The organism is Pseudomonas poae, from assembly GCA_028869255.1.
GTDB lineage: Bacteria > Pseudomonadota > Gammaproteobacteria > Pseudomonadales > Pseudomonadaceae > Aquipseudomonas > Aquipseudomonas poae_C.
This window is the reverse complement of record CP110972.1, coordinates 3,171,895-3,287,237: the sequence shown is the minus strand read 5'-3', so window position 1 is coordinate 3,287,237 and position 115,343 is coordinate 3,171,895. Positions and strand designations below refer to the sequence as shown.

Below are 115,343 nucleotides of genomic sequence, written 5' to 3'. Positions count from 1 at the left end.
ATGTGTTTGCCGGGGCTCGCGTTGTTCTACGGCGGCCTGGTGCGCGCGAAAAACATGCTTTCACTGTTCACCCAGTGCTTCGGTATCGCCGGTCTGGTGGGCGTGTTGTGGGTGATTTACGGCTACAGCATGGTGGTCGACACCACTGGCATGGTCGAAGGGCAGGTGACGTTCAACAGTTTTGTCGGTGGCTTGAGCCGCGCCTTTCTGGCGGGCATGACCCCCGAGAGCCTGGTGGGGGATATTCCGGAAGGGGTGTTCGTGACCTTCCAGATGACCTTCGCGATCATCACCCCGGCGCTGATCGCCGGGGCCTTTGCCGAGCGCATGAAGTTCTCGGCGGCGCTGCTGTTCATGGCCCTCTGGTTCACCCTGGTGTATGCCCCGGTGGCGCATATGGTGTGGGGCGGTTCGGGGGCCTTGATGCATAACTGGGGCGTGCTCGATTTTGCCGGCGGCACCGCCGTGCATATCAATGCCGGTGTGGCGGCGCTCGCTGCGTGCTTGATTCTCGGCAAGCGCAAGGGCTACCAGAACACGCCGATGCCCGCGCATAACCTGAGCCTGACCATGGCCGGCGCGGCCATGCTGTGGGTGGGCTGGTTCGGCTTCAATATCGGCTCCGGTGGCGGGCTCAGCGGGCTGTCCGGCATCGTCATGCTCAATACCCAACTGGGCGCGTGTGCCGGGATTCTCGGCTGGATGTTCACCGAGTGGTTCAAGGTCGGCAAACCGAGCGCTTTGGGCCTGGCCAGCGGCGCGTTGGCCGGTCTGGTGGGGATTACCCCGGCGTGTGCCTATGTCGGTGTCGGCGGTGCGTTGGCCATCGGCTTGCTGTGCGGGGTGTTCTGCTACCTGAGCGTGACCGTATTGAAGCGCCGCTTCGGCTACGACGACAGCCTCGACGTATTCGGCCTGCACGGCATCGGCGGCATGATTGGCGCGGTGCTGACCGGCGTGTTCTGCGTGCCATCCATGGGCGGCCTGGTGGAAGGCGTGACCATGGGGGCCCAGGTGGTGGCCCAGATCAAGGGCGTGCTGCTGACCACGGTGTACTGCTTCGTGATCAGCTGGATCATTCTCAAGGTGGTGAATGCCCTGGTCGGCTTGCGCGCCCATGAGTCGGTGGAAGAGATGGGGTTGGACCTGGCCGAGCATAATGAGCGGGCCTACAACCACTGAGCATCCCCTGAGTAAACGCAGCTCAAAAATGTGGGAGCGGGCTTGCTCGCGAATGCAGTGGGTCAGCCAATGCATAGGCTGACTGAAACACCGCATTCGCGAGCAAGCCCGCTCCCACATGGGTTTTGTGTTGTGGCTCAGACTGCCGCCAGCTCCCGGGGCAGGGTGTTGCGCTGCAACTGGCTGGCAATCAGGGTGTTCTTGAGCAAGTAAGCAATCGTCATCGGCCCCACGCCCCCCGGCACCGGCGTAATCGCGCTGGCCACGGTGCGTGCGCTTGCATAGTCCACATCCCCCACCAGCCGCGTGCCGGTCTCGGTACTGATGCGGTTGATCCCCACATCAATCACCACCGCACCGGGCTTGAGCCAGCTCGCATCGATCAACTGCGGCCGGCCTACGGCCGCGACGACGATATCAGCCAGGCGGCACAGCGCCGGGGCATCGACGCTGCGCGAGTGCACCACGCTGACCGAGCAATTGGCCTGCAACAGCAAAGTCGCCATCGGTTTACCGACAATATTCGAACGGCCGATGACCACCGCGTGCAAGCCGCTCAAGTCGCCGCAGGTTTCATGCAGCAGGCGCATACAGCCGCTGGGCGTGCAGGGCGTGAGTACTTCAATGCCTTGCACCAGGCCGCCGACGTTTTCGCGATGGAAACCGTCCACGTCCTTGATCGGGTCAATGGCGTGGATCACCGCCGCCTCGTCGATATGCGCCGGCAACGGCAACTGCACCAGAATGCCGTTGACCGACGCATCGTCGTTCAACTGAGCCAGCAGCGCCAGCACTTGGGCCTGGCTGGCGTCATCCGGCAGCCGGTATTCTAGGGAGCGGATCCCGACTTCCTTGGCCCGCAGCAGTTTGTTGCGCACGTAGACGTGGCTGGCCGGGTCATCGCCCACCAACAACACCGCCAGCGCCGGGTAGATCTGCCGGCCGGCGAGCAACAGAACCTCTTCGCGAACCTCGTCGAGCACCTGGGCAGCGATGGCCTTGCCGTCGATATCGCGGGCAAGCGTGGGGAGGGAGCTGGTCAAAAGCGTCACCATTGTCTGGGGGAGTAAAGGCGCTGAGGGAGCACTCCCTCAGCGATGAGGTCAGGCTACCAGTTGATGGCAGGCATACACCACCACAACGCCGGCAACCAGCGTGGCATACGGCAGCCATCCGGCGCGGCGTTGGCCGTCATCGGCCTGGATATACAGGTCGCTGAGCATGGCGGCGGGGAAGCGGCCGTTGTCCTGCACATAGTGGCGGTAGCAGAACACCGGCAAAATCAGCAGGGCCAGCAGCAAACCGGTGACCAGCGTGCCCGCGCCCCAGATATCCGCGCCCAGGCCCATGCACGCCAGGTTGACGAAACTCAGCACGCCGCCGGCCGCCAGCAACACCGTGGGCGCCTTGTACGGGCGCACCCAGTCGGGGCGGTCGAGGCGGTGGATCCAGCCGGCATTGAGGTTGAGGAAGTTGAAGATGATGTAGCTCACGTTCGAGGCCGCCAGCACGAACACATAGTCCGACATCAGCAACAGCAGCAGGTTGAACGACAGGTCGGTCCACATCGCCGCCGTCGGCGCGCCATGTTCGTTGGTGCGCCCCAGGTACTTGGGCAGCCAACCGTCCACCGACGCCTGGTACAAGGTGCGCGACGAACCGGACATCGAGGTCATGATCGCCAGCAACGTGGCCAGCACCAGCATGATCAGCACGATATTGGCCACCACCTTGCCGCCGCCGATGCTGTCTGCCATCACCTGGCCAACGCCCATGCCGCTGTAGATCGCCGGCGAGAGCAGGCCGCTGTACACCGCCGGGGTGACGACGGCGCCGCTGGCGTCCAGCACCGCCGGAGTCACCAGTTGGCCCAGCCCCAGGCTGCCTTGAAACGCCAGCGGCACCAGGGTGAACACCAGAATGCACAGCAACCCTGCGTAGAAGATCGCCTTGAAGGTGTCGCGCTTGGGGTCCTTGAACTCGCGGGTGTAGCACACCGCCGTCTCAAAGCCGTAGGTGGACCACGCGGCCATGAACAGCCCGCCAGCCATCAGCGACCAGCCGGAAATATCCCACGGGCCATCGATCACTTGCCCGGCCGCGTCATGCGCCAGCGGGTACAGCGGCAGGAAGTTGGCCTGGGCCGCATCCCCGGTGAACAACGGCACCACGCCCACCAGCAGCAGCGGAATCAACGAAGTGACGCCGAGTACCAGGGTCAGGCGCGCCGACCGCAGGATGCCGCCATGCTGCACGGCAAACACCGTGAGCAGGATCAACAGGCCAATGCCGAAGGTCGCATTGATCCGCAACGACAGGCCGCTCTTGACCCAGCCCAGGTCCAGCAGGGTCAGTTGCCAGGTGTTGATCAGCGCGTCGGCGGGAAACAGCGCGGTGAGGATATACCCCGCCGCCAGCCCCGAACCGATCGACAGCACCGGCGACCAGGCCAGCCAGTTGCACCACACTGACACCGGCGCGATCAACTTGCTGTAACGCACCCACGCCACTGCGCCGTACACCGAGGCGCCGCCGGATTTGTGCGGGAACAGCCCGGCAATCTCGGCGTAGGTGAAGGCCTGGATAAACCCGAACAGGATCGACACGATCCACACGATCCACGCCGGTTTGCCCACCGTGGCGGCAATGGCGCCGATGGAGAACAGCACCAGCGCGGGCACGCCACTGGCGACCCAGAATGCCCCGCGCCAATCAATCTTGCGATGCAGGCTGCCCGCCGAGCTGGCGGCCTGCGGTACGGCCTCGAACGTAGTCGCTTCCATCTCTGTATTCCCATGTCTGAATAGCGGTTAAGTGGGGCAGTCAAAATCAGCCACGCACCCGGCTTTTATCCGGGTCGTAGAAAATCGCTGCGCTGACCGTGGCGCTGATGCGCTTCTGCAGGCCATCGACTTTGCCAATCTCCAGCAGCGTGCCCGGCTCGGCGCAACTCACGTCGACCCGGCACAGCGCGATATTGCTGGCCAGCAGCGGTGAGCGGCAGGCACTGGTGACCACGCCGACCTGGGCCCGGCCGTGGTACACCGGGTCGCCATGGTGCGCGGCCTCGTTACCGCTCACCTGCAGGCCGACCAGTTTGTGGCTGGGGTGGGCACTGCGCCGCAGCAGAGCATCGCGGCCGATAAAGTCATCGGACTTGCTCTTGAGCGGCACACTGAAGCCGATGCCGGCCTCAAACGGGTCGGTCTGGTCGCTGAACTCGTAGCCGGCAAAAATCAGCCCGGCTTCGATGCGCAGCAGGTCCAGGGCTTCCAGGCCCAGCGGCACCAGGCCCAAGGGTTGGCCGAGCTGCCAGATGCGGTCCCACACGCGTTCCGCGTCTTCGGGCTGGCACCACACCTCAAAGCCCAGCTCGCCGGTGTAGCCGGTGCGCGAAATCATCAATGGGCAGCCGTCGAAGCCGTCCAGCCGGCCGACCAGAAAGCGGAACCAGCCGAGGCTTTCCAGGCTGGGTTGGGTGGGCGGGGTCCAGACCATCTGCTTGAGCAGCTCGCGGCTCAGCGGCCCTTGCACGGCGAGGTTGTGAATGTGCTCGCTGGCGGACTTGACCCACACCTTCATGCCCAGTTTCTGCGCCTGTTCGCGCAACCAGACACCGGCGTAGTCTTCACCGCAGATCCAGCGGAAATTGTCCGGGCCCAGGCGCAACAGCGTGCCGTCATCGAGCATGCCGCCGTGGGCGTGACACATCGCCGAATAGACCACCTGGCCCACCGCCAGGCGCCGCACGTCGCGGGTCAGGCAGTACTGCAACAGGGCTTCGGCGTCCGGGCCGATGATCTCGAATTTGCGCAGGGCGGTCAGGTCCATCACCGCCACCCGCTCGCGGCAACCCAGGTATTCCTCGGTGGCGCCATAGCCGTCGTAGCGCAACGGCAGCCACCAGTTGCGGTAGTCGACAAAGCTGCCGGTGAGGGCGCTGGTGCGTGAGTGGAACGCGGACTCACGGGTAAGAATCGGGTCGGCATCGGCCGTGGTTCGAGTGCTCATGGCGATGGAAAAACGCTCCTTTTCGCTGTAAATGCGGACATGGATATCGGTCGGGTTCCAGCCATTGGCCGGGTCGATGTCATCCGGGCATGAGGTACTGCCACACAACAGATCGGTCATGGCCCGCAACAGCACGTAGTCGCCGGGCCGTGACCAGGGTTCGTCGAGGGTCATCTGCTGGTGCGCATCAATGCCGGTATTGAAGAAAAAATTGATCGCCGGCCAGCCGTTGCGGGCCTGCACCCCGTGCGGTGCAAGTACGCGACTGAGGTTGTCGCTGCAGTTGTCATGCCCGAAATAGCCATGGGTTTCGTAGTAACGCGCCGCGCAGGCCAGCGCGAACGAGTCGTGGCGCCCGACTGTGTCCTGCACCACCTCGAGCATCGGTTGCATCCGGCGGTCGAAAAACTTCGAGAACAACCCCGGTGCCGGGTAGGCGCTGCCGTTCAGCGTGCGGGTTACGGTCTGGTCCAGGTCCAGTTCCATGCCGCGATCCAGGGCGCGGCGGTCGAGGGCGACAAAGTCCGAGCATTGGCGCCCGGCCACATCCAGCACCTGCACGTATTGACCCTTGGCCACGGTGTAGCTGTGGGCTGTGCCGGCGCGCAGGGTGAATTCGTCCAGCACCTCGCTCAACGGCTCGGGCAGGGCCGGCACCCACAGGGGCGACGGGTTGGCGCGTGTCACCCACAGGTGCAATTCGCTCGGTCGGTACTGTTGGTCGACGGCGGTAGGCCCGGCGGGCGCCGCGACGAGCACCAGCAGCGCGTCGTGCGCAACAAACTGCCGGATGTGGCCGGGCGGGCTGTCGGCGTCCCACAGCGAGGCGGCCAGCGGCAGTGGCTGCAGCTGGATGCCGCGCCGGCTGAGGACCTGGCCGATCCGCCGGGGCACGTTGCACGCGATTGAACCCTGCAGCCCCCAGCTGGCCAGGGCGCTGCGGCCGTCGGCATCCAGGGCCAGCAGCTCGCAGGTCTGGCGGCCTTCGACGTCGATCACGTGCAGGCCGTCGCCGGGCTGCAACTCGACCAGGGTCACACCGCCTGCGGCCACACGGTAGCGTTCCAGGTTCGGCGCACGGGCAAACAGCCCGGGTTCTTGGGGCTTGGAAACACGCGGTGCATTCATCATCAGCCGACCGACTTGATGGGCGATGCGGGCTCGCCCAGGTACGCCGCCATGGAGTCATCCAGCGCTTGCAGCCACGGCGTGTGGTGCGGTGGCGATTGGGTGCCGGTCATCAACGAGCGATAGGACTTGTCGCGGTAGCCCATGATGTTTTCAGCCTTGTCGTGCTTCCAGTGCAGAAAGGTTTCATTGACTGCGGCGATGTCGAAATTCGGGTAGTCGGTGGCGTCCACCAGGTGCTGGATATAGGCGCCCTGGTACTCGAACATCTGTTGGTTGGTTTCCAGGCTCTGCTCACGGGCGTGCCATTGCTGGCTGTCGGCGACCATTGCGGCCGGGCCGGGCAGGGCGATGCGCCCCAGGATCACGTCACGGGCATACCAGGCCTGGGCATCGAACATGTTGAAGGAGTACCACTGGTCCTGCATGCCGAGGTAGATCAACCGGGGGTTGGGTTCCCAGAACACACCCTTGTAGAGGTTCATCGGCCACAGGCGGTTGTCGGTCTTCAGGCTCAGCTCATCGGGCAGGAACGGGAAGTGATGCTTGTAGCCGGTGCACAGGATCACCGCGTCGATGTGCTTGCTGCTGCCGTCCACAAAATACGCACGGTTGTTTTCCAGGCGTTTGAGCAGCGGCTTTTCTTCCCAGTTGTCCGGCCAGGCATAACCCATGGGCGCGCTGCGGTAGCAACTGGTGATGCTGCGTGCGCCGTATTTGTAGCATTGCGAGCCGATGTCCTCGGCTGAGTAGCTGCTGCCGACGATCAGCAGGTCCTTGTCCTTGAACTCCAGCGCCTCGCGAAAATCATGGGCATGCAGGATGCGCCCGGCGAACTGTTCGAAGCCTTCGAAGTACGGCACCTTGGGCGTGGAGAAGTGGCCGCAGGCGTTGATCACGTAGTCGAATTCTTCGCAGGTGAGGGTGTCGCTGTTGTAGTCGTGGGCCTGCAGGGTGAAGCGCTGGCTCTGTGGGTCAAAGGAGACCTGGCGCACCACATTGTTGAACCGGATGTAGTCGCGCACCCCGGCTTTTTCCACACGGCCCTTGATGTAGTCCCACAGCACCTCGCGGGGCGGATAAGAGCCGATGGGCCGGCCGAAGTGTTCTTCAAAGGTGTAGTCGGCGAACTCCAGGCATTCCTTGGGGCCGTTGGACCACAGGTAGCGGTACATGCTGCCGTGCACCGGTTCGCCGTTCTCGTCGAGGCCGGTGCGCCAGGTGTAATTCCACATACCGCCCCAGTCCTGCTGTTTTTCGAAGCACACCAGTTCGGGGATGGCGGCACCCTTGTCGCGGGCCGACTGGAAGGCGCGAAGTTGCGCCAGGCCGCACGGGCCGGCGCCGATGATTGCAACACGTAGAGTCATGAGCGTGCCTCCTGAAGGTTTCAGCGAAAGATCACTGTCTTGTCCTGGTTGATGAACACCCGGTGCTCCAGGTGGTACTTCAAGGCTTTGGAAAGGGCGACGGTTTCGGTGTCGCGGCCGATGGCGACCAGCGAGTCGGGCAGGTGGGTATGGTCGACGCGCTGGATTTCCTGCTCGATGATCGGGCCCTCATCGAGGTCGCTGGTGACGTAGTGGGCGGTGGCGCCAATCAGTTTTACGCCGCGGTCATACGCCTGGTGGTAGGGCTTGGCGCCCTTGAACCCTGGCAGGAACGAGTGATGGATATTGATCGCCCGCCCGGACAAGTGCTGGCACAGGCTGTCGGACAGAATCTGCATGTAGCGCGCCAGCACCACCAGGTCGGTCTGGGTGTCTTCGATGATGCGCATCAGCTCGGCTTCCTGGCTGGCCTTGCTGTCTTTGGTGATCGGCAAGTAGATAAAGCGAATGCCCTCGCGCTCGGCCATCGCTCGCAGGTCCAGGTGGTTGGAAACCACGGCGGTGATGTGCATGTCCATCTCGCCCTTGCGGTGGCGGTAGAGCAGGTCGGTGAGGCAGTGGTCGAACTTGCTGACCATCAGCAGCACGCGGGTCGGCTTGCGTGAACTGAACAGTTGCCACTGCATGTCGAAGCCGCCGGCGAGGTCGCCCAGGCCCTCGCGCAGGGCGCCGATATCACCGTTCACGCCGGTGTTGAAACGGAACACGGCGCGCATGAAAAACTGCCCGGTGAACTCGTCGTCGAACTGCGCCAGCTCGCTGATGTAGCACTGCTGGTGTGCCAGGCAGGCGCTGATCGCCGCGACAATCCCGGACGCCGCCGGGCAGGTGATCTTGAGAATGTAATGTTCGCTGGAGGCGTCCATCGAAGGCTCCTGAATAAAGTGAAGGGTCGGCTCAGCCCTTGGCCGTGCGCTTGGTTTTTTCCGGGTCGTCAAACGGCAAGGCGTGGGTCACGGCGCCCGTTTCAAGGCTGCCGCGCACCTGCAACGCAACGCCTGGCACAGAGCAAGCGACGCTCATCCGCGCAATGGCCATCGAGCGTTTACTCAGGCGCGAATACATGCCGCAGGTGATCACCCCGACTTGCTGGTTGCCCTGCCATAAGGTGTCGCCGGCCTCGGCCGGGCGCACCCCTTCGAGCAATACTCCGGTGATCTTGAAACGCTCCTGGCCGCGCAGGCGCAGGTGTTCTTCGGCGCCACGGAACGCCTGTTTGCCGGGGGAGACGGTAAAATCCAGGCCCATTTCCCACAGGGTGTCGCCGGCTTTCTGATCGGCGAAGGGGTACATTTGCGAGTTGTCGTAGGGGAAAAACATCAGCGAGCTTTCCACTCGCAGCCAGTCCAGCGCGGTAAAGGCACAGGGGATAATCCCCAGGCTGGCGCCCTGTTCGAGGATGCTGTCCCACAGGAAGGGGGCGTCGGCCGCCTTGCAGAAAATCTCGTAGCCGCGCTCGCCGGTGTAGCCGGTGCGGGAGATCATCACCGGTCGGTCGAACAGGCGCGTTTGCAGGTGATGAAAGTACGGCAGCTGGCGGATGCCGGGCACATGCTCGGCCAGGAAATCCACCGCCAGCGGGCCTTGCAGCGACAGGTCGTGCAGGTCGTCATCGAACAGCACCGCCACTTGCCGGCCCTGGGCCGAGCGCACGAGCATTTCATGCCCGGTGCCGGCGCCATGCACCACCATGAAGGCATTCGGGCCGGTGCGATAAACGATGCAGTCATCGACGAATTTGCCGTCCTCGTCGAGCATCGAGGCATACACCGACTTGCCGGGGTAGAGCTTGGCGATGTCGCGGGTGGTGGCCCACTGCAACAGGCTCTCGGCGTGAGGCCCCACGTAGTGGACTTTTTCAGCCCGGATACGTCCATCAGGCCGGCGCGGGTGCGGATCGCTTCGTGGTGGTCGGCCAGCGCGCTGCTGTAGGTCCAGGCGGTGCCCATGCCGTTCCAGTCTTCAAGGTGGGAGCCGAGGGCGCGGTGCCGTTCGGCCAGTGCAGAAATACGCCATGAGTGGGTCATGTGAGGTTCCTTGTCGTAGAAGAAAGGGCGTCAGGCTTGTGGGTCGAATTGGCTCAGCCACTCGACCAGCGTGTGGCGGTAGCGGGTCATGCCCTTGTAGTCGGCGATGGGCTCGGGCAGGTCGCGCAGCACGCGGTGCAAGCGGCAGCCCCAGCCAGGTTGGGTGACCAGTTCGTCGAGGCTGATCAGGTAGGTGCGTATGCTGAACATCACCGCGTTGCTGCGCGGCAGGCGCGCCATCACTTGCAGCTCGACCCGCAGGTGTACTTGCTGGCCGACGTTCTGCGCGGTGATCCGGCCGCGATCCGCACCCCACTCATGGAAGGTTTCCGGGGAAGAATCCAGGCGCGGGTTGATGGTCAGGGTCCAGTTCAGGCGCCGCACCGGCTGGCCGACCTGCAGGTTGAGCAGGTACTTCAGCGCCCGTTCGAATACGCCCATCTGGTGGGCCATGGGCACGGGTGCATGCCACTGCTTGAAACTCATGCCGGCGTCGAACGCCAGCGACCAGTCGGCCGGGCTGGTGACCAGGCCGGCGTCCATGTACAGGTCGCCATCGCGCTGGTCGAGCAAGGCGAAATCGCCTTGCACCTGGCGGCCGATGTACTCCAGCGGCGCACAGGGCAGGCTGGCGGCGTCGCCGAAGACAAACTGCTGGTCGATGTCGAGCAGGTGGTTGCGCCACTGCCAGCGGTCGCCGTCACGCGTCAGGCTGAACCCTTGCGGGTAATCGGCGGCCAAGTGTTCCATGATCATTTGCAATGCATCCCAGGCGGCCACTTGCATGTGCGGCATCACCAGGTAGCGACGCGGGTCCTTGTCCAGCACCAGGGCGCGTTCGGCCATTTCCGAGCGGTAGTGCTCGTCGATGTCGAAGGCGTGCTCATAGATCGAGCCCGGGTCGCGGGAGGTGGCCGGTTCGATATTCACCGAGTACAGGTAGCTGTCTTCGATAAAGGGGAAGGGGAACCGGCGGATTGCCGCCGGGCTGTTGCGAAAACTGAAGTCGTCGCGATAGCTCAGCACGGGGCTCGATTGCAGGGGCATGGTCTGACTCCTATAAGTCCAGCGAAACGCAGGGGCCGCAGCCGCGTGAGACACAGGGCATGAGAAATTCGGCCTGCTCGGCCGGGCTGAGGAAGCTGTCGCGGTGTTCGATGGCGCCGCCTTGATGGCGAGTGATGCACTGGCCGCAGACCCCGCCACGGCACAGGTTGGGGACGTGCAGGCCGGCGTGCTCCAGGGCTTCAAGCAGGCTTTGTTCGGCCTCGACGCGCAGCCGCCGCCCGCTGCGCAGCAGCTCCAGCTCGAACGGTTGGCCCGGTTGTGCGCCCTTGAAGGCTTCCGAGTGCACGCGTTTGGGCGGCCAGCCGAGGCGTGTGGCGTGCTGCTCAACCGCATCGAGCAAGGGCTGTGGGCCACAGCTGTAGACGTGGCTGCCCAGCGGCCGGTTGCCGAGGATTCGGCTCAAATCGGGGCGCTGGTCGTAGGTGTGCAGACGCGGGCCGAGGCGTTGTTGCAGTTCATCAAGGTAGGCGTCGCTGAGGCCCGGGCGAAACAGGTAGTGCAGTTCGAAATCGGCGCGCTGTTGTTCCATCGCCGCGATATAGGCCATGAACGGCGTGATGCCGATACCGGCGGCGATCAGGATATGCAGGCGTGCGGTGCCATGGGGCGCGAACAGATTGGCCGGCGGCGAGATCTGCAACGTGTCGCCGACCTGCACCTGGCGATGCAGATACTGCGAGCCGCCACGCGAGGCCTCCTGCAGGCGCACGGCGATGCGGTAGTGCTGGCTGTGCGCCGGGTCGCTGGTGAGTGAATAGGCGTTGCGCACCTTGCCCTCCGCCAGCGGCAGATGCACCTGCACATGGCTGCCGGGCGAGAAGCCGGGCAGGGCGCCGTCGCAGGCGGTGAGGGTAAATTCGCGCACCACCGGCGTGAGCATGCGGGCCGCGCTGACCTGCACGCTGAGGGCCGCGCTCATGGCTGGAACCCCGCGTAGGGCTGGTCGGGGTTGAGGCAGACCCCGAGGTAAGCCCCCAGGCGCCGGGAAAAATGCGTGCGCACCTCCAGCCCCACATGGCAGCCGATGCAGTTCAACCGCGCCTGCGGCCCGGCCGCCTGGGTCAGGCCGCAGTGTGCGCAATACACCTGGCGCAGACCGGGGGTTGCGCAGGTCAGGCTGATTTCGTGGTCTTCCAGGCCTGCGGCACGTGCCTCGGCGTGAATGCGCCAGATAAAGGCTTCATCGCCCTGCAGGTAGAGCCGGCAGCCCACAGTGGCGCTGGCCAATGCCTCGTGCAGGCGTCGGGCGAAGTCGGGTTGTTCGCCGTTCAACAGCAAGGGCTTCTCCAGTTCTTCGACAACCTGCGCACGGGTGTTGGCCGATTGCACTACCACGATGGGGCGGCTGAGGGTGTGCGTCATGCGGGCTCCTCCGGGGTGGGTTTTGTTTCCTGTTGGGAGAGATACTTTCCTATGGGGAAAATCTTCTCAATCTGGAAAAAGGGCTATGCCTTTGGAGATAAGCCTTGCGTTACGGCCGTTCGGGGCATGGAAGTTGCTGGTCTTTGCCTGACGCTCAGCAACGGCACGGGGAGTTAGCGAAGAGTGCAAACACGACCGAAAGGCTGGCCGCTCTGGTTGGGGCCTGTGCGCCCCGAACAGGCGCGCAGCGTGCGCAAGCTGTTGGCCAGGTTGCCCCTGCACGCTGACGGTGCCTTGTCGGGTTTCCTGGACCGTTTCGACGCACTGCTGCCGCCTGCCAGGCTCAACCTGATCCTCGGCGGCGAAGATTTGAGCCCGACCCGGCGCGGCTTGATCGAGGGCTGCCAAGCCGTGGCGACATGCCCCTGGCGCGACCCGAACGTGGCGGACACGCCGCAGGCGTGCGCCCTTGCCGGCAACGCGGGCTACACCGGGTGGTGTGCGCGTTGCCCGAGGGCGAAAAGGGCGTGTTGCTGCTCGATACCCCCAGACGCGCCGGTGCCAGTTGGCGCGGTTTGCTGGAGGAGGCTGCGCAGGCAGTCGGCGTCAGCGTGCGCCTGCGCAGCCACCAGCGCGAACAGCAGCGCAAACAGGCAACCTCGCGCCACGGTGCGCTGGCCCGTGAGCTGCACGATTCGGTGGCGCAGCAGTTGGGTTACCTGTCGTTCCAGGCCCATGGCTTGCAATCGCAGCTGGGCGAGCCGGTATTGCAGGACCTGTGCGCCGGCCTGAGCCAGTTGCAACGCCAGGTGCGCGAGCTGATCACCAGCGCCCGCCTGACCATGGACGGGCGCTCGTTGCGCCAAGCCCTGGCCGACTCGGTCGCGGAATTCTCGCGGCGGTGCATCATCGTGTTCGAACTGGACAACCGCCTGGCCGACGACGCCCTGAGCCCGGAAACCGAATTGCAGATCCTGCAGATCATTCGCGAAGCGCTGGCCAACGCGGTGCGCCATTCCCACGCACGGCATGTGCGCATCGAACTGCGTCAGGCCCAGGACGGCGAGGCTTCGGTGTCGGTGGAAGACGACGGCATCGGCCTGAGCCCGGCCTGCGACGAACACAACCATTTCGGCCTGGCGATTATCCGCGAGCGCGCCGCCAGCATCGGCGCTCGGCTGAGCATTGAAGCCATCCGCCCGCACGGCGTGCGCGTGCACCTTGGCCTGCGCCGCCACCACGATCTGCCACAGGGGAGCCTCGATGGACTGCACGACCTTATTACTGATCGATGATCACCCGTTGTTTCGCAAGGGCCTGGCGCAGTTGTTCGACGCCAGTGGCGACTTCGAAGTGGTGGGCCAGGCGGCCAGCGGCCGAGAAGGCATCAACCTGGCCGTGAGCCTGACGCCGCAACAGGTGCTGCTGGACCTGCACATGCCCGGCCTCAGCGGGTTGCAGGTGCTGGATGAGTTGCGCCAATTGCGCCTGGATTGCCAGGTGGTGGTGCTCACCGCCTCGATGGACCGCGCCGAGTTGCTCACCGCCTTGCGCCTGGGCGCCAGCGGTTATGTGCTCAAGGAAACCGAGCCGGATGCCTTGCTGGCGTATATGCGCAACTGCCACAAGGGCGCGATTGTGCTGGATTCGACCCTGATTGCGCTGTTGGCCGACCAGACCGAGCCCGCACACCAGAGCGAGGCTCCGGGCAACGACAACCTCACCGAGCGCGAAGGCCAGACCCTGGCGTTGATCGCCGCCGGCATGAGTAACAAGCAGATCGGCAGGGAACTGGGCATCAGTGACGGCACGGTGAAAATCTACGTGCGCAGTTTGTTGCAGAAGCTCGGCCTGCATTCGCGGCTGGAGCTGGCGGCCTGGGTCCACAGCGGCGCCTTGAAGCACGAGGAGCGCCATTAGATGAGGGAAAGCCCCGAAGCCTGTGTGCTGCCGTCGATCGAGCTGATGGATTGTTTCCCCGCCGCCTTGCTGCACCTGCGCGACAACGGCCAGATCGCCCACTTCAACCTGGCGTGGGCCGAATTGATGGGCCAGCCGGGTACCGAGCGCAACCTGATGGACTACGTGCACCAGGAAGATCGCCCATTATGGCGCCAGGCCCTGAATGAACTGCGCCGCCGCCCCGACAGCTCGTTCAGCCAGCGCCTGCGGTTTGTGCACCCGTGCGGTGAGCTGCGCTGGTTCGAGATCAGCCTCAAGCGCGGCCCCCAGGGGTTCTACCTGGTGGCCGGCGATGTGACCGCGCACAAGCGCCGCGAAATCGCCTGGCAGGCCAGCCAGCGCAGCAGCATGAGTTTGCTCGACAGCATGCCGGGGCTGATCTATCGCGGGCGCAACAACCGCGACTGGACCATGGAATTCGTCAGCGCCGGCTGCCTGCAACTCACCGGCTACCCCGCCGAGCGCCTGGTGGACAACCATGAGTTCACCTACAACAGCCTGATCCTGGCCCAGGATGCCGACTACGTGTGGCGCGAGGTGCAATACGCGCTGTCGCGGCATGAGCCGTTCGAACTCAACTACCAGATTCGTTGCGCCGACCAGTCGATCAAGCACGTATGGGAGAAGGGCGTGGGGATTTATGCCGATACCCGTGAGGTGCTGGGGATCGAGGGGGCGATTTTCGAGCGCAAAGTGTAGGAATGCTTTCAGTTGATGGCGCAATGCTATTAATCTAGTCCTTTTGAGTGTCTTAGGGACGAGATCGATGCAGTATTTTGAGCGCAGTTCGGTGAACCCTCCGGTTTTTCTGAGCAGTAAGGAGGTCGTTGAGGCAAGAAGCGTGATCAGGGACTTTCTGCTTCTGGCGCCGAATGAGCGGTCGCAAACTGCCACGCCGGTGTCTGAGATTGATCTGGACGACGGCGATATGTTGCCAACGCTGAGTCGGCTGTTTCGCGGGAAGTGCGCTTTTTGCGAACGCTTTCGAAACGACTTGCGGCACCACAGGTTTCGTCCTGTGGCAAACGCATTACCCACTAAAAAAGCCAAAGACCACCACCTCTATTATTCCTGGCTGTCCTTGGCCTGGGAGAATATTTACCCGGTTTGTCGGGAATGCGTACCCCATCGAATTGACTTTTTTCCGGTTAATGGGCCGAGGCAGACGCTGCCGACAAAAAAACAGTTGGACAACTTTGTAAAAAGCGATAGCGGTTTGTGGGGACACTATCCTCTCAAAGAACAACGTCTGTATCTCGATCCCTGTTCTGATCAGGCACTCCATGAACACTTGCACGTTAATCACGAGGGGGTTTTACATAATTTAAGCGTAGAGGGTTCGATGACTATTCAGGCTTACAATCTGGATCGTCCCAAACTGACAAAGCAACGCTCTGAGTGTTTGAGCCGCTACCTTGATCTGTTTTTGTCACAAGAACGTGACGCCTGGATCAATCACGACCCCTCTGTCATCGCGTTGCTCGATTTTCCGGCACTGGAGTTTGGCGGGCTTTGGTACCTGCAATGCCGCCAGATTGCTATGACGCTGTCGACAAGAACGCTGACACGGTCGGATCTTTCTATGAGGAAGATCCTGAAAACGTTCAGCGTCATTGCCGGCAAACCCGGTTTTCAGAGCGCACTGAAGGATTTGAGGGAGACATTATTTAAATCCAACTTTGGCTTTGATTCCCAATGGGCCGCGCTACGAGAAGAGTGGGTTGGGCCTCAGGTCGAGCTCGAAATCGAGCCTGCGGTAGAGCCGGATGCTGCGCCGATGGAGTACGGATCGTTGTACGCTTTTGAGTTGAAAAACTTCAAGAGCATCGAACACCTCAAAATTAGTATTCCAAAGCGTCGAAAATTGCTGGCGATTTCGGAAACATCGGCGCAAGTTCCTGCGTTACTGATCTTGGGTGAAAATGCTGTCGGTAAAAGTTCGGTCCTTGAAGCCCTCGCGCTAGCGTTGGCCGATAACACCACCAGAAGAAGGGTGGCGCGCAATCATAAGGGGCTAACTTTAAATACTTCGTTGTTGGGCGCTGTACAAAAAATGCCTACTCGTGAAGCCACGGTGACGTTGCGCTTGCAGCCAGATGAGGTACGGGTGCTGACGATCACTAACGATATCCTCGAGGTTAACAAGTTGTCGAAAGCGTTGCCTCCGGTTTTTGCGTATGGTCCCTTTCGCCAATACCTTAATGTAAATGCGCAGCAAGCACCTGCTGGATCAATCTTCAATCTATTCGACTCGACTCGTTTGTTGGCTAACCCTGAGGCGTGGTTACGAAGTTTAAATAAAAATGATTTTGAAGAAGTCGTGCGCGTCCTGCGGATCATCTTTTCCATGGATAAAAAGTTCAAATTCATAGAGGAGGACGAAGTACTTGATTGCCTGGTCATCGTGACAAACATTGAGGACAACTTACGCAAAGGAAAGACGCCGCTGCATCTGGCTTCCTCGGGTTATCGTTCATTATTGGCAATGGTGTGTGACATTCTACGCGGGTTGATGGACCGGAAAGTCAACCCGTATTTTCAGAACTTTCCCACGGCCCAGGCAGTTGTTTTAATCGATGAGATCGAGGTTCATCTGCACCCGCACTGGAAAATTCGCATCATGAGTGCGCTGCGCGAAGCGCTGCCAAAGGTCACGTTCATCGCGACGTCCCATGATCCGCTGTGTCTGCGAGGTATGCACAAAGGCGAGGTGGCGGTGTTGCGCCGCAGAGCCAATGTAGACGATGACTTGTGTGTAAAGATCGAATGCATCAGCGATTTACCTGACGTCGGAAAACTCACAGTGGAGCAATTGTTAACCTCGGATTTTTTCAATCTGATGACTACCGATGAACCTGATATGCAGTTGCAACTCGCGCATATTGCCGACCTGCTGGCAAAACAGGAGGAAGGCGACAGCCCGACTCAGGCTGAAACAGAGGTATTGAAAAAATTCAAACGCGAAATTTTGGACGTACTCCCTGTTGGCAGTACAGAGGCTCAACGTTTAGTACAGAAGTCGGTTGCCATGTTTCTGAAGAAACGCAACATAGCATCGGGCAAGCAACTGAAAAAGCTGCGTAAACAGTATCGGGAAGAAATCGTCCATATTCTGGAGCGTTTCTGAATTATGCGATCAGTTAATCGAGATGCCGTCTATCCGCCGAGCGCTATGGAAGCTAAAGACGGCGAAGTCCTTTCGGACGCCGAGCAGGAGCTTGAAGCGCTCACCTCCTTTTTCGCTGCTAAGAAAGCAGCAGGCGTGAATGCGCCGAAAAAAAAAGCCCAAGGGCAAAAGGGGAGGCGCTGCACAGGCTGCAAAGTTACCTGCCCAGAAAGAAGCCAAGGCTCGGTTCAGCGTCTATAAGGACCCCAGTGTCGAGGAGCGGCTTCACGAACTCTTTCATGGCAAGTGCGCCTACTGCGAAAGTTTCTACTATTCAACAGCACCTGTAGACACGGAGCATTTTCGTCCCAAAGGCCGATTGCAGGAAGACAAGAATCACGGAGGTTATTGGTGGCTCGCCGCAGCGTGGGACAATCTCCTGCCGAGCTGCATCAATTGCAACCGACGCAGCGGCCAGATAACTCCCACCCTAACTGCACAACTGGTTCAGTTGGTAAAAGACGGCAGTCGATTCAGTGCGTCCTCCGAGGAGCAGAGTGGCAAGCATGATAGCTTTCCCATTTTGGGCACGCGCGCGACGGAGTCTGCACGGGACTTCTCGTCTGAATACCCGCTTCTACTCGACCCATGCCGTGATAACCCCAGCGAGCACCTACGCTTTTATATCGATCGCGACAACCTGATTGGACTGGTGTTACCTAAATCCCGCGACGATGCCGGGCTGCCTGCGGGGGACGTGAAGGGGGCCAAGGAAAAGCTTGAAGCGGAGATCAAGCAGGCTCGTAACGGCAAACTCAGCGTCAAGGGCGCAGTGTCGATTCAAACCTATGGCCTCAACCGGTTGGGCTTGGTGCAGGATCGAACACGCGTTCTACGCCACCTGATGTATCTGGAGTGGATGGTGATCGAGTTGTCTTCACTGATGGAGGAAGTCACAACAGGCAAAAATGGCACGAAGCCGAAAAGCCTGAAGATCATTAACCGATTGAAGGTTCTGCGTGATCGTTCGCTGTTGCAGATGAAAGAGATGGGTAACCCGCAAGAGCCCTACTCAGTGATGGTCCAAGAGTGGACGGCGGACTTTCTGGTACGCATCAAATCCTCCCTTGTCTCCTGAACCTGCAAAGGATGAAGCTGGGGCGTCAATGCGCCCCAGCCGCCTTGTTCAGATCGCTTTCGGCCCACTCGGTATACACACACGCATCCGCCGTGGCCCAGCGCACGCGCACCGGGTCGCCGGTTTTCAGCGGCATGCCGGCGGAGGACAGCGCCTTGACCGTCATCGAAGTGCCGCCCAGGGTTTTCACCGTGCAGGTCTGGCTTTCGCCGAGGAACAACACCTCGCCAACAATCGCCGACACTTCATTCCAGCCCGCCGCCAACGGCTGCTCGGCGGCCTGCTCCACGCTCAGCGCCAGGGCTTTTTCCGGGCGTACCATCAGCAGTACATCCTGCTCGGCCTGCAGCCCGCTGGTCAGGCGAATCGACAGCGACTGGCCTTCGAACGACGCCACCGCATTGCCTTGGGCCTTGAGTTTGAGGAAGTTGGAGTTGCCGAGGAACGAGGCGACAAATGCGTTCGGCGGGTTCTGGTACAGGTCGAAACCGCTGCCCAGGCCGACGATCTTGCCGTGGCTGAAAATCGCGATGCGCTGGGACAAGCGCATGGCTTCTTCCTGGTCGTGGGTCACGTAGACGATGGTGATGCCCAGGCGCCGGTGCAGCTGGCGCAGTTCATCTTGCAGGTCTTCACGCAGTTTCTTGTCGAGGGCGCCGAGGGGTTCGTCCATCAGCAGGATGCGTGGCTCGTACACCAACGCCCGGGCGATGGCGACCCGTTGCTGCTGGCCGCCGGACAGCTGTGAAGGGCGGCGATGGGCGAATTGTTCGAGTTGCACCAGCTTGAGCATGGCGTCGACGCGCTGCTCGCGCTCGGCGTTCGGCAGTTTGCGAATCGCCAGGGGGAAGGCGATGTTGTCGCGCACCGACAGGTGCGGGAACAGCGAATAGCGCTGGAACACCATGCCGATATCGCGTTTGTGCGGCGGCACATTGACCAGGGATTGGCCGCCCACCAGGATCTCGCCGCTGCTCGGCGTTTCAAAACCGGCGAGCATCGACAGGGTGGTGCTTTTGCCGGAACCGCTGGAGCCGAGGAAGGTGAGGAATTCGCCATCCTGGATGTCCAGCGAGATGTTGTCCACGGCGGCGAATTCGCCGTAGTACTTGTTCAGGTTGCGCAGGCTGACCAGGGGTTGGCCAGGGTGCTGGGCGGGGTCTTTGATCACTGCACTCATGTCTTAATCCTCGGCGCTCAGGCGCGGGTTTCGGTGCGCCGGCGAAGGGCGGCGGCAATCACCATGACCAGTACCGAGAGGCCGATCAGCAACGTCGAGGCGACGGCGATCACAGGCGTCAGGTCCTGGCGCAGGGTGGTCCACATTTTTACGGGAAGGGTTTGCAGGGTCGGGCTGGCCATCATCACACTGAGCACCACTTCGTCCCACGAAACGAGAAACGCGAACAGTGCTCCGGCCACCATGCCTGGGCGAATCGCCGGGAAGGTCACCTTGAACACCGCCTGCAAGCGCGACGCGCCGCAGATCACCGCGGCATCTTCAATCGACTGATCAAACAGCTTCAGCGAGTTGATGATCGAGATAATGGTGAACGGCAACGCAACAATCACATGGCTGACCACAAAGGCGAACATCGTGCCGGTGTAGCCGAGCTTGAGGAACAGCGCGTACACCGCCACGGCGATGATCACCAGCGGCACGATCATCGGCAGGGTGAACAGGCCGTAGAGCAATTCGCGACCGGGGAAACGCCCGCGCACCAGGGCAAACGCGGTGGGCAGGCCCAGGGCGACGGCGAATACGGTGGTCAGCACCGCGACCTTGAGGCTGGCCAGCGCCGCGTTCATCCAGTCGGCGTTGGAGAAGAACTGGCCGTACCATTTCAGGGTCCAGCCGGGCGGTGGGAACACCAGCCACTGCGACGAGCCGAACGACAGCAGCACGATAAACACGATCGGCAACAGCAGGAACAGGCCAATCAACCCGGTGGTGGTGTAGAGACCCAGGCGCATCCTGCGGCTCATGGCATTGGGAGTCAGCAGCATGACGGCTTACCTCGCATTGCTGGCGCCAACCGGGGATTCCGGCTGAAGCTTCAGGTAGAAGTAGAACAGCACCAGCGTGATGACGATCAGCAACGCGGCGCCGGCACTGGCCAGGCCCCAATTGAGGAACGATTGCACCTGCTGAATGATGAACTCGGGCAGCATCATGTTCTGCGCGCCGCCGAGCAGCGCCGGGGTCACGTAGTAACCGAGAGACATCACAAACACCATCAAACCACCGGAAAACAGTCCCGGCCGACACAGCGGCAGGAACACCCGGAAGAAGTTGGTCCAGGGGCTGGCGCCGCAGATGGAGCCGGCCTGCAGGATCATCGGGTCGATGGCCTGCATGGTCGCCTGCAACGGCAGCACAATGAACGGGATCATGATGTAGCTCATGCCGATCACCACACCGGTGAGGTTGTGCACCATCTCCAGCGGTACATCGATGATGCCCATGGCGATCAGCGCCTTGTTGATCACCCCGGAGGCTTGCAGCAATACCAGCCATGAATAGGTGCGGGCGAGCAGGCTGGTCCACATCGACAGCAGCACGATGTTCAGGATCCAGCGCCCCCAGCCGCGTGGCACCAGGGTGATCACCCAGGCCAACGGAAAGCCCAGCAGCAGGCTGAACAGGGTCACCAGGCCCGCCACTGAAAAGGTGTTGAGCAGTACCCGTGCGTACGCCGAGTTGGCGAACAGTTGCTCATAGTTGCCCAGGCCCGGCACCGGCTCCAGCACCCCGCGCAGCAACAGGCCGATCAGCGGTGCCAGGAAGAACAAACCCAGAAACAGCAGGGCCGGGATCAGGTTGCTCGACCCCCGCCAGCGCTGCGCCAGGGACGGCGCCGAGGCTTGGCGGGAAACCGCGCCGGCAGCGCCGAGGGCGCTCCCGGTCGGCGTGGTTGCCGTCATTTTCATTTGACTAGCCATTCATTCCACCGTGTCGCAATGGCTGGGCCGTTCTTGGCCCAGTAGGCGAAATCGAGGGTGATCTGGTCCTTGGCGTACGCCGTCGGCAGGTTGGGCGCCAGGACCGAATCCAGGCGCTGCACGCTGTCGATGTTCACTGGAGCATAGGCGGTCAGGTTGGAAAAATCCGCCTGGCCCTTGGCGCTGCTGGCACTGGCGAGGAACTTCATCGCCGCGGCTTTGTTCTTGGTGCCTTTAGGCACGACGAGGATATCGGCCATTACCAGGTTCTGCTTCCAGCTCACGCCCACTGGCGCACCATCTTCCTGCAGGGCGTGAATGCGCCCGTTCCAGAATTGGCCCATGCTGACTTCGCCGGAGGCCAGCAGCTGTTGCGACTGCGCACCGCCGCCCCACCAGACGATATCTTTCTTGATGGTGTCGAGCTTCTTGAAGGCGCGATCCAGGTCCAGCGGGTAGAGCTTGTCGGCGGCGACGCCGTCGGCCAGCAGCGCCAGTTCGAGCACGCCGGGGCTTGGCCATTTGTAGAGGGCACGTTTGCCGGGGTAGGTCTTGGTGTCGAACAGCGCGGTCCAGTCCTGCGGTTTTGACGCGCCGAGCTTGCCTTCGTTGTAGCCGAGCACGAAGGAGAAGAAGAACGAGCCCACGCCATGGTCGGAGACGAACCGTGGGTCAATCTTGTCGCGCTGGATCACCGAGAAATCGAGGGGCTCGAGCAAGCCTTCGGCGGCGGCGCGCAAGGCGAAGTCGGCCTCGACATCCACCACGTCCCACTGCACGTTGCCGCTTTCGACCATGGCTTTGAGTTTGCCGTAGTCGGTGGGGCCGTCCTGCACCACGGTGATCCCGCTGGCCTTGCTGAAAGGATCGGCCCACGCCTGCTTCTGCGCGTCCTGGGTGCTACCGCCCCAGCTCACGAAATTGACGCTTTCGGCCGCCAGGGCCGCGTGAGTGGCCGTGGCCAGTAAACCCGCGAACAGCATCGCGGTTGCACGTTTGTTCAACACCATTTTCACGCCCTCATTTGTTTTGTTATTGAGCGGGCTTGGTAATGCCCGCCTATCGGGAGCAGTAGGTCCAACGGGGCCTTTTATCGGGGCCCAAAGAGCGACCGTGCCAAGGGCTGTTATTGGTGCTATCCCTGGCGGGCGCACTTGGCGAAAGCGTTCGGTCTATGGAATATCATATTATGGTATTCCAAACTTTGTGCAAGCATTTTGCCTTACCGGTTATCCATCATTCGGTGTAGGGAATGCTCTCGACCACCTCCAGGTCATAGCCGGTCAGCCCGGCATATTTCAGGGGCGGGCCGAGGTGACGCAGCTTGCCGACGCCAAGGTCCTGCAATATCTGCGCCCCGGTGCCGACTTCCGAATAAATCCGCGATTGCGAACGGCTGAACTGGCGCGGCGTCTGGGTCAGTTGCGGCACCCGTTCCAGCAGGGCCTGGGATGATTCATGGTTGGCCAGCACCACCACCACGCCACTGCCTTCGGCGGCCACGCGTTGCAACGCGGCCCACAGTGTCCAGTTGGACGGGCCGCTGTAATCGGCGCCCACCAGGTCGCGCAGCGGGTCGATCACATGCACGCGCACCAGCGCCGGTGTGTCGCGGCGCAACTGGCCCATGACCATCGCCATATGCACGCCGCCGTCGATGCGGTCTTCAAAAGTGATCAGGCGGAACATGCCGTGCACCGTGGGTAAGTCGCGTTCGCCGATGCGCACCACCGTGCGCTCGGTGCTGAGGCGGTAGTGGATCAGGTCGGCGATGGTGCCGATCTTGATCCCGTGCTTGCGCGCAAAGATCTCCAGCTCGGGGCGGCGGGCCATGGTGCCGTCATCGTTCATCACTTCGACGATCACCGAGGCCGGCGTGTGCCCGGCCAGGCGCGCCAGGTCGCAACCGGCTTCGGTGTGGCCGGCGCGGGTCAACACGCCACCGTCCTTGGCACGCAACGGGAAGATATGCCCCGGTTGCACAATGTCGGCGGGGCCGGCGTTGAGGTCGACGGCGGCCGCCACCGTGCGTGCGCGGTCGGCGGCGGAGATGCCGGTGGTCACGCCGCTGGCCGCTTCGATAGACACAGTAAACGCGGTGCTGAACACGCTGCCATTGCTCGGCACCATCTGTTCCAGGCCGAGGCGCTGGCAGTGTTCGTCGGTGAGGGTCAGGCAGATCAAACCACGCGCTTCGCGGGCCATGAAGCTGATAGTCTCGGCGGTGCAGCACGCTGCTGGCAGCAACAGGTCGCCTTCGTTTTCCCGATCTTCGTCGTCCACCAGGAGCACCATCTTGCCTTGGCGGTAGTCTTCGATGATGTCTGCGATGCTGTTGAAGGACATGTGGAGTGCTCGTTTTGTTGGTTGTATGTATTATGGTATACCACAAAAATCAAGCAAGAGGATGTCGTGATGAAGGCTTACTGGATTGCCCATGTGGATGTGTCCGATGCAGAGCAATACACGCAGTACACCCAACGTGCGCCGGCGGCGTTTGCCAAGTTCGGCGGGCGGTTCCTGGCCAGGGGCGGGCGCAGCGTGGCGCTGGAAGGCGAGCCCGCACGGCAGCGCAATGTTGTAATCGAGTTTGATAGCTACGAGCAGGCAGTGGCCTGTTATGAGTCGGTGGAATATCAGGAGGCGAAGGGGCACCGTGAAGGCGCGGGGGTGGCGCAGATCATTATTGTGGAAGGGCTGGCACCGTAGGTTTAGCCGGCCAAACCTGGCTCAACTGTGGGAGCTGGCTTGCCTGCGATGCAGGCACCTGGGTACATCAGGCAAACCCGGTTGTTGCCATCGCAGGCAAGCCAGCTCCCACATTTGGAATCGGTTCGACCTGCAGATCAGCGGATAAAGTGGATCCTGCCGCTGTCGTCATTCCCGATATAAATGCCATACACCCCGGCCTGGCGTTCCTCGATATAGCGTTCGAGGATCTGCCGGATCGCGGGGTAGTAGATGCTGTCCCAGGGGATGTCCTCGGGTGCGAAGAATTTGTAGTCGAGGGTTTCCGGGCCAAACTGGTCGGTGATCTCCAGTGCGATGGCGCGGAAGATGATGTACACCTCGCTGATCTTCGGCACGCTGAAGATCGAGTAGGGCGAGAGGATTTCTGCACGCACGCCGCTTTCTTCCCACACCTCACGCAACGCGGCTTGTTCGGTGGTTTCGCCGCCTTCCATGAAACCGGCCGGCAGGGTCCAGGTGCCGGGGCGTGGCGGGATCGCACGCTGGCACAGCAGGTATTTGCCGTCTTGCTCGATGATGCAGCCGGCGATGATCTTGGGGTTGATGTAGTGGATATAGCCGCAGCCCCGGCACATCAGGCGCTCATGGGTATCGCCCGGTGGCAGCTGGTGACCGAGGTCACTGCCGCCGCATTTCGGGCAAAAGCTGGGGCTGAACACGGTCAGTGACCTATGCGCGGTTCTTTAAGGGCAATGGGCAGGGTGATCTCCGGCAGCTTGCCGGTCTCTTCCTGTTTGCGCTTGAGGTAATCCAGGGCCACGGCAGCCGCGGCGCGCACGTGGTCGACGCAGGCTTGGTGGGCGGCCAGCGGGTCGCCGCTCTTGATCGCCTGGACCATGCGTTCCATTTCCTGGTTGCTGGTACCGCGACGGTTTTCCTGGGACACCGAGGTGGCGCGCAGGTAGCTGATGCGCGCCTGCAACTGGCGCAGTTGGGTGGCGGCCACGTGGTTGCCGGAGCCTTCAAGCAACACGTCGTAGAAGCCTTGTACCGAATCGATGACCTGTTGCAACTCGCCGTCCTTGAGGGCCTTGCGGTTCTCCTCCAGGGCTTTTTCCAGGGCTTTGATGTCCTTGGCCTTGGCGCGCAGGGTGAACAGTTGCACGATCAACCCCTCGAGCACGCAACGCAGCTCATAGATGTCGACGGCATCGGCCAGGGTGATGATCGCCACTTGCGGGCCCTTGGCATCGGCGAACTCCACCAGGCCTTCGGATTCCAGGTGGCGCAAGGCTTCGCGCACCGAAGTGCGGCTGACGCCGAGGCGGTCGCACAGGTCGCGCTCCACCAGGCGATCACCCGGCAGCAGTTGGAAGTTCATGATGGCGCTGCGCAGTTTTTCCAGCACGATTTCGCGCAGGGTGACCGGGTTGTGATTGACCTTGAAGCTGTCGTCGAGGGGCGCGCGTTTCATGGGGTCTGCTCTGAATTTAGCGGTTAACTGGGGGCCTGGGCCGAAATCATGCCGAAGTTTATCATGCTGCGTTCTTTAAGCGACAAACCCTCACGGGCTCCCATCCTGCCCCCGGCGCGCCTCAGGCCAGGGTGGGCAGCGGGCCCAGCTTGCCCTTGTGGTAGATCATCGGCGTGACTGGCTGCGCGGGCAGGATCAGGTTCTTCACCGCGCCCACGATGATCGCATGATCACCGCCGTCGTATTCGCGCCACAGTTCGCACTCGATAATCGCCGTAGCCTTGGCCAGCAGCGGGTTACCCAGTTCGCTCAAGTGCCACTCGATGCCCTTGGCCTTGTCCTTGCCTTTGCCGGCGAACGCGTAGGCCTCGGCGGTCTGCTCGGCTGACAGCAAATGGATCGCAAAGCGCTTGCTGTCGCGCAGGATCGGGTAGGTGTCCGAGGCGTAGTTGGGGCAAAACAGCACCAGGGCCGGATCGATCGACAGCGCGCTGAACGCGCTGGCGGTGATGCCGACGATGCCACCGTCCGGGTCGAGGGTGGTGACCACCGTGACGCCGGAAGGGAAGGAGCTCATGACGTCTTTGTAAATGCCGGGTTCGATCATGGTCGGGGTCTCTTAACGCATCACAAAAGGATCAGGCATGGGCGCCTGGGAGAGGTTGATCCACACCGTTTTCAGCTCGGTGTAGGCCAGCACCGAATCGATGCCGCTTTCGCGGCCGTAGCCACTGTTCTTGAAGCCGCCGATAGGCGCCATGGCCGACACGGCGCGGTAGGTGTTGACCCAGATGATCCCCGAGCGCACGTCTCGGGCCAGGCGGTGGGCGCGGCCGAGGTCGCGGGTCCAGATGCCGGCGGCAAGGCCGAACTGCGAGTCGTTGGCGATGGCCAGCGCTTCGGCTTCGTCTTTGAAGCGGATGACCGAGGCCACCGGGCCGAACACTTCTTCCTGCATGATCTTCATCGAGTTGCGATCGCACTCAAACAGCGTCGGCTCATAGAACCAGCCTTCGCCGAGGTTCTGCGGGCGCTTGCCCCCGGTGCGCAGGCGTGCACCTTCGGCGATGGCATCGGCCACCAGGCCCTCGACCACGGCCAGTTGCTGCGCGGTGGCCATGGGGCCCATCTCGCTGGCGTCGTCCTGTGGGTTGCCGATGCGAATACGCTGGGCGCGTTCCACCAGGCGCTCGACGAATTCGTCGTAGATTTCTTCCTGTACCAGCAGGCGCGAGCCGGAGACGCAGCTTTGCCCGGACGCCGCGTAGATCCCGGCGATTGCGCCGTTGATGGCGCTGTCGAGGTCGGCGTCGGCAAAAATGATATTCGGCGACTTGCCGCCCAGTTCCAGGGACAGCTTGGCGAAATTCTCCGCGCTGCTGCGCACCACATGCCGAGCCGTGGCCGCGCCGCCGGTAAAGGCGATCTTGCGCACCAGCGGGTGGCGGGTGAGGGCGGCGCCGGTGCTCGGGCCGTAGCCGGTCACCACGTTGACCACGCCCGGTGGAATGCCGGCTTCGAGGGCCAGGCGCGCCAGTTCAAGGATGGTTGCCGAGGCGTGTTCCGACGGCTTGATCACGATGGTATTGCCTGCCGCCAACGCCGGCGCGAGTTTGATCGCGGTCAGGTACAGCGGGCTGTTCCACGGAATGATTGCGGCGACCACGCCCATGGCTTCGTGCACGGTGTAGGCGAACAGGTCGGGCTTATCGAGGGCAGGGTGCCGCCTTCGAGCTTGTCGGCCAGGCCTGCGGTGTAGTGGAAGAACTCGGGCAGGTAGCTGACCTGGCCACGGGTTTCGCGGATCAGCTTGCCGTTGTCGCGGCTTTCCAGCTGGGCCAATTGCTCCTTGTTGTCGGCGATCAGGTCACCCAGGCGACGCAGTAACTTGCCCCGCGCCGTGGCGGTGAGCCCACGCCAAGCCGGGCTGTCGAAAGCGCTTTGGGCAGCCTGCACGGCACGCTCCACATCGGCTTCGTCGGCGTCGGGCAGTTGCGCCCAGGGTTCGGCCAGGGCCGGGTTGAGGCTGTCGAAAGTCTTGCCGGACAGGGCATCGACCCATTCACCGCCGATGCACATCTGGAAGCGTGCGAGTGTCATGCAACGATCCCCTTGATTGGATTGTTTTGGGCGTACACCGTGTCAAGAAACCCCAGCAGCAGCTGGTTGACCAGGCGTGGCGATTCTACCGGCATCATATGCCGTTGCTCGGCCAGCACCGCAACGGTCGCGCCGGGAATGCGATCGGCCAGTTGCCGGGCCATTTCCGGGGTCGAGCCCGGGTCGAGTTCGCCGGTGGCGACCAGGGTGGGCACGCGCAGCCCCTTGAGGTCGTCGGCGCGGTACATGTCTTGGGTCGCAAACAGCTCATACGTGGTGAGGTAGCCCTGGGGGTCGTTACCCGCCAGGGTTTCACGCAGTGCGGCGATTTGCGCCGGGTTGGCAGCCTGGTATTCGCGACTGAACCAGCGCGACAGTGCGGCTTCGGCATTCGCATCCGGCCCGTGCTCGGCGGCCTGGGCGGTGCGTGCGATCACCCCGGCGCGCTGTTCCGGGCTGCGATTGAATACACTGTTGAGCACCACCAGGCCCTGCAGGCGCTCCGGGTAATGCAAGGCAAACGCCCGCGCCACCAGGCCGCCCATGGAAAAGCCGATCACCGTGGCGTGAGGCAATTGCAGGTGGTCGAGCAGTTCCAGCAACTGGTCGGCATAACCCAGCAGCGGCGTGCCGGCGGCCGGGCGCGGGCTTGCGCCATGGCCGAGCATGTCATAGGTGATCACGCGGTAATTCGTGGCCAGGCCAACGACTTGCCCGCCCCACATTTCTTTATTCAGGCCCACGCCGTGGATCAAAACCACAGGCTGGCCTTGGCCGGTCGCCAGATAACTGGTGCCAGCCGGGGTGCGTTCAGCGGTGAGCCGAATCATGGAGCGCTCCTGCATGCTTTTTATTGTGGCCGATCTTGCTTACTGGGCTTTTTCAGCCGCCAGCTCTTCCAGGTCGATATAGCGGTTGCCGATGCGTGGGTGCAGGCGACCGCCATCGGCGCAACCCAGCACCACGACGATTTCGTCGGCACGCGGCGAATCTTCGATCTGCATTTCCAGGGTGATGTAGTGCGAGCGCAGGCCCTCGTCATCCTTGTGCATCATCGGGACCTGGATCGAAGTGCCCGGGCCGCCGCGCTTGTTGGTAAAGCTCAGGTAGCTCTTGGCCTTGACCGCTTCGCGGTAGTGATTGCCAAAGCGCAGGGTATGGATGATTGCGCTCGCGTGTTCAATCTCGCCGTCGGCGCCGACCACCGCGGCCTTGCCATACGCTTGGATGTTCTCGGCACCGCCAATGATGCCCACCAGGCGTTCGACCATCAGTGCACCGAGGTCGGAGCAATTGGCGCGGATCTCCGGTTTAAGGTCTTCGACGAACCCACGGCCCAGCCAAGGGTTTTTCAGAACCACGGCCAGGCCGACCATTTTTACCGGGGTGTCGGAGGCTTTGCCGCCTTCGATAAAGGTTTCTTCTACGTAGCTGACGATCTTGCGGATTTCGAAACTCATGAGCTGCTCCGTCTGACGAGGGTGGTTTGCGTATGATGGTATACCATAATACGTAAAGCACAAGAGCGGGAAACGAGTTCGCAGGGGCGACGCGATAAAGGGTGTCGAACGGGATTTTGTTGGGTGCGTGTTAATAAATGTTAAATCAAAAAAATACTTCACATAATCCGTTCATTGGTGGATGATCGACTGCAATTCCAACGCGGCTCGCCGGTGAGGCGTCAGCCGCCGTTTTCCCCTGGAGTACCCCATGAATAATAAGAATGTCGGTGTAATTGGTTTGGGCGCGATGGGGCTGGGTATTGCCCGCTCGTTGTTGCGTGCAGGCTTTAATGTGCACGCCTGCGATGTGCGCGATGCCGTTACCCAGCAGTTCGCGGGCGAAGGCGGGGTGGCGTGCGCGTCACCGGCGCTGATGGCCGATGCGTGTGATGTGATCATCACCGTGGTGGTCAATGCCGAGCAGACCGAAACCGTATTGTTCGGTGAAGGTGGCGCGGTTGGCGCATTGCGCCCCGGCAGCCTGGTTATCGGCTGCGCCACCGTGGCACCGACCTACGCCGTGGACCTGGGCCAGCGCCTGGCCGAGCAGGGCCTGCTGTATCTGGATGCGCCGATCTCCGGCGGCGCGGCCAAGGCGGCAGCCGGCGAAATGACCATGATGACCTCCGGCCCGCAAGCCGCCTACGCCAAGGCCGAGGCTGTATTGGCCGGCATGGCGGGCAAGGTCTATCGCCTGGGCGACGTGCATGGCCTGGGTTCGAAAGTCAAAATCATCAACCAACTGCTCGCCGGCGTTCATATCGCGGCCTCCGCCGAAGCCATGGCCCTGGGCCTGCGCGAAGGGGTGGACGCCGATGCCTTGTACGAGGTGATCACCCACAGCGCCGGCAATTCCTGGATGTTTGAAAACCGCGTGCCGCACATTCTCAAGGCTGATTACACGCCGCTGTCGGCGGTGGATATTTTCGTCAAGGACCTGGGGCTGGTGCTGGATACCGCCCGTGCGAGCAAATTCCCGCTGCCGTTGTCGGCCACTGCGCACCAGATGTTCATGCAAGCTTCCAGTGCCGGTTTTGGCCGCGAGGATGACTCGGCGGTGATCAAGATTTTCCCGGGCATCGACCTGCCGACCGCCAAGCCCGAGCCTGTGTAAGGAACGTTTTATGACTAACGCCACCACGCGCCCGCTGCTGGGCTGCATCGCCGACGATTTTACCGGTGCCACCGACCTCGCCAACATGCTGGTGCGCGGCGGCATGCGCACCGTGCAAAGCATTGGCATACCCAGCCGCGAAGTAGCGGCGGGGCTGGATGCGGACGCGATTGTCATCGCCCTCAAATCGCGCACCACCCCGGCTGTGGAGGCCGTCGAGGAATCCCTGGCGGCACTCGACTGGTTGCGCGAGCAGGGCTGCGAGCAGATCTTCTTCAAATATTGCTCGACCTTCGACTCCACCGCCGCCGGCAATATCGGCCAGGTCAGCCAAGCCTTGCTAAAGGCGTTGGGCAGCGATTTTACCCTGGCCTGCCCGGCGTTCCCGGAGAATGGCCGGACGATTTTCCGTGGCCACCTGTTTGTGCAGGATCAGTTGCTCAACGAGTCCGGCATGCAGAATCACCCGCTGACACCGATGGGCGACGCCAACCTGGTGCGTGTGCTGCAAAGCCAGACCGCATTGCCGGTCGGTTTGCTGCGTTACGACAGCATCGCCGCCGGTGTTGAAGCGACACGCGCAAAGATCGCCGAACTGCGTGAACAAGGCGTGGGGATTGCGATTGCCGACGCGCTGTCCGACCAGGACCTCTACACCCTGGGCAGCGCCTGTGCCGACTTGCCTTTGCTCACCGGTGGTTCGGGCCTGGCCCTGGGGCTGCCGGGCAATTTCCGCCGCGCCGGCAAGCTGCGCGACTTCGATGCGGCGGCATTGCCTGCCATCCGTGGAGGTGAAGTGGTGCTGGCCGGCAGCGCGTCGGTGGCGACCCTCGGCCAGGTTGCGGCCTGGTGCGAAGCGGGGCGCCCGGCGTTGCGCCTCGATCCATTGGCCCTGGCTGCCGGTGAACCGGTGGTGGCCCAGGCCCTGGCCTTTGCCCAAGGCAGTGCGAGTACGGTGTTGATCTACGCCACCAGTTCCTCGGCCGAGGTCAAGGCAGTGCAGCAACAACTGGGTGTCGAGCGCGCCGGGGCACTGGTGGAGAACGCCTTGGGCGCGATTGCTGCCGGCTTGCGTCAGCAGGGCGTGCGGCGCTTTGTGATTGCCGGCGGCGAAACCTCCGGGGCGGTAGTCAAGGCCCTCGGCGTGAACCTGCTGCAGATCGGTGCGCAAATCGACCCGGGCGTGCCGGCCACCGTCAGCAGTGGCGACGAGCCGCTGGCACTGGCCCTGAAATCGGGCAACTTCGGCGGCCGTGACTTCTTCGCCAAAGCCCTCACGCAGTTGGCCGGAGGTGCCCAATGAGCGGCGCCGATGAACAGGCCCTGCGCGAAGAGATTTGCGATGTCGGCCGCAGCCTGTACCAACGCGGCTACACCGTCGGCAGTGCCGGCAATATCAGTGCGCGCCTCGACGATGGTTGGTTGATCACGCCCACTGACGTGTGCCTGGGGCGCCTGGTGCCTGCATCCATTGCCAAGGTCAATCTGCAAGGGGAGTGGGTGTCCGGCGACAAACCGTCGAAGACCCTGGCCCTGCATCGCCAAGTGTATGACCGCAACCCGAGCGTCGGCGGCGTGGTGCACACGCATTCCACCCACTTGGTGGCGCTGACCTTGGCCGGGGTGTGGCGGGCGGACGATATTCTGCCGCCGCTCACGCCTTATCAGGTGATGAAGGTCGGGCACATTCCCCTGATCGGCTACCAGCGTCCGGGTTCGCCCAAGGTCGCCGAACAAGTCGCGCAACTGGCCAACAGCGTGCGTGGGGTGATGCTGGAGCGCCTGGGCCCGGTGGTCTGGGAAAGCTCGGTGGCCAAGGCCAGCTACGCCCTGGAAGAGCTGGAGGAAACCGCCCGGCTCTGGTTGATGAGCAACCCTCGGCCTGCGCCGTTGGATCAGGCCGCATTGGATGAATTGCGCGAGACGTTCGGCGCGCACTGGTAACCCGAAAGACGACACTGCAAGTGCTGCCCGAGCGCCAGGTTTGGCGCTCGACGGACCCGGCTTGCGTAAAAAAACAATAACAACAGGACATTCTCGAATGAGCCCACTGATTTTGATGTTGACCGCCGGCGCGGGCATCGCGCTGCTGCTGTTCCTAGTCCTCAAGTACAAATTCCAGCCGTTTGTTGCGCTGATGCTGGTCAGTATTGTGGTGGCGCTGGTGGCCGGGGTGAAGCCGGCGGATCTGGTGGCGACGATTGAAGGCGGCATGGGCAAGACCCTCGGCCACATTGCGATCATCATTGCCCTGGGCGCGATGATCGGGCGGATCATCGAGCTGTCCGGCGGTGCCGAGGCCTTGGCCAAGTCGCTGATCGAGCGCTTCGGCAACCGACGTACGCCGCTGGCGCTGACCATTGCCGGGTTCATCATCGGTGTGCCGGTATTCTTCGAGGTCGGGGTGATTATCCTGATGCCGCTGGCTTACGGCGTGGCACGCCGGGCGCGCAAGCCGCTGCTGGTGTTCGCGCTGCCGATGTGTGCGGCGCTGCTTACCGTGCATGCCTTCCTGCCACCCCATCCGGGCGCCGTGGCCGCTGCCAGCCAACTGGGTGCGGACCTGGGCCGGGTGTTGATGTTCGGCCTGCCGATCACCGCGTTGCTGTGCTACATCGGCTACCGCGTGGCGGGGCGCATGACCCGGCGCTTCTACCCGATGACCGATGATATCCGCGCCGAAGTCTATGGCCCGCACGTGACCAATGAGGATCTGCGAGCCTGGACCAACGGCAACCACCAGGCGGTGCAACAGACCGCGGTGGCTGAGTCGCATAGGGGCCTGGAAGAGTCCAGCAGCGCTATCGCAGCCAAGCTGCCGCCAGCGCCTGCGCCGGGGTTCGGCCTGATCGTCGGGCTGATTCTGCTGCCGATCGTATTGATCCTGCTGGGCACCCTGGCCACTTCCTTGCTGCCGGTGGAATCGACTTTGCGTGGCGTAATGACTGTATTGGGCGCGCCGCTGGTGGCGCTGCTGATCGACACGTTGCTGTGCGCCTGGCTGCTGGGCTCGCGCCGTGGCTGGAGCCGTAGCCAGGTCTCGGACGTGATCGGCTCGGCCTTGCCGGGCGTGGCCATGGTGATCCTGATCGCCGGCGCCGGCGGGGTGTTCGGCAAGGTGCTGGTGGACACCGGCATCGGCGCGGTAGTCTCCGACATGCTGCGCACCACCGGCCTGCCGGTGCTGGCCCTGGGCTTTTTGCTGACCATGCTGCTGCGGGCGGTACAGGGTTCCACCACCGTGGCCCTGGTGACCACGGCGGGGATCATCAGCCCGCTGATCGTGACCCTCAACCTGACCCCCAACCACATGGCACTGCTGTGCCTGGCCATGGGCGGTGGCGGGCTGGCGATGTCGCATATCAACGACGCCGGTTACTGGATTTTCACCAAGCTCGCCGGGCTGAATGTGGCGGATGGTCTGCGCACCTGGACGGTGATCACCACCTTGCTCGGTACGTTGGGTTTCCTGATTACCCTGCTGATCTGGCCTTTTGTCTGATACCTGGGAGCTTTTATGCCTCGTTTTGCTGCCAACCTGAGCATGCTGTACCCGCAACATGATTTTCTCGAGCGCTTCGCTGCGGCGAAAGCCGATGGGTTTGATGCGGTGGAATACCTGTTCCCCTACGACTACAGCGCCGAGGCCCTCAAGCAGCGCTTGAGCGATAACGGCCTGGTCCAGGCCCTGTTCAATGCGCCGCCTGGTGACTGGGCGGCGGGGGAGCGTGGTATCGCCACGTTGCCGGGGCGTGAGGCCGAGTTTCGCAGCGGCTTCGACCGCGCCCTGGAGTACGCAGGCGTGCTGGGCAATGCCCGTGTGCATGTGATGGCGGGCCTGCTGCCGTCAGAGTCGTTGCGCGAGCGTCATCACGCGGTGTACCTGGAGAATCTGGCCTACGCCAGCGCCGCAGCGGCCAAGGTCGGTGTCACGGTCTTGCTGGAGCCGATCAACACCCGCGACATGCCGGGGTTCTTCCTCAATCGCCAGGACCAGGCGCACGCGATCTGTCGTGAAGTCGGCGCGAGCAACGTAAAGGTGCAGTTCGACTGCTACCACTGCCAGATCGTCGAGGGTGACCTGGCGACCAAACTGCGCAGGGATTTCGACGGTATTGGGCACATCCAGATTGCCGGCGTGCCGGACCGCCACGAGCCCGATCTGGGCGAGCTGAACTACGCCTACCTGTTCGAGTTGATGGACCAGTTGGGCTATGACGGTTGGGTCGGCTGCGAGTACCGACCAAAGGGTGACACCTCGGCCGGCTTGCAATGGTTGCGAGACTGGAAGGCGCGCTGAGCGGCGCTGAAGCGGGACTGTTGTGGCGAACGGGCTTGCTGTGGCGAGCGGGCTTGCCCGCGTTGGGGTGCGCAGCAGCCCTGAAACCTGACTCTGCGGTGTGTCAGGCGACACCGCATCGCTTGGGTTAGGGCCGCTTCGCGACCCAACGCGGGCAAGCCCGCTCGCCACAAAAAATAGGCTCAAACCAACGGGGGATCGCCCGGCAGCATCAGTTCGATCCCGCGCTTGCGGATGCCATCCGCGGCGGCGGGGGCCAGGGCATCGTCGCTGATGATCACGTCAAACGGTTCCAGCCCGGCGATACGGTACATGCTGAAGGTGCCGTATTTTGAGCTGCTGGCCACCAGTACCACCTGCGACGCCGACTGCATCGCCACTTGCTTGACCTCGACCTTCAGCGCCGAGGGGGTGGTGATGCCGCGGTGCAGGTCCCAGGAACTGGTCGACACAAAGGCGATATCCGTGACCACCTGGCGCAATGTCGCCACCGCCAGCCCGCCGACGGACGAGTGGTTGTCGTGGTCCAGTTGCCCGCCGGTGTGGATCACCGTCACCTGCGGCGCGTCCATCAGCGCCTGCACAATTCCGAAATCGTTGGTCACCACAGTCATCCCCGACAATGCCTTGATGTACGGCACGATCTCCAGGGTGCTGGTGCCGGCATCGAGGTACACCGTCATGTCCGCGTGCAGCAGGCGGGCGGCCAGGCGGGCCATGGCCTGCTTTTGCGGCAGCTCGACAACCGCCTTGGACTGATGGCTGGGCTCGCTGTGCAATTGGCTGGCAATCCGCACCCCACCGGTGACCGAATAGGCCCGTCCATCCTGCTCCAGCAACGCAATGTCGCGGCGCACGGTCATGTGCGAACAGTCGAACATCTCCATCAACTGATGCACGCTGAGCACCTGATGCTTGCGCAACTGCCGCAGGATCAGCTCACGCCGCTGCTCGGGAATCATCGGGCCGCTGCTGTCGGGGGCAGTGTCCTTGGGGTTGGGCATTAAGGCTCCGGAGTCGTTGGGCAAAAGGCGGGGGCGCCTGGCTATAGTAGCCAATACACGCCCCCGCAGGCGACCCCGGGCTGACAATACCTAGAACTTGAAGCGCCCCACCAAGCCTTTGAGCTGACCGGAAATATCGGTCAAGCGGCCCGAGCCGGTCTGCGCCGAATGCGCAAAGCCTTCCACCAACTGCGCGTCGGCGTGGATCTGCGCGATGTGCCGGTTGATCTCTTCGGCGACCTGGTGCTGCTCCTCGGCGGCCGTGGCGATCTGGGTGTTCTGGTCACGGATCGAGTCCACCGAACCGCGGATTTTGTCGAAGCTGTCGCGGGCTTGCTGGATGCGCTCCACGCTGGTGTGGGACACCTGCAGGCTGCCCTGCATCTGCTGGGTCACCTCCTGGGTGCGGCGGGCGAGGTTGCCCAGCAGGCTGTCGATCTCGCCGGTGGAGTCGGCGGTGCGCCGTGCCAGGGCCCGTACCTCGTCGGCCACCACGGCGAACCCACGGCCCTGGTCACCGGCGCGTGCGGCTTCAATCGCGGCGTTGAGCGCCAACAGGTTGGTCTGCTCGGCAATCGACCGGATGGTGTCGAGGATGGTGTTGATGTTTTTGCTGTCCTGCTCAAGCAACTGCATGGTCTGGGTCGACTTTTGCAGGTCTTCGCTCAGCTTGAGCACGCTGCCGGTGGCTTCGCCGATATGCTGCTGGCCATCGTGCACATCGCGATAGCCTTCGTCGGCGCTGGTCGCGGCGGCGCTGCAGGAACGCGCGACTTCGTTGGCGGTGGCCACCATTTCGTTGAACGCGGTGCTCACCAGCTCCACGGCCTCGCGCTGACGACCGGCGGCCTGGTTCATGTTGTTGGCGACTTCGCGGGTGTCGGCGGCGGCGCTTTGCAGGTCGGAGGAGGCGTTGCCGATGCGCTGCACCAGCTGGGCGATCATGCTCAGGAACTGGTTGAACCAGCCTGCCAGGCTGGCGGTTTCGTCCTTGCCTTGCACTTTGAGTTGACGGGTGAGGTCGCCTTCGCCTTCGGCAATCTCCTGCAGGCCGTCGGCCACGCCGCGAATCGGACGCACGATCACGCTGGCAAAGCTGGCGCCGACAATCGCGAACACCACCGCCAGTGCCGCTGCGATAGCGGCGATCAGCCAGGTCAGGCGGGTGGCGCCGGCCATTACTTCATCGCGCTTGATCAAACCGATAAAACGCCAGCCCAGGTCTTTGGAGCTGACCACGTTGGCCATGTAGGGCACGCCGTCGATGTCGATCTGGGTCACGCCATCGCCGCGTTTGGCCAGTTCGGCGTAGTTGGGGCCCAGGTCGACCAGGGGCTTGAAGTTATGCTTGGCATCGCTGGGGTCTACCAGCACGTTGCCATTGGCTTCCACCAGCATCAGGTAGCCGCTGTCGCCCAGCTTGATGTTGCGTACCAGCTCGGTGAGTTGCTTGAGCGAGACGTCCAGGCCCACCACGCCCAGAATATTGCCGGTGGCGTCGGCCACGGTGTGCACGGTGCCGATCAGCGTCACATCGTCCGGCGCCCAGTAGTAGGCGCCGGTGCGCACGGTCTTGCCCGGTGCAGCAGTGGCAGCCTGGTACCAGGGGCGCACGCGTGGGTCGTAGTTGTTCAGTTTGGTGTCGTCCGGCCAGCTGGCGTAGCCGCCGTCCTTCAAGCCCAGGGATAAATAGGCAGTGCTGGGGTGGCTCTTGGCGAACTGGTCGAAAATCGCCAGCAGCTCGGTGTTGGTCGGGGTCAGCGGGATTTGTGCGGCATCGGCGCCGGCGTAGCTCTTGAGGTCTTTGGCCGCGACCACGCGTGGGTCCTTGGCCACGTACTCGACGTTCTGGCTGATGCCGTCGAAGAACTGCTTCATGCCATTGTCGATCTGGCGGATCTCGCGGCCGCTGCTGTCGAGGAAATTGGCCAGGGCCCCCTCGCGCAGGTTCAGTACGACCAACACAGCCACCAGGATGACCGGCAGGCACGCGATGGCCGCAAACGCCCAGGTAAGCTTTTGCTTGATGTTCATGATTTCTCCCGCGGGTATTTATAGTTTTGGCAAGGCAGAAACGGTAGCGGTGGGCGTCGCATGAGTTGTTATGAGGGGGTGTAGTCCATGCGTACCCCCTGTATATCGACTGCGGGGGCACGCACTTTAGGCTGCAAAGGGTGTTTAACCGATGCGTTCGCCACCCAGCGCATCACGCTGCATCGATTGCAGGTTTTTCTCGATGGTTTCGCAGATGGTTTCCATCTGGATCTGGTGTTCACTGGAGTGAAACGGGCTTTGCAAATCGGTGCCGATGCGCTCGATGGCCAGCAGCATAAAGCCCACCACCGTGGAGGCCAGCGGGGTGAACCAGCCCAGGGACTCCACCAGGCCCACCGGTACGATCAGGCAGAACAACGAGATAAACAGCCGTGGGAAATACACGTAAGGGTAGGGCAGTGGCGTGTTGGCGATACGCTCCATGCCGCCCTGGGCGTTGGACAGGTCCACCAGGGTCGACTCCAGCCGCGCCAGACGAATACTGTCCAGGTGCCCGGCCTTGTATTCCTTGGCCAGCAGCGCCGCCGAGCCGGTGAGGATGTCATTCGCAAAATTATTCGTGGCGCCATTGCGTGCGAACTCCTCGGCGGGAATAAACGCGCGCACCTCCTCGGGGCACGGCTGGCCCTTGAGGTGCGCGGCCAGGCAGTTAACGTAAGCCACATGGCGCCGCAGCAGGGTGGACTTGACCGGGTTCACGTCAGAGCCTGGGTCGTCCAGCAGGGTCAGCACCTGGCGAGCGAAGCTGCGGGAATTGTTGACCATCGCCCCCCACAGCGTGCGGGCCTCCCACCAGCGGTTATAGGCGCTGCTGTTGCGAAAACTGATCAACACCACCAGCGCCGAACCCAGCAGGGTGAGTGGCATCAACGGCAGATTGATCTTGGCGGTAAGAAACAGCATGAAATCCACGGTAACGGCCACGTCCCACAGCAACAGCCAGAACAGCGACCAGCCCACGTAGCCCATGGTCTTGATAACCAGGCGATATTTCTTGGTGATAGCGGCTTTCAAACGAGGCCCTCGCAGCGGACGAAAAGGAGCAATGCCCTAGCTCGGACGCCGTTTGCCGGTGAAAGGTTCGCCCTGGCACCTGAATCGTTTAAGTCGCCGCCCGCTTCTTGCCTTGTGTCGGCGAGTTAGTTGTTGGTTTAAATGTAAGAAAATGTCACAAGACATGACTTTGCAATATTGCGCTTAATAATCGGCGGGCGTTTGGAACAATTTTGGTAGCGATGCGGTCACCTCAAGTAATCGCGTTACATTGGCTTCTAGGCAAAACGCCATCAGTGGCGGTGTCTACGACGCGAGTTGTTATGAGGCCCGGCTGCAGAAGTTCTGTGGCTGAGATCAGTGGATTCAAGTTGGGTGATCAGGGCTCTTTCTCATGCGCGTCAATGCGGTGCAATCGGCTATAGATAGTTCGGCGCAGACGTTTGAGCGCCACACGGATTTTGAAGCATGCATACGTTCGCACTATGCAATGCTGTTGATGCCTTATTCAAAACGACCGTTTTTTTATAAAAGCGCGTTGCACCTCAGCCGTTTGATGGTGTCGTTCACATTACTCAGTGATTACTTTTCCAAGCCGGCGCCCTTGCTGTCCGAGGTAAAAGCGTTTTGTACAGCGCGCGGCTTTTGTTCGAAGAACAGCCTGGAATCAATATTCCTGGTGTTCAGGGCCTTGGGATTCATGAGCGTGAAGGGCCACCCGGATGACAGCCGTTTCCGAGTGTTCAGCCCCTCGCCTCTAGCGTGCCAGGAAGTGCGGTTGATGCTCAACTCCGTCGTGGAACCGCTGGCCGTGATGTGTACCGAGGACGCGATTTTCCGGCAGATGCGTGAGTGCGATGATCGAGCCTTTCTGGAACTTTACTTCAAGGGCTTCTCGATTGTTCTTCGCCGTCAGCTGACCATTGATGTATTAGCGCCGGAGTGTCATTGGCTGGTGAAACGAGATGCAGGGCATCTGTTGATGCTGGCCATTTATATTGATACGTGCGTGCCGAATAATCACGGCGAAAGTTTCAAGGTGTCTTCTTATTTATCACTGGCGAAACAAATTTCCGTGTCCAAGACGCACGTCATCAGGCTGGTTCAGGAGGGGGCTGATCGGGGCTATTTCAAAGTGCATTCAAGAACCCTGCTTGAAGTGCTTCCCTCGTTTGTGAGTTTGGTCAGGCGTTTCATGGCTTATTGGTTTGCGATCAGCCTGCACAGTATTAAATTGGGCCAAGACGAATGTCGGTGAGCAACTAATGCGCAGGGAGTGTGGCGATGCCGGCTAACTTGAGAATCAGACCGCGAATGCAGCGATTGCTGTCTCCTGCGGTTGCCCAGGCTGAGGTGATCGGGATCATCGCGTGGTTGGGCGTGTTGCTGGCTGACCGTGAAAACACCTTTGGTCTGTATCTGGTGGCCATCACCGGTTGTCTGTTTGCGGTGTATCGATTTCACCGTGCGGCAACCAACTATTTTGTGTGGCGGGCGTTGGGTATCGTCTATATGGCGCTGCTCTGCGTCGGGTTCGCCTACGTGATTCGCATACATCCGCAACTGCAGGTGTTTGCCTTGCCTCTTGCCGTGACCCTGGTGGTCAGCAGCGCACTGCTGTTTATCGCCGCTCAGGATTTCCTGGTAGCCGCCAGCGTGATCTGGGTAGTGACGTGGCCGAATATCCAGGTGGGCCTTTACGAAGGTGTGGAAATTTACCTGTTTACCTTTTGCGCGGCCTCGGTGGCGATCGGCTTTATCCTGAATTTTTCCTACCTGAAAAACCTGCGTTCGGTGCTGCTGGTAGAGAGTGAGTTCAGAGTAATGGCGCAAACCGATTACCTGACGTCCTTGTTGAACCGACGGGCGTTCATGGAGAGCTTCGCCAAGCTGATTGACGCGGGCGAAAGCGGCTATTTCATGATGTTGGATATCGACAGTTTCAAGTTGAAGAATGACCAGTTCGGCCACGACGTCGGCGACAAGATCCTGTGCGCCATGGCCGATTGCCTCAAATCCACCCAGGGCAGTCACAGTGTCGGTCGTATCGGTGGCGAGGAGTTTGGCGTGCTGCTGGTGGGGGATGATCCGGCCGTAGCGTGCGACTTTGCGCTGCGCCTGCTGCAAGCGATCCGCTGCAGTGTCGCGCCGCCCCATGACTACACCTGCAGCGCCGGCATGGCGCGGTTTACGACCGGGGCCGAGCTGTCGGCGGTGCTCAAATGCGCGGATCGCAACCTTTACGCATCCAAAGGCAACGGCAAAGACCGTGTGTATCTAGACGGCGCACCGGTTGCTCACGGTTCAGTCAAGCCCACAGTAAGGAGGGTATATGAGGATCGAGCTTGAAGACGTTGATTCACCCAAAGACTGTCTGTTACACCTGGGTGAACTTAGCTTGATGTTCGCCACTCGGTTGGAGGCCCAGCAGTTTGTCGATCGGCTGCAAGGGCGGATTGGTGCACTGACTTTTGAGCGGGCTGCGCAGGCTCGCAGTGAGCCGCCAGCCTGAACCCGACGCCCCGGAGCAAGCATGAAAATCGGCGTGATTTCCGATACCCACGGCCTGTTGCGCCCTGAAGCCGTAGTAGCCTTGCAGGGCTGCGAACAGCTTATCCATGCCGGCGATATCGGCAGCCCCGAGATTCTTGAGCAATTGGCGCAGATCGCGCCCCTGTATGCCGTGCGCGGCAATAATGATCAGGATGCAGCGTGGGCGGCGCGGGTGCCCGACCATCTGAGCATCGATTTAAAGGGCTGGCAGACATTGGTGGTGCATGACATCGCCGACGTCCCGGCCTTGCTCGATTCGTACACGCGCCTGGTGATCACCGGCCATTCGCACAAGCCGCTGATCGAATGGCGCGGCGCAACGCTGTATGTGAACCCCGGCAGTGCAGGGCGGCGGCGCTTCAAGTTGCCGGTAACCGTGGCGGTGCTGGAGCTGGGGGATACGTCGATAGAGCCGCGGCTGATCGCGCTGCTGGACTGATGCGGTTTACCGCTGGGCCAGAATGCACTCAAGCAGGCCCGGAAAGCGGCTTTCAAGCACCTCGGCGCGCAGCGAGTTCATGTGGGTTGTACCCACGCTGCGGGTTTGCACCAGGCCGGCGTCGCGCAATACGCGAAAGTGGTGGGACATGCTGGACTTGGGTCGCCCACCGTCCAGTTCGCCGCAAGTGGCCTCGGGCACAGTGGCCAGGCAGCGCACGATTTCCAGGCGCACCGGATCACTCAAGGCGTACAGCAGACGCTCGAGGGTCAGGTCTTGAAGGGTGGGGTGTTTGAAGGCTCGCATGCGGCGAATCATAACAGGGGGGTATCGTTGAGCACCATAGTTCGATTACCATCGAACTATCGAATCACTCACTTGCTCCTGGAGTCCCCGATGGCAGCCTTGTTCGAACCCTTCAAACTCAAAGACGTCACCCTGCGCAATCGCATCGCCATTCCGCCGATGTGTCAGTACATGGCCGATGACGGCATCGTCAATGACTGGCACCAAGTGCACCTGGCCAGCATGGCCCGTGGCGGCGCCGGCCTGGTGGTGGTCGAAGCCACTGCCGTCGCCCCCGAAGGCCGCATCACTCCGGGCTGTGCCGGTATCTGGAGTGACGCCCACGCCGAGGCATTCGTACCGATGGTCAAGGCCATCAAGGCAGCGGGCTCGGTGCCGGGCATTCAGATTGCGCATGCCGGCCGCAAAGCCAGCGCCAATCGCCCATGGGAAGGCGATGACCACATAGCCGCATCCGATGCGCGCAGCTGGGAAACCATCGCGCCGTCGGCCATTGCGTTCGGCGCGAACCTGCCTCAGGTGCCGCATGCAATGACCCTGGACGATATCCACCGGGTCAAACAGAACTTCGTCGACGCCGCTCGTCGTGCCCGTGACGCCGGTTTTGAATGGATCGAGTTGCACTTCGCCCACGGCTACCTGGGCCAGAGCTTCTTCTCCGAGCATTCCAACCAGCGTACCGACGCCTACGGTGGCAGCTTCGACAACCGCAGCCGTTTCCTTCTGGAAACCCTGGCCGCGGTGCGTGAGGTGTGGCCGGAAAACCTGCCGCTGACCGCGCGTTTCGGCGTGATCGAGTACGACGGTCGTGACGAACAGACCCTCACCGAGTCCATCGAACTGGCCCGCCGCTTCAAGGCCGGTGGCCTGGACCTGCTGAGCGTCAGCGTCGGTTTCACCATCCCCGACACCAATATCCCGTGGGGCCCGGCCTTTATGGGCCCGGTCGCCGAGCGCGTGCGCCGCGAAGCCGGTATCCCGGTAACTTCGGCCTGGGGCTTTGGCACCCCGCAACTGGCGGAAGGCGCGTTGCAGGCCGGTCATCTGGACCTGGTATCGGTCGGCCGTGCGCACTTGGCTGATCCGCACTGGGCGTACTTTGCGGCCAAGGAACTGGGCGTTGAGAAGTCGTCCTGGACCTTGCCTGCGCCGTATGCGCATTGGTTGGAGCGGTATCGCTGAGGCGAGCCACGCCGTCCATGAGCCACTCAATCGAGTGGCTTTTTTTGGTCTGCAATTTCCCCCGTGAGGGGATTGTTACCAAATGGATACTCGAAAAATAGTGAATGAGAATACATATCAATCGTTGATGTGTTCGGATAACATGCGCCGCAAAATAATTGGCAGATATGCCGCTCCATCTGGCTCTTTCACTAGGCTCATCCTCTATGCGTCGTACCCTGGTTTCCATTTGTGTGCTTCAGGCGTTTTCCCCTTTCAGTTGGGCCGAGGTCGAACCGGTTGAAAAAACCGCTATCGAGCTGCAAGCCACCAGCATCACCGGCGCAGCCGACTATGAAACGGCCCAGGGGCCGTTGCAGGGATACCACGCCACACGTTCGGCCAGTGCGACGCGAACTGACACCTCCATTCATGAAACGCCGCAATCGATCAGCGTAGTGTCCAAGGCGGTGGTTGAAGACATCGGCGCCACGCGCTTGCAGGATGCGTTGGACTACGCCGGCGGCGTGGGCCGGGCCAACAACTTTGGCGGGCAGGGGCTCACCACCTTCACCGTGCGTGGCTTTACCACCGGCGAGTTCTACCGCAACGGTTTCCCGATCAACCGTGGCTACCCGAACATGCCGGACGCCAACACCATCGAGCGCCTCGAAGTGCTGCGCGGGCCGGCCACCATGCTCTACGGCCGTGGCGACCCCGGCGGCACGTTCAACGTGGTCTCCAAGCAACCGCTGGCCGAGCCGACCGTAACCCTCGGCAGTCAGCTGAATGACCAGGGCATGCAGCGCGCCACCCTCGACGCCTCCGGCCCACTGGACGAGCAAGGTCGCCTGGCCTATCGCCTGAACGTAGTGGGCGAGGGCGGCGACACCTTCCGTGACCATGTCGAGACCGAGCGCTACGGCGTGACCCCGGTGATCACCTGGCAGGCCAGCGATGACACCAAGGTGATCTTCGAAGGCGACTTCATGCGCAACAACCACCCGCTGGATCGCGGCCTCACGCGCTTCCCCAACCAGCGTGGCACGCCTTCGCGCGACACCTTCTGGGGTGACAAGGACGTGGGCAAGCTGCACAACGACAACAATATGGCGCAATTGCGTTTCGAGCATCTGCTCAACGACAACTGGACATTGGGCGGTGGGTTCCAGTGGCTGGATGGCACCCTGGCGGGCAACGCCATCGAGGCCAACGGCACGACCAGCCTGGGCGCCGACGGCCGCACGCTGCAACGCAATTTCAACTACCGCAAGCTGGAGTGGACCGACAAGGACTACCAGCTCAACCTGACCGGGCATTTCTCTACCGGCGGCTTCGATCACACTCTGCTGACCGGTATCGAGTACGAAGACTACGACTACAAGTCGATCATCCAGCGCTCCAGCGCCGCAGTAGGCACTTACCCGATCGATATCTTCAACCCGGTCTACGGCCAGACGCGCCCACCGCTGACGCGCACACCGACCCACGACAAGGAAAACCTCAAGACCTACGCGGCCTTTGTCCAGGACCAAGTGGCGTTGACCGAGCGTTTGAAAGTGTTGGCCGGTGCGCGCTTCGAACGCTTTGAACATGAATACGAATCCTACGTGCCGGGTACCAAGAACTGGCAAGCAGCGGACAATGCGGTCACCCCACGCGTGGGCGTGATCTACGACCTCACCGACACTGTGGCGGTGTATGCCGACGCCGCACGCTCGTTCAAGCCCAACACCGGCGCCAGCCGTCAGGGCGGTGGGTTTGAGCCGGAAAAAGGCAAGTCCTACGAGATGGGTGTGAAGTGGGAAGCGCTGGATCGCCAACTGAGCGTGGACGCAGCGATCTATCAGATCGAGAAGAAAAACGTCCTCACCACCGACCCAGTGGACTCAGCGTTCAGCGTTGCGGCTGGCCAAGTCCGCAGCCGTGGTTTTGACCTGAACGTAGCGGGCAACCTCACCCCTGAATGGCGCGTGATCGGCGGTTATGCCTATGTGGATGCCGAAGTGACCAAGGACAACACGATCCGCTCCTGCACCCGCCTGCTGAACATCCCGCGCAACAGCTTCAGCCTGCTCAACGTGTACGAGTTCCAGGACGGCGCCCTCAAGGGCCTGGGCCTGGGCGCCGGCGGCAAGTACGTCGACCAGCGCGCTGGCCAGACCGCCAACACGGCGTTCTCGATGGACGCCTACACCGTGGTCGACCTGCTCAGCTACTACAAGGTCAACGACAAGGTGCGGCTGAACCTGGATGTGAAGAACCTGTTCAACCGCGAGTATGAAGAAGGTGCGTTCGGCAACATCTACGCCTACCCAGGCGCGCCGCGCACGGTGCAGGTGGGAATCGCCTACACCCTGTAAACAAAGAGCAGGATGTGCGGGCACACCGCATAACCCTTGTGGGAGCGGGCTTGCTCGCGAATGCGGTATGTCAGTCAACAGATTCAGTGACTGATCCACCGCATTCGCGAGCAAGCCCGCTCCCACATTTGGATCGAGTTACACCCGATAAAGCCCGGTTGCCAGCTCCCGCTTCAGAGCGGCGTGAGCACATTCATCACCGTATCCAGCGCTACCCGCGTGTCATCCAACTGCACCAGCGACGCATGCCGCGCCCCAAGCGCGTCGCGGTTCTGGATCGCGGTAAGGATCGCCTTGTGCCGGGGCAGGCTCAGGCCCTGGATATCCGGGCGGCGGTTGGTGATGTTGATCGACTCGCGCAACGGCAATGAAAGCATGTTGCACATATAGGCCAGCAGGTCGTTGCGGGTGGCATCGGCGATGGCGCGGTGGAAGTCCAGGTCGGCTTGCAGCAGCTGTTCGTGGGTTTGCGCGGTTTCCATGCCCAGGTAGGCTTGTTCGATGGTGGCGATGTCTTCATCGGTGGCGGTGGTCGCGGCCATGGCGGCGATTTCCGGTTCAAGAATCCGCCGCACACCGGCCAGGGTGTTGAAAAACTCACTGTGGGGCGTGGACTGCATCAACCAGGACAGCACATCCGGGTCGAGCAAATGCCATTTCAAGCGTGGCCGCACCACCGCGCCCACCCGTGGCTTGGAATACACCAGGCCCTTGGCGCTGAGCACCCGGGTCGCCTCGCGCAGCACCGAGCGGCTGACCTTGTACTCCTCGCAGAGCGTGGCCTCCATGGGCAGGCGTTCTTCGGGCTTGAAGCGGCCGGAAACGATGTGCATGCCCAAGTCCTGAACGATCTGGGCATGCATGCTCTTGCGCGGTTTGGGCGGCTGGTGATCCATAACGGCGGGGATGCTCTGACTTAAATTCGCGGCATCATAGCATCCCAATTAGTGGGAATGCCGGGGGACTTCCGCCCCTCGGCAACCCACCAGGAAGTCAAAATCGCAGCCCTGGTCGGCCTGCAGCACATGGTCGATATACAGTTGGCGATAGCCGCCGACGATCAGATTCTGCGGCGGTTTCAGGTCGGCCATGCGCGCCGCCAGCTCTGCGTCGGGGATGTCCAGGTGCAGGCGGCCGTTGGCGCAGTCGAGTTCGATCCAGTCACCTTCCTTTACCGTGGCCAGCGGGCCACCGGCTGCGGCTTCCGGTGCCACGTGCAGCACCACGGTGCCGTAGGCGGTGCCGCTCATGCGCGCATCGGAAATACGCACCATATCCGTCACGCCCTGGGCCAGCAGCTTGGCCGGCAGGCCCATATTGCCGACTTCGGCCATGCCCGGGTAACCCTTGGGCCCGCAGTTTTTCATGACCAGGATCGAGTTGGCGTCCACCTCCAGCTCGGGGTCATTGATACGCGCCTTGTACATGTCGAAGTTTTCGAACACCACGGCGCGGCCCCGGTGCTGCATCAGTTCGGGGCTGGCCGCCGACGGCTTGAGCACCGCGCCCAATGGCGCCAAATTGCCGCGCAGCACGCAGATGCCGCCGTCGGCGCGGATCGGGTTGTCGAGGGTGCGGATCACTTCGTCCTGGCCGTAGATCGGCGAGTCCTTGGTGTTCTCGCCCAACGTCTTGCCGTTGACGGTCAGGGCGTTCGGGTGCGGGATCAGGTTGGCTTCACCGAGGCGGCGCAACACGGCGGGCAGGCCACCGGCATAGTAGAACTCTTCCATCAGGAAGCGCCCCGACGGCTGCAGGTCGACGATGGTCGGCATGCCACGGCCCATACGGGTCCAGTCATCCAGATCCAACTCGACGCCGATGCGCCCGGCGATAGCCTTCAAGTGAATCACCGCATTGGTCGAGCCGCCGATGGCCGCGTTTACGCGGATCGCGTTTTCAAACGCCTCTTTGGTCAGGATCTTCGACAGCTTCAAGTCCTCGCGCACCATCTCCACGGCGCGCATGCCGGACATATGCGCCAGCACATACCGCCGCGCATCCACCGCCGGGATCGCCGCGTTGTGGGGCAGGGACGTGCCCAGCGCCTCGGCCATGCAGGCCATGGTCGACGCCGTGCCCATGGTGTTGCAGGTGCCCGCCGAGCGCGACATGCCGCCCTCGGCCGCGAGGAAATCATCCAGGGTAATCGTGCCGGCCTTGACCTGTTCGCTGAGCTGCCACACCACCGTGCCCGAGCCGATGTCCTGGCCTTTGTGCTTGCCGTTGAGCATCGGCCCGCCGGTGACCACGATGGCCGGCACGTCGCAACTGGCCGCGCCCATCAGCAGCGCCGGGGTGGTCTTGTCGCAACCGGTCAGCAGCACCACGCCGTCGATGGGGTTGCCGCGAATGGCTTCCTCTACATCCATGCTCGCCAGGTTGCGGGTGAGCATGGCGGTCGGGCGCAGGTTGGATTCGCCGTTGGAGAACACCGGGAACTCCACCGGGAAGCCACCGGCCTCGATCACGCCGCGTTTGACGTGCTCGGCGATCTGGCGGAAATGCGCGTTGCACGGGGTCAGTTCCGACCAGGTGTTGCAGATACCGATGATCGGCTTGCCATGGAACTGATGGTCGGCAATGCCCTGGTTCTTCATCCAGCTGCGGTACATGAAGCCGTTTTTGTCGGCGGTACCAAACCACTGGGCGGAGCGTAGGCCGGGCTTTTTGTCAGGCATGATCGATTCTCTTATTGTATGACTATATGTTCTATGCGTGCTTAAACATAAGCGCAAAATCGCAGCTTTGGAAGAGTTGTTTTGCAAATAGTCCTACTATATAGTCCATCTTAACTGAGGTATGACCCTGGCGGATTTTCGCGAGAGGCGTCCCCCGAGCTTCTATAAAAACAACAATCGGAGATCGACCCCCATGAGCCAGGAACTGCGGCTTATTCGGCGCATCACGCTGAAACTGATTCCCTTCCTGATCCTGCTGTACCTGATCGCCTACGTGGACCGCTCTGCCGTGGGCTTCGCCAAATTGCACATGGGCGCCGACGTCGGCATCGGCGACGCAGCCTATGGCTTGGGCGCGGGGTTGTTCTTCATTGGCTATTTCCTGTTCGAGATCCCCAGCAACCTGATGCTCGACCGCTTCGGCGCCCGGCGCTGGTTTGCGCGGATCATGATCACCTGGGGCGCCATCACCATCGGCATGGCCTTCGTGCAGGGGCCCCACAGCTTCTATGTGATGCGCTTTTTGCTCGGCGCGGCGGAGGCGGGGTTCTTTCCGGGCGTGCTCTACTACATCACCCAGTGGTTCCCGGTGCGCCATCGCGGCAAGATTCTCGGGCTGTTTATCCTGTCTCAACCGATTGCAATGATGATCACCGGCCCGGTCTCCGGCGGCCTCCTGGGCATGGACGGCATACTGGGCCTGCACGGCTGGCAATGGCTGTTCATCGTGATCGGCACTCCGGCGATCCTGCTGACCTGGCCGGTGCTGCGCTACCTGCCGGACGGCCCCAAGCACGTCAAATGGATGAGCGAGGATGAAAAAGCCTGGCTCACCGGCGAGCTGGCCAAGGACCTGCAAGCCTACGGCCAGACCCGTCACGGCAACCCGCTGCATGCCCTCAAAGACAAGCGCGTGTTGCTGCTGGCACTGTTTTACCTGCCGGTGACCCTGAGCATCTACGGCCTGGGCCTGTGGCTGCCGACCTTGATCAAACAGTTCGGCGGCACCGACCTGATCACCGGCTTCATCTCCGCAGTGCCCTACTTCTTCGGGATCATCGGCCTGCTGATCATCCCGCGCAGCTCCGACCGATTGAACGACCGCTACGGCCACCTCGCCGTGCTCTATGTGCTGGGCGCCATCGGCCTGTTCTTCAGCGCCTGGCTGAGTGTGCCGGTGCTGCAAATGGCCGCGTTGTGCCTGGCGGCGTTCGCGATGTTTTCCTGCACCGCAGTGTTCTGGACCTTGCCGGGGCGGTTTTTTGCCGGCGCCAGTGCGGCGGCGGGCATTGCGCTGATCAACTCGGTGGGCAACCTCGGTGGCTATATCGGCCCGTTCGTGATCGGCGCGCTCAAGGAGTACACCGGCAACCTGGCCTCGGGCTTGTACTTCCTGTCCGGGGTGATGGTGTTCGGGCTGGTGCTGACCTTCGTGGTCTACCGTGTCCTGGAAGCGCAAGCATGTGCTGCCGCACGACCAATTCGCCGCCAGCGCCCGTGGCGCCACACGTACTTAATCAAGGAGACATTGCATGCGTTTAGTTCAGTTCGAGTTGCGCAACGGCGAGCGCCGGGTCGGCGTGGTGGAAGGCAGCAAGCTGCGTGAAGTGCAGACCGCACGCAGCGTGCGCGAGCTGGCGATGGCCGCCATCGAAGCTGGCGTGGGCCTGGCGCATCAGGTGAACAGCCTGGGCCTGGGCGACAGCCATGACTACGCCGCGCTGCTGGCCGACCTGAAAATCCTGCCACCGCTGGACCACCCCGACCCGGCGCATATGCTGATCAGCGGCACCGGCCTGACCCACCTGGGCAGTGCCTCGGCGCGGGACAAGATGCACCAGGGCGGTGACGAAACCGCACTGACCGACACCATGCGCATCTTCAAATGGGGCGTGGAGGGCGGCAAGCCTGCGGCCGGCCAGGCGGGCGTGCAACCGGAGTGGTTCTACAAGGGCGACGGCAGCACCGTGGTACGCCCGGGCGCAGCCTTTGCGGTGCCGCCGTTTGCCGACGATGCAGGTGAAGAACCGGAGATCGCCGGCCTGTACGTCATCGGCCGTGACAGCAAGCCCTATCGCCTGGGTTTTGCGGTGGGCAACGAGTTCTCCGATCACGTGATGGAGCGCAAGAACTACCTGTACCTGGCCCATTCCAAGCTGCGCAATTGCAGCTATGGGCCGGAGCTGCGCGTGGGTGAGTTGCCCCAGCACCTGGCGGGCACCAGCCGCATCCTGCGTAACGGCGAGGAAATCTGGCGGAACGAATTCCTCAGCGGCGAGGCCAATATGTGCCACAGCCTGGAAAACCTCGAGTACCACCACTTCAAATACAGCCAGTTCCTCAAGCCGGGCGATGTGCATGTGCATTTTTTCGGCACCGCGACATTGTCATTCGCCGACGGTATACGTACCCAACCGGGCGACGTGTTCGAGATCAGCCAGGCCGAGTTCGGCGCGCCGCTGATCAACACGGTCGGCCAGGTCGACGCGGTATTCGAGCCCGGCCAAGTAACCCCCCTTTAAGGAGACCTTCATGACTCAGTTCCCAGGCCACAACTACATCGGCGGCCAGCGTAGCGCCCACGGCAGCATCAAACTGCAAAGCGTCGACGCCGGTACGGGCGAAGCCTTGCCTCAGGACTTCTACCAGGCCACCCCTCAGGAAGTCGACGCCGCCGCCAAGGCCGCCGCCGCAGCGTATCCGGCTTACCGCGCATTGAGCGCTGCACGCCGTGCGCAGTTCCTGGACGCGATAGCCGACGAACTGGATGCCCTGAGCGATAACTTCATCGAGTTGGTCTGCCGCGAAACCGCGCTGCCCGCCGCGCGCATCAAAGGCGAGCGCGGGCGTACCAGCGGCCAGATGCGTTTGTTCGCCACCGTGCTGCGGCGCGGTGATTTCTATGGTGCGCGTATCGACAAGGCACTGCCGGAGCGCCAACCGCTGCCGCGCCCGGACCTGCGCCAATACCGTATCGGCCTGGGCCCGGTGGCGGTGTTTGGCGCCAGCAACTTTCCCCTGGCGTTTTCCACGGCGGGTGGCGACACCGCTGCGGCATTGGCGGCCGGTTGCCCGGTGGTGTTCAAGGCCCACAGCGGGCATATGGCGACGGCCGAGCAGGTCGCCGATGCGATCATCCGTGCGGCCGAGGCCACCGAGATGCCGAAGGGGGTGTTCAATATGATCTTCGGCGGCGGCGTCGGTGAGGCGCTGGTCAAGCACCCGGCGATCCAGGCGGTCGGCTTTACCGGCTCGCTCAAGGGCGGCCGCGCCTTGTGCGATATGGCAGCGGCGCGCCCGCAGCCGATCCCGGTGTTTGCCGAGATGTCGAGCATCAACCCGGTGATTGTGTTGCCTCAGGCGTTGTCGGCGCGTGCCGACACCGTGGCCCGCGACCTGACCGCCTCGGTGGTGCAAGGCTGTGGCCAGTTCTGTACCAACCCCGGTCTGGTGATCGGCATCGCCTCGCCTGAATTCACCGCGTTTACCCAGCAAGTGGCCCGACTGATCGGCGATCAACCGGCACAGACCATGCTGAACGCCGGCACCTTGAGCAGCTACGGCAAGGGCCTCGAAAAGCTGCTGGCGCACCCCGGCATTCAACATCTGGCCGGCAGCGCCCAGGCCGGCAAGCAGGCACAGCCGCAGTTGTTCAAGGCCGATGTGAGCCTGTTGATCGACGGCGATGAGGTGCTGCAGGAAGAAGTGTTCGGCCCCACCACGGTGTTTGTCGAGGTCGCTGACCAAGCCCAACTCAGCGCCGCCTTGCACGGCCTGCACGGCCAACTGACCGCCACGATCATTGGCGAACCGGCGGATTTTCAGCAGTTCGCCGAACTCACGCCGCTGTTGGAACAGAAGGTCGGGCGCATCCTGCTCAACGGCTACCCGACCGGCGTCGAGGTGTGCGACTCGATGGTGCATGGCGGCCCATACCCGGCGACGTCCGATGCCCGTGGCACCTCGGTCGGCACCCTGGCCATCGACCGTTTCCTGCGCCCCGTGTGCTTCCAGAACTACCCTGATAGCCTGCTGCCCGACGCGTTGAAAAATGCCAACCCGTTGCGTATCCAGCGGCTGGTGGATGGCACGCCATCGCGCGACGCGCTGTAAAAAAACAACAATAATCCAGGAGGTTTCATGTCGTTGAGCGCAGTGACCGCACACCGTGCACAGTTGGGTGAAGCGCCGTTCTGGGACGCGCCGACCCAGGCCCTGTATTGGGTCAATATCGCCGGCAAACAGGCACTGCGCCTGATGGGCGGGCAACTGCAGACCTGGCAGCTGCCCGAGCACGTCTCGGCCTTTATCCCGTGTGACAGCGGCGATGCGCTGGTGACCCTGAGCAGCGGCGTCTACCGGCTCGACCTCAGCACCGAAGCCTTGACCCTGCTGTGCGTGGCCGACCCGCAACCGGGCAACCGTGGCAATGAAGCGCGCTGCGATGCCCAAGGGCGCCTGTGGCTGGGCACCATGCAGAACAACATCGGCGAGCAGGGTGAAGACCTGCCGATCACCCGGCGCTCCGGCGGGCTGTTTCGCGTCGATGCCGACGGGCAGGTCACGCCGCTGCTGGCTGGCCTGGGTATTCCCAACACCTTGTTATGGAGCGAGGACGGCGGCCACGTGCATTTCGGCGACAGCATGGACGGCACGCTGTACCGCCATGCGATCCAGGCCGACGGCCAACTGGAGCCGGCCCAGGTCTGGTTCGGCCCGCACGCACGCGGCGGGCCGGATGGCTCGGCGATGGACGTTGAGGGCTATATCTGGAACGCCCGCTGGGACGGCAGTTGCCTGCTGCGGCTGACGCCGCAAGGGCAGGTGGACCGCGTCCTTGAACTGCCCGTCAGCCGCCCCACCAGTTGTGTTTTCGGTGGCCCGAACCTCTCCACGTTGTACATCACCAGTGCCGCCAGCCCATTGGATCATCCTTTGGACGGCGCGGTGTTGGCGATTGAAATGGATGTGCCTGGTAAACCCTGTAATCGCTTCGCCGGATAACCCCTAAAAACAACAACAAGGAGTCACCGTATGAATCGTCGTCGTGGTATCCGTTCCCTGTGCTGCGCCGCTGTAGCGGTCTCGGCCATGAGTTTGAGCGGGCTGTTGCTGGCCGCTGAAGAAGTGAAGATCGGTTTTCTGGTCAAGCAGGCTGAAGAGCCCTGGTTCCAGACCGAGTGGGCCTTTGCCGAAAAAGCCGGCAAGGAACATGGCTTTACGGTGATCAAGATCGCCGTGCCCGATGGCGAGAAAACCCTCTCGGCCATCGACAGCCTGGCCGCCAATGGCGCCAAGGGCTTTGTGATCTGCCCTCCGGACGTGTCCCTGGGCCCGGCCATCGTCGCCAAGGCCAAGGCCAATGGCTTGAAAGTCATTGCCGTGGATGACCGGTTTGTCGACGCCAAAGGCAACTTCATGGAGGACGTGCCGTACCTGGGCATGGCCGCTTTTGAAGTCGGCCAGAAGCAGGGCGCGGCCATGGCCGCCGAGGCGAAAAAACGCGGCTGGGACTGGAAGGACACCTACGCGGTGATCAACACCTTCAATGAACTCGACACCGGCAAGAAGCGCACCGACGGCTCGGTCAAATCCCTGGAAGACGCAGGCTTTCCCAAGGACCACATCTTGTTCACGGCGGCTAAAACCCTCGACGTTCCGGGCAGCATGGACGCCACCAACTCGGCCCTGGTCAAGCTGCCCAGCGGCGCGAAAAACCTGATCATCGGCGGCATGAACGACAACACCGTGCTGGGCGGCGTACGCGCCACCGAAAGCGCCGGCTTCAAAGCCGCCAACGTGATCGGTATCGGCATCAATGGCACCGACGCCATCGGCGAACTGAAGAAGCCCAACAGCGGCTTCTTCGGCTCGATGCTGCCCAGCCCGCATATCGAGGGCTACAACACCGCGAAGATGATGTTCGACTGGGTCACCACCGGCAAAGAACCACCCAAGTACACCGCCATGGATGAAGTGACGCTGATTACCCGCGAGAACTTCAAGCAGGAACTGGAAAAAATCGGTTTGTGGAACTGATGGTTTCCCTTGGCGGCCCCGGTTACGGGGCCGCCTGATCCCTGTCACGAGGTGGTTATGCACGCGCAATTACAGACACACGACACCGCTGCCCAGTTGAGTTTCAACGGCATCGGTAAAACCTTCCCCGGGGTCAAGGCGCTGGACGGCATCAGCTTTACCGCCCTGCCTGGGCAGGTGCACGCCTTGATGGGTGAGAACGGCGCGGGCAAGTCGACGCTGTTGAAAATCCTCGGCGGTGCTTATATCCCCAGCAGCGGCACACTGCAGATCGGCGCGCAGACCATGGACTTCAAATCCGCCGCCGACAGCATTGCCAGCGGCGTGGCGGTGATCCACCAGGAGTTGCACCTGGTGCCGGAAATGAGCGTGGCCGAGAACCTGTTTCTCGGGCATTTGCCGACGCGCTTCGGCGTGGTCAATCGTGGCCTGCTGCGCAAGCAGGCGCTGGCGTGCCTCAAGGGGCTGGCCGATGAAATCGACCCGGACGAGAAGCTTGGGCGCCTGTCCCTCGGTCAGCGCCAATTGGTGGAAATCGCCAAGGCACTGTCGCGTGGCGCGCATGTGATTGCCTTTGATGAGCCGACCAGCAGCTTGTCTGCGCGGGAAATCGACCGGCTGATGGCGATCATCACGCGCCTGCGTGATGAGGGCAAAGTGGTGCTTTACGTGTCGCATCGCATGGAAGAAGTGTTCCGCATCTGCAACGCCGTCACGGTATTCAAGGATGGCCGCTACGTGCGCACCTTCGACGACATGAGCGCGCTGACCCACGACCAACTGGTGACCTGCATGGTCGGTCGCGATATCCAGGACATCTACGACTACCGCCCGCGTGAGCACGGCGAGGTGGCCCTCAAGGTCGAGGGTTTGCTGGGGCCTGGCTTGCGCGAGCCGGTCAGTTTTCAAGTGCGCAAGGGCGAGATTCTCGGGCTGTTCGGGTTGGTCGGCGCCGGGCGCACCGAGCTGTTTCGTTTGCTCAGCGGTTTGAATCGCAGCACCGCTGGAAGCCTTGAGCTGTATGGGCAAAAACTGCAGCTGCATTCACCTCGCGATGCCATCGCCGCCGGCGTGTTGCTGTGCCCGGAAGACCGCAAAAAGGAGGGCATCATTCCGCTGTCCAGCGTGGCCGAGAACATCAATATCAGCGCGCGTGGCGCCCACTCCACGTTTGGCTGGCTGCTGCGAGACGGCTGGGAAAAGGGCAACGCCGACCAGCAGATCAAGGCGATGAAAGTCAAAACGCCGAATGCCGAACAGAAAATCATGTACCTGTCGGGCGGCAATCAGCAAAAGGCGATTTTGGGCCGTTGGCTGTCGATGCCGATGAAGGTGCTGCTGCTGGACGAGCCGACCCGGGGCATTGATATCGGCGCCAAGGCCGAGATCTACCAGATCATTCACAACCTGGCGGCCAGCGGCATTGCGGTGATCGTGGTGTCCAGCGACCTGATGGAAGTGATGGGTATTTCCGACCGCATTCTGGTGCTGTGCGAAGGCGCCTTGCGCGGCGAACAAACCCGCGAACACGCGACTGAATCCAACCTGCTGCAGCTGGCCTTGCCGCGCGGCCCGGCGAACTGAGAGACGACCATGACCACCCAAAACAACGCGTTGCCAACGGCACGCAAACCCCTCGATGTGCGGGCACTCCTGGATAACTGGGCAATGTTGCTGGCGGCAATCAGCATCTTTTTGCTGTGCGCCTTGCTGATCGACAACTTCCTCTCGCCGCTGAATATGCGCGGGCTGGGCCTGGCCATTTCGACGGTGGGCATTGCCGCGTGCACCATGCTGTTTTGCCTGGCGTCGGGGCACTTCGACTTGTCGGTGGGCTCGGTGATCGCTTGCGCCGGGGTTGTGGCGGCGATTGTGATGCGCGATACCGACAGCGTCATGCTGGGCATCGGCGCCGCCTTGCTGATGGGGCTGATCGTGGGGCTGATCAACGGGATTGTGATCGCCAAACTGCGGGTCAATGCGCTGATCACCACGTTGGCCACCATGCAGATCGTGCGTGGCCTGGCGTATATCTTCGCCAACGGCAAGGCTGTGGGCGTGTCCCAGGAGCAGTTCTTTATCTTCGGCAACGGCCAGTTGCTGGGCGTGCCGGTGCCGATCCTGATCACCATTGTGTGCTTTGTGTTTTTCGGCTGGTTGCTCAACTACACCACCTACGGGCGCAACACCATGGCCATCGGCGGTAACCCGGAAGCGGCGTTGCTGGCCGGGGTGAATGTGGACCGCACGAAAATCCTGATCTTCGCCGTGCATGGCGTGATCGGCGCCCTGGCCGGGGTGATCCTGGCCTCGCGCATGACCTCCGGCCAGCCGATGATCGGCCAGGGGTTTGAGCTCACGGTGATTTCGGCTTGTGTGCTGGGCGGGGTATCCCTGAGCGGCGGGGTGGGGATGATCCGCCATGTCATCGCCGGGGTGTTGATCCTGGCGATCATCGAGAACGCGATGAACCTGAAGAACATCGACACGTTTTACCAGTACGTGATCCGCGGTTCGATTCTGTTGCTGGCCGTGGTCATCGACCGCATGAAGCAACGCTGAAGTCCTGCCCTGCGACGATCAAAGTGTGGGAGCTGGCTTGCCTGCGATTGCAGCACCTCGGCTTAACTGAAAGACCGAGGTGCTGCAATCGCGGGCAAGCCCGGCTCCCACATAAGCCGGTTCCAGCAGTTAATCGGCGGAGAACTTGAAGATGGTGTTCTGGGTATAGGTCTGCCCAGGGTTCAAACGCGTCGAAGCGAAGTCAGGCTGGTTAGGCGCATCCGGAAAGTGCTGGGTCTCCAGGGTGAACCCGCTCCAGTGCTGATAGGTCTTGCCACCTTTGCCCTTGACCGTTCCATCCAGGAAGTTGCTGGTATAAAACTGCACGCCCGGTTCCGTGGTGAACAGCTGCAAGCGGCGACCGGACGCTGGGTCATGTACTTCGGCGGCGAGTTGCTTGATATCGCCCTTGGTATCCAACGCCCAGTTGAAGTCAAACCCACCTTGTTTTGGCTCGGCGAATTTGAGCTGCGGGTGATCGTCCTTGATGTGCTGGCCGATAGGCGTGGGTTTCAGGAAGTCCATCGGCGTGTCTTTGACCGGCGCCAGTTCACCGGTCGGGATCAAGGTGGCATTCACCGGTGTGTAATGGCTGGCGTGCAAAGTGGCGACCTGCTTGAGGATGTCGCCGTTACCCGCACCGGCCAGATTGAAGTAGCTGTGGTTGGTGAGGTTGAGCACGGTGGGTTTGTCGGTGCTGGCCGTGTAGTCGATATGCAGTTCGTTGTTGTCGTTGAGGCTATAGGTGACCTCGGTTTTCAGGTTGCCGGGGAAGCCCATTTCACCGTCCTTGGACAAGTAACTCAGCTTCACGCCGACCGAGTCCTTGGCCTTGACCGGCTCGGCTTTCCACACGTGCTTGTCGAAGCCCTGGGCGCCGCCATGCAGAGAGTTGGGGCCGTCGTTGAGCGGCACCTGGTAGCGCTTGCCATCGAGTTCAAAGGCACCGCCGGCGAGGCGATTGCCGAAGCGCCCGATGGTTGCGCCAAAAAATGCTGTGCCGGCCTGGTAACCCTGCACCGTGTCGAAGCCGAGTACCACGTCCTCGGACTTGCCGTTTTTATCCGGCACCTTGAGCGACTGCAACACGCCGCCGTAGGTGATCACCGTGGCTTGCATGCCATGGCTGTTACGCAGGATGTACTGTTCGACGGCGGTGCCGTCATTGGTTTTGCCGAAGGGTTTGTGTTCACTGCTGAGCCCTGCGGCCCGGGCGCCGCCACTGGCGATCAGCAGCGACATGGCAAGGCCCGAGAGCAGGTATCGAGGGTGCTTCATGGTCGAACTTCCTTTTGTTGTTTTGAGTGGAATAGTTCTACTAATGTGCGATATTTTGTCGATAAGACAGCAGATTTATAGCCTTTTACCGCGTATTTGCAAAATAAAATAAGACTATTTAAGCGAGGCAAGCGTTATATGAGCACTCAAGCGGCTGTTTATCCCGACCTCAAGGGCAAGACCGTGCTGATTTCCGGAGGCGCTTCGGGAATCGGCGAATTCATGGTGCGCGCCTTTGCTGCGCAGGGCGCCAAGGTGGCCTTTGTGGACCGCGCCCAAAGCCAGGGCGAACGCCTGGCGGCGCTGTTGAGTTCCCAGGGGCATACCGTCGAGTTCGGCTATTGCGATATCACCGATGAAATCGCCTACAAGGCGGCGATCGGGCGCTTTGAACACTCGCTGGGGCCGATCACGGTGCTGGTAAACAACGCGGCCAATGACGTGCGCCACACGCTGGAAGAAGTCGACTCGGAAACCTTCGACAAACTGATTTCGGTCAACCTCAAGCACGCCTTCTTTGCCGCCAAGGCTGTGGTGCCGATGATGAAGGGCGCGGGCGGCGGGGCGATTATCAACCTCGGCTCGGTCGGCTGGATGATGGCCTCGGCCGGCTACCCGGTGTACGCCGCCAGCAAGGCGGCGGCCCATGGCATGACCCGCGCCCTGGCACGGGAGCTGGGGCCGAGCCGCATCCGCGTCAACACCCTGGTGCCCGGTTGGGTCATGACCGAAAAACAGCTGGCGATGTGGGTCGATGATGCGGCCCGCGACCTGATCGCCCGCAGCCAGTGCCTGCCGGGCAGCGTGCTGCCGGAACATATCGCCAATATGGCGTTGTTCCTGGCCTCGGATGCGTCGGCGATGTGCTCGGCGCAGAACTTTATCGTCGACGGTGGCTGGGTGTAGGGCATAACCCCAGCCATCTGATAAGTGTTGTTTATTCGATGGGGTAACGCTTGAAGGCGGGATGCTGCTCCAGGCGTTCAGCATGCCGTTGCAGGTTGGGAAACGCATCCGCCTTCACCACCGACGCCACGGTGAGCTGGCTGAACGACCAGGCCACCGCCGCCGTCAGCGACGCCTGGGTCAGCGCCTCACTGTCAGGCAGTTGCTTGTCCAGCAGCGAATAGGCCGCCAGCAATTGCCCTGTCACGCGCTCGAGCCAGGGTTCATGCAGCTTTTCGGCCGGCCGCAGATTGTGTTCATACACGATCTGTACGCTTTTCTCACAGGCCGCCAACGCCAGTCCAAGCAGCTGCAGGTCTTGGGCGAGCGCTGCGGGTTGCTGGGGCAGCAGCTTTTTGTCGGCCGGGGCCAGGGCTTCGAGGTAGTCCAGGATCAAGCTGGAGTCCATCAGCACCGTGCCATCGTCCAGCACCAGGGTAGGGGCCTTGACCACCGGGTTGATCTGCGCAAATTCATTGAAGGTGCGAAACACCGACAAGGGTTCATGCACAAACTCCACCCCGTACAACTCCAGGGAAATAGCCACGCGGCGCACGTAGGGCGAATCCAGCATGCCGATCAGTTTCATGAAGCCTCCATTGCTCTCGGGGGTTGGCCCAAGAGATTAAGGGCACTCAGTCGCCAAACGCAATTGCCGATATGCCTGCACCAGTTGCTCCAGGCTGAACGCCAGGTTGCGCCCGCTGGGGTTGGGCAGCACCCACACCGACGCCTCGCCCAGTAACTGCGGCTGCAGCCCCCAGGCAATCTGCCGTTGGCCGGACAACGCGCTGTAGCCGGGTTTGCCCAGGAACGCCACAAAGCGCGGGGCATAGCGGCGGATTTTCTGTTCGAAGGCCGCTGCCGCATCGGTGAACTCATGCCGCGCCAACTCGCCGGCGCTGGCGGTGGGGCGCTCCACCACGGTGGTCAGGCCGCAGTGGTAGTGCAGCAGCGTGCGGCCAGCTTCGGGGCGGATTTCATCGGGCGTGAAGCCGGCCAGGTGCAGGGTGCGCCAGAACCGGTTGCTGCGGTTGGCAAAGTGCAGGCCGAGGGCGGCGGAGCCTTTGCCGGGGTTGATCCCGCAGAACACCACGTTCAGGTGCTCGGCGAGGATGTCTTCCAGGCGCTCGCTCATGCCGGGCTCCTGGCCCGGCTCGCCCCTGGCGGTTGCCCGGTGATGCGCTTGAAGGCGCGGCTGAAGGCGGCTTGTGAGGTGTAGCCCAGGCGCTGCGCGACTTCTTCGATGGGCAGCCGCTCCAGGGTCAGCCACTGGCTGGCCAGGCGCATCCGCAGTTCCGTGGCATAACGCAGTGGCGGAACGCCAAGGGTGGCCTGGAAGCGGTCGGCGAATACCGAGCGCGAGGTGTGCCCCTGCGCCGCCAGTTCGGCCACGCTCCAGTCACGGCCCGGTTGCTGGTGCAAGGCGAGGAGGGCGCGGGCCAGGCGTGGATCGCGCAGCGCGGCCACCAGCCCCGACGCATTGCCACAGGCGCATTCGACCCAGCCGCGCACAATCATCGCCGCCACCACGTCCGCCAGGCGCGCGAGGATACCGGCGTAGCCGATACGGGCGCTGCAGACTTCGCGCTCCATGGTCGCCAGGATCGGCATCAACCCTGGGTAGCGCTGGCCCTGCGCATCAATCAGCATCATCGCCGGCATCAAGCGGCCGAGCCCCTGGATGCTGCCCAGTTCAAATTCCATGCAAGCGCTGAAGAGCAAGGTGTCAGGTGAACCCTCGGCGCTGGCCTTTACCGCACACACCGCGTCACCCAGCGTGGTGGCCTCGAAGCTACGGATATCCCGTTCCGGCACGTCCGGGCTCGACAACAACCCGTGCGCGCCGCCGTGGCAGATGAATACTGCGTTGCCGGCCGACAGCGCATAAAGGCTGCCGTCGTCCAGTCGCAGCGTGGCACAACCCGACGCCAGGAAGTGGAAGTAGGCGTGGCCCGGTTTGGCCTCAAAACTGACGCCAAACACCGGCCCGGCCTCGATGCGACGGTACTGCACACCGCGCAAGCGCATGCCCTGCAGCAGTTCATTGATCAGGTCGGAGGAGACGGTAAACGCGTCAGATGCACTCATGCTCGGGGTTTCGATCAAAAACTCAAGGGTTTGCATCATAGATCATCCTGGAGGGCGAACCTAGACTGGCGACTCGCTCATTTCCTGAGGATGTTTTGTGATGACTGATTATGCAGCCCCTGTCGACGCCAGGGTGGCGCCCACCAGCCCCGCCTGGATGGCGGTGTTCTCCCTGGCGATGGGGGTGTTCGGCCTGCTGACGGCGGAATACCTGCCGGCCAGCCTGTTGACGCCGATGGCGCTGGACCTTGGCGTCTCGCAGGCGTTGGCCGGGCAGGCGGTGACGGTCACGGCGGTGGTCGCGTTATTCGCCGGGTTACTGGTGCCAGGCCTGACGCGGGGCATTGATCGACGCGTGGTGCTGCTGGGGTTTTCCACGCTGATGATCGCGTCCAACCTGCTGGTGGCGTTCTCGTCCAGCCTGACCGTGTTGCTGTTGATGCGCATCCTGTTGGGCATCGCCCTCGGCGGTTTCTGGAGCATGGCGGCGGCCGTGGCGATGCGCCTGGTGCCGCCGGCGCTGCTGCCACGGGCGTTGTCGATCATTTTCAGCGGGATTGCCGTGGGGACCGTCGTCGCGGTGCCGCTGGGCAGCTACCTTGGCGGTTTGTATGGCTGGCGCAGCGCATTTGTCGCGGCCGCCGCCGTGGGCGTGGTGACGTTGGTCTTCCAGCTGTTCACGCTGCCGCGCCTGCCTGCGCACGGAGCCGCACGCTTGCGCACCGTGCTTGATGTGCTGTTGCGCCCCGGCATTGCCATGGGCATGTTCGGCTGTGTACTGGTGCACACCGGGCATTTTGCGCTGTTCACCTATATTCGACCGTTTCTGGAAAGCACCACCGGGGTGGGCACTCAAGGCTTGGCGTTGATGCTGCTGGGGTTCGGCGCGGCGAACTTTGCCGGCACGTTGCTGGCCGGCTGGCTGCTGGTGCGCAACCCGCTTGGCACTTTGGTGCTGATGCCGGCGCTGGTGGGGGTTGCGGCACTCGCGCTGGTGCTGTTGCCGGCTTCGCTGCCGGGTCAGGCATTGCTTTTGGCACTGTGGGGCATGGCGTTTGGCGGCGTACCCGTGGCGTGGTCAAACTGGGTGGCGCGTGCTGTGCCGGACCAGGCGGAAAGCGCCGGTGGCATGGTGGTGGCGTCGGTGCAATCGGCGATTGCGGCGGGCGCCGCGGGTGGCGGAGTGATGTTCAGCCTCAGCGGGATTGTCGGTGTTTTTGTTGCCGCCGGTGTGTTGATGGTGCTGGCCGCAGTGTTGATCGCTTGGCGGGTGCAGGTGCCACGGCACACACCTTTGGTTTAGTCTGGAGCGCTTCGTTGATTGCAAGCGCCTATGGAGCAGTAAGCATGACTGACTACGTACCCCCTAAAGTCTGGACCTGGGACACTGAAAGTGGCGGCACTTTCGCCAGCATCAACCGGCCCATCGCCGGTGCGACCCATGATCACGAACTGCCGGTCGGCAAGCATCCGCTGCAGCTGTATTCCCTGGCTACGCCCAATGGGCAGAAGGTCACGATCCTGCTGGAAGAGCTGCTGGCGTTGGGGCATACCGGCGCGGAATACGATGCCTGGTTGATCAAGATCGGCGATGGCGACCAGTTCGGCAGCGGGTTTGTTGCGGTCAACCCTAATTCCAAGATCCCTGCACTGATGGACCGCAGTGGCGCTACGCCGATTCGGGTGTTTGAGTCGGGTGCGATCTTGCAGTACCTGGCGCAGAAGTTCGGGGCGTTTTTCCCCACTGAGCCTGCGGCGCGTGCGGAGTGCTTGTCGTGGTTGTTTTGGCAGATGGGCAGTGCGCCGTACCTGGGGGTGGGTTCGGGCATTTTTATGCGTATGCGCCGAGCAAGATGGAGTACGCGATTAATCGGTTTGCGATGGAAACCAAGCGTCAGTTGGATGTGCTTGATCAGCGTTTGGCGGTGAGTGAGTACATTGCCGGGGGGAGTACACCATTGCCGATATTGCGATTTGGCCTTGGTATGGGGGGTTGGTCAAAGGCCGTTTGTATGGGGATTCGGCGCAGTTTTTGTCGGTGCATGAGTATAAGCATGTGCTGCGTTGGGCGGAGGTGATTGAAGCGCGGCCGGCGGTGCAGCGGGGGCGGCGGGTGAATCGGGTTTCTGGGGAGGTTGGGGAGCAGTTGGCTGAGCGGCATGATGCTGGGGATTTGGATTGACAGTGTGGTGGGGTTGGGGGGTGGGGGTATATCCGTTGCTGCGGTAACGGCCGCTTATGGTTCCGCTCTTACAGCGGGTCACTTTTGGAAAGACCCAAAAGTAACCAAAAGGTCTTCGCCCCATCACTCGGCACCTCGCTCTGGCTCGGTGTGCCCGAACGCAGGCTTGAATCCGTGGGCCGCCGCGATGGGCCATCCATGGCCCAGCGCGGCTAACCCGGCGTCCTGCCGGGTTGCCCACGGATTCAAGCCTGCGTTCGGCCATCGTGATTGACGGGGCGCCTGAGATCAAAAGCGCAGATCAAAAGATCGCTGACTTCGTCAGCGGTAAGGATGTAAGGGCCACGGCAAAAACACAGCAAAGCGAGGCGGCCTGACAGCCGACCTGAGCATTGAAGCCTTCCTCGGTTCAAATGTGGGAGCTGGCTTGCCTGCGAAAGCATCAACTCGGTGTGCCTGATACACCTAGGTGTCTGCATCGCAGCGATGCGGCGACCCGACAAGCCAGCTCCCACAGAAAAGCCAATCCACTGGGATCCCGCTCTTGATCTACACCACTCAGGTCGGCTACTAGGCCGCCGTGCTCTGCTTTTGATTTTGATCTTGATCCTGGGCGCCCCATTAACCACGCTGGCCGCACGCGGGCTTGAATCCGTGGGTAACCCGGCAGGACGCCGGGTTAGCCGCGTTGGGCCAAGGATGGCCCATCGCGGCGGCCCACGGATTCAAGTCTGCGTGCGGGCACACCGAGCCGGAGGCGAGGTGCCGAGTGGTGGGGCAAGAGCCTTTTGGTTACTTTTGGGCTCTTTTCAAAAGTGACCCGCCGTAAGGGCGGAACCAATACCCGCCGTTACAAAAAAAACGGATATGCCCCCAACCCCTCACCTATACCGCTGCTCAAACCCCCCCACCTGCTCCGGCCTGATCAACTCAAACGGCACCCAAACCTGCGCTTCAATCGGCTCCCCCTTGATCATCTTGACCGCCGCCTGCACCGCCTGCGTCGCCTGCGCCTTCGGGTCCTGAAACACCGAGGCCGTCAGCATCCCGCGCTTGATCGCCGCCAAACCATCAGGCAACCCATCAATCCCGACAATTGCAATCTCACCCTTGGCCTTGCCCGCCTGCTGCAACGCCATGGCCGCACCAATCGCCATTTCATCGTTATTGGCCACAATCGCATCAAACTGCGTGCCCGCCAGCAGCCAGTTGCTGGTCAGGTCCATACCCTTGCTCCGCTGCCATTCGGCACTTTGCTGCTCCACGACCTTGATCCCGGGAAAGTCCTTGAGCACCTGCTTGGCGCCCTCGGTGCGGTCATGCGTGGCGTTCTGCGCGAGGTCGCCCATGATGATCGCCACATTGCCCTTACCGCCGAGTTTTTCCGCCAGGTAGCGCATCTGCAATTGACCGGCTTCGATGTCGTTGGAGGCCACCGTAACCACGCCTTTTGGCAGCGTGCGCTCATTCGGGTGGCGGTTGACGTACACCAGCGGCGTCCTGGCCGCGACGGCGGCGCGGGTCATGTTGGCGGTGGCGGCGGTGTCCACCGGCAGCACAATCACGGCGTCGACTTTCTGATTGAGAAAACCTTCGACCTGGTTGAGCTGGCGCACCACATCACCCTGGGCGTCCTCGAATTGGATCTGCACGTCCTGTTGCTTGGCGGCGGCCTCCAGGCCGGTGCGCACGTAGGTCATGAAATTATCGTCGACCCGCGCAATGCTCACGCCGATGCGATACGCGGCGCAGCTCCATTGGCTGAACAGCAGTAAAAATACGGCGGCGATCAATGAATGACGATGCATGAGGCTGTTCCTTTTATTGTTATAGGGTAAATGCTTGGCGGAAACGCTCCAGGGCCAGCTCGCTGTCGCCGCTGGCCCAGCCTTCGAGGCCGACCACGCCGTTGTAGCCCATGGCGTGCAGGGCTCTGGCAATGGCCGGGTAGTGGATTTCCCCGGTGCCGGGTTCCTTGCGCCCGGGCACGTCGGCCACCTGGATCTCACCGATGGCGCTGCCGGCGCGCTGGATCAATTCGATCAGGTTTCCTTCGCCGATCTGCGCGTGGTACAGGTCCAGGTTCATCTTCAGGTGCGGGCTGCCCACGGCTTCGATCAGCGCCAGGGTGTCGTCGGCGCGGGCGAACGGGGTGCCGGGGTGGTCGACTTCGGTGTTGAGGTTTTCCAGCAGGAACACGCGGCCGGCGTCTTCGCCCAGGCGCGCGATTTTTTCCAGGGTCTTGCAGGCGCTCAGCCACATGCGGCCGGTGGTCTGGCTCACGGGCTGCACCGGCAGGCCGCTGTCGCCCAGGCCGGTGCCGTGCAGGTTGAGGCTGGGGCAGTTCAGGCGTTCGGCGAGCCCTATGGATTCGCGGGCGCTGTCGAGCAGTTGACGGATGCCGTCGGGGTCGGTGAGGGTGCCGCTGATATAGCCGGTCATCGACGTAAAGTCGGCACCGGTGGCGGCCAGGGCGTTGATGTCCTTGTGGGTCCAGTTCCAGATTTCAGCGCTGAAACCCAGGGCATGGATGCGTTTCACGCGCTCGATAAACGGCAGGTCGAGAAACACCATCTCGGCGCTGATCGCCAGTTTGAACGGGGTCATAGGGCCACCGCCTTGCCGGTTTCGAACGACTCGATGCACGCTCGGGCAATCGCCAGGGCCGCACGTGCGTCTTCACCGCTGGCCATCGGCTTCGCGCCGGTGCGCAGGCAGTCGGCAAAATGGTTGAGTTCGGCGACGTAGGCGTCGCGCAAAAGGTCGGTGTCCAGGCGCTGGGTGTCGGCCTGGATGCCCTGGGCCAGGTAGCGCACCAGGTCGGAGTCGTTGAGGCTGCCCATGCTCAACATGCCTGCGCTGGCGAATACTTCACCGCGTACGTCGTAGCCGTACACGGCCTGGAAGTTGGCCTCGGCGGTCGCGATGGCGCCGTTGTCGAAGCGGATCGTGACCACGGCGGTATCGAGGAAGCCTTTGCTTTTGTAGGCCGGGGCGATCAGCGCATCGGCCATCACATACACCTGCACCGCTTCGGCACCCGGGTTGAGGTAGCGCAGGGTGTCGAAGTCGTGGATCAGGGTTTCCAGGAAAATCACCCACTGCGGCGAGTTGGCGGGGTTGTTGAGTGCCGGGTCGCGGGTCAGCGAGCGCAACAGCTGCGGCGTGCCGATGCGGCCGGCGGCTACGTCGAGGTGGGCGGCGCGGAAGCTCTTGGCAAAACGCCGGTTGAAACCGACTTGCAGCGGCACTCGGGCATCGGCAGCGGCGGCGATGGCGCGGTCGGCTTCATCCAGGGTGATGGCCATGGGTTTTTCGCAAAAGATGCCTTTGCCGGCGCGGGCGGCACTGATCACCAGTTCGGCGTGGCTGCGGGCGGGGGCGGCGATGAGTACGCCATCGATATCCGGGTCATCGAGCAACTGCTGGGGGTCGGTGTACACCTTGTCCACTCCGAGTTCCGCTGCCAGGCGTGCGGCCTGGCCCGGGGTGGGGTCGGCGATGGCGGCCAGGCAGGCGCCCGGAATGTGCCGCGCAGCGGTCAGGCCGTGGAAGCTGCCCATGCGGCCGGCACCGATCAAGCCCAGGCGGATGTTTTGTGTACTCATGAAGTAACCCCTTTTTATTGTTGGCCCCAGGACGTTCTGGTGGGCAAAGGGCTAAGAGCAAAGGCTGTGCCAATTTGTAAGTCATTGATAAACATGGATTTATAAAATTTACTAAACAAAACATGTTCATTTTGATGACATGCCTATACTGACATGTCAAAAACATGAACATGGATGCCCCTTGATGAGCATGGCCTTCAACGTGCAAGACCTCGACTACTTGACGGCCCTGGGCCCGGCCTCGCTGAACGGGGGCCCGGTGGCAGCGCTGGAGCAGGCGTGGCACGCATGCCTGGCCGGCCAGGTCGAGCGCCCGGGGGAGGTGCGGCAGGTGATCTGGGATTCGTGGCGGCGCAGCGTCGACGCGGGTATCGACCCGGATGACAGCCACTACCGTTTCGTCACCCCCGAGACCCTGGCGGCGACCGTTGCCGAGCATCGCGTGCTGATCGCCGCAGCGGCGCAGGTGATGCGCGGTTTGTTGGCCTACAACCCCCGAGGCCATATCAACCTGACCGATGCCGACGGCACTACCCTGTATTTCTGCGGGCTGGACATCACCCCCATCGGCAGCCGCCTGCTGGAGTCGGTGCAAGGCACCAACTGCACCGGCGTGGCCCTGGCCGAAGACCGCCTGGTGTACGTGCTGGCCGAGGAAAACTTCGGCAGCGGCCTGCGCCGCCGTCGCATGCACTGCGCCGCTGCGCCGATCAAGAATGCCCAGGGCCAGACCCTGGCCATGCTGACCCTTACCGCTGAGCCCGGCTGGTTTCACTTCCACACCCTTGGCACCGTGCAGGCCGCTGCCGATGCGGTCTCACGGCAAATGGCCCTGCAAGCGCTGCTGGCCGAACAGCAAGCCGTGCTCGAAGTACTCAACGAAGGGCTGGTGGTGCTTGACCAGCGCGGCTGCATCAAGGCCCTTAACCGCTATGCCCGGCAACTGTTCGGGGTGGGGCTGGAACTGATCGGCAGTCCCTTCCAGCGCCTGGGCCGCAGCGAGTTGAACGTGCTGGGTGAGCCGGTGCGTGACCTCGATTGCACCTTCCACCTGCAGGACCGCAGCCAGCTTGCCTGCCTGGTGTCGGTGTGCCCGCTGGAGGAGGGTGGGGTGATTGTGTCGCTGCGCGAAAACCGGCGGATTCGCGAAATCACCCGGCGCATTATCAGCACTCAGGCGCGCTACACCTTTGAGACTATCCAGGGCACCTCGCGAGCGATTCAGGACGCGTTGCACTTGGCGCGCATCGCCAGTCGCAGCGAGTCCACTACCCTGATCCTCGGCGAAAGCGGTACCGGCAAGGAGCTGTTTGCCCAGGCCATCCATAACGCCAGCGACCGCGCCAGTGGCCCATTTGTGGCGGTCAACTGCGGCGCGATCCCACGGGACTTGGTGCAAAGCGAGCTGTTCGGGCATGTCGAGGGCGCCTTCACCGGCTCGGCCCGTGGCGGCTCGGCGGGCAAGTTCGAGCTGGCCGATGGCGGCACGATTTTTCTGGATGAAATCGGCGATATGTCCTTCGACGCCCAAGTCAGTTTGTTGCGCGTGTTGCAGGAAGGCGAAATTACCCGCGTCGGTGCAAAAAATTCGCGCCAAGTGGATGTGCGCATCATCGCCGCCACCCACCGCAACCTCAGCCAGGCGGTGGCCGAAGGCGCGTTTCGCGAAGACCTCTACTACCGGCTCAACGTACTGAACCTGACCGTGCCGCCGCTGCGCATGCGCCGCGAAGACATCCCGCTGCTGGCGCGGCACTTCCTCACGCGCTGTGCCCGTTCGCTGCGTAAGACGGTGCAGGGTTTTCGCCGCAGGCGCTGGAGTTGCTGGCGGACTACAGCTGGCCGGGCAATGTGCGCGAGCTGGAAAACAGCATCGAACGGGCGACCAACCTGGCGATGGGTGAACTGATCCAGGCGTCCGATCTGCCACTGGAAACCAGGCAGCGAACCCCGCTGCGTCCCTACGAGCCGCAGCCCGCGCAGGATTTGAGCAGCCACGAAATGCACGCCATCGTCGCCGCGCTTACCGCTACCGGCGGCAATATCCGCCTGGCCGCCCGGCAACTGAATGTGTCGCGGGGCGGGCTGTATAACAAGATGAGCCGGTTTGGGCTGAATGCCGCAGATTTTCGTGGCGGTTGAGGTTCAACTGTAGGCGCTGGCAAGCCAGCTCCCACTCAGGCAGTGGGTTTCAGGCACTCGATGGAGCGATCCACGGTGGTCTTGGCAATCTCCAGCAGATGCCACACCGCCAGAATTTTCGCCCGCTCGGGACTTGTGAGCGTTTCACCGCAATCCAGCGCGGTCGCCGAGGCACTGTCGAGCACACTGGCGGTGTAGAGCAGGGCATCTTCGAAGCTCAGGTCTTCGATTTGCACACCCTGAGGGGGCAGGTAATGGTCGATGGCGCGGTTGAAGGCGGCGCGGTCTTTGGCCGAACTGAGGGGTGGATCGGGGACGGGCTTATTCATTGTGTAGCTCCTGAATGATCATGGAGCCGACACGCTTCGCGACTAAACGTAGGGTGGCGGCTGTACGCAGGTTAGTCGACCGGTCAGGAGCATCCGGCGCGCCCAAGGGCGCCCTGCGCACAGCCACCATAAAGCTTCATGGGCGATGCGCCTGCTCCAAATCCGGGCGACTAAACCCGATCACTGAATTGGCAGTGACGGATCGCAGACTAGCCACCGATTCCAGCAGGCACAAGGCGGCAGGGATTGTCTAGGAAACGTCCTGCAATTAAAAGGGACCTGCCTTGCTGGCCTTTTACAAACCATGACCAAATGCCACCAGCCCCGCCGATCAAACAGTGAAATGCGCTCTATGTAGGCGCTGGCAAGCCAGCTCCCACCTGTCTGCCTGCGTTTAGACAGTGGGTTTCAGCCACCCAGGTTCTCCGACGTCACAATCTGCGGCGGTATATGCACCCGATGCCGCCCCGGATCAAACCCCTCGGCACTCTGCAACTCCACCAGCAACTGCACCAGCGCCGTACCCGTTTGCCCCGGCTGCGAATCCATCACCACATCGATCAAACCCCGGCTCAGCGCCTGGCGCGACAGCTCGGTAGACTCCTGCAAAATGCAGCACAGCGCCGGGCGCTTGGGCAGTTGCGCCAGGGCGCTGATTACCCCGTCACCGCCGCCGCCCACCACGCACAGGCCGCGCAGGTCGGTGTGGCGGGTGAGCAGGTCGAGGGTGGCTTCTTCGGTGATGTCGCAGTTGTCCAGGTTGATCAGCGGCTCCAACGGCTTGAGGCCCGGGGCGTGTTCGGCGAGGTAGCTGTGCAGCCCTTCGACCCGCGCCTGGTGGCCGAGGAAGCGGTGGCCGCCCAGCAGGATCCCCACGCTGCCTTTGCGTGCGCCGCAGGTGCGGGCCAGCAGCCAGCCCATGGTGCGCCCGACCACGCGGTTGTCCTGGCCCACATAGGGTTCAAGGGCTTGCTCGTGGATGTCCGAGAGCAGCGCCACCACCGGCACGCCGGCTTCGCGGATCTGCGCCAGGCAGGCGTTGATCAGCGGGTGGGCGAAGCTGACCACGGCGAGGGCGTCGCATTGCACGGCCAGTTGCTCGATCTGCGCGACGATGGCGCTGGGCGTGCGGTCGTTGATGTATTCGAATTGGCAGCTCAAGTTGGCGGTGGCGTGGTGCTGCGCGGCGTCGCTGATTGACTGCGCCAGGTTGGCATAGAACGCCTGCGCGGTGCCCAGCAGCAGAATGCCGAAGCGGTAGGTGGGGCGGCGTTCACGGATGCGTTGGCCGATCAGCCGCGCAGCAAAGTAGCCCACGGCTTCGGCGGCCTGGAACACCTGTTCGGCGGTGTCCGGGTTGACCGGCGCACGGGCGTTCAACACCCGGTCGACAGTGGCCACACTGAGGCCCGCCTGGGCGGCCACGGTGGCGATGGTTGGGCGTTTATTGTTGTTCATGACAGGCCCCTTGTGCGTCTTGATAGAAAACTATCAAGCCCCGCTGGGCCTGGATGATAGCTTGATAGGGAATGGATTCAAGCCCTTGAGGGGGATTTACCCGCGCTCTATCGTTTCTTCGCAAAGCACCTGTTACCCCACGCTTGCGGAGAACAATAACAATGCCTGAACACACCGCTTACCGCGCTCGTCGCGACTACAGTCTCACCGGCCCGGAAGCCGCCCGCGCGGCGGAAAAAGGCCTGGTCTCGGCCAGTTGGTACCAGTCGCCGATTTCCCGTAAACGCATGAAAGAACTGATGCAACGCCGCGACGGCCCGGCGTTGCGCGACACCGCCCTCTGGATAACCGCGCTGCTGGTCACCGGCTTTGGTGGCTACTGGTTCTGGGGCTCGTGGGCCTGCGTGCCGTTCTTCATCGCCTACGGCGTGCTCTACGGCACCGCCTCCAACCCGCGCTGGCACGAAACCGGCCACGGCACCGCGTTCAAGACCCGCTGGATGAACGACGGGCTGTACCAGGTCGCCAGCTTCATGTGCATTTTCGAACCCCATGTGTGGCGCTGGAGCCATGCACGGCACCACACCGACACCATCGTGGTCGGCCGTGACCCGGAGATCGTTGAACCGCGCCCGCCAAGTTTTCTGATGATGTTTCTGAGCCTGTTCAACTTGCCCCTGGCCTGGAAGACCTTCAGCGGCGTAGCGCGCCATGCCATCGGCAAGATGAGTGCCCAGGAAGCGGACTTCATCCCCGAATCCGAATGGCCCAAGGTGTTCCGCGCAGCGCGGATCTGGGTCGGCATTTATGCTGTGGTCATTGGTAGTGCGTTGTACCTGCACAGCTGGTTGCCGCTGATGCTGATTGGCTTGCCGAGTATTTACGGCGCCTGGCTCGGCTACCTGTTCGGCCTCACCCAGCATGTGGGCCTGGCCGAAGATGTGCTGGACCACCGCAGCAACTGCCGCACCATTTACATGAACCGCGTGCTGCGCTTTATCTACATGGACATGAACTACCACCTCGAGCACCACATGTACCCGATGGTGCCGTACCACGCCCTGGCACAACTGCACGAAGAGATCCGCAGTGACTGCCCACCGCCGTACGCGAATATTTTTGAGGCGTACAAAGAAATCCTGCCGACGATCTGGAAGCAGCGCAGCGACCCGACGTATTTCGTGCAGCGCCCACTGGCGAACACTTCCAACAGTGATGAGGGTGCAAAAAGTGGCGAGCAAGCTGGCCGTGGCGAGCGGGCTTGCCCGCGTTGGGCTGCGGAGCAGCCCCAATAAAACTCACTGCATTCTTTCAGACAAACCTGAGGGGTTGATCTTGGGGCCGCTTCGCAGCCCAACGCGGGCAAGCCCGCTCGCCACAACAAGCCTGCTCGCCACAACAAGCCCGCTTGCCACAGGGTCAGTCAGTCATTTGGAGATATATGCCATGAACGATCAATGGATCGACGTCTGCGCCGTGGGCGAAATAGACGAAGAGGACGTGCTGCGCTTCGACCACGGGCCGCACACCTACGCGGTGTACCGCTCGGCCGAGAATGAGTTTTTCGCCACGGCCGGGCTGTGCACCCACGAAAAAATCCACCTCGCCGACGGCCTGGTGATGGACCACGTGATCGAATGCCCCAAGCACAACGGGCGCTTCGATTACCGCTCCGGCAAGGCCCTGGGCGCGCCGGTGTGCGTCAACCTCAAGACCTACCCGGTGCGGGTCGAAGCGGGGCGGGTGTTGCTCGCCGTCACGGCTTGATGATGAATACTCCCCTGATCATCGTCGGTGCCGGCCATGCCGGTGGCCGTGCGGCGCTCACCCTGCGCGAAGAAGGCTACAGCGGGCGGCTGATCCTGATCGGCGACGAGCCGCATTTGCCCTACGAGCGGCCGCCGCTGTCCAAGGGCCTGTTGCAGGGCAGCATGGACCTGGCGGGCTGCAGCCTGTGCGACAGCGCACGGCTGGCCGAGTTGGGCATCGAACATATCGCCGGCAACCCGGTCAGCCAACTGGACCCGCCGCAGCATCGCTTGCAATTGGCCGACGGGCAGTGGCTGACCTATGCCGGTTTGCTGCTGGCCACCGGGGGCAGGGCGCGGCGTTTGGCCCAGGCACAGGCGAATGTGCTGTACCTGCGCACTCACGATGAAGCGCTGGCGCTGAAAACCGCGTTGCGCCCCGGGGCACTGCTGGTGGTGGTGGGCGGTGGGTTTATCGGCCTGGAAGTGGCCGCCACCGCTCGCAGCCTGGGCTGTGAGGTCACGTTGCTGGAAGCCGGGCCGCGCCTGGCGGGCCGGGTATTGCCGCCGATGATCAGTGAAGCGTTGCTGGCCCTGCATCGCGCTCAGGGGGTGGACGTGCGCTTGAACGTGGCGCTGGAATCGATCCAGGCCGACGCCGTGCTGTTGATGGACGGTACACGCTTGCCGTGTGACTTGGTGGTGGTCGGCATCGGCATGCAACCCAACATTGAACTGGCCGTGGCGGCGGGCCTGGAAACCGGGCAGGGCATTCGCGTCGACGCGCAGTTGCGCACCAGCGCGCCGGATATCTACGCGGCCGGCGATGTGTGCGAGTTTCGCTTGGGTGGCGAGTACCAGCGCCAGGAAACCTGGCGCAATGCTGAAGCCCAGGGGCGGCATGCGGCCCTGAACCTGTTGGGGCGCGAACTGCCGTTCGAAGCGCTCCCCGGCTTCTGGTCCGACCAATACGACTGGGGCTTGCAGACCGTGGGCGTAATCACCGCGCTGAGCGTCAGCCGCAACCTGCCCGGCGGGGGCCTGCTGCTGTTTTACCTGGATGCCGAACACCGTTTGCAGGGCGCCTGCGGCTGGGCGCCGGGCAACAGTGTGGCCAAGGATATCAAGCTGTGCGAGCGGCTGATCAGCGCGGGCATTGTGCTCAACCCGAGCAGCCTGGCCGATGCCACGCTGCCCCTTAAACCATTGCTGCGAGGCTGACCATGCGCCAATTTCTGGTGTTCCAATCGCTGTGGGCCATGCAGACCGAGCCGGGTTCTCTTGAGGCGCAGCTTGAGCGGATCGCCGCCGCCGGCTTCGACGGCGTCACCGACCATTACTGGCAACCCGCCGAGGTGCCGCGCCTGCACGCCGCCGCTGCTGCCCGGGGCTTGCAGATCGAGGGCCAATTGTTCCCGCAATCGGTGGACGACCTGGCCGCCGCGCTGGATGTGATCAGCCGCTACGGCTGCCACCACCTCACCCTGCAGGCCGATGTGCGTCCGCGCACCCAGGCCGAGGCGGTCAGGCTGATCGAAGGCTGGCAGCGGCTGGCCGAGCAGGTGGACTTCCCCGTGTTGCTGGAAACCCACCGTTATCGCCTCACCAGCGACCTGCTGTTCACCCTTGATCTACTGGCGCAAATGCCCGACCTGAAGCTGCTCGCCGACTTGTCGCATTACGTGGTCGGCCGCGAGTTGCCCGAGCCCGGCGCACTCGAGGATGACCAGCAAATACGCAGCATCCTGCGCCACAGTTGGGGTTTCCACGGCCGAGTGGCCAGCAGCGAACAGGTGCAGGTCTCGCTGGATTTTGCGCAGCACCAAGCCTGGGTCGAGCGCTTTGTCGGCTGGTGGCGCTACGGTATCCAGGACTGGCTGGCCCGCGCCGACGCGGCGCAAAGCCTGTCCTTCACCTGCGAACTGGGCCCGCCACCCTATGCCATCACCGGCGCCGATGGCCGTGAAATCAGCGATCGCTGGGCCGAGGCGCTGAAGATGAAGACGCTGATCCGCAACCTGTGGCAGGAGTGTCAGAAATGATCGGCTGATCTGCGCGGTCGGCAATATCGCTGGCAACGTGACTCATCTGTGGGAGCTGGCTTGCCTGCGATAGCGGTGTACCCGTCGAAGGATGTACTGCCTGACACACCGCCATCGCAGGCAAGCCAGCTCCCACATGAGATGTGTGCGGCCTCAGCTCAACAACCCGGTACTGACCGCCACAATCAAAAACACCCCCAGCAGTGCGCGGTAGATCACGAACGGCCAGGTGGAGAAGCGCTCCAGGAACTTCATCAGGCCCCAGATCGCAAAGAACGCCGAGACACTCGCCACCACCAGGCCGAAAAGCAGATGCGGCCAGGCGTGCGCGGGCAAGTCGGCGTGCAGCAGCACCCATAGTTCCTTCAAGCCGGCGAGGGCGATGGCCGGCAGGCCCAGCAGGAAGGAAAAACGCGCCGCCTCTTCACGTTTGAAATTGAGGAACAGCGCCGCGGTCAGCGTCGAACCGGAGCGCGATACGCCCGGAATCAGCGCGCCGATCTGCGCAATGCCGACAATCAACGCGTCACGCAGGCGCATCTGGCTCATGTCCCGGGTATGCCGGGCACGCAACTCCGCCGCCGCCAGCAACACCGCCATCACCACGCAGGAAATGCCGATCACCATCAGGCCGCGCAACGGTGAGTTGCAGGCGTTCAAGGTCGAAGACAAGGCCAGGCCGGCCACCCCGATCGGGAGCGTCGCCAGCACAATCGCCACCGCGAGTTTGAACCAGCGGTCGTTGTAGTCACTGCGGCGCACTGCGCCAATGCTGCCGGTGACCACCTGCTGCACATCCCGCCAGAAGTAACTGACCACCGCCGCCAGCGCCGCCAACTGCATCGCCGCCGAAAACGCCGAGCCCGGGTCTTGCCAGCCGAGCAGGGCGGGCACCACCCGCATATGCGCCGTGGAAGACACCGGCAACAGCTCGGTAATGCCCTGGATCACGCCCAGGATAAAGATCTGCAGGTAATCCAGGGAGGCAAAGCCCACATCCAGGCCGGCGGAACAGACGTTTGTCAAAATGCATGCCCTTGAAAAAAGAGGTTGGGAAACCGGCGGAGTTTATTCTAAATGTTTCGGGAATTTGGGCGCGGCCAGACAAATCCGCATTCGGTTCAGCAAACAGAAAGGTTTGACAATGTATTGGCCTGCGCAAGGGTTTTGTGAACAATGGCGCCCTGCGTTTTTTCACTGAGAGCCCCATGCCTGAAACCACCGTCGAATTGATCCAGACCGGCCCTGAAGAAGCCGAGCTGATCCGTAATCTCTACCAGTACTACGCCTATGAGTCGTCAGACTGGGAGCAGGAGGATGTCGAGGCGGACGGCCGCTTCTACATCCATGACGAGCACCTGAACCGCTACTGGCAAGACCCGCAATGGAGCGCCAACTTGCTGTTGGTCGATGGCTACATTGCCGGTTTCCTGCTGATCGAAGGCAGCGAGTTGCCGGGTATCGACGCCCTGGAACTGGCCGACCTGTTTATCCTCAAGCGCTACCGCCGCAAAGGCATTGGCCGCGCCATCGCCACACAGGTGCTGTGCAGCGGCGAGGCCGATTGGCTGGTGCGGTTTTTTGACCAGGATGAAGTGTCCCAGGCGTTCTGGCGCACGGTGCTGGATAACCTGCCACGCCCGGTGCAGACCCTCGAGCTGGAGGATGACCCGCAGTTGGTGAGTTACCTGATTACGCGGGCGGCCCTGCATTAAAGGCTTGTTGCATGGCTTGGGGCGGTTGGCCGAAGGCGCGCAGAAATGCCTGGCGCATGCGCTCGCGGTCGCCGAAGCCGGTTTCACGGGCCACCACTTCCACCGGGTGGCGGCTGGTTTCCATCATCGCCCGGGCGGCTTCGACTCTTAAGGACTCGATGGCCTTGGCCGGTGTTTGCCCGGTTTCTTCGCGGAACACCCGGCTGAACTGGCGCGGGCTGAGCCGGGCGACATCGGCCAGGGCCTCCACCGACAAATCGTGCGTGAGATTCTCGCGGGCGTAGGCCAGGGCCAGTTGCACGCGGTCGGATTTGGGGTCCAGTTCCAATAACGCTGACAACTGCGACTGCTCGCTGCCACGGCGCTGGGCAATCACCAGCTTGCGTGCAATGCGTCGGGCGAGGTCGCCGCCCAGGTCGTTCTCGACCATGGCCAGTGCCAGGTCGACGCCGGCGCTCATGCCGGCGCCGGTCCAGACCTGGCCGTCCACCACAAACAGCTTGTCTTCTTCCAGGCGGATATCCGGGTAGCACTTGCGGAACGCCGGGGCATGAATCCAGTGGGTGGTGGCGCGCTTGCCGTCCAATAATCCGGCCTCGGCCAGCACGAAAATGCCCATGCACAGCGAGGCGATCCGCCGCGATTGCGCGGACGCCGCCTTGACCAGTTCCAGCAGGTTGGCTTCCGGCAGGCGAAATTCCAGGTAGCCGCTGACAATCAACGTGTCATAGCCCTGGGCGCGGATCGGCGTGGTATTCACCGAAAAACCCTGGGAGGTCATCACCGCACCGCCGGCCTCCGACACCAGGTGAAACTCATACGCCGGCTCGCCGCGCAGCAGGTTCGCGCACTCGAACACCGAGCCCAGGCTGAGGCTCAGGGATTGGAAGTTCGGGTAAACCATCAGCGCAACGCTGTGCATCGCATGTCTCCTTGGGGGTAGGAGGGGGGATTGTCGGCGGCTGCCAGGAAAACGGCAACCGACTTTGCGCCATGTCCGGAATCCTTGCGGATATGACATTGTGCGAGTTTTGCCTGGCTCCTAACATTCACCCAACGAACTAGACGACTGGTCTAATCGGTGGGAGCGAAGCATGAGCGGTGAAACTAAAAGTGCAAGGCAGACCATTCTCGAAAGTGCACGGCCTATTGTCGGCGCCAAAGGGTTTTCTGCGGTGGGCCTGAACGAAATACTTCAAGCCGCCGAGGTGCCTAAAGGTTCGTTTTATCACTACTTCAACTCCAAAGATGCGTTTGGCGTGGTCTTGCTCGACAGCTACTTTGATAACTATGTGCAGGGGGTGGAGCAACTGTTCAACTCGCCGGGTTTATCCCAGCACGCTAAGTTGATGCGCTATTGGCAAAGTTGGATCGACAACCAGACCGGCTGCACCGATGCCGGCAAATGCCTTGCCGTCAAACTGGGTGCGGAGGTGTCAGACCTTTCAGAACCCATGCGCCTGGCATTGCAGCGCGGCACCTCACGCACCATCGATTTACTCGCCGTGGCCATGCAGCGCGGCGTTGAAGACGGCTCGTTGTTACTGCAACACAGCCCGCACGCCTTGGCCCGGCAGCTGTACGCGTTATGGCTGGGCGCCAGCGTCATGAGCAAGATCACCCGAACACCTGCGCCTTTTGACGAGGCGCTGCTGCTCACCCGCCAGCTGTTGGGTGGCCCTGAAAACACTGATATTCACACTGATCGAGGCACTGGAAAATGAAAGTATTAATGGTACTGACCTCTCACGACCAGCTTGGCGACACCGGCCGCAAGACCGGCTTCTGGCTCGAAGAATTTGCTGCACCCTATTACGTGTTCAAGGACGCCGGTGCCGAACTGGTGCTGGCTTCCCCGGCCGGTGGCCAGCCGCCGCTGGACCCGGTGAGTGATCAGCCGGACGCCCAAACCGAGCAGACCCGCCGCTTTGCCGCCGACCCGGCTGCCCAGCAAGCCCTGGCCAACACGGTCAAGCTGGACACGGTCAACGCCGCCGATTTCGACACGGTGTTCTACCCAGGTGGCCACGGGCCGCTGTGGGACCTGGCGGAGTCGCCGGTGTCCATCGCGCTGATCGAGTCCTTTGAGCGCGCCGGTAAGCCTATCGGTTTTGTCTGCCACGCCCCGGGTGCCCTGCGCCACGTCAAGGCGGTGAATGGCGAGCCGCTGGTCAAGGGCCGTCGCGTTACCGGCTTCTCCAACTCGGAAGAGGCGGCAGTGGGCCTGACCGATGTGGTGCCGTTCCTGATTGAAGATGATTTCAAGAAACTGGGCGGCAACTATGAGAAGGGCGCCGATTGGGCATCCTTTGTATTGGAAGATGGTGTGTTGATCACCGGCCAGAACCCTGCAAGTTCCAGCGATGTGGCCAAAGCCCTGCTGAAACTTACCGCTTAAGTTAATAACGCGTTCTATTCATTGGCGACTCGAATGAGTCGCCAATGCTTTAGTTCGCCCAGAGTTTGGAATATCCGTATGACTGATCATGTTTTAAATACCCCGGTGCAACTCGGCCATCACCGCTTGAATAACCGCGTGGTGTTGCCGCCATTGACCCGTCAGCGCAGCGCACAACCCGGCGATATCGCCACCGAGTTGATGGCCGAGTATTACCGCCAGCGTGCCGGTGCCGGTTTTATGGTGAGCGAAGGCACGCAGATCGAGCCGCGTGGCCAGGGTTACGCCTGGACGCCGGGGATTTACTCGCCCGCGCAGATCGACGGCTGGCGCACAGTTACCGAGGCGGTGCATGCCGAGGGCGGGGTGATTTTTGCTCAGCTGTGGCATGTGGGGCGTGTGTCGCATAACGCGTTGCAACCAGACGGCGCCGCGCCGGTCGCGCCGTCGGCGCTCCCGGCCCTGCAAGCAAAAGCCTTTATCGAAACCGGGCCGGGCGTCGGTGAGCTGATGCAACCGCCGGTGCCTCGCGCACTGAGTGTGCAGGAAATCCAGGCGTTGGTCGGGCACTACGCACAAGCCGCCCGCAATGCGCTGGACGCCGGGTTTGACGGGGTAGAGATTCACTCGGCCAACGGTTACCTGGTCAACCAGTTCATCTCGGCACATGCCAACCAGCGTGAGGACGAGTACGGTGGTTCGCTGGAAAACCGCCTGCGCTTTTTGCGCGAGATCGTCGAGGCGGTGTGCAAGATGGTCGGGCCGGAACGCCTCGGCGTGCGTTTTTCGCCGTTGTTCAGCGGCACCGATCAGGACCGCGTGTATATCGGCCTGGTGGAAGAAGACCCGCATCACACCTATATCGAAGCGATCAAAGTGCTGGAGGCGTCGGGCATCGCCTACGTGTCCATCGCCGAAGCCGACTGGGACAACGCGCCCGACCTGCCCGACACGTTCCGCCAGGCCGTGCGCGACACCTTCAGCGGCCGCATTATCTACGCCGGCCGCTACACCGCCGAGCGCGGTGCACGCCTGGTAGACGCAGGGCTGGCGGATTTGATTGCGTTCGGGCGGCCGTTCATTGCCAACCCAGACCTGCCGCAGCGGCTATTCAACGGCTGGCCGTTGAACGAGCTGCGGGCAGAGGGGATGTATGGCGGCGGTGAGGAGGGGTATATCGACTATCCGGTGTATACCGACTGATCACGGACTAACAGCAGCCCGCTTGTTATGGCTGGGCGGGCCTGTTGTGGCGAGTGGACTTGCGTGGCGAGCGGGCTTGCCCGCGTTGGGCTGCGAAGCGGCCCCAATAGGTTCACCGCGCACTGAGTGTCAGACCGCGGCGCCTGGTTTCAGGGCCGCTTCGCGCCCCAACGCGGGCAAGCCCGCTCGCCACAACAAGCCCGCCCAACCCCACTCAACCCCAACAAGCAGGGTATTCACTCCACCCGCAACACAATCTTGCCGATATGATCCCCACCTTCCATCCGTGCATGGGCCTGGGCGGCGTCGGTGTATTCGTACACTTTGTCGATGATCGGCAGGCACCGCCCGGCGGCCAGCACCGGCCATACGTGTTCGTGCAATTGCGCGGCAATCGCGGCCTTTTCGTCCCGGGTGCGTGAGCGCAACAGCGAGCCGGTGATGATTGCGCGCTTGGCCATGATGGTCAGCAGGTCAACGTCGTTGCCCTTGGCGCCGCCGAGGAAGCCCAGCATCACCAGGCGCCCCTCCATGGCCAGGGCCTTGAGGTTGTTGCTCAGGTACGAGCCACCCATGATATCGAGCACCACGTTGACGCCCTTGTCGGCGGTTTTCTCGGCAATCACCTGGGCGAAGTCCTGCTCGCGATAATTGATCGGCTCACCACCTAGCTTGGCGATGGCTGCGCATTTATCGGCACTGCCGGCAGTGGCGAACGCTTGGATACCGAACTCGCGGCACAGCATCAACGCCGTGGTACCGATGCCGCTGGTGCCACCGTGGATCAACGCGCTCTGACCTTTATGTGCGCCGCCGAGGCCGAACAGGTTGGCCCAGACGGTGAAGAAGGTTTCCGGCACGGCGGCGGCTTGAATCCAGTCCATGCCTGCAGGGATAGGCAACGCCTGGCTGGCCGGCACGCTGCAAAACTGAGCGTAGCCGCCGCCATTGGTCAGGGCGCACACCTTGTCACCGAGCGCGTAGTCCTTGACCCCGTCGCCCAGCGCCACCACTTCACCGGCCACTTCCAGCCCGGGAATCAGGCTCATGCCAGGCTTCATCGGGTACTTGCCGGCGCGCTGCAAGGCGTCGGGGCGATTGACGCCGGCGGCATGCACGCGAATCAGGATCTCGCCGGGGCCGGCTACCGGCACATCCGCCCGGCGCGGCTGCAGCACTTCGGGGCCGCCGGGGGCGGTGATTTCGATCAGGGTCATTTCTTTAGGAAGCGTCATTTCAGAGTACCTGCAGCGATGAGCGTATGGGTTGGGACCGTAGTGAGGGGGCGGCGGTTCAGCACAAGCATGCCCAGCTCCAGTAACAGTGCGACCACAATCGACGCTGCCGCGAGCATGAACAGCAGCGCATGCTGGCCGCCGCTGCTGTTGAACAGTGCCGAGTAGGCAAAGCCGGACAGCGCCTGGAACGTCGCGAACGACACGGTGGCACGGCTCCAGGCAACTTGTTGCTGGTGATGGTTGGGCAGCAATTCATGCACCCGTGCCAGGGCCAGCGGCACGATGCCGGGCGGGAACGAACCGAGGATCACGGCCAGCACGGCGAGGGCGCTGAACGAGCCAGCCAACGGCAGCAGGCCAACGGCAATCGCCTGCACCACCAGCACCACGCGGATACTCACCCGGGCACCGAGCTTATCGGCGAGGAACCCATAAGTGACCGGCCCGACAATCGCACCCAGGCCGTACATCACCCAGATCATCGCGCCGATATGCGCGCCGTCACCCAGCCCACGTGCCACGTAATCCACCAGGAACACCATGGCCGGCACCAGGCCCGCTGCCATAAAGGCGTACTGGGCGAACAACAGGTAGACACCGGATGGCGTCGGCGCGGGGGTGTCCGAGGGGGCCGGTGCCTCATGCACCGAGCCGGTAGGCCAGGCGAACCAGCTGGCGGCGGTCAGCACCAGCGCCAACAGGCCCAGGCCGAACCAGGTCTGCTGCAAGCCCAGGCTCAACAGCGGCGGCACCACGGTGCCGGAGCCGGCGATGCCCAGGCCGATGCCCAGGAAGATCGCGCCACTGGCCAGGCCACGCCGTGCGACCGGCACATGGGGCAACACGGTCGCGGCCACCAGCACCATGATCGCGCCACCGGCGATGCCTGACAGCAGGCGCCAGGCGAAGAACCACACCACCGACAGCGGGAAACCACAGGCAAAAAACGCCAGGGTCACCGCCACCATCATGATCCGCAGCGCGGTCTGGTTGGACGTGTGCTGGGCGATGGGGCGCCCGATCAGCGCACCGATCAGGTAGCCCACCAGGTTGGCGGCGCCGAGGTACACCACGTCGCTGGCGGAAAACCACTGGGCCTGGATCAGGCTCGGAATCAACGGTGTGTAGGCAAAACGCGCCAGGCCGATGCTGACCAGGCTGGCGCACAGGCCGGCGAAAATCGGCAACCAGACCGCGCTGCGTGTGTGTGGGGTTTGCATGAGGGCTGTCCTGAGTATTTTTTCTCTGGCGCCCAGCATATCCAGGTTTAACGATGCAATAATGCAGCGATTACACGGCATTCTGATGCATATATGCATCAATAGGGGGGATATGAATTGGGACGATGCACGGGTGTTCCTGGCGGTATGCCGCGAGTCGACGCTACGCGGCGCCGCACGCGTGTTGGGGGTGGACCAGGCCACCGTCGGCCGCCGGGTCAATGCCCTGGAAAAGTCCCTGAGCGCGACCCTGTTCCTGCGCACCTCCGAAGGCTACGCGCTGACCGCCGTCGGTGAAGCCGCGTTGCGCTCAGTTGAGAACATGGAGCGCTCGGCGCTCGACCTGGAGCGCCAGATTCAGGGCCTGGATGACCGCCTGACGGGCACCGTGAGGGTCAGTACCACCGATTCGCTGGCTATCGACTTCATGATCCCGGCGATTGCCCGCTTGCATCGCCAGCACCCGGATGTGCGGGTGCAGTTGGACGCGTCCACCCAGTTCCTGAGCCTGGCCAAACGTGAAACCGACATTGCCGTGCGCAACACCCGCCCGGACAATCCCGACCTGATCGCACGGCGCATTGCGCGTTGGCCGGTGGGTCTGTTTGCCTCCCAGGCGTATATCGACCGCCTGGGTGTGCCACCGCCGGGCAGCCTGTTTGAAGGGCATGATCTGGTGGTCTATCAGCCCTACCTTGAGACGCAAAAGGACATGACCCTGGTCAGCGAGCCGCTGGGACGCGGGCGGATTGTTGCGAGCCTGAGTTCCAGCTTGCTGGTACGCCGGTCCATTGCGGCCGGGATCGGCATCGGCGAAATCCCGGTGTACACCGGCGAAAGGGACGGCCTGGTCCGCCTGTGGCCGGAGCGCACGCGGCCGTTGCCCTACGACGTGTGGCTGGTGACCCACGCCGACCTGCGCCACACCGCACGGGTGCGGGTAGTCATCGATGAAATCGTCGCCGGGTTTGCCGGCACCGGGGAGTAGTCAGCACAGGCTTGCAATTTCCTGCGTCGCTGCGGGCACACACTCCACCTCTTTACGCATGTTCAGGGGTGACGCAATGACAAGAAAATGGGTGTGTACGTTAGGGCTGGCAATGGCATTGGCCGCCGGGCATTCGTTGGCCGCCGCGCCTGCGCAAGTCGGCACCCAGGTGCCGGGCTACTTCCGCCTGGCGGTTGGCGACTATGAGGTCACGGCGCTGTTCGACGGCTATAACGACCTGTCGCCCAAGCTGCTCAAGGGCATGACCCAAAGCCAGATCCGCGCTTTGCTGGCGCGTCGTTCGATTGAAACCCCGGGCGTGCAGACCGCATTCAACGCGTTTCTGGTCAACACCGGCAAGCAATTGATCCTGGTAGACACCGGCGCCGGCCAGTGCATCGGCGCCACCGCCGGCCAGCTTTCGACGAATATGAAGGCCGCCGGTTATGAGCCGTCCCAGGTCGACACGATCCTGCTGACCCACCTGCACCTGGACCATGTGTGCGGCCTGGTGGATGGCCAGCATCAGGCGATTTTCGCCAATGCCACGATCTACGCCGCCAAGGCCGAGGCCGATTACTGGCTCGACCCCCAGGCGCTGGCCAAGGCACCGGAGGCCGCCAAAGGCTTTTTCAAGATCGCGCAGGACTCGACGGCGCCCTACATCGCCGCCGGGCGCTTCAAGACCTTCGAGCCAGGCAAGCTGCCGGTCGACGGCGTCGAAACGGCCCAGGAGCCAGGGCATACGCCGGGCAGCACCACCTACCGTTTCAACTCCCAGGGCCAGAGCATCCTGTTCATGGGCGATCTGGTGCACAACCTGGCCGTGCAGTTCCTGCACCCTGAGGTGTCGATCGGCTTCGACGTGAATGGCCAACAGGCAATCAAGAGCCGTGAGGCGGTGTTCAGCGCGGCCGCCGCGAGCAAGATCTGGGTGACGGCGGCGCATTTGCCGTTCCCGGGCATCGGGCATATCACCGCCGAGGGCAAGCACTTCCAATGGGTACCGGTGGAATACGGCCCCTACAAACGTGCGGCGCATGTGCCGCTGATCGATTAAGCCTTTCCCTCATGACCGCCGTGCACACGCCGGCGGTTTTCACCTGTGCAGGTCGCTTATGAACGAATTACAAAAACCGGATCTGGGGCTGTTGTTTCTGCGGGGCAGTGGGGCGCTGTTCCTGTTGTGGGTGCATGGCCTGCCCAAGCTGCTCAACTACAGCGAACAGCTCAAACTGATCGAGGACCCGTTTCATCTGGGGGCCCACGTGACGCTGCTGCTGGCGATTTTTGCCGAAGTGCTGTGCCCGCTGCTGATCATCGCCGGGGTGCTGGTGCGCCTGGCGTGCCTGCCGATCCTCGCGGTGCTGTTGATTGCCATGGTGGTGGTGCACCCGGAGTGGACGCTGTTGGAAGGGCAGTTCGGCTGGCTGTTGCTGATCATCTTCACCAGTGTGCTGATCGCAGGGCCCGGGCGTCTGGTGGTGAGCACGCGTTTGTCCTGAGCAAAAAAAGGCCGGGCAAGCCCGGCCAAATAAGGAGAGCGGTGTTGCAGTCGGTTCAGCGCTTCAGGAACGCCAGCAGGTCTTCGTTGAGCTGCTGGGCGTGGGTGGCCGCGAAGCCGTGTGGCGCGTCCTTGTACACCTTCAGTTCAGCGCCCTTGATCATCTCGGCTGCGACTTTACCGGTGGTTTCGAACGGCACGATCTGGTCGCCATCGCCATGGATCACCAGGGTTGGCACGTCGATCTTGGCCATGTCCGGGCGGAAGTCGGTTTCGGAGAAGGCGGTGACGCAATCCACGGTCGCCTTGAGCGAGGCAAGCAGCGCGATCTGCAGGGTCTGGGTCAGCACGCCTTCGGAGACGGTCTGGCCTTTGTTGATGCCGAAGAACGGGGTGTTGAAGTCTGCGATGAACTGCGCACGGTCCTTGAGCAGCCCTTCCTTGATGCCGTCGAACACCGGGGTCGGCACGCCTTGCGGGTAATCGGCTTTCTGGCCGAACAGCGGCGTGACCGCACCCAGCAACACCAGGCCGGCTACGCGGGAGCTACCGTGGCGTGCGATATAGCGGGCCACGTCGCCGCCACCCATGGAGAAGCCCACCAGCGTCACGTCCGCCAGGTCCAGGTGTTCGATCAGCTGGGCGATGTCGTCGGCAAAGGTGTCGTAATCGTTGCCGGTCCAGGGCTGGTCCGACCGGCCAAAGCCACGACGGTCAAACGCAATGGTGCGAAAGCCACGGCTGCTCAGGTATTCCATCTGGTATTCCCACATGTCGGCATCCAGCGGCCAGCCGTGGCTGAACAGCACGGGCTTGCCGCTGCCCCAGTCCTTGAAGTAGATCTGGGTACCGTCTTTGGCAACGAAGGTGCTCATGGAAAGATTCCTTGATGAGTGGTGTGAAAATTGAGGGTCACTATTGCCCTTAAAAGTTCAAAGGGCTTGTACGGGTGTGCTTGCTTGGGGTTACCAACTGAACTTGAGTTCGACCCCCAGGTAATTGCTGTTATCCCCTCCGGCATCACGCAGCGTCTGGCCGACAGCGTAATGCACGGCTTCGACGGCGCCCGTCAGGTTGGGCGTGAACCCATAGTCGGTGCGCAGTTGCGCGTAGGCCCCGGTCCAGCGGTCGCCCTGGCCGGCGGTTCCGGCGACCGGCAGGTTGGGCTGGGTGTAGACCGCATCGCTGGTGGTTTGCCGCCACAGCAGGCCAACAGCGGTTTGCACGCTGAGCTTGGCGATCGGCTTGACCGTAATCGACGGCTTAACGTGGATCAGGTTGCTGTAGCCCGTGTAGCCCGCCAGGGAAAAGTAGTAGCCGTTGGGGAACAGCGGGTTGAACGTGCCGACGCTGCCGTCGCCGGCCTTGCGGTCGCCCGAGGCGATGTCCAGTTGCAGGCCGATGCGCGGTTTCCAGGCCAGGCTGTCGAAGGTGTAGCCGGTGCGGCTGCCACCGGCCCAGGCACGGATATCCTTGCTGCCCACCGAGCCGCTTTGCAGCATGGCTTCAATGTCCCAGTCAAAACCCTGCGCCGCGCCGCCCAGGCGGGCGTCGAAGAAGTGCCGGGTTTCGTCGCCGTCCGCGTCCAGGTAGTGCGCCGCGCTGCGCTCATACACGCCGTAGTAGGCTGACAGCTCGTTGCTGCCGCCCACCAGCCGCTCAACCCGCAGCAGGTGGAAGCGCGCATCGCTGTTGGATTTGTCGTCGAAATGCCGACCGTCCTGATATTGCACCGGCTGGCTGGCAATCCCGATAAAACGCCAGTTGGATGTCTCCCAGTCGGCCCACAGCGCATCGAAGGACTGCCGCACATTCGGGCCGTCCCGCGAGGAGATGAAACGCTGCAGGTCGAAGGCAAAATCCTGGCGCCCGACACGCGCCTTCAAGGTGCCGCTGCTGAAGGTATTCACATACTCGGCAAACGCCAGGCGCAGGTCGACGCGGTTCTGGTCGGCACCGCCGATCGTGGTCTTGTCGTACGCCCGCACATCTTCCAGTTGGGTGAACACCCGCCAGTGTTCATTCAGGTGCAGGTCGGCGTGCACCTGGAATCGCTGGATCAGGTAGCGATCGCGGTCCACGTTCTTCACACCAAAACCACTCGCGTCGTTCATCTCGAAGCGCTCACGCAAGGTCGCGCCCAGCGACAGATAGGTGAACGGGTTGGCGCTCGACAGCGGGAGGTACTTCAGGTTGTCCAGCGGTTGCGTACGCAGCGCCGGGTTCTGGAGCACGGACCAGTCCTCCTGCCAGCGATTGGCCTTGATGGCCGGGCGGGTCGGTTGCTCGTCGGCGTGGACGCCAGCGACCAGCAGCGGCCACAGCACGGCCAGGCTCCAGCCTGTGCGGCAACTCATTTTTTGGCGCTGAGCTGGTGAATTTCCGCGACGTAACCGCCAGGGAATTCAACCACCGCGCTACGACGGCCTTTGCTGTCGAAAGCCGGCACTACGACTTTGGCACCGGACCCGGTGGCCTTGCCCAGGGTGGCCGTCAGGTCAGTCACCTGGTAGCCGGTGGTGTCATGGCCGAAGGGGTAGGGCAGTTGGCCGTTGGTGACCAGCACTGCCATGCGCCCGAACGGTGATTGGATATCGACGCGACGATAGGTACTGCCGGCCTGGCCCACATCGACGCCAAGGGCGTGCTTGTCATCGGCCAGGACTTTGCCGTGGGAGAAGCCCAGGAATGACTTGATGAAGGCGTCCGCCCGGTCTGCGCTGAGGTAGACACGGTTTTCCGGCACACTCTCGAAGGCAGCGTAGTCCGGGGTTTTGGTGTGCCAGTAGAGCTGCATGTTCACGCCGCCCGGCCACTGCACCACCGCGTCACGCCCGATAGGGTCGGGAAAATCGCTGACGATCACGGCCGCGCCGTTTTCGCGGGCAGCCTTGAGGGCGACGTCCATGTCCTGGACCAGGTAGCCGTTGCGTTCCTGGCCAAAGGGATGGGGGATGGGGGTGGTGAAGCCGAACAGCGAGACGGTGCCGACCGGCGTCTGCAGCAATTGCGAGGTGGTGCTGCTGGGCACCGGCAGCACATTGACCACCACTTGGGCTGTGCTCTTGCCGCCGAAAGTCGCCAGGAAGCTCTGGGCAAACCGGTCCACGTCGGCCGGCGCAACATAGACGTGGCTGGTGTCGTATTGCGGTGCCACGGCTACCGCCGGTGTTGCCGCAAAGGCGCTGTCCATCATGGCTGCGGCCAACAGCGTGAATGCCAGGGATACCGTCCTCACTTGTCCAAACATGCCCACTCTCCAGTGCTTTTAGAAAGCCGGTAGCTTAGGGTGGGTGTCGTGCAGCGGATTGTATGGACGTGCTCGGTTGAACGGTTCAGCGTCTATGCTGGTCCACTGACCTCTACCGTCAGATCACACAGGTGAACGAAATGGCCAAGACTTACAGCTACGCCGCCCAGAACGCCAAGGATGCCCTCAAGCCCTTTACCTTCGAGCGCCGTGCGCCGGGGGCTGACGATGTACAGATTGATATCCTCTATTGCGGGGTCTGCCACTCCGACCTGCACACCGCACGCAATGAGTGGCACAACACCCTTTACCCCTCGGTGCCCGGGCATGAAATCGTCGGCCGCGTGACGGCGGTGGGCGGCAACGTCAAGAAATTCAAGGTCGGTGACCTGGCCGGCGTCGGCTGCATGGTCGACAGCTGCCAGCACTGCGCCTCCTGCGCCGAGGGCGAGGAGCAATACTGCGAGAACGGTTTTACCGGCACCTACAACGGCCCGGTATTCGGCGGTGAAAACACCTTCGGCGGCTATTCGGACAGCATCGTGGTCAAGGAAAAGTTCGTGCTGCGCATCTCCCACGACGACACCAACCTGGCCGCCGTGGCGCCGTTGCTCTGCGCGGGCATCACCACTTATTCGCCGCTGCACCACTGGAAGGTTGGCCCCGGCAAGAAAGTCGGCGTGGTCGGCCTGGGCGGCCTCGGGCATATGGCGGTGAAGATCGCGCATGCCATGGGCGCGCACGTCACGCTGTTCACCACCTCACCGAACAAGCGCGAAGACGGCCTGCGCCTGGGCGCCGATCAAGTGGTGGTGTCAAAGAACCCGGATGAAATGGCCAAGGTCGCCAACAGTCTCGATTTCATCCTCAACACCGTTGCCGCGCCGCATAACCTGGATGTGTTCCTTAACCTGCTCAAGCGCGACGGCACCATGACCCTGGTCGGCGCGCCCGACAGCCCGCACCCATCGCCTGCGGTATTCGGCCTGATCTTCAAACGCCGCAGCCTGGCCGGTTCGCTGATCGGTGGTATCCAGGAGACCCAGGACATGCTGGATTTCTGCGCCAAGCACGGGATCGTCTCGGACGTGGAAATGATTGATATCCAGGGCATCAACGAGGCGTATGAGCGGATGCTCAAGGGCGATGTGAAGTATCGGTTTGTGATCGATATGGACAGTCTGAAAAAGGAACGCAGCGCCGCCTGATTCCACCCCCGGTTTAACGGCGGGCCCTGCTTTGTGCGGGAGCCGGGCTTGCCCGCGATGGAATCACCTCGGTGTACCTGAAACACCGAGGTGCCGGTATCGCAGGCAAGCCAGCTCCCACATGAAGCCGTTCGGCGTGCTTCAGGCCGAGAGATGCTCGTAAAGAATCGTCGCCCCCACCAGCATCAACACCACACCACCGACCATTTCGGCGCGCTTGCCTACCACTGTGCCCAGCACCCGGCCGAGCATCATGCCGAGGGTTACCATGGTCATGGTCGCCAGGCCAATGGCAGCGGAGGCCACCAGGATATTCACGTTGACAAATGCCAGGCCCACGCCGACTGCCAACGCATCAATACTGGTGGCGAAGGCGGTTACGGCCAGGATCATGAACGAATGCTGGGTCGGTTTTTCGACCTCTTCATCGTCGGCTTTGAGCCCGTTGTAGATCATATGCAAGCCCAGCGCGAGCAACAGGGTAAAGGCGATCCAGTGGTCCCAGTTTTCCACCCAACGTGTGGCCGCATGGCCGATCGCCCAGCCAATCATCGGGGTGATGGCTTCGATCACGCCAAAGATCAGGCCGGCGCGCAGGGCTTCAGTCAAACGCGGTTTGTGTAGGCTGGAGCCTTTGCCGATGGCCGCCGCAAAGGCGTCCGTGGACATGGCCAAGGCGAGGAGGATCAGGGAAATGGGGTTCACGGTCAGGCTTCCAGTCGGGCTATATGAGACAACGACACAACCACACGCCCGACTTCAGGCATGGATGTGTCGCTGGTCTCACCAACCGAAACGACGGTGTTCGCACCACGGCAGGCTGCCGAATATGTTGATACGAACGCTTCCAACAGGGTCAGAAGCCGGTTACTCCCCAACGAGAGTGACGATCATAGGTGGGCGGATATGAAAATTCCGTCAAAAAGGCTCACGGCCGCTGTGGCTTCACCGAGGTGCCGAAGGTGTTGCCCATGCGCACGCTGGTCGCCGCCGGGGTGGCTAATCCCACCTTGTTCGGCAGGCGCTTGTCGACGGCAATGTTCTGCGCTTCGCGGTTTTTTTGTGCGGCCTTGGTTGCATTCGTGTCAGCGCCCATCTGTTGGCTCAGGCAACCATAGTCGGGCGCCTTGTACCCATCCACCGCGACTTCCGTGCAACTGTCAGCCTGGGCGGCGAAGGGCAGGGCGGTGCACAGCAACAGGCTGGCGAGGGTCGGTAACAGCTTCATCGGGCCTCCTGGCGGGCCCGGGGAGTGGGCCGTCAATGATCGGGAGTGTAGTGCAGCGGGCCTCTGGTCACCGTGATGTTTTTTTTGCTATCACCGTAACATCAGGTTCATAAACTGGCCTCAGGATGACGGTTTTCTAGGGCGCGTCGGCCGTGCAGCGATGCAGAGCAGGGGGTGAACAGGGGGCCTGGAGGCGCGCCGTATGCGCCCTGGTCTTGCTGTTGCTGCTGGCCGGTGGCGCAACGGCGCGGGCAGAGTCACCGCTGCTGGTGTTGAACCTGCCGGCGCAAGACCTTGAACACGCGCTGCAAGCCTACAGCCGCGCCACCGGTATGGCGGTGTTGGTCGACCGCGAGTTGACCCGGGGCCGGCGCTCCATCGGCGTGCGTGGGCGCTTCACGGCGCAAGAGGCTCTGGCGATGTTGCTGACAGGGAGTGGCCTGATGGCACGTTATGCACGCAGCGATGCGTTTACCTTGCAGATGCCCGAGGTCAGCCAGCCGCCCGTTACCCGGGGCGCGGCGACGCGTCACGCCGCACGTATCAACAACAGTTACGCCACGGCGTTGCAGCAGGCCATCGAGGTCAGCCTGTGCCGGTCGCCACTGACCCGCCCCGGTAGTTTTCGGGCGCTGGTGCAGGTCTGGGTCAACCCTGAAGGGCTGATCGAACACAGCCGGTTGGTCAGCTCCACCGGCGACGAACAACGCGATGAAGCACTGGTGCGCGGTTTGGGCACGACGCGGGTGGAACGCCCCGCACCGAGTTCGCTGCGCCAGCCGGTGACTTTACTTTTGATGCCCGACACAACAGGAACGCGCATGGAATGCACAGCAGCAAAAGGAGCCTCGGGCGGATGAAAAATACCGGGCACAGTACGATGGTCAGCTTGTTCCTGGCGTCTTACGAAGACTTCAAGGTGCGCTTGCGCAAACGTCTGGGGTCGGAGGACCTGGCCAACGACGTGCTGCACGAAACCTACCTGCGGGTCGACCGCATGGAAGTGCCGCCCAACCTGGCGCAACCCAACGCCTACCTGTATCGCATGGCCTTGAACATCGCCGCCGACCGCCGTCAGGCCGATGCGCGCCTGCTCACCGGCAGCGAGGTGGAAGAGCTGCTGCAAAGCGCCGACGAAGCCCAGGACCCCTCGCGGGTGGTGGGTGGCCAGAAAGAAATCCAATCCCTGGTCAAGGCCCTGTACGAGTTACCGGCGCGCCGCCGCAAGATCCTGATTGCCGCCCGCCTGGAAGAGGCACCGCACCTGGAAATCTCCCGGCGTTTCGGGATTTCCACGCGCATGGTCGAGAAGGAAATCAAGGCCGCCCTGGGCCACTGTGCCAAGCGCCTGGAAAGAAAAGCGATCCAGCGGTTCGGTCCCGGGGCCGGAAAACCGTCTTAGTGTCGAGTCCCTGATAAATCCGTGAGTATGTGCGCGCTTGAATATTTTTAGCCTCTCCGCCGCCCGGGAAACCGCCGCCAGCCCTCTGCACGATGAAGCCCGCGATTGGCTGGTCCTGCTGACCTCGGGCCGCGCCACCGTGGCCGACGCCAAGGCCCTCAAGGCCTGGTGCGCCCAGAGCCCCGAGCATGCCCAGGCGTTTGAACAGGCCAGGGCGTTGTGGCAGCAACTGGTCCCGGCCGCCGTAAGCGTTTCGCAACCGCGCCACTTTGGTCGTCGTGCATTCCTGGGCGGTGCGATTGCCGCATCGGCAGCGCTGGTGATGGTGCGCGTTGGCGTACCGGGCGGTTTTTCCGGCCTTACGGCGGACTATCGCACGGCGGTGGGTGAGCAGCGGCAGGTGCTGTTGAGCGAAGGTATAAGCCTGGAACTCAATACCCAGACCCGCGTTAGCCGCGTGGGGCAGGGCATCGAATTGCTGGAGGGTGAGGTTGAGGTGCTCGCCCATGTGGCGCAGCCGCTCAGGGTATTGGCCGGCGAAGGGTTGGTGAGTGCGGCGCAGGCTCGCTTTAATCTGCGTAATACTGACCAGACGGTGTGTGTAACGTGTATCGAGGGTTGGCTGTCGGTGGAGGTTGCTGGGCGTAGCGTGCGCCTGGAGGGCGGGCGTCAACTGACTTACGGCGCTGCTGGTGTAGGCGAGCCGGTGGTGGTGGATACTCAGGCGGTTGTGGCTTGGCGTGAGCAGGTACTGGTGTTCAACAACGCTACGCTGGCGACGGTGGTGGATGAGATTAATCGCTATCGGCCGGGGATGCTGGTGTTGCTGAACAGGCAGCTGGGGCAGCGCCGGGTGCAGGCGCGGTTTAGTTTGCAGCAGTTGGCTGGGGTGGCGTTGTTGATTCGCGATGCGTATGGGGCTAGGTGTACGGAGTTGCCGGGGGGGTGGTGTTGTTGAGTTAGGGGTGGGTACATATCCGTTTCTTTGGTAACGGCTGCTTATGGTTCCGCTCTTACAGCGGGTCACTTTTGGAAGAGCGCCAAAAGTAACCAAAAACGCTTCGCCCCATCACTCGGCACCTCGCCTAGGCTCGGTGTGCCCGAACGCAGGCTTGAATCCGTGGGCCGCCGCGATGGGCCATCCATGGCCCAGCGCGGCTAACCCGGCGTCCTGCCGGGTTGCCCACGGATTCAAGCCTGCGTTCGGCCAGCGTGATTGACGGGGCGTCTCAGATCAAAGTCAAAAGCAGAGCACGGCGGCCTGGTAGCCGACCTGAGTGGTGTAGATCAAAAGCGGGTCCGCAGTAGATCTGCTTTTCTGTGGGAGCTGGCTTGTCGGGTCGCCGCATCGCTGCGATGCAGACAACTCGGTACATCAGGCAAACCCAGTTGATGCTTTCGCAGCGGTGCGGCGATCCGACAAGCCAGCTCCCACATTTGACCGAGTATGGCTTCAGGTCGGCTGTCAGGCCGCCGTGCTTTGCTTTGCTTTTGATCTGGCCCTTACATCCTTTGCGCTGACGAAGTCAGCGATCTTTTGCGCTTTTGATCTTGATCTTGATCCTTGGCGCCCCGTAAAACACGCTGGCCGCACGCAGGCTTGAATCCGTGGGTAACCCGGCAGGACGCCGGGTTAGCCGCGCTGGGCCAAGGATGGCCCATCGCGGCGGCCCACGGATTCAAGTCTGCGTGCGGGCACACCGAGCCGGAGGCGAGGTGCCGAGTGGTGGGGCAAGAGCCCTTTTGGTTACTTTTGGGGCTCTTTTCCAAAAGTGACCCGCCGTAAGGGCGGAACCAATTCCAGCCATCACCCAAACAACGGATATGTACTCAATCAACCCCAACCCCCCTAACGCAAGGGCCCCACCACCTGCCGATACCGCTCCACCCCCTGCGACGTCTCTCGCACCAGGCTGATCTCAATCCCCAGCGGATCTTCACGCCGGTTGCCACTCAACTGCCGCCAGCCCTTATCCACCTCCCACACCCGCACCTGCAAATCACTGACCCCCGCCAACACCACCACCCCATCCTTCGCAGCCGGCAACGGAAACCGGTCCCGTGCAGGCGCTGCAGCGCGGTACAGGTTGTCCCCCTTGAGCCACCAGCGCACCCGCTGCAAGCCATCCCCCGCGACGGGCGCGCTACGAATCACCTCCAGCCGAAACCCTTGGCTGTCGGAGCTGCGCACGGTCACCGCCGCGAGCCCTTTGGTCTGCTCGGTGTTGTCCTTCGGCGCGTTCAGTTCGACGCTGGCCCGCAGGCTGATATCGCGCTGCATCTGGTTCAGGGCACGCAGCAGGGCTTCGGTTTGTTCGCTGCTCGCCTGCAAGTGCTGATCGGCACGCGTGACGCTGTCCAGGCCGCGCCAGGCGATCACGCTGACCACCGCCATCAGCATGATTGCGACCATCACTTCGATCAGGGTAAAGCCTTGCTGGGATTTGCTCATGGCTGGCTCACCACCCGCATCAGGCCTGCCGCATCGCGTTGCAGGCTGAGGCTGTGCTGCCCGTCGGAGAGCACCACGCGCAACGGCGGGCTGATCCATTCGGCGTCGAGTACCAGGGTTTGTCGAGGTTCTATGTTGATCTGCATCGGCGTGCTTTCCCAGAGGCGCGGGCGCAGTTGAGTGTCGGCCTGGAACGCTTCGACGCCGCTGCCATCGTCACTGCGGCGGTTAAAGCGAAAGCCCTTGGCATCGGCACGCCAGGTGATGGGGCGGCCATCGGCGCGGGCTTCAGCCTGGGCCACTTGCAGCAACTGGCTCAAGCGCTCGGCGTCCTTGCGCAGCAGGTGCAGCGGATCGGGCTTGATGGTCAGGCTGATGGCAGCGCTGGCGATGCCGATAATCACCAGCACCACCATCAACTCGATCAGGGTGAAGCCTTGTTGTTTCATCGCAGGGCACCTGCAGAACTGGAGAGGAGTTGAAATAAAAACGTGCGAATTGGTCTGTAGGCTGTGGCGATGGACAAACAGGAGGTCCTCCCCATGGCATTTCCCCTTGGTTTTTCACCTGCCCATGGCGTGCAGGCGTTGGCATTGCTGGTGGCGTTGGCGGGTGTGGCGGTATGGACGCCGCTGCTGCTCACCTCCGCCGAATCCCACACCCCCCAAGCGGCGCCGCAGGCATTGGCCGCGCGCAGCGATAACCCGGCGCTGCAGTGGTTCTCCAATGCGCCGACGGCGTTGCAGGTCAAAGTCTCGGGCGTACTGGCCGGTGCCCGCGGCGCGGTGGCGATTCTCAGCCTCAACGATGGCCCGCCGCGCAGTTTTCTGGTGGGTGAACGCCTTAGCCCCGGCGTGCGTTTGACCGCCATCGAGGGCGACGCCGTGGAGATCGAGCGCGGTGGCGAGAAGCTGCGCGTCAACCTCGACAAGTTGCCCGAGGGGCCTGCCTTGCCGCTGCTCACTCGGCCATCACCTCAGTCGCCAGGCGCGCCAGAGGCGGCGCGTCGCGGCTGGCATCCAGCACCTGCACATTGACTTGAAACAGGCGGCCATCGGCATTGATGGTTTGTTCGCAGCGCAGTTTCAGGCGGCCCTGGTCACACTCGAACGTCTTCTTGCCGCTGCGTAAGTGACCTTCCAGGCGCAGTTCCGCCAGGCGGCTTTGCCCCGCCAGCAAGGCCATGGATTTATCGCGCAACAGCCCGTTGCTCTGGGTCATCAACCCGGCCACACGCACGGCGGCAGCCATGGCCACGGCGATGATCGCCAGGGCCACCAACACCTCGATCAGGGTAAAGCCTTGCTCCTTGCGACGGCTGTACATGGCACTCTCGAAAGCCTCGAAACAGGCCCGCAGACTAGCGCCGGGAGTTGACCGATTGGCGACCGAAACTCCCGAGGATTTTCAATACGACTGACATATGTTCTTGCAACACTGCGCCACGAATTGCACTCAAGCCAAGGAATGTCGAGATGGATATCGCGCGCCTAACATCCCCATTGCCAGGCCCTCGCGGGCAACGTGGCTTCACCTTGATCGAGATCATGGTGGTGGTGGTCATCCTCGGGATTCTGGCCGCGATGGTGGTGCCCAAGGTCCTTGATCGGCCGGACCAGGCGCGGGCCACAGCGGCCAAGCAGGACATCGGTGGGTTGATGCAGGCACTGAAACTCTATCGCCTGGACCATGGCACGTACCCGAGCATGAACCAGGGTCTCAAAGTGCTGGTGGAGCGCCCGGCCGATGCGAAGAACAGCAACTGGCGTGCCTACCTCGACCGCCTGCCCAACGACCCGTGGGGCAACCCGTATCACTACCTCAACCCGGGCGCCAACGGTGAGGTCGATGTGTTCTCCCTCGGCGCCGACGGCAAACCGGATGGCGATGGCGTCAACGCCGATATCGGCTCCTGGCAGTTGTAAGGCGCGCCATGAAACGGCATTCGCCCGCAGCGGCGAAGCAACGCGGCATGGCGATTATCAGCGCCTTGTTGATCGCGGCGGTGGTGGCGGTGCTGGCCGGCGCCATGCTCACGCGCCAGACCGTGTTTACCCGCAGCCTGGAAGCCGAGCAATTGCGCATCCAGGGCCAATGGCTGTTGCAGGGCGGCATTGAACGCAGTCGGCAGATGCTCTGGGAGGCCCGCCAGAAGGACGTGCTGACGCGCCTCGACCAACCCTGGGCCCGCGCCCAGGCCGGTGCCTTCGAGGGTCGCATTGACGATGAGCAAGGCAAGTTCAACCTGCGCAACCTGGTCAACCGCGAGCAACTGGATAGCGAGCAATTGCAGAGCTTTGAGCGCCTGTGCCGCTTGATCGGCGTCGCCCCGGCTGTCAGCCAGCGCATCAGCCAGCGAGTGATCGCCTCCTATGACCGCACCGATACACCTGCCAAATACCCGATGCTGCGCAGCCTCGACGACTTGAGTGGTATCGAGGGCCTCGACCCGGTGGTGCTGCGGCGCATGCAGACGTACATCAGCGTGCTGCCCGGCATTACCTGGGTCAACGGCAATACTGCCAGCGCCGAAGTGCTCAGCGCGGTGGTGCCGCAGCTCAGTCTGGACCAGGCCCATGGGTTGGTGGCCGAGCGCGACGCTGGGCACTGGTTTATCAACCGTGGGGATTTCGTCAACCGCCTGCATATGCCTCAGGTCAATGTGGACACCGTGCAAGTGGGCATCACCAGCGAGTGGTTTCGCCTGCAAGGCCAGGCGCGGCGCGAGCAACGTCGGGTGACGCTCGACGCACTGCTGCACCGTCCCGAAGACCGCCAGCCACGCGTGATCTGGTCGCGGGTGGGGGTATGAAACGCCTACGCATCGGCTTGCCGCCGCTCGATGAACTGACCATCGAAAGCCGCGTGACATTTGCCTGGCTGGCGCGTGGGGTGGTCACTGAAGAAGGTTATGCCAGCCTGGCGCAACTGGGCAAAAGCCGGCAGGCCGTGGATTGTTTTCTGCATCCCCGTGACAGCCTGCTCACCAGCCTGGAACTGCCGCTTTTGCCCGCCGCGAAAACCGCTGCCGCGGTGGCCTGTGCGGCGCAGGCGCTGATCCTTGGCCCGGTGGAACAGATGCAGGTGGCTCACGGCCCACGCGAAAGCGATGGGCGCGTGCAAGTGGGCTGGGTGCCCAAGGCCGGGGTGGAGCGTTTGGGCCAGGTATTGGCGCAGGTGCAGCTTAAACTGCATGGGCTGTACCCGGCGCCCTATGCCTTGCCGGTGGGCGCTGCGGCGTTGGACGACGGCTGTTTGTTGAGCCGCGATAGCCTGCAGCAAGGGGCTGCGCATCCGCTGGGGCTGCAAGCCCTCGATGTGCCCCTGGTCGACGCGGCGCAACGCTGGAGCGGGCCCGTGCCCGCCTGGGGCTTGCACGGCCGTCTCAACCAGACGTCCAGCGGCGGGTGGGGCCGGGCGTTGGCCTATGTCGCGCTGGCGACCGCCATCTGGACGGTCGGCCTCAACCTGTACGCGGCTCGCCAGGTGGACGAAGGTCAACGGCTCAAGACGTTGATGAGCCAGCAGGTACGCCAGGCGTTTCCTGAGTTGCCGGTGGTGCTCAACCCCTTGCAGCAGGCCCGTCAGCAATTGGCTGCACGCCAGACCGGCGCGGCCGCCGATCCAGGCCAACGCTTTGCCAGCCTGCTGCAACTGGCGGGCAGCAACCTGCCGTTTATGGTGGGCAGCGTCGAGCGCCTGACCTTCGAGCAGGGCCGTTTGCACCTGGCATTACTGGCCGACAGTCGCAACCCGGCAACCGAGGGCGACTGGCAGGCAGCGCTGGCCCAAGCGGGTTTTGCCGCCACACGTGATGAGCAGGGCTGGAGCATTGGCCCGGCGCAGATGGCGGAAAAACCGGAGGCCGGCGATGAATAAATTACGCCGTCTGCGCAGCCAATCCCAAGTGTTCTGGAATGGCCTGGCGCTGCGCGAAAAACGCCTGTTGGTCGGTGCCGGACTGGTGCTGGCGAGCCTGCTGACCTGGCTGGTGCTGGTGCAACCGGCGCTGAAAAAGATCGATTACTGGCAGGCTGAAACCCCCAAGCTGCGTTCCCAGGCCCAAGCCTTGCTAGTGCTGTTGCAGGGCGTTGGTGCCCCCCGCCATGCCGACGAGGCCGCGCTGCACCAGGCCCTGGACGGCGCCGGGCTGCAAGGGCATTACCAATTGCAGGCGCTGGAGCCGGGTGGTTGGCGCCTGACCTTTGATAACGCACCGGCAGACGCCGTGGTGGGCTGGCTGCTGGGCAATCCCCGTTCGTTTTCTCTGGAGGTGTCCGAAGCGCGTTTGCAACGTGCGGTGGACGCCGTCGACAGCTCGGCCGGCACTGTGTCCGGGACCGTTCGCATGGATCAGGCGCTTGGCGCTAAGGAAGCTTCATGAAGTGGTCAGTCCCCAACCCTGCGCCTTTTCGTAAGGTCGCGCCGCTGCTGCTATTGGCGTTGAGCGCGTGCAGCAGCTCGCAGTCCACCAAGCCGCTGCTGGTGGACAGTGAACTCGGCCAGCCGCTGGCAGAGACCCAGCGCAGCGGCGAGAGCGTACTCGAGCGCCAGCGCGAACTGCCGCCCAAACCGCGTGTACAACACCCGGTGACCAACAGCGCCCGTGGTCAAGCCCCCGCAGCCGTCAAAGCGCGCAACCCGCTGGGCGATCAGCCGGTGCAGCTGAATTTTGTCGACGCGGATATCCAGGCCGTGGTGCGGTCCCTGTCACGCGCCACCGGCCAGCAATTTCTGGTAGACCCACGGGTAAAAGGCAACCTGACCCTGGTCAGCGAAGGCCAGGTACCGGCGCACCAGGCCTACGACATGCTGCTGGCGGCGCTGCGCATGCAGGGCTTCAGCGTGGTGGATGTGGGCGGCGTGGCCCAGGTGGTGCCGGAGGCCGATGCCAAGTTGCTCGGCGGCCCGATCTACAGCGCCGGCAGCAGCGGCATGCAGACGCGCACCTTCCGCCTGCAGTATGAGAACGCCGTGAACCTGATCCCGGTGCTGCGCCCCATTGTGTCGCCCAACAACCCGATCAACGCCTACCCTGGCAACAACAGTATTGTCATCACCGACTATGCGGAAAACCTGGCGCGTGTGGCGCAGATCATCAATGGCATCGACACCCCCAGCGCCATCGACACTGACGTGGTGATGGTGCAGAACGGCATCGCGGTGGACATCGCCGCCATGGTCTCCGAGCTGCTGGAAACCCAGGGTGCCGACCAGACCCAGAAGATCAACGTGATCGGTGACCCGCGCTCCAACTCGATCATCATTCGTTCCGGCAGCCCCGAGCGTACGGAGCTGGCGCGCAACCTGATCTACAAGCTCGACAATGCCCAGAGCAACCCGAGCAATATGCACGTGGTGTACCTGCGCAATGCCCAGGCGGGCAAGTTGGCCCAGTCGCTGCGCGGGTTGCTCACCGGCGAGAGTGACTCCGGCGTCAGCGACGACGCCCGGGGCAAGCTCAGCGCCATGGGCGGCAATGGCAAGAACACCCAAGGCACCAGCACTGCGCAAAACAGCAGCGGCACACCCACCGGCAGCGGCGTGCAGCCGGTGTATGGGCAGACCACCGGCACCACCAGCAGCACCGGCAGTACCGCCAGCGACCAGGACAGCGCATTCAGCGCCGGCGGCGTCACTATCCAGGCGGACGCCACCACCAACACTTTGCTGATCTCCGCGCCGGACCCGTTGTACCGCAACCTGCGCGAAGTGATCGACATGCTCGACCAACGCCGCGCCCAGGTGGTGATCGAAAGCCTGATCGTGGAGGTGAGTGAAGACGATGCCACCGAGTTCGGCGTGCAATGGCAGGCCGGCAACCTCGGCGGCAAGGGCGGTTTCGGCGGGGTCAACCTGGGCGGCAGCGGCGTGAATGGCACGCCCGCCAGCCCCACCAGCATTGATGTGCTGCCCAAGGGCCTGAACGTGGGACTGGTGAACGGCACCGTGGATATCCCCGGGATCGGCAAGGTGCTCGACCTCAAGGTGCTGGCCCGCGCCTTGAAGAGCAAGGGCGGCACCAATGTGCTGTCCACGCCCAACCTGCTGACCCTGGACAACGAAGCGGCGAGCATTTTTGTGGGGCAGACCATTCCGTTTATCACCGGCAGTTATGTGACGGGCGGCGGGGGGCACCAGCAACAATCCGTTCCAGACGGTGCAGCGTGAAGAGGTGGGGCTCAAGCTGAATGTTCGCCCGCAAATTTCCGAGGGCGGTACGGTGAAGCTGGATATCTACCAAGAGGTCAGCACCGTGGATGCGCGGGCTTCGGTGGCGGCGGGGACGGTGACCAGCAAGCGTGCGATTGATACCAGCATTTTGTTGGATGACGGGCAGATCATGGTGCTTGGCGGGTTGCTGCAGGACGGCTATAGCCAGAGCAATGATGCGGTGCCTTGGTTGTCGGATATTCCCGGGTTGGGGGCGTTGTTTCGTAATGAAAAGCGCAGTGTGAGCAAGACTAACTTGATGGTGTTTTTGCGGCCCTACATTATTCGTGACAGTGGGGCGGGGCGCAGTATTACGCTCAATCGCTATGAGTTTATGCGTCGGGCGCAGGGTGGGTTGCAGCCGGAGCATAGTTGGGCGATGCCGGATGTGCAGGCGCCGCAGTTGCCTTCGGTGGATAAGGCGATTCCGGGGGCTGGGCAGCAGCAGGGGCCGCGGGCGGTGATTCGGGCGGTGCCGGTTTCTGGGGGGCGCGGCCTTGAGGTCTGCTGTGTACTGCTGTGGGAGCTGGCTTGCCTGCGATAGCGGTGTGTTGGTGGGCATATCCGTTGCTGCGGTAACGGCGGCTTATGGTTCCTCCCTTACGGCGGGTCACTTTTGGAAAGACCCAAAAGTAACCAAAGGTCTTCGCCCCACCACTCGGCACCTCGCCTAGGCTCGGTGTGCCCGCACGCAGGCTTTGGAGCGTGGGCCGCCGCGATGGGCCATCCATGGCCCAGCGCGGCTAACCCGGCGTCCTGCCGGGTTACCCACGCTCCAAAGCCTGCGTTCGGCCAGCGTGGTTTTACGGGGCGCCCAGGATCAAGATCAAAAAGATCAACAGCAGAGCACGGCGGCCTGAAAGCCGACCTGAGTGGTGTAAATCAAAAGCGCTTTGTTTTTGGCCCTTACATCCTTTGCGCTGACGAAGTCAGCGATCTTTTGATCCAGGCTTTTGACCGTGACCTTGATCTTAGGCGCCCCGTTAAACCACGCTGGCCGCACGCAGGCTTGAATCCGTGGGCAACCCGGCAGGACGCCGGGTTAGCCGCGCTGGGCCAAGGATGGCCCATCGCGGCGGCCCACGGATTCAAGTCTGCGTGCGGGCACACCGAGCCTAAGCGAGGTGCCGAGTGGTGGGGCAAGAGCCCTTTTGGTTACTTTTGGGGCTCTTTTCCAAAAGTGACCCGCCGTAAGGGCGGAACCATAGGAGGCCGTTACAAAAAAACGGATATGTACACAGTAAAAAAAGGCCCAACCCAATGAGCCTGCTCCCCTACGCCTGGGCCAAATCCCAACGCATCCTCCTGCGCCCCAGCGAAGAGGGCCTGCTACTCACCGTCTGCCCCTCAACCCCCGGCTGGTCCATCAGCGAAGTCCACCGCCAGTTCGGCCAAACCCACCTCGAACACGTGCGTGACGACGAACTCGACGGCCTGCTCACCAGCGCCTACGCCGACACCGGCAGCGCCGCCGCCGTAGTCGGCGCCGCCGAAAATGAGGTAGACCTCGACCGCCTGATGCAAGACATGCCCGAAATCACCGACCTGCTCGACACCCAGGACGGCGCCCCGGTGATTCGCATGATCAACGCCTTGCTCACCCAGGCCGCTCGCGACGAGGCCAGTGACATCCACATCGAGCCCTATGAAACCCATTCCGTGGTGCGCTACCGCGTCGACGGCACCCTGCGTGACGTGGTGTCGCCGCGCAAGGCGCTGCATGGCGCGCTGGTGTCGCGGATCAAGATCATGGCCCAGCTCGATATCGCCGAAAAACGCCTGCCCCAAGACGGCCGTATCGCCCTGCGTGTGGCCGGGCGGCCGATTGATATTCGGGTATCCACCGTGCCCACTGGGCATGGCGAGCGGGTGGTGATGCGTTTGCTCGACAAACAGGCCGGGCGTTTGCAACTGGAGACCCTCGGCATGGACGTGCAGGTGCTGGCCAAACTGGACAACCTGATCCGCCAGCCCCACGGCATCGTGCTGGTCACCGGCCCCACCGGCAGCGGCAAGACCACCAGCCTCTACGCCGCGCTCGCACGGCTGGACGCCAGCACCAGCAACATCCTGACCGTCGAAGACCCGGTGGAATACGACCTGCCGGGCATCAGCCAGATCCAGGTCAACGCCAAGATCGACATGACCTTCGGCCTGGCCTTGCGCGCGATCCTGCGCCAGGACCCGGACATCATCATGATCGGTGAAATCCGCGACCTGGAGACCGCACAAATCGCCGTGCAAGCCTCGCTCACCGGCCACTTGGTGCTCGCCACCCTGCACACCAATGACGCGGTGTCGGCGGTCAACCGCTTGATCGATATGGGTGTCGAACCCTTCCTGCTGGCATCTTCACTGCTGGGCGTATTGGCCCAGCGCCTGGTGCGGCGCTTGTGCCCGCACTGTAAACAGGAGGACCCGGCCGCGCCGGGCACCTGGCGCCCGGTGGGCTGCGCGCAGTGCAACCAGATCGGCTACAGCGGGCGTACCGGTATTCATGAACTGTTCTGCGTCGATGATGATGTGCGCAGCCTGATCCACCAGGGCGCCGGCGAGCAGGACTTACGCTTGGCTGCGCGCCGCGCCGGCATGTTCAGCATGCGTGAGGACGGCGAGCGCTGGGTGCGCAGCGGCACCACCGCGCCCGAAGAAATCCTGCGTGTGACACGGGACGCCTGATGAATCGCTATCGCTATGAAGCCGCCGATGCCAACGGCAAAGTCGAGGCCGGGCACCTGGAAGCCGACAGCCAGAGCGGGGCGTTTGCCGTGTTGCGCAGCCGTGGCCTGACCGCGTTGCTGGTGCAGGTCGAGGGCGGCCAGCAAAGCGCCGCCGGCAACAGTCTGTTCACCGCCAAGCTGTCGGACAACGACCTGGCCTGGGCCACGCGGCAACTGGCGAGCCTGCTCGGTGCCAGCCTGCCGTTGGAGGCTGCGTTGAGCGCCACGGTCGAACAGGCGGAAAAAAAGCATATCGCCCAGACCCTGGCGGCTGTGCGCGCCGATGTGCGCGGCGGCATGCGCCTGGCCGATGCGTTGGCCGCGCGGCCGCGGGACTTCCCGTCGATTTACCGCGCCTTGATTGCAGCGGGGGAGGAGTCCGGTGACCTAGCCCAGGTGATGGAACGCCTGGCCGACTACATCGAGGAGCGCAACAACCTGCGTGGCAAGATCCTCACCGCGTTTATCTACCCCGGCGTGGTCGGGCTGGTGTCGATCGGCATTGTGATTTTCCTGTTGAGCTATGTGGTGCCGCAGGTGGTCAGCGCGTTTTCCCAGGCGCGTCAGGACCTGCCGGGGCTGACCCTGGCGATGCTGAATGCCAGCGACTTCATTCGCGCCTGGGGCTGGTTGTGTTTTGCTGCAATCGTCGGCGGTTTCTGGAGCTGGCGCCTGTACCTGCGCAACCCGGTGGCACGCCTGAACTGGCACAGCCGCGTGCTGCGCCTGCCGCTGATCGGGCGCTTCGTGCTGGGCCTGAACACGGCACGGTTTGCCTCGACCCTGGCGATCCTCGGCGCTGCCGGCGTGCCGTTGTTGCGCGCCTTGGAGGCGGCGCGGCAAACCTTGTCCAACGAGCGTCTTAGCCAGTGCGTCAACGACGCCACGGCCAAGGTGCGCGAAGGTGTGAACCTGGCCCCGGCGCTGGCGGTGGAAAAGGTCTTCCCGCCGGTGCTGATCCACCTGATCGCCAGTGGCGAAAAAACCGGCTCGCTGCCGCCGATGCTGGAGCGTGCGGCGCAGACCTTGTCGCGGGATATCGAGCGCCGCGCCATGGGCATGACCGCGTTGCTGGAGCCGTTGATGATTGTGGTGATGGGCGCGGTGGTGCTGGTGATTGTGATGGCGGTGCTGTTGCCGATCATCGAGATCAACCAGTTGGTCACTTGAAGCCAATACACATCCAAAGGTGGGAGCGGGCTTGCTCGCGAAGACATTGGGCCAGTTGTAGCATTTTTGACTGACATACCGCATTCGCGAGCAAGCCCGCTCCCACAGGTTGATTGCATTTATTCAGCCGATTTTCTCGCGCTCCCGATGCGCCGACCCCAACCTCGGGTTCCTCATTCCGTCATATCTCGACACCCCACGCGGCTTCCAGCCGTTGGCGCTGAAACCTCGCTGTCACCTGCGCCGAAACCGCTCAAAACGATGACCAAAACACCCGAGAATCTTTTTGAAAATCAAGGTGTTCCTCCCGAGGTTTTTTCCTTTTGCTGTCATCGGAAACTGCGAAATTTCCTACCCATGGCCTCACCCCTCGCCACCCCCGAAACACGGCTTGGGACCGGAGCCATGGCGTCATGCAAGAGCCATCTACCCCAACGTACAAACACGACGAAAGGAGCTTCTTCATGTTTAAGCGCAACGTTCTCGCGGTATCCATGACCCTCGCTGCACTGTGCTCGGCCCAGGCTGCGATGGCTGACATCAACGGCGGTGGCGCAACTCTGCCAGAACCGCTGTACAAGACTGCAGGCGTTCTGACTGCCGGTTTTGCCGAATACATCGGCGTAGGCAGCGGTAACGGCAAGTCAGCCTTCCTGAACAACGACTACACCAAGTTCGTCGCCGGTGTCACCAACAAGAACGTGCATTGGGCCGGTAGCGATTCCAAGCTGAGCGCCGCCGAGTTGCTGGCTTATCAAAACACCAAGCAAGCAGGCTGGGGCAAGCTGATCCAGGTCCCTTCCGTGGCCACCTCGGTTGCCATTCCTTTCAACAAGACCGGTGCTGGCAACGTCAACCTGACCGTTGACCAACTGTGCGGCATCTATTCGGGTCGTCTGACTACCTGGAACCAGATCACCCCTGGCCTGAGCGGCACTATCCAAGTGGCTTACCGTAAAGGCGCCAGCGGCACGACCGAGCTGTTCACCCGTTTCCTCAACGCCAAGTGCAACTCGACATTGGAAAACGGTACCTTCGCAGTCACCCAGACCTTTGAGACCAGCTTCTCCCGTGGTCTGCCAGCGGGTGCAATCAACCCTCTGCAAGAAATCAACCCAGCCAGCACTACCACGCCTAAAGAAACCTTCAAGGACACCAGTGAAGGCGTGATGGGCTTGCTGAACAACGCTCAGGATCGCATCACCTACATGAGCCCGGATTGGGCCGCAACCAGCGTCGCCGGCCTGGGTGACGCAACCAAAGTCGCCACCATCGGTGGTGTTTCGCCTGCGCCTGCCAACGTTTCGGCTGCCATCAACGCGATCACACCGCCTGCAGTGGCCGGTCGCGGCGATCAGAACCTTTGGGTGCCTGTGTTCGCAGCGGCTACCAACCCTAACGACGCCAGCGTCGTGCAATACCCAGCCACCGGCTACCCGATCCTGGGCTTCACTAACCTGATCTTCAGCCAGTGCTATGCCGACGCTAACCAGACCTCCCAAGTGCGTGCTTTCTTCTCCAAGCACTACGGTGCTCTGGCTAACAACGACGCTGCTATCACCTCCAACCGTTTCGTACCGCTGCCAGCCGCTTGGAAAACCGCAGTACGCGACACCTTCGTTACCGCTTCCAATGGCTTGAGCATCGGCAACACTGCTGTCTGCAACCAAATCGGTCGTCCGCTGTAACCCACGCTTCAACGACCCGCAACCCCGATCAGCAACGGCTCGCGCCGTTGCTGATTTTTTTGCGTTACCAGCCCTATGTGAACTTTCCGTGACAGAAGTTCAGTCCCGCCCCTCGCCAACCGCCTAACGCTCATAGGTGAGCTTGCCTTGCCCCCTGCGCGATAACAACAGTGCGATAACACAGAAGGAAGATTCCAGATGGTCCGCTGCAAACCGACGGTCAACCGTAAAGCCCAAGGCACGAGCGCCCAGACAATTCTGCGCCTCAAGCCCCTGGCCCATGCCATTGCTCTGTTGATGGTTGCGGGCAATGCACAGGCAGCCACGGCGTTCAGTTCCGGCTGGTTTGCCGACAAGGGCGCGTCCCAGGCGGCCACGGCGGCGCGGGCCAGTGCGGGGCAGATGCCGGGGATCCCGTCGCTCAACCAGCAGGCGCAGGTCAAACAGCAGTTGTCGCGTTCCATCAGCACGCTGAACACCACCGTTGCGGCGATTGCGGCGCAGCAAGCGGCGCAGGCGGCTGGGCGCCAGGCAGCGTTCGGCCAGGTTTCGAATATTCCCGATGGTTTGGGCAAGGGCGGCCTGCAGGTTGATAACAGCCTGACGCAGGGCTGGACCAACGCCAAGAACCCGACCCAGACCCAGGCCGGCGGCAAGACCACCGTGACCATCGAGCAGACCGCCGACAAGGCGATCCTCAACTGGGAGACCTTCAACGTCGGGCGCAACACCCGCGTCGATTTCCAGCAGCAGTCCAACTGGGCGCTGCTCAACCGCGTCAACGACCCCAATGCGCGGCCCAGCGAGATCCAGGGCCAGATCAACGGCGCCGGCACGGTGATGCTCATGAACCGTAACGGCGTGGTCTTCGGCGGCACCAGCCAGGTCAACGTGCGCAACCTGGTCGCGGCGGCGGCGAGTATCACTGACGAACAGTTCACCCAGCGTGGCATTTATGTGGACGCCAATGGTACCCAGGCAACCTTCACTGACGCGGCAGGCAAGGTCGAGGTGCAGCGCGGGGCGTTGATCCAGACCCACCAGGCTGCGACCTCCACCGACTCCGGTGGGTATACGTTGTTGCTTGGTTCGGAAGTCGAAAACGCCGGTACGATCATTACCGCCAAGGGCCAGACCACCCTGGCAGCCGGCGACAGCTTTTATATCCGCAAGGGCGTCGGCACCGCCGGCAATGACCGTTCCACTACCCGCGGCAGCGAAGTGGCCACCAGCCTCAAGGCCGGCAGCACCGCCGGCACAGTCACCAACAACGGGCTGATCCTGGCCTCAACCGGCGACATCACCCTCACCGGGCACCAGGTGCAGCAGAACGGCGTGGCCCTGGCCAGTACCTCGGTGGACACCCGCGGCACGGTGCATTTGTTGAACGCGGCAACCGATAAAACCGGCAGCGTGACCCTGGGCGAGGGCAGCACCACGGCGGTCCTGCTGGACGCCAGCGCCAGCACCGCCCTCAATAGCCAGCAGGCCGCCGGCCTGGTGAAGTTCGACGGCCTTGCCTCCAACCTGATCACCGGCCAGTTCAACAACCTCAGCACCGTAGCCGACCGCACCGACCAGTCGCGGATCGAGATCGTCAGCGGCGCCACCGTGGACTTCCAGAAAGGCTCGATCACCCTGGCCACCGGCGGCCAGGTAGCGGTCAGCGCCGCCGGGCGCAGCCTGGTGCGTGATGGGGCGATGATCGACGTGTCCGGCGCTATCGGCGTCAAGGTGGCGATGGACACCAACAACATCAAGATCAACGTGCAAGGCAACGAGCAGCGTGATGCACCGATCAACCGGGACAACGGGCAACTGATCAACAACGACGTATGGGTCGACCTGCGCGAGCTGGTGTTTGTGCCCGCCGGCACCAACGGCTACGCGACGGATCGCTGGTACACCGCCGGTGGCTTGCTGGAAGTCGGCGGCTACCTCGGCACCCAGGGCCATTCCGTCGGCGAGTGGATGGCCCAGGGCGGCACCGTGACCTTTACCGGCAAGGATGTAGTGACCCAACAGGGCGCACAGATCAACCTGTCGGGCGGCACGGTGGATGTGCAGGCAGGGTACATCCAGCAGAGCTGGCTCAAGGGCCCCAACGGCCAGTTGTTTGAGCTGTCCAAGGCCCCCGGTGACATTCTCTACTCGGGTTTCTATAAGGGCTATGAGGACACCAGCGCACGCTGGGACCAGACGGATTACTACTACAACCCGTTGATCGCGGCGCAACGTCGCTACGAGGACGGATACACCGTGGGCCGCGATGCCGGCAAGCTGGTGGTCGGTACCACCAGCGCGGTGCTCGAAGGCCAGTTGATCAGCGATGTATTCCAGGGCGATCGCCAGACCCAGGCGCCGAATATCAACCTCGACGGCTACCTGCAGTCCCAGAAGGCCCAGGCCCAGCGGGCGCAGTTGATCATTGGCCAGTACCTCCCGATCTACAACAAAACCACCGGCACCCTGCGTTATGCCCTGAGCGGCACCACCGACCAGGTGCTGATCGACAGCAACACCCAGAAAATCGCGGATGGCCTGGACCTCACCAGCGCATTGCCGACGGATCGCCAGGGCATGCTGGTGCTCGACAGTGACCAGCTCAATGGTTACCAACTGGGCGCGGTCAAGGTCGGCGCCAAGCGGCAGATCATGGTCAACGGTGCGCTCAAGGTGGCGGACGGCGGCGATATCACCCTGTTCGGGCCAGGCGTCGCCATCAACGCCAGCCTCACCGCCCATGGCGGCAGCATCAACGCGGGCAGCATCCTCACCCAGGTTGACCTTGATAAGGGCAACGCGGTGGGTGATGTGATCCTGGCGGGTGGCGGGCGCCTCGACGTAGCCAGCGGTGTCCAGCTGGACGCCAGTGGCCGCTGGAACAACCTCGCGCAAGACCCGACCCTGCGCCACGGTGTGGCGTATATCAACGGCGGCAAGGTCTCACTGCGCAGCACCTTGGCGGTGAACCTCGGCGCCGGCAGCCTGGTGGATGTGTCCTCCGGCGCCACCGTTGCCGAAGACGGCCAGGTCAGCGGCGGCAAGGGCGGCGATGTGAACCTCGGCGGCCTGGGGTCACTCGCCCTGGGTGGCGAAGTGCGCGGCTATGGAGTCAAAGGCGGTGGCACCTTGGCGTTGCAGGCCCAAAAGGTGCTGATCGGCGAGGGCGCGGCAGACGCCACTACCCTGCAACTGGCCGGCGACTTTTTCAACAAAGGCTTCTCGGCCTACGACATCACCGGTAATGAGGGGCTGATCGTCGCGGACGGTACCCAGGTTGATGTGAACATGCCGGTTTACCGTGCCCGCGAACAGGCCGCTGCCTCGCTGACCGGCAGTGATGCCGCGAGTGCCCTGCAACCCTGGACCCCGCCGCTGTATCAGGAGGACGCGACCAAGCGCGTACTGACTCAGCGTGGTGGCGCGAGCCTGAGCCTGACCGCCGGCCATGTGCTCTCTTCGGCCGCGCAGATGGCGAGCACCGCGTTGAGCGTGGGCCAGGGCGCGGTGATCAATGTCGATCCGGGCCAGTCGATCAACCTGCTGAGCGTCGGCCAGCTCACCCTGAACGGCACGCTTAACGCGTGGGGTGGCAGCGTCAGCCTCAAGGGGCTGGCCACGGCCGACTCGGAAAGGGTCGAGGCGGTCGGCCATGGCCGTTCGATCTGGGTCGGTGAACAGGCCCTGATTGACGTGTCCGGCCGCGCCGTGACGGCCGTGGACAACCGCGGTGGTGTCTACGGCCAGGTGCGTAACGGCGGGTCGATCACGGTGGGCGGCGACATCGACCCCACCACCGGCATTGCCAAGGGCAGCAACCTGTTTGTGGTGGTGCGCGAGGGTGCGCGGCTCGACGCGTCCGGCGCCCAGGCGTCGCTGGATCTGCCGGGTCAGGGCCGCACGACGGTGGCGAGCGACGGCGGCAACCTTGCTTTTGCGTCCAGCAACGGCCTGTACCTGGATGGCAGCTTCGTCGCCAATGCCGGCGGCGCCGGTGCGGCCGGTGGGCGTTTGGCAGTGGCACTGGAAGCCCCTTATTACCTGCGCAGCCTGGCCACCAATCGGGTGTTGCCGGTGCGCGAGTTGATCCTGAGCCAGCAGTACCCGGCGCAGGCGTTGCCAGGCAGTGCCGAAGCGGCGGCTGATGCGTTGACCTACGGTCATGCCCGGCTTGGCGTGGACCAGGTCACGGCAGGCGGCTTTGACAACCTGGCGCTGTTGGTCAATGGCGCACTGAACATGGCGGGTGACGTGTCACTGAACATGGGCCAGAGCCTGACCGTGTATTCACAAGGCATCGGGCTGGCGAAGAGCGCGCCCGCGACCTCCCAGGTCCATCTTGCGGCGCCGCATGTGGTGCTCAGCGGCATGCTCGCGCCGGACAGGACGGGCATGGAGAGCTACGTCACGCCCTACCTGGCTGACCCCGCGTCGACGGTGCCGGGGCAGGGCCGGTTTACGGTTGACAGCGATCTGCTGGATATTCGCGACAAGGTCACTTTCGCCCTCAACCAGGGCTTTGATCGGGTCAATCTCAACAGCCGTGGCGACCTGCGCTTTCTCGCCGGACGCGATGGCGGCGTGACCCCCAATGGCTTCAGTACGGTATTGCAGTCGGGGGGCGACCTGAGCTTGCGGGCTACGCGCATCTACCCTGGCAGCGAGATCGCCGCACAAGTACTGGTGGGCCTCACCGGCAGCACGTCGACCGGCCTGCTGTTCGACCCCGCCCGTACCCTCACCGTGCAGAAGAACGGCGACGCCAGCGTGGTTGCCCCGTATTCGGTGTTTGGTCGCCTGCAACTGGGCGCGGCCACCATCGAGCAAGGCGGCGTGCTGCAAGCGCCACTGGGCCTGATCGAAATCGGCAACGTGGGCAGCACCCGGGTCGAACTGCTGCCCGGTAGCTTGACGTCCGTGAGCGGCAAGGGCCTGGTCCTGCCGTACGGTGGCACAGTGGATGGCCAGGTCTACCGCTACAACGGCAAGACGCTGAACTTCATCGGCCAGGGCGGCGTGCGCAATGGCAACGGCGACCTGACGGTGGGTGTGATCCTGGGCGGCAAGTCGGTGGCGGTATTGCCGGATGCCACCCTGGACCTGTCCGGTGGCGGGGACCTGCTGGGCGCCGGGTTTATTTCCGGTCGCGGCGGCTCCACGGACGCACGCTACAACCCGTTGGTGCAGTTCGGCGCCACCGGCGGGTTCGTGCTGCCGGGGTTGAGCACCAACCCGGTGTACGCCATCGTGCCCGGCGTGCAACCCGGGTATGCACCCGTGGCCACCGAGGGCGCAGCGGTAGCACCGTTGGTGGGCCAGCAGATCACCATCGGCGCCGGGGTGCCGGGGTTGCCTGCCGGCACCTACACCTTGATGCCGTCCACCTATGCACTGATGCCCGGCGCTTACCGGGTCGAGGTCAATGGCCTGGCCGGGGCCGGCAGCAACGGTGGTGTCACCGCCATGCGTAACGGCTCGTGGTCCACCGCAGGGCAGCTGTCGATCGTCAATACCGGGATCCGCAACAGCCAGGCCAGCCAACTGATCCTCACCTCGGCCGATACCTTGCGCCGCTATTCCCAGTACAACGAAATGAGTTATACCCAGTTTGCCGTCGCCGATGCGGCCAACCTCGGTGTGCCACGGGCGTTGATGCCGGTTGACGCGAAAACCCTCAAGCTGGCGCTGGACGCCGGTGGCGGCAGTGAGACCTTTTCGTTCAAAGGCATTGGCCGGTTTGAGGCAGCGCAAGGCGGCTACGGTGGTACCGTCGCGGTCACCAGCAGAGCGGCTGACGGTGCGATACAGATAGTTGATGCCAACACGCCATTGACCCAGGCATTCGACGGGGTAACGGTAGACGCCCAAAGCCTCAACGCGATGAGCGCCAAACGCCTGCTGGTGGGTGGCTTGTCGATGGTGTTGTATGGGCAGAGCGGCAATAACGTCGGGTTCGCCACCAGCATGGCCAGCGCCATTACGCTGCGTTCGGGGGCGACGCTTCTGGCGCCGGAAGTGATGATGGTTTCGCGCAATGGCGATATCGTGGTTGAGCAAGGCGCCTCCATCAATACGCTGGGCCGGGGGGCGGCGTCTTACGATTCGCGCGATGGGTTTGTCTACAGCAGTGCACCCAATATGCTGGTGGTCTCCAATGGGTTGATCAATGTGCTGCCTTACCCGGAAGCCGCGGGCAAGGGCGGCAGCATCCGCATCGGTGCCTGTGCCGTGGGCAATTGCAGTGGGCAGACCGCGCTGTATTCCGATGGCAGCATCGTGATCTCGACCACCCAGGCCCTGGAGCTGGACGATCAGGTGCGCTACGGCACACGCCACTTGGCACTGGCCTTGAGCAATATCAATGTCGGCAGTGCCGAGGCGCTGGCCGATGCCGCTGCACGTAACGTGTTGCCGGCCGGCTTGACCCTCAACCAGCCAGTGATTGATCGCCTGTTACGCGGTGATACCCAGTCCGGCGCACCGGCCCTGGAAACCCTGCAATTGTCAGCGGCCCAGGCATTCAACTTCTACGGCACCACGACGCTGGACACTTACGATGTGCAGACCGGCAAATCGCGGCTGAACAACTTGTTGCTCTCCACACCGGCGATCTATGGCGCGGGCGATGCCAACGATGTGGCGACGATCCACACCGCCAACCTGATCTGGCAGGGCGCCGAGGCGGCACCCGGTGCGGTGATTGGCGGCGGTGCCGGTACCGGCAGCGGGCGCCTGGATATCAACGCCGAGCGCATCGAGTTCGGTTACGGCGCCTTTGCCCAGCCCAGCACCACCAAGACCTTCGACCGTCTGGCCCTGGGCTTTGCCAACGTCAACCTGAATGCCAGCGAGCGCATCACCGCCAACCACAAGGGCACCCTGTCGGTGTACCAGAGCCTGACCGGTTATGACCCGGTCAAAGGCTTCCAGTACAGCGGCGGCAATCTCAATATTCTTACTCCGCTGATGACCGGTGAAGCCGGCTCGATCAACCGTATCACCGTGGGTGGCGCGATTGATGTGGCAGCCTCGGCGGGTGCGTCGGGTGCCGCGAACGGCATGGGGGCCGAGCTGTCCCTGCAAGGCGACAGCGTGCGTGTCGCCACGGCGGTGGTGTTGCCCAGCGGCAAGCTCAGCCTGGGTGCGCGGGGCGATGTGGTACTGGCGGACGGCGCGTTGATCGACGTCGCTGGTCGCTCCGTGGTGTTCAACGATCTCACCCAATACGGCTGGGGTGGCGAGGTGCTGCTCGACAGCCGCAGCGGCAATGTCAGACAGGCAGCGGGCTCGACCATCGACCTGTCGGCCAAACATAACCAGGCCGGCAAACTGCGTGCGGTTGCTACGGATGTGGCAGGCGGTATTGTCGAGCTGCAGGGCCGGATCCTCGGCAGCAGCACCGGCTACTACGATGCCGGCGGCACCTTGATGCCCTATACGGCCGGCAGCGTGGAAATCCAGGCACAGCGCCTGGGCGGCAGTGGTGCGCTGGACCAGCAGTTCGCCGATCTCAACCAGCGCCTCAACGCCGGCCAGGTATTCGGTGCGCGCAGCTTCCAGCTCAAACAGGGCGACCTGAGCATTGGCGATGGCCTCAAGGCGGGCATTATCAATGTCTCGGTGGACAACGGCAGCCTGCGGGTTACCGGCCTGGTGGACGCCAGCGGCGAACGTGTCGGCAGTATCAGCCTGGCCGGCAAGAACGGCCTGACCCTCGACGGCAGCGCGGTGCTGGACGCCCACGGCAGCAAGTTGCGGGTAGACAGCTACGGCAAGATCATCGACTCGCCGAACCGGGCCATGGTGGTGCTGGGTTCCGGTAATGGCCTGCTGACCCTGGCCGAAGGCGCACGCATCGACCTGCGCCACGGTACTGCCGCCAGCGGTAATGATGGGCGCAATCGCGGCACCCTCGAGCTCAACGCACCTCGCCTGGCCAACGCCTCGGGCGTGATCAACGACATTGCCATCGACGCGCATGGCCGCGTGGACATTCAGGGCGCTCGCTCGATCACGCTCAACGCCATGGCAACCTATGACGATGCACCCGAGAAAACCGACCCCACCACCAGCGGCAGGCCGTATCAGCAGATCACCCAGGATTATCTGAACGGCAAAAGTAAACTGAGCAATGACTTCATCGAGGCCGCGCTGCTCAACACCAATCTGTTGCAAAACAAGCTCGCCGGTTTGAACAACGACACTTACGGCGACACCTTCCATCTGCGCCCCGGCGTGGAAATCATCAGCAAGACCCCGGACGGCGATCTGGTGGTGCAGGGCGACCTGGACTTGTCCGGCTTGCGCTACGCCAGCCTCAGGTCGCCGACCCATGAAAAGACCGAGGCGGGAAGCCTGACCCTGCGGGCGGGTGGCGACCTGAGCATCTACGGCAGTATCAACGATGGCTTCGCACCGCCGCCGGAGACGGTGGATGACAAGGGTTGGGTGTTGTTGCCGGGGGTTGACTTCACCGGCGGCGATATCGTGGTGCCGGGGCAAGGTGTGAGCCTGGCAACCGGCACGGCTTTCCCGGCGGGTGTGGTGCTGAACTACGACCTGCCGATTACCGCCATCGGCGTGAGCGCGGGCACCCGTTTGCCGGTGCGTGCCACCCTCAACCAGGATCTGGTGCTGCCTGCCGGTACCGTGTTGGCGGCGGCGGTGCTCGACGGCGCGGGCAACGTGCTGTTTGCCGCGGGTACCTTGCTGAGTCAGGCGCAAACCCTGGTCAGTGGCTCGCAACTGGAGGCCGGTAGCCTGTTGACCCAGAACACCTTATTGAAGGCAATGACCTGGCCCAAGGGCGTGCCGTTGCCGCAGAATTTCCAGGCGCCTGGCCCCACCCAAAACGTGGTGACCCTTGCCAGCGATTTGCTGTTGCCCAAGGGCGCACTGATTCCTTCCGGTACCAACGTCAAGTTGCTCAACGACGCGACATCGGTCCAGCTGCGTCCCGAGGAGTCGGGCCGCCAGGGCCAGAACTGGGCCATTGCACCGATGCTGGCCGAGGGCACGCAGTCCTGGTCGCTGCGGCTGGTGGCGGGTGCCGACACCGAGGCGGCCGACAGTCGGCTGCTGCAACCGCATCCCCGTACCGGCGACCTGCGCCTGGCGGATACTCACTACGGCATGTTCGCCAAGGAAATGCCGTCCCAGGCCGTGCAGGGATGGACAGCGGCCGGGGTGGAGCTGCTGGCGAGCCTGGGCATCGACGTCAAAGTGGGTGATCCGATCGAACAATCGTTGCTCGATGAGTTGGGTG

General features: G+C 62.7%; 94 protein-coding genes and 6 pseudogenes (2 of these 100 only partly in view). 53 read left to right on the top strand and 47 right to left on the bottom strand.

Going from position 1 to position 115,343, the window contains the following annotated elements; all coding sequences use genetic code 11:
- On the top strand, positions 1 to 1,182 hold the 3' portion of the coding sequence (locus tag LRS56_14715; protein ID WDU65580.1) for an ammonium transporter. It extends 144 nt beyond the left edge of the window; the window shows 1,182 of its 1,326 coding nt (coding positions 145–1,326); the start codon falls outside the window, past its left edge; the stop codon is at positions 1,180 to 1,182.
- Between the two features lie 137 nt (positions 1,183 to 1,319).
- Here the strand turns inward: LRS56_14715 and folD are convergent, their stop codons facing one another.
- The 9 genes and pseudogenes from folD to LRS56_14670 form a co-directional block, all read right to left on the bottom strand.
- A complete protein-coding gene (gene folD / locus LRS56_14710; GenBank protein ID WDU65579.1) occupies positions 1,320 to 2,225 on the bottom strand; it encodes a bifunctional methylenetetrahydrofolate dehydrogenase/methenyltetrahydrofolate cyclohydrolase FolD in 906 nt (301 codons plus the stop codon).
- 60 nt (positions 2,226 to 2,285) lie between these two features.
- Positions 2,286 to 3,965, bottom strand: a complete 1,680-nt coding sequence (locus tag LRS56_14705) for an APC family permease (protein WDU65578.1) — start codon at positions 3,963 to 3,965, stop codon at positions 2,286 to 2,288.
- A 46-nt stretch (positions 3,966 to 4,011) separates the two neighbouring features.
- Positions 4,012 to 6,321, bottom strand: a complete 2,310-nt coding sequence (locus LRS56_14700) for a DUF1989 domain-containing protein (GenBank protein ID WDU65752.1) — start codon at positions 6,319 to 6,321, stop codon at positions 4,012 to 4,014.
- A gap of 2 nt (positions 6,322 to 6,323) precedes the next feature.
- A complete protein-coding gene (locus LRS56_14695; GenBank protein WDU65577.1) occupies positions 6,324 to 7,691 on the bottom strand; it encodes an NAD(P)/FAD-dependent oxidoreductase in 1,368 nt (455 codons plus the stop codon).
- A 20-nt stretch (positions 7,692 to 7,711) separates the two neighbouring features.
- Positions 7,712 to 8,578 carry a formyltetrahydrofolate deformylase gene (gene purU, locus LRS56_14690; GenBank protein WDU65576.1) on the bottom strand — a complete coding sequence of 289 codons (867 nt, stop codon included), beginning with the start codon at positions 8,576 to 8,578 and terminating at the stop codon, positions 7,712 to 7,714.
- Between the two features lie 31 nt (positions 8,579 to 8,609).
- Positions 8,610 to 9,661, bottom strand: a pseudogene (locus LRS56_14685) (aminomethyltransferase family protein).
- 108 nt (positions 9,662 to 9,769) lie between these two features.
- On the bottom strand, positions 9,770 to 10,786 hold the full coding sequence (locus LRS56_14680) for a DUF3445 domain-containing protein (GenBank protein WDU65575.1): 1,017 nt from the start codon (positions 10,784 to 10,786) through the stop codon (positions 9,770 to 9,772).
- Positions 10,787 to 10,796: 10 nt separating this feature from the next.
- Positions 10,797 to 11,726 (bottom strand): PDR/VanB family oxidoreductase, encoded by a 930-nt coding sequence (locus LRS56_14675; protein WDU65574.1) that lies wholly within the window; start codon positions 11,724 to 11,726, stop codon positions 10,797 to 10,799.
- Positions 11,723 to 12,169: a dimethylamine monooxygenase subunit DmmA family protein gene (locus LRS56_14670; GenBank protein ID WDU65573.1), complete on the bottom strand. Its 447-nt coding sequence runs from the start codon at positions 12,167 to 12,169 to the stop codon at positions 11,723 to 11,725. Before LRS56_14670 ends, LRS56_14675 begins: the two co-directional genes overlap by 4 nt.
- A gap of 419 nt (positions 12,170 to 12,588) precedes the next feature.
- Between LRS56_14670 and LRS56_14665 the strand changes: the two genes are divergently transcribed.
- The 5 genes from LRS56_14665 (at position 12,589) to LRS56_14645 (ending at position 18,375) form a co-directional block, all read left to right on the top strand.
- Complete coding sequence (locus LRS56_14665) at positions 12,589 to 13,464, top strand: ATP-binding protein (protein WDU65572.1); 876 nt, start codon at positions 12,589 to 12,591, stop codon at positions 13,462 to 13,464.
- Positions 13,433 to 14,089 (top strand): response regulator, encoded by a 657-nt coding sequence (locus LRS56_14660; GenBank protein WDU65571.1) that lies wholly within the window; start codon positions 13,433 to 13,435, stop codon positions 14,087 to 14,089. Before LRS56_14665 ends, LRS56_14660 begins: the two co-directional genes overlap by 32 nt.
- Positions 14,090 to 14,830: a PAS domain-containing protein gene (locus tag LRS56_14655; GenBank protein WDU65570.1), complete on the top strand. Its 741-nt coding sequence runs from the start codon at positions 14,090 to 14,092 to the stop codon at positions 14,828 to 14,830.
- Between the two features lie 67 nt (positions 14,831 to 14,897).
- Complete coding sequence (locus LRS56_14650) at positions 14,898 to 17,258, top strand: AAA family ATPase (protein WDU65569.1); 2,361 nt, start codon at positions 14,898 to 14,900, stop codon at positions 17,256 to 17,258.
- 139 nt (positions 17,259 to 17,397) lie between these two features.
- On the top strand, positions 17,398 to 18,375 hold the full coding sequence (locus LRS56_14645) for an endonuclease (protein WDU65568.1): 978 nt from the start codon (positions 17,398 to 17,400) through the stop codon (positions 18,373 to 18,375).
- A gap of 25 nt (positions 18,376 to 18,400) precedes the next feature.
- Here the strand turns inward: LRS56_14645 and LRS56_14640 are convergent, their stop codons facing one another.
- From LRS56_14640 to ribBA, 5 genes are all read right to left on the bottom strand, one after another.
- Entirely contained in the window at positions 18,401 to 19,555 is a 1,155-nt protein-coding gene (locus LRS56_14640) for an ABC transporter ATP-binding protein (GenBank protein WDU65567.1), read from the bottom strand.
- Between the two features lie 17 nt (positions 19,556 to 19,572).
- The gene (locus tag LRS56_14635) at positions 19,573 to 20,382 is read right to left on the bottom strand and encodes an ABC transporter permease (protein WDU65566.1); all 810 of its coding nucleotides are present in this window, start codon (positions 20,380 to 20,382) and stop codon (positions 19,573 to 19,575) included.
- A gap of 6 nt (positions 20,383 to 20,388) precedes the next feature.
- Positions 20,389 to 21,306 (bottom strand): ABC transporter permease, encoded by a 918-nt coding sequence (locus LRS56_14630; protein ID WDU65565.1) that lies wholly within the window; start codon positions 21,304 to 21,306, stop codon positions 20,389 to 20,391.
- Positions 21,303 to 22,328 carry an ABC transporter substrate-binding protein gene (locus LRS56_14625; protein ID WDU65564.1) on the bottom strand — a complete coding sequence of 342 codons (1,026 nt, stop codon included), beginning with the start codon at positions 22,326 to 22,328 and terminating at the stop codon, positions 21,303 to 21,305. The genes LRS56_14630 and LRS56_14625 overlap by 4 nt, the downstream gene beginning before the upstream one ends.
- A 226-nt stretch (positions 22,329 to 22,554) precedes the next feature.
- Complete coding sequence (ribBA, locus tag LRS56_14620; GenBank protein WDU65563.1) at positions 22,555 to 23,664, bottom strand: bifunctional 3,4-dihydroxy-2-butanone-4-phosphate synthase/GTP cyclohydrolase II; 1,110 nt, start codon at positions 23,662 to 23,664, stop codon at positions 22,555 to 22,557.
- 69 nt (positions 23,665 to 23,733) lie between these two features.
- Between ribBA and LRS56_14615 the strand changes: the two genes are divergently transcribed.
- Complete coding sequence (locus LRS56_14615) at positions 23,734 to 24,027, top strand: DUF1330 domain-containing protein (GenBank protein WDU65562.1); 294 nt, start codon at positions 23,734 to 23,736, stop codon at positions 24,025 to 24,027.
- A 137-nt stretch (positions 24,028 to 24,164) separates the two neighbouring features.
- Here LRS56_14615 and LRS56_14610 read toward each other — a convergent pair whose 3' ends face one another.
- From LRS56_14610 to LRS56_14585, 6 genes and pseudogenes are all read right to left on the bottom strand, one after another.
- Complete coding sequence (locus LRS56_14610) at positions 24,165 to 24,728, bottom strand: NUDIX hydrolase (GenBank protein ID WDU65561.1); 564 nt, start codon at positions 24,726 to 24,728, stop codon at positions 24,165 to 24,167.
- 2 nt (positions 24,729 to 24,730) lie between these two features.
- Positions 24,731 to 25,483: a GntR family transcriptional regulator gene (locus LRS56_14605; GenBank protein WDU65560.1), complete on the bottom strand. Its 753-nt coding sequence runs from the start codon at positions 25,481 to 25,483 to the stop codon at positions 24,731 to 24,733.
- Positions 25,484 to 25,604: 121 nt separating this feature from the next.
- Positions 25,605 to 26,090, bottom strand: coding sequence for a flavin reductase family protein (locus tag LRS56_14600; GenBank protein ID WDU65559.1), 486 nt, complete (start codon positions 26,088 to 26,090; stop codon positions 25,605 to 25,607).
- Positions 26,091 to 26,102: 12 nt separating this feature from the next.
- A pseudogene (locus LRS56_14595) lies at positions 26,103 to 27,583 on the bottom strand (aldehyde dehydrogenase).
- Positions 27,580 to 28,413 (bottom strand): alpha/beta fold hydrolase, encoded by an 834-nt coding sequence (locus tag LRS56_14590; protein ID WDU65558.1) that lies wholly within the window; start codon positions 28,411 to 28,413, stop codon positions 27,580 to 27,582. Before LRS56_14590 ends, LRS56_14595 begins: the two are co-directional and overlap by 4 nt.
- A gap of 39 nt (positions 28,414 to 28,452) precedes the next feature.
- Positions 28,453 to 29,043, bottom strand: coding sequence for an amino acid synthesis family protein (locus LRS56_14585; protein ID WDU65557.1), 591 nt, complete (start codon positions 29,041 to 29,043; stop codon positions 28,453 to 28,455).
- A 250-nt stretch (positions 29,044 to 29,293) separates the two neighbouring features.
- On the opposite strand from LRS56_14585, the gene LRS56_14580 reads away from it, so the two are divergent.
- The 5 genes from LRS56_14580 (at position 29,294) to LRS56_14560 (ending at position 34,499) form a co-directional block, all read left to right on the top strand.
- Complete coding sequence (locus LRS56_14580) at positions 29,294 to 30,199, top strand: NAD(P)-dependent oxidoreductase (GenBank protein ID WDU65556.1); 906 nt, start codon at positions 29,294 to 29,296, stop codon at positions 30,197 to 30,199.
- A 10-nt stretch (positions 30,200 to 30,209) separates the two neighbouring features.
- Positions 30,210 to 31,502, top strand: a complete 1,293-nt coding sequence (locus LRS56_14575; protein WDU65555.1) for a four-carbon acid sugar kinase family protein — start codon at positions 30,210 to 30,212, stop codon at positions 31,500 to 31,502.
- Entirely contained in the window at positions 31,499 to 32,143 is a 645-nt protein-coding gene (locus tag LRS56_14570; GenBank protein ID WDU65554.1) for an aldolase, read from the top strand. Before LRS56_14575 ends, LRS56_14570 begins: the two co-directional genes overlap by 4 nt.
- Before the next feature lie 97 nt (positions 32,144 to 32,240).
- Positions 32,241 to 33,701: an SLC13 family permease gene (locus LRS56_14565; GenBank protein ID WDU65553.1), complete on the top strand. Its 1,461-nt coding sequence runs from the start codon at positions 32,241 to 32,243 to the stop codon at positions 33,699 to 33,701.
- Positions 33,702 to 33,716: 15 nt separating this feature from the next.
- The gene (locus tag LRS56_14560) at positions 33,717 to 34,499 is read left to right on the top strand and encodes a hydroxypyruvate isomerase family protein (protein ID WDU65552.1); all 783 of its coding nucleotides are present in this window, start codon (positions 33,717 to 33,719) and stop codon (positions 34,497 to 34,499) included.
- A 182-nt stretch (positions 34,500 to 34,681) separates the two neighbouring features.
- Here the strand turns inward: LRS56_14560 and LRS56_14555 are convergent, their stop codons facing one another.
- The 3 genes from LRS56_14555 to LRS56_14545 form a co-directional block, all read right to left on the bottom strand.
- Positions 34,682 to 35,503 carry a DeoR/GlpR family DNA-binding transcription regulator gene (locus LRS56_14555; GenBank protein WDU65551.1) on the bottom strand — a complete coding sequence of 274 codons (822 nt, stop codon included), beginning with the start codon at positions 35,501 to 35,503 and terminating at the stop codon, positions 34,682 to 34,684.
- 90 nt (positions 35,504 to 35,593) lie between these two features.
- Positions 35,594 to 37,537: a methyl-accepting chemotaxis protein gene (locus LRS56_14550; GenBank protein ID WDU65550.1), complete on the bottom strand. Its 1,944-nt coding sequence runs from the start codon at positions 37,535 to 37,537 to the stop codon at positions 35,594 to 35,596.
- Positions 37,538 to 37,681: 144 nt separating this feature from the next.
- Entirely contained in the window at positions 37,682 to 38,572 is an 891-nt protein-coding gene (locus tag LRS56_14545) for a bestrophin family ion channel (GenBank protein ID WDU65549.1), read from the bottom strand.
- Between the two features lie 373 nt (positions 38,573 to 38,945).
- On the opposite strand from LRS56_14545, the gene LRS56_14540 reads away from it, so the two are divergent.
- The 3 genes from LRS56_14540 to LRS56_14530 all read left to right on the top strand — a co-directional run bounded on the left by LRS56_14540 (position 38,946) and on the right by LRS56_14530 (position 41,543).
- On the top strand, positions 38,946 to 39,809 hold the full coding sequence (locus LRS56_14540; protein WDU65548.1) for a hypothetical protein: 864 nt from the start codon (positions 38,946 to 38,948) through the stop codon (positions 39,807 to 39,809).
- Positions 39,810 to 39,835: 26 nt separating this feature from the next.
- Positions 39,836 to 40,900, top strand: coding sequence for a GGDEF domain-containing protein (locus tag LRS56_14535; protein ID WDU65547.1), 1,065 nt, complete (start codon positions 39,836 to 39,838; stop codon positions 40,898 to 40,900).
- A 184-nt stretch (positions 40,901 to 41,084) separates the two neighbouring features.
- The gene (locus tag LRS56_14530) at positions 41,085 to 41,543 is read left to right on the top strand and encodes a metallophosphoesterase family protein (protein ID WDU65546.1); all 459 of its coding nucleotides are present in this window, start codon (positions 41,085 to 41,087) and stop codon (positions 41,541 to 41,543) included.
- A 6-nt stretch (positions 41,544 to 41,549) separates the two neighbouring features.
- Here the strand turns inward: LRS56_14530 and LRS56_14525 are convergent, their stop codons facing one another.
- Complete coding sequence (locus tag LRS56_14525) at positions 41,550 to 41,861, bottom strand: helix-turn-helix domain-containing protein (GenBank protein WDU65545.1); 312 nt, start codon at positions 41,859 to 41,861, stop codon at positions 41,550 to 41,552.
- A 78-nt stretch (positions 41,862 to 41,939) separates the two neighbouring features.
- Between LRS56_14525 and LRS56_14520 the strand changes: the two genes are divergently transcribed.
- On the top strand, positions 41,940 to 43,031 hold the full coding sequence (locus LRS56_14520; protein ID WDU65544.1) for an NADH:flavin oxidoreductase/NADH oxidase: 1,092 nt from the start codon (positions 41,940 to 41,942) through the stop codon (positions 43,029 to 43,031).
- A 206-nt stretch (positions 43,032 to 43,237) separates the two neighbouring features.
- Entirely contained in the window at positions 43,238 to 45,373 is a 2,136-nt protein-coding gene (locus tag LRS56_14515) for a TonB-dependent receptor (protein WDU65543.1), read from the top strand.
- 173 nt (positions 45,374 to 45,546) lie between these two features.
- On the opposite strand, the gene LRS56_14510 is transcribed toward LRS56_14515, so the two are convergent.
- Both LRS56_14510 and LRS56_14505 read right to left on the bottom strand, forming a co-directional pair.
- On the bottom strand, positions 45,547 to 46,269 hold the full coding sequence (locus LRS56_14510) for a FadR/GntR family transcriptional regulator (protein ID WDU65542.1): 723 nt from the start codon (positions 46,267 to 46,269) through the stop codon (positions 45,547 to 45,549).
- A 48-nt stretch (positions 46,270 to 46,317) separates the two neighbouring features.
- Entirely contained in the window at positions 46,318 to 48,054 is a 1,737-nt protein-coding gene (locus LRS56_14505) for a dihydroxy-acid dehydratase (protein ID WDU65541.1), read from the bottom strand.
- Positions 48,055 to 48,247: 193 nt separating this feature from the next.
- Between LRS56_14505 and LRS56_14500 the strand changes: the two are divergent.
- The 7 genes and pseudogenes from LRS56_14500 (at position 48,248) to araH (ending at position 56,655) form a co-directional block, all read left to right on the top strand.
- Positions 48,248 to 49,571: pseudogene (locus LRS56_14500) on the top strand (MFS transporter).
- 15 nt (positions 49,572 to 49,586) lie between these two features.
- Positions 49,587 to 50,576 carry a GguC family protein gene (gene gguC / locus LRS56_14495; GenBank protein ID WDU65540.1) on the top strand — a complete coding sequence of 330 codons (990 nt, stop codon included), beginning with the start codon at positions 49,587 to 49,589 and terminating at the stop codon, positions 50,574 to 50,576.
- A 10-nt stretch (positions 50,577 to 50,586) separates the two neighbouring features.
- Positions 50,587 to 52,167, top strand: coding sequence for an aldehyde dehydrogenase (NADP(+)) (locus LRS56_14490; protein ID WDU65539.1), 1,581 nt, complete (start codon positions 50,587 to 50,589; stop codon positions 52,165 to 52,167).
- 27 nt (positions 52,168 to 52,194) lie between these two features.
- Complete coding sequence (locus LRS56_14485) at positions 52,195 to 53,058, top strand: SMP-30/gluconolactonase/LRE family protein (GenBank protein ID WDU65538.1); 864 nt, start codon at positions 52,195 to 52,197, stop codon at positions 53,056 to 53,058.
- Between the two features lie 30 nt (positions 53,059 to 53,088).
- A complete protein-coding gene (locus tag LRS56_14480; GenBank protein ID WDU65537.1) occupies positions 53,089 to 54,093 on the top strand; it encodes a substrate-binding domain-containing protein in 1,005 nt (334 codons plus the stop codon).
- Positions 54,094 to 54,150: 57 nt separating this feature from the next.
- The gene (gene araG, locus LRS56_14475; GenBank protein WDU65536.1) at positions 54,151 to 55,677 is read left to right on the top strand and encodes an L-arabinose ABC transporter ATP-binding protein AraG; all 1,527 of its coding nucleotides are present in this window, start codon (positions 54,151 to 54,153) and stop codon (positions 55,675 to 55,677) included.
- Positions 55,678 to 55,686: 9 nt separating this feature from the next.
- Positions 55,687 to 56,655, top strand: coding sequence for an L-arabinose ABC transporter permease AraH (araH, locus tag LRS56_14470; protein ID WDU65535.1), 969 nt, complete (start codon positions 55,687 to 55,689; stop codon positions 56,653 to 56,655).
- 129 nt (positions 56,656 to 56,784) lie between these two features.
- Here the strand turns inward: araH and LRS56_14465 are convergent, their stop codons facing one another.
- Positions 56,785 to 57,933, bottom strand: coding sequence for a galactose mutarotase (locus tag LRS56_14465; GenBank protein WDU65534.1), 1,149 nt, complete (start codon positions 57,931 to 57,933; stop codon positions 56,785 to 56,787).
- 138 nt (positions 57,934 to 58,071) lie between these two features.
- Between LRS56_14465 and LRS56_14460 the strand changes: the two genes are divergently transcribed.
- Positions 58,072 to 58,839, top strand: coding sequence for an SDR family NAD(P)-dependent oxidoreductase (locus LRS56_14460; GenBank protein WDU65533.1), 768 nt, complete (start codon positions 58,072 to 58,074; stop codon positions 58,837 to 58,839).
- Positions 58,840 to 58,870: 31 nt separating this feature from the next.
- Here LRS56_14460 and LRS56_14455 read toward each other — a convergent pair whose 3' ends face one another.
- The 3 genes from LRS56_14455 to LRS56_14445 are packed head-to-tail and all read right to left on the bottom strand — an operon-like array spanning position 58,871 to position 61,005.
- Positions 58,871 to 59,467 carry a glutathione S-transferase family protein gene (locus LRS56_14455; protein WDU65532.1) on the bottom strand — a complete coding sequence of 199 codons (597 nt, stop codon included), beginning with the start codon at positions 59,465 to 59,467 and terminating at the stop codon, positions 58,871 to 58,873.
- A 36-nt stretch (positions 59,468 to 59,503) separates the two neighbouring features.
- On the bottom strand, positions 59,504 to 60,016 hold the full coding sequence (gene mug / locus LRS56_14450; GenBank protein ID WDU65531.1) for a G/U mismatch-specific DNA glycosylase: 513 nt from the start codon (positions 60,014 to 60,016) through the stop codon (positions 59,504 to 59,506).
- On the bottom strand, positions 60,013 to 61,005 hold the full coding sequence (locus LRS56_14445) for an AraC family transcriptional regulator (GenBank protein ID WDU65751.1): 993 nt from the start codon (positions 61,003 to 61,005) through the stop codon (positions 60,013 to 60,015). The genes mug and LRS56_14445 overlap by 4 nt, the downstream gene beginning before the upstream one ends.
- A 64-nt stretch (positions 61,006 to 61,069) precedes the next feature.
- On the opposite strand from LRS56_14445, the gene LRS56_14440 reads away from it, so the two are divergent.
- Together LRS56_14440 and yghU are read left to right on the top strand one after the other, a co-directional pair.
- On the top strand, positions 61,070 to 62,272 hold the full coding sequence (locus LRS56_14440; GenBank protein ID WDU65530.1) for an MFS transporter: 1,203 nt from the start codon (positions 61,070 to 61,072) through the stop codon (positions 62,270 to 62,272).
- 44 nt (positions 62,273 to 62,316) lie between these two features.
- Positions 62,317 to 63,151 (top strand): annotated as a pseudogene (yghU, locus tag LRS56_14435) (glutathione-dependent disulfide-bond oxidoreductase).
- Positions 63,152 to 64,032: 881 nt separating this feature from the next.
- Here the strand turns inward: yghU and LRS56_14430 are convergent.
- The 3 genes from LRS56_14430 to LRS56_14420 are packed head-to-tail and all read right to left on the bottom strand — an operon-like array spanning position 64,033 to position 66,759.
- Positions 64,033 to 64,959, bottom strand: coding sequence for a sugar ABC transporter substrate-binding protein (locus LRS56_14430; protein WDU65529.1), 927 nt, complete (start codon positions 64,957 to 64,959; stop codon positions 64,033 to 64,035).
- Between the two features lie 19 nt (positions 64,960 to 64,978).
- Positions 64,979 to 65,758: a TIM barrel protein gene (locus tag LRS56_14425; GenBank protein WDU65528.1), complete on the bottom strand. Its 780-nt coding sequence runs from the start codon at positions 65,756 to 65,758 to the stop codon at positions 64,979 to 64,981.
- On the bottom strand, positions 65,755 to 66,759 hold the full coding sequence (locus tag LRS56_14420; GenBank protein WDU65527.1) for a Gfo/Idh/MocA family oxidoreductase: 1,005 nt from the start codon (positions 66,757 to 66,759) through the stop codon (positions 65,755 to 65,757). Before LRS56_14420 ends, LRS56_14425 begins: the two co-directional genes overlap by 4 nt.
- Positions 66,760 to 66,943: 184 nt before the next feature.
- Here LRS56_14420 and LRS56_14415 point away from each other — a divergent pair.
- Positions 66,944 to 68,901 (top strand): annotated as a pseudogene (locus LRS56_14415) (sigma 54-interacting transcriptional regulator).
- A gap of 35 nt (positions 68,902 to 68,936) precedes the next feature.
- Here LRS56_14415 and LRS56_14410 read toward each other — a convergent pair.
- The gene (locus LRS56_14410; GenBank protein ID WDU65526.1) at positions 68,937 to 69,230 is read right to left on the bottom strand and encodes a hypothetical protein; all 294 of its coding nucleotides are present in this window, start codon (positions 69,228 to 69,230) and stop codon (positions 68,937 to 68,939) included.
- Positions 69,231 to 69,638: 408 nt separating this feature from the next.
- On the bottom strand, positions 69,639 to 70,688 hold the full coding sequence (locus tag LRS56_14405; GenBank protein ID WDU65525.1) for a LacI family DNA-binding transcriptional regulator: 1,050 nt from the start codon (positions 70,686 to 70,688) through the stop codon (positions 69,639 to 69,641).
- A 161-nt stretch (positions 70,689 to 70,849) separates the two neighbouring features.
- Here LRS56_14405 and LRS56_14400 point away from each other — a divergent pair, with 161 nt between their 5' ends.
- The 4 genes from LRS56_14400 to LRS56_14385 all read left to right on the top strand — a co-directional run bounded on the left by LRS56_14400 (position 70,850) and on the right by LRS56_14385 (position 74,478).
- Entirely contained in the window at positions 70,850 to 71,983 is a 1,134-nt protein-coding gene (locus tag LRS56_14400) for a fatty acid desaturase family protein (GenBank protein WDU65524.1), read from the top strand.
- A 151-nt stretch (positions 71,984 to 72,134) separates the two neighbouring features.
- Positions 72,135 to 72,455, top strand: a complete 321-nt coding sequence (locus tag LRS56_14395) for a MocE family 2Fe-2S type ferredoxin (protein WDU65523.1) — start codon at positions 72,135 to 72,137, stop codon at positions 72,453 to 72,455.
- Positions 72,456 to 72,457: 2 nt separating this feature from the next.
- Positions 72,458 to 73,657: an FAD-dependent oxidoreductase gene (locus tag LRS56_14390; protein ID WDU65522.1), complete on the top strand. Its 1,200-nt coding sequence runs from the start codon at positions 72,458 to 72,460 to the stop codon at positions 73,655 to 73,657.
- A gap of 2 nt (positions 73,658 to 73,659) precedes the next feature.
- Positions 73,660 to 74,478: a sugar phosphate isomerase/epimerase gene (locus LRS56_14385; protein ID WDU65521.1), complete on the top strand. Its 819-nt coding sequence runs from the start codon at positions 73,660 to 73,662 to the stop codon at positions 74,476 to 74,478.
- A gap of 153 nt (positions 74,479 to 74,631) precedes the next feature.
- Here the strand turns inward: LRS56_14385 and LRS56_14380 are convergent, their stop codons facing one another.
- Positions 74,632 to 75,504, bottom strand: a complete 873-nt coding sequence (locus LRS56_14380) for an undecaprenyl-diphosphate phosphatase (GenBank protein ID WDU65520.1) — start codon at positions 75,502 to 75,504, stop codon at positions 74,632 to 74,634.
- A gap of 182 nt (positions 75,505 to 75,686) precedes the next feature.
- On the opposite strand from LRS56_14380, the gene LRS56_14375 reads away from it, so the two are divergent.
- The gene (locus tag LRS56_14375) at positions 75,687 to 76,193 is read left to right on the top strand and encodes a GNAT family N-acetyltransferase (protein WDU65519.1); all 507 of its coding nucleotides are present in this window, start codon (positions 75,687 to 75,689) and stop codon (positions 76,191 to 76,193) included.
- Here the strand turns inward: LRS56_14375 and LRS56_14370 are convergent.
- Positions 76,171 to 77,115, bottom strand: coding sequence for a GlxA family transcriptional regulator (locus LRS56_14370; protein WDU65518.1), 945 nt, complete (start codon positions 77,113 to 77,115; stop codon positions 76,171 to 76,173). The genes LRS56_14375 and LRS56_14370 overlap by 23 nt on opposite strands.
- Positions 77,116 to 77,287: 172 nt before the next feature.
- On the opposite strand from LRS56_14370, the gene LRS56_14365 reads away from it, so the two are divergent.
- The 3 genes from LRS56_14365 to LRS56_14355 all read left to right on the top strand — a co-directional run bounded on the left by LRS56_14365 (position 77,288) and on the right by LRS56_14355 (position 79,794).
- The gene (locus LRS56_14365; protein WDU65517.1) at positions 77,288 to 77,917 is read left to right on the top strand and encodes a TetR/AcrR family transcriptional regulator; all 630 of its coding nucleotides are present in this window, start codon (positions 77,288 to 77,290) and stop codon (positions 77,915 to 77,917) included.
- The gene (locus LRS56_14360) at positions 77,914 to 78,591 is read left to right on the top strand and encodes a type 1 glutamine amidotransferase domain-containing protein (GenBank protein WDU65516.1); all 678 of its coding nucleotides are present in this window, start codon (positions 77,914 to 77,916) and stop codon (positions 78,589 to 78,591) included. Before LRS56_14365 ends, LRS56_14360 begins: the two co-directional genes overlap by 4 nt.
- Positions 78,592 to 78,669: 78 nt before the next feature.
- Positions 78,670 to 79,794 (top strand): alkene reductase, encoded by a 1,125-nt coding sequence (locus tag LRS56_14355; protein ID WDU65515.1) that lies wholly within the window; start codon positions 78,670 to 78,672, stop codon positions 79,792 to 79,794.
- A 236-nt stretch (positions 79,795 to 80,030) separates the two neighbouring features.
- Here the strand turns inward: LRS56_14355 and LRS56_14350 are convergent, their stop codons facing one another.
- A complete protein-coding gene (locus tag LRS56_14350; GenBank protein ID WDU65514.1) occupies positions 80,031 to 81,029 on the bottom strand; it encodes an NAD(P)H-quinone oxidoreductase in 999 nt (332 codons plus the stop codon).
- Complete coding sequence (locus tag LRS56_14345; protein ID WDU65513.1) at positions 81,026 to 82,252, bottom strand: YbfB/YjiJ family MFS transporter; 1,227 nt, start codon at positions 82,250 to 82,252, stop codon at positions 81,026 to 81,028. Before LRS56_14345 ends, LRS56_14350 begins: the two co-directional genes overlap by 4 nt.
- Before the next feature lie 112 nt (positions 82,253 to 82,364).
- Here LRS56_14345 and LRS56_14340 point away from each other — a divergent pair, with 112 nt between their 5' ends.
- The 3 genes from LRS56_14340 (at position 82,365) to LRS56_14330 (ending at position 84,745) form a co-directional block, all read left to right on the top strand.
- The gene (locus tag LRS56_14340) at positions 82,365 to 83,240 is read left to right on the top strand and encodes a LysR family transcriptional regulator (protein ID WDU65512.1); all 876 of its coding nucleotides are present in this window, start codon (positions 82,365 to 82,367) and stop codon (positions 83,238 to 83,240) included.
- A 76-nt stretch (positions 83,241 to 83,316) separates the two neighbouring features.
- Entirely contained in the window at positions 83,317 to 84,300 is a 984-nt protein-coding gene (locus tag LRS56_14335; GenBank protein ID WDU65511.1) for an MBL fold metallo-hydrolase, read from the top strand.
- Between the two features lie 58 nt (positions 84,301 to 84,358).
- Entirely contained in the window at positions 84,359 to 84,745 is a 387-nt protein-coding gene (locus LRS56_14330) for a DoxX family protein (GenBank protein ID WDU65510.1), read from the top strand.
- A 55-nt stretch (positions 84,746 to 84,800) separates the two neighbouring features.
- On the opposite strand, the gene LRS56_14325 is transcribed toward LRS56_14330, so the two are convergent.
- From LRS56_14325 to LRS56_14315, 3 genes are all read right to left on the bottom strand, one after another.
- Positions 84,801 to 85,619, bottom strand: a complete 819-nt coding sequence (locus LRS56_14325) for an alpha/beta hydrolase (GenBank protein ID WDU65509.1) — start codon at positions 85,617 to 85,619, stop codon at positions 84,801 to 84,803.
- 90 nt (positions 85,620 to 85,709) lie between these two features.
- Positions 85,710 to 87,101, bottom strand: coding sequence for an alginate export family protein (locus LRS56_14320; GenBank protein ID WDU65508.1), 1,392 nt, complete (start codon positions 87,099 to 87,101; stop codon positions 85,710 to 85,712).
- A complete protein-coding gene (locus LRS56_14315; GenBank protein WDU65507.1) occupies positions 87,098 to 87,994 on the bottom strand; it encodes a glyoxalase in 897 nt (298 codons plus the stop codon). The genes LRS56_14320 and LRS56_14315 overlap by 4 nt, the downstream gene beginning before the upstream one ends.
- A 140-nt stretch (positions 87,995 to 88,134) precedes the next feature.
- Between LRS56_14315 and LRS56_14310 the strand changes: the two genes are divergently transcribed.
- Complete coding sequence (locus tag LRS56_14310; GenBank protein ID WDU65506.1) at positions 88,135 to 89,202, top strand: NAD(P)-dependent alcohol dehydrogenase; 1,068 nt, start codon at positions 88,135 to 88,137, stop codon at positions 89,200 to 89,202.
- A gap of 141 nt (positions 89,203 to 89,343) precedes the next feature.
- Here the strand turns inward: LRS56_14310 and mntP are convergent, their stop codons facing one another.
- Positions 89,344 to 89,907, bottom strand: coding sequence for a manganese efflux pump MntP (mntP, locus tag LRS56_14305; protein WDU65505.1), 564 nt, complete (start codon positions 89,905 to 89,907; stop codon positions 89,344 to 89,346).
- Positions 89,908 to 90,130: 223 nt separating this feature from the next.
- Positions 90,131 to 90,430 (bottom strand): hypothetical protein, encoded by a 300-nt coding sequence (locus LRS56_14300; GenBank protein ID WDU65504.1) that lies wholly within the window; start codon positions 90,428 to 90,430, stop codon positions 90,131 to 90,133.
- Between the two features lie 215 nt (positions 90,431 to 90,645).
- Between LRS56_14300 and LRS56_14295 the strand changes: the two genes are divergently transcribed.
- The 3 genes from LRS56_14295 to LRS56_14285 are packed head-to-tail and all read left to right on the top strand — an operon-like array spanning position 90,646 to position 92,790.
- Positions 90,646 to 91,290, top strand: a complete 645-nt coding sequence (locus tag LRS56_14295; protein ID WDU65503.1) for a TonB-dependent outer membrane receptor — start codon at positions 90,646 to 90,648, stop codon at positions 91,288 to 91,290.
- Positions 91,287 to 91,832 carry an RNA polymerase sigma factor gene (locus LRS56_14290; protein WDU65502.1) on the top strand — a complete coding sequence of 182 codons (546 nt, stop codon included), beginning with the start codon at positions 91,287 to 91,289 and terminating at the stop codon, positions 91,830 to 91,832. The genes LRS56_14295 and LRS56_14290 overlap by 4 nt, the downstream gene beginning before the upstream one ends.
- Before the next feature lie 37 nt (positions 91,833 to 91,869).
- A complete protein-coding gene (locus LRS56_14285) occupies positions 91,870 to 92,790 on the top strand; it encodes a DUF4880 domain-containing protein (GenBank protein WDU65501.1) in 921 nt (306 codons plus the stop codon).
- Positions 92,791 to 93,681: 891 nt separating this feature from the next.
- Here the strand turns inward: LRS56_14285 and LRS56_14280 are convergent.
- The gene (locus tag LRS56_14280) at positions 93,682 to 94,284 is read right to left on the bottom strand and encodes a prepilin-type N-terminal cleavage/methylation domain-containing protein (GenBank protein WDU65500.1); all 603 of its coding nucleotides are present in this window, start codon (positions 94,282 to 94,284) and stop codon (positions 93,682 to 93,684) included.
- Entirely contained in the window at positions 94,281 to 94,733 is a 453-nt protein-coding gene (gene gspH / locus LRS56_14275) for a type II secretion system minor pseudopilin GspH (protein ID WDU65499.1), read from the bottom strand. Before gspH ends, LRS56_14280 begins: the two co-directional genes overlap by 4 nt.
- 93 nt (positions 94,734 to 94,826) lie before the next feature.
- Between gspH and LRS56_14270 the strand changes: the two genes are divergently transcribed.
- Positions 94,827 to 95,321 carry a general secretion pathway protein GspC gene (locus tag LRS56_14270; GenBank protein WDU65498.1) on the top strand — a complete coding sequence of 165 codons (495 nt, stop codon included), beginning with the start codon at positions 94,827 to 94,829 and terminating at the stop codon, positions 95,319 to 95,321.
- On the opposite strand, the gene gspI is transcribed toward LRS56_14270, so the two are convergent.
- On the bottom strand, positions 95,245 to 95,610 hold the full coding sequence (gene gspI / locus LRS56_14265; protein WDU65497.1) for a type II secretion system minor pseudopilin GspI: 366 nt from the start codon (positions 95,608 to 95,610) through the stop codon (positions 95,245 to 95,247). The genes LRS56_14270 and gspI overlap by 77 nt on opposite strands.
- Before the next feature lie 149 nt (positions 95,611 to 95,759).
- Here gspI and gspG point away from each other — a divergent pair, with 149 nt between their 5' ends.
- From gspG to LRS56_14220, 9 genes and pseudogenes are all read left to right on the top strand, one after another.
- Positions 95,760 to 96,209 carry a type II secretion system major pseudopilin GspG gene (gene gspG, locus LRS56_14260; protein WDU65496.1) on the top strand — a complete coding sequence of 150 codons (450 nt, stop codon included), beginning with the start codon at positions 95,760 to 95,762 and terminating at the stop codon, positions 96,207 to 96,209.
- Positions 96,210 to 96,217: 8 nt separating this feature from the next.
- Positions 96,218 to 97,096 (top strand): type II secretion system minor pseudopilin GspK, encoded by an 879-nt coding sequence (gspK, locus tag LRS56_14255; GenBank protein WDU65495.1) that lies wholly within the window; start codon positions 96,218 to 96,220, stop codon positions 97,094 to 97,096.
- Positions 97,093 to 98,163 carry a type II secretion system protein GspL gene (gene gspL / locus LRS56_14250; GenBank protein WDU65494.1) on the top strand — a complete coding sequence of 357 codons (1,071 nt, stop codon included), beginning with the start codon at positions 97,093 to 97,095 and terminating at the stop codon, positions 98,161 to 98,163. The genes gspK and gspL overlap by 4 nt, the downstream gene beginning before the upstream one ends.
- A complete protein-coding gene (gene gspM / locus LRS56_14245) occupies positions 98,156 to 98,668 on the top strand; it encodes a type II secretion system protein GspM (GenBank protein WDU65493.1) in 513 nt (170 codons plus the stop codon). Before gspL ends, gspM begins: the two co-directional genes overlap by 8 nt.
- A pseudogene (gene gspD / locus LRS56_14240) lies at positions 98,665 to 101,041 on the top strand (type II secretion system secretin GspD). The gene gspM and the pseudogene gspD overlap by 4 nt, the downstream one beginning before the upstream one ends.
- Positions 101,042 to 101,757: 716 nt before the next feature.
- Complete coding sequence (gspE, locus tag LRS56_14235; protein WDU65492.1) at positions 101,758 to 103,176, top strand: type II secretion system ATPase GspE; 1,419 nt, start codon at positions 101,758 to 101,760, stop codon at positions 103,174 to 103,176.
- Positions 103,176 to 104,387: a type II secretion system inner membrane protein GspF gene (gspF, locus tag LRS56_14230; protein WDU65491.1), complete on the top strand. Its 1,212-nt coding sequence runs from the start codon at positions 103,176 to 103,178 to the stop codon at positions 104,385 to 104,387. The genes gspE and gspF overlap by 1 nt, the downstream gene beginning before the upstream one ends.
- 464 nt (positions 104,388 to 104,851) lie before the next feature.
- Positions 104,852 to 106,075, top strand: coding sequence for a substrate-binding domain-containing protein (locus LRS56_14225; GenBank protein WDU65490.1), 1,224 nt, complete (start codon positions 104,852 to 104,854; stop codon positions 106,073 to 106,075).
- A gap of 198 nt (positions 106,076 to 106,273) precedes the next feature.
- Positions 106,274 to 115,343, top strand: the 5' portion of a protein-coding gene (locus tag LRS56_14220) for a filamentous hemagglutinin family protein (GenBank protein WDU65489.1). Its footprint extends 3,392 nt past the window's final position; the window shows 9,070 of its 12,462 coding nt (coding positions 1–9,070); its start codon is at positions 106,274 to 106,276; its stop codon lies beyond the right edge, outside the window.

What these genes read in the sequence shown, in the direction of transcription:
- LRS56_14695 (WDU65577.1), bottom strand. Translation starts at nt 7,691, where the DNA reads ATGACTCTACGTGTTGCAATCATCGGCGCCGGCCCGTGCGGCCTGGCG.
- LRS56_14280 (WDU65500.1), bottom strand. Translation starts at nt 94,284, where the DNA reads ATGAGCAAATCCCAGCAAGGCTTTACCCTGATCGAAGTGATGGTCGCA.
- LRS56_14530 (WDU65546.1), top strand. Translation starts at nt 41,085, where the DNA reads ATGAAAATCGGCGTGATTTCCGATACCCACGGCCTGTTGCGCCCTGAA.
- LRS56_14580 (WDU65556.1), top strand. Translation starts at nt 29,294, where the DNA reads ATGAATAATAAGAATGTCGGTGTAATTGGTTTGGGCGCGATGGGGCTG.
- LRS56_14455 (WDU65532.1), bottom strand. Translation starts at nt 59,467, where the DNA reads ATGAAACTGATCGGCATGCTGGATTCGCCCTACGTGCGCCGCGTGGCT.
- gspE (WDU65492.1), top strand. Translation starts at nt 101,758, where the DNA reads ATGAGCCTGCTCCCCTACGCCTGGGCCAAATCCCAACGCATCCTCCTG.
- LRS56_14665 (WDU65572.1), top strand. Translation starts at nt 12,589, where the DNA reads ATGCCCCTGGCGCGACCCGAACGTGGCGGACACGCCGCAGGCGTGCGC.
- gspK (WDU65495.1), top strand. Translation starts at nt 96,218, where the DNA reads ATGAAACGGCATTCGCCCGCAGCGGCGAAGCAACGCGGCATGGCGATT.
- LRS56_14550 (WDU65550.1), bottom strand. Translation starts at nt 37,537, where the DNA reads ATGAACATCAAGCAAAAGCTTACCTGGGCGTTTGCGGCCATCGCGTGC.
- LRS56_14525 (WDU65545.1), bottom strand. Translation starts at nt 41,861, where the DNA reads ATGATTCGCCGCATGCGAGCCTTCAAACACCCCACCCTTCAAGACCTG.
- LRS56_14515 (WDU65543.1), top strand. Translation starts at nt 43,238, where the DNA reads ATGCGTCGTACCCTGGTTTCCATTTGTGTGCTTCAGGCGTTTTCCCCT.
- araG (WDU65536.1), top strand. Translation starts at nt 54,151, where the DNA reads ATGCACGCGCAATTACAGACACACGACACCGCTGCCCAGTTGAGTTTC.
- purU (WDU65576.1), bottom strand. Translation starts at nt 8,578, where the DNA reads ATGGACGCCTCCAGCGAACATTACATTCTCAAGATCACCTGCCCGGCG.
- LRS56_14705 (WDU65578.1), bottom strand. Translation starts at nt 3,965, where the DNA reads ATGGAAGCGACTACGTTCGAGGCCGTACCGCAGGCCGCCAGCTCGGCG.
- gguC (WDU65540.1), top strand. Translation starts at nt 49,587, where the DNA reads ATGCGTTTAGTTCAGTTCGAGTTGCGCAACGGCGAGCGCCGGGTCGGC.
- LRS56_14600 (WDU65559.1), bottom strand. Translation starts at nt 26,090, where the DNA reads ATGATCGAACCCGGCATTTACAAAGACGTCATGAGCTCCTTCCCTTCC.
- LRS56_14365 (WDU65517.1), top strand. Translation starts at nt 77,288, where the DNA reads ATGAGCGGTGAAACTAAAAGTGCAAGGCAGACCATTCTCGAAAGTGCA.
- LRS56_14590 (WDU65558.1), bottom strand. Translation starts at nt 28,413, where the DNA reads ATGATTCGGCTCACCGCTGAACGCACCCCGGCTGGCACCAGTTATCTG.
- LRS56_14340 (WDU65512.1), top strand. Translation starts at nt 82,365, where the DNA reads ATGAATTGGGACGATGCACGGGTGTTCCTGGCGGTATGCCGCGAGTCG.
- LRS56_14635 (WDU65566.1), bottom strand. Translation starts at nt 20,382, where the DNA reads ATGCTGCTGACTCCCAATGCCATGAGCCGCAGGATGCGCCTGGGTCTC.
- LRS56_14555 (WDU65551.1), bottom strand. Translation starts at nt 35,503, where the DNA reads ATGCCCAACCCCAAGGACACTGCCCCCGACAGCAGCGGCCCGATGATT.
- LRS56_14405 (WDU65525.1), bottom strand. Translation starts at nt 70,688, where the DNA reads ATGAACAACAATAAACGCCCAACCATCGCCACCGTGGCCGCCCAGGCG.
- araH (WDU65535.1), top strand. Translation starts at nt 55,687, where the DNA reads ATGACCACCCAAAACAACGCGTTGCCAACGGCACGCAAACCCCTCGAT.
- LRS56_14445 (WDU65751.1), bottom strand. Translation starts at nt 61,005, where the DNA reads ATGCAAACCCTTGAGTTTTTGATCGAAACCCCGAGCATGAGTGCATCT.
- LRS56_14615 (WDU65562.1), top strand. Translation starts at nt 23,734, where the DNA reads ATGAAGGCTTACTGGATTGCCCATGTGGATGTGTCCGATGCAGAGCAA.
- LRS56_14540 (WDU65548.1), top strand. Translation starts at nt 38,946, where the DNA reads ATGCGCGTCAATGCGGTGCAATCGGCTATAGATAGTTCGGCGCAGACG.
- gspH (WDU65499.1), bottom strand. Translation starts at nt 94,733, where the DNA reads ATGAAACAACAAGGCTTCACCCTGATCGAGTTGATGGTGGTGCTGGTG.
- LRS56_14535 (WDU65547.1), top strand. Translation starts at nt 39,836, where the DNA reads ATGCCGGCTAACTTGAGAATCAGACCGCGAATGCAGCGATTGCTGTCT.
- LRS56_14650 (WDU65569.1), top strand. Translation starts at nt 14,898, where the DNA reads ATGCAGTATTTTGAGCGCAGTTCGGTGAACCCTCCGGTTTTTCTGAGC.
- LRS56_14395 (WDU65523.1), top strand. Translation starts at nt 72,135, where the DNA reads ATGAACGATCAATGGATCGACGTCTGCGCCGTGGGCGAAATAGACGAA.
- LRS56_14430 (WDU65529.1), bottom strand. Translation starts at nt 64,959, where the DNA reads ATGCATCGTCATTCATTGATCGCCGCCGTATTTTTACTGCTGTTCAGC.
- LRS56_14465 (WDU65534.1), bottom strand. Translation starts at nt 57,933, where the DNA reads ATGAAGCACCCTCGATACCTGCTCTCGGGCCTTGCCATGTCGCTGCTG.
- LRS56_14360 (WDU65516.1), top strand. Translation starts at nt 77,914, where the DNA reads ATGAAAGTATTAATGGTACTGACCTCTCACGACCAGCTTGGCGACACC.
- LRS56_14290 (WDU65502.1), top strand. Translation starts at nt 91,287, where the DNA reads ATGAAAAATACCGGGCACAGTACGATGGTCAGCTTGTTCCTGGCGTCT.
- LRS56_14700 (WDU65752.1), bottom strand. Translation starts at nt 6,321, where the DNA reads ATGAATGCACCGCGTGTTTCCAAGCCCCAAGAACCCGGGCTGTTTGCC.
- LRS56_14480 (WDU65537.1), top strand. Translation starts at nt 53,089, where the DNA reads ATGAATCGTCGTCGTGGTATCCGTTCCCTGTGCTGCGCCGCTGTAGCG.
- LRS56_14490 (WDU65539.1), top strand. Translation starts at nt 50,587, where the DNA reads ATGACTCAGTTCCCAGGCCACAACTACATCGGCGGCCAGCGTAGCGCC.
- LRS56_14630 (WDU65565.1), bottom strand. Translation starts at nt 21,306, where the DNA reads ATGAAAATGACGGCAACCACGCCGACCGGGAGCGCCCTCGGCGCTGCC.
- LRS56_14420 (WDU65527.1), bottom strand. Translation starts at nt 66,759, where the DNA reads ATGAGTACACAAAACATCCGCCTGGGCTTGATCGGTGCCGGCCGCATG.
- LRS56_14505 (WDU65541.1), bottom strand. Translation starts at nt 48,054, where the DNA reads ATGCCTGACAAAAAGCCCGGCCTACGCTCCGCCCAGTGGTTTGGTACC.
- LRS56_14345 (WDU65513.1), bottom strand. Translation starts at nt 82,252, where the DNA reads ATGCAAACCCCACACACACGCAGCGCGGTCTGGTTGCCGATTTTCGCC.
- LRS56_14225 (WDU65490.1), top strand. Translation starts at nt 104,852, where the DNA reads ATGTTTAAGCGCAACGTTCTCGCGGTATCCATGACCCTCGCTGCACTG.
- LRS56_14670 (WDU65573.1), bottom strand. Translation starts at nt 12,169, where the DNA reads ATGACGCACACCCTCAGCCGCCCCATCGTGGTAGTGCAATCGGCCAAC.
- LRS56_14300 (WDU65504.1), bottom strand. Translation starts at nt 90,430, where the DNA reads ATGAAGCTGTTACCGACCCTCGCCAGCCTGTTGCTGTGCACCGCCCTG.
- gspF (WDU65491.1), top strand. Translation starts at nt 103,176, where the DNA reads ATGAATCGCTATCGCTATGAAGCCGCCGATGCCAACGGCAAAGTCGAG.
- LRS56_14315 (WDU65507.1), bottom strand. Translation starts at nt 87,994, where the DNA reads ATGTTTGGACAAGTGAGGACGGTATCCCTGGCATTCACGCTGTTGGCC.
- LRS56_14325 (WDU65509.1), bottom strand. Translation starts at nt 85,619, where the DNA reads ATGAGCACCTTCGTTGCCAAAGACGGTACCCAGATCTACTTCAAGGAC.
- LRS56_14585 (WDU65557.1), bottom strand. Translation starts at nt 29,043, where the DNA reads ATGAGTTTCGAAATCCGCAAGATCGTCAGCTACGTAGAAGAAACCTTT.
- LRS56_14370 (WDU65518.1), bottom strand. Translation starts at nt 77,115, where the DNA reads ATGCACAGCGTTGCGCTGATGGTTTACCCGAACTTCCAATCCCTGAGC.
- LRS56_14675 (WDU65574.1), bottom strand. Translation starts at nt 11,726, where the DNA reads ATGAGCGCGGCCCTCAGCGTGCAGGTCAGCGCGGCCCGCATGCTCACG.
- LRS56_14385 (WDU65521.1), top strand. Translation starts at nt 73,660, where the DNA reads ATGCGCCAATTTCTGGTGTTCCAATCGCTGTGGGCCATGCAGACCGAG.
- LRS56_14355 (WDU65515.1), top strand. Translation starts at nt 78,670, where the DNA reads ATGACTGATCATGTTTTAAATACCCCGGTGCAACTCGGCCATCACCGC.
- LRS56_14565 (WDU65553.1), top strand. Translation starts at nt 32,241, where the DNA reads ATGAGCCCACTGATTTTGATGTTGACCGCCGGCGCGGGCATCGCGCTG.
- LRS56_14320 (WDU65508.1), bottom strand. Translation starts at nt 87,101, where the DNA reads ATGAGTTGCCGCACAGGCTGGAGCCTGGCCGTGCTGTGGCCGCTGCTG.
- LRS56_14645 (WDU65568.1), top strand. Translation starts at nt 17,398, where the DNA reads ATGCGCCGAAAAAAAAAGCCCAAGGGCAAAAGGGGAGGCGCTGCACAG.
- LRS56_14680 (WDU65575.1), bottom strand. Translation starts at nt 10,786, where the DNA reads ATGCCCCTGCAATCGAGCCCCGTGCTGAGCTATCGCGACGACTTCAGT.
- LRS56_14510 (WDU65542.1), bottom strand. Translation starts at nt 46,269, where the DNA reads ATGGATCACCAGCCGCCCAAACCGCGCAAGAGCATGCATGCCCAGATC.
- LRS56_14570 (WDU65554.1), top strand. Translation starts at nt 31,499, where the DNA reads ATGAGCGGCGCCGATGAACAGGCCCTGCGCGAAGAGATTTGCGATGTC.
- LRS56_14350 (WDU65514.1), bottom strand. Translation starts at nt 81,029, where the DNA reads ATGACGCTTCCTAAAGAAATGACCCTGATCGAAATCACCGCCCCCGGC.
- LRS56_14440 (WDU65530.1), top strand. Translation starts at nt 61,070, where the DNA reads ATGACTGATTATGCAGCCCCTGTCGACGCCAGGGTGGCGCCCACCAGC.
- LRS56_14605 (WDU65560.1), bottom strand. Translation starts at nt 25,483, where the DNA reads ATGAAACGCGCGCCCCTCGACGACAGCTTCAAGGTCAATCACAACCCG.
- LRS56_14575 (WDU65555.1), top strand. Translation starts at nt 30,210, where the DNA reads ATGACTAACGCCACCACGCGCCCGCTGCTGGGCTGCATCGCCGACGAT.
- LRS56_14410 (WDU65526.1), bottom strand. Translation starts at nt 69,230, where the DNA reads ATGAATAAGCCCGTCCCCGATCCACCCCTCAGTTCGGCCAAAGACCGC.
- mug (WDU65531.1), bottom strand. Translation starts at nt 60,016, where the DNA reads ATGAGCGAGCGCCTGGAAGACATCCTCGCCGAGCACCTGAACGTGGTG.
- gspG (WDU65496.1), top strand. Translation starts at nt 95,760, where the DNA reads ATGGATATCGCGCGCCTAACATCCCCATTGCCAGGCCCTCGCGGGCAA.
- LRS56_14560 (WDU65552.1), top strand. Translation starts at nt 33,717, where the DNA reads ATGCCTCGTTTTGCTGCCAACCTGAGCATGCTGTACCCGCAACATGAT.
- LRS56_14425 (WDU65528.1), bottom strand. Translation starts at nt 65,758, where the DNA reads ATGACCCCGTTCAAACTGGCGATCAGCGCCGAGATGGTGTTTCTCGAC.
- LRS56_14520 (WDU65544.1), top strand. Translation starts at nt 41,940, where the DNA reads ATGGCAGCCTTGTTCGAACCCTTCAAACTCAAAGACGTCACCCTGCGC.
- LRS56_14640 (WDU65567.1), bottom strand. Translation starts at nt 19,555, where the DNA reads ATGAGTGCAGTGATCAAAGACCCCGCCCAGCACCCTGGCCAACCCCTG.
- LRS56_14270 (WDU65498.1), top strand. Translation starts at nt 94,827, where the DNA reads ATGGCATTTCCCCTTGGTTTTTCACCTGCCCATGGCGTGCAGGCGTTG.
- LRS56_14485 (WDU65538.1), top strand. Translation starts at nt 52,195, where the DNA reads ATGTCGTTGAGCGCAGTGACCGCACACCGTGCACAGTTGGGTGAAGCG.
- LRS56_14330 (WDU65510.1), top strand. Translation starts at nt 84,359, where the DNA reads ATGAACGAATTACAAAAACCGGATCTGGGGCTGTTGTTTCTGCGGGGC.
- LRS56_14390 (WDU65522.1), top strand. Translation starts at nt 72,458, where the DNA reads ATGAATACTCCCCTGATCATCGTCGGTGCCGGCCATGCCGGTGGCCGT.
- LRS56_14625 (WDU65564.1), bottom strand. Translation starts at nt 22,328, where the DNA reads ATGGTGTTGAACAAACGTGCAACCGCGATGCTGTTCGCGGGTTTACTG.
- LRS56_14660 (WDU65571.1), top strand. Translation starts at nt 13,433, where the DNA reads ATGGACTGCACGACCTTATTACTGATCGATGATCACCCGTTGTTTCGC.
- ribBA (WDU65563.1), bottom strand. Translation starts at nt 23,664, where the DNA reads ATGTCCTTCAACAGCATCGCAGACATCATCGAAGACTACCGCCAAGGC.
- LRS56_14460 (WDU65533.1), top strand. Translation starts at nt 58,072, where the DNA reads ATGAGCACTCAAGCGGCTGTTTATCCCGACCTCAAGGGCAAGACCGTG.
- LRS56_14310 (WDU65506.1), top strand. Translation starts at nt 88,135, where the DNA reads ATGGCCAAGACTTACAGCTACGCCGCCCAGAACGCCAAGGATGCCCTC.
- LRS56_14655 (WDU65570.1), top strand. Translation starts at nt 14,090, where the DNA reads ATGAGGGAAAGCCCCGAAGCCTGTGTGCTGCCGTCGATCGAGCTGATG.
- LRS56_14335 (WDU65511.1), top strand. Translation starts at nt 83,317, where the DNA reads ATGACAAGAAAATGGGTGTGTACGTTAGGGCTGGCAATGGCATTGGCC.
- LRS56_14400 (WDU65524.1), top strand. Translation starts at nt 70,850, where the DNA reads ATGCCTGAACACACCGCTTACCGCGCTCGTCGCGACTACAGTCTCACC.
- gspL (WDU65494.1), top strand. Translation starts at nt 97,093, where the DNA reads ATGAAACGCCTACGCATCGGCTTGCCGCCGCTCGATGAACTGACCATC.
- gspM (WDU65493.1), top strand. Translation starts at nt 98,156, where the DNA reads ATGAATAAATTACGCCGTCTGCGCAGCCAATCCCAAGTGTTCTGGAAT.
- gspI (WDU65497.1), bottom strand. Translation starts at nt 95,610, where the DNA reads ATGTACAGCCGTCGCAAGGAGCAAGGCTTTACCCTGATCGAGGTGTTG.
- LRS56_14375 (WDU65519.1), top strand. Translation starts at nt 75,687, where the DNA reads ATGCCTGAAACCACCGTCGAATTGATCCAGACCGGCCCTGAAGAAGCC.